This is a genomic window from Propionivibrio sp. (assembly GCF_016790145.1).
GTDB lineage: Bacteria > Pseudomonadota > Gammaproteobacteria > Burkholderiales > Rhodocyclaceae > Propionivibrio.
The window spans coordinates 1-82,295 of sequence record NZ_JAEUOI010000047.1; the positions used below are offsets into that span (position 1 = coordinate 1).

Annotated in this window: 75 protein-coding genes, 3 tRNA genes and 2 riboswitches; of the genes, 22 read left to right on the forward strand and 56 right to left on the reverse strand. The window is 58.6% G+C overall.

Annotated elements, in window-relative coordinates:
* The first annotated feature begins 145 nt into the window (after window positions 1–145).
* The gene (locus tag JNM42_RS04245) at window positions 146–535 is read left to right on the forward strand and encodes a hypothetical protein (RefSeq protein ID WP_294266901.1); all 390 of its coding nucleotides are present in this window, start codon (window positions 146–148) and stop codon (window positions 533–535) included.
* A gap of 64 nt (window positions 536–599) precedes the next feature.
* On the opposite strand, the gene JNM42_RS04250 is transcribed toward JNM42_RS04245, so the two are convergent.
* The 13 genes from JNM42_RS04250 to JNM42_RS04310 all read right to left on the reverse strand — a co-directional run bounded on the left by JNM42_RS04250 (window position 600) and on the right by JNM42_RS04310 (window position 18,176).
* Window positions 600–1,307, reverse strand: a complete 708-nt coding sequence (locus JNM42_RS04250) for a 2'-5' RNA ligase family protein (RefSeq protein ID WP_294266671.1) — start codon at window positions 1,305–1,307, stop codon at window positions 600–602.
* A gap of 457 nt (window positions 1,308–1,764) precedes the next feature.
* Window positions 1,765–4,287, reverse strand: coding sequence for an EAL domain-containing protein (locus JNM42_RS04255; protein WP_294266673.1), 2,523 nt, complete (start codon window positions 4,285–4,287; stop codon window positions 1,765–1,767).
* A 630-nt stretch (window positions 4,288–4,917) separates the two neighbouring features.
* Complete coding sequence (locus JNM42_RS04260; protein WP_294266676.1) at window positions 4,918–6,408, reverse strand: toll/interleukin-1 receptor domain-containing protein; 1,491 nt, start codon at window positions 6,406–6,408, stop codon at window positions 4,918–4,920.
* Window positions 6,409–6,614: 206 nt separating this feature from the next.
* On the reverse strand, window positions 6,615–8,039 hold the full coding sequence (gene lpdA, locus JNM42_RS04265; RefSeq protein ID WP_294266680.1) for a dihydrolipoyl dehydrogenase: 1,425 nt from the start codon (window positions 8,037–8,039) through the stop codon (window positions 6,615–6,617).
* A 145-nt stretch (window positions 8,040–8,184) separates the two neighbouring features.
* A complete protein-coding gene (gene odhB / locus JNM42_RS04270) occupies window positions 8,185–9,471 on the reverse strand; it encodes a 2-oxoglutarate dehydrogenase complex dihydrolipoyllysine-residue succinyltransferase (RefSeq protein WP_294266685.1) in 1,287 nt (428 codons plus the stop codon).
* 12 nt (window positions 9,472–9,483) lie between these two features.
* Entirely contained in the window at window positions 9,484–12,324 is a 2,841-nt protein-coding gene (locus JNM42_RS04275; RefSeq protein ID WP_294266688.1) for a 2-oxoglutarate dehydrogenase E1 component, read from the reverse strand.
* A 112-nt stretch (window positions 12,325–12,436) separates the two neighbouring features.
* Complete coding sequence (gltA, locus tag JNM42_RS04280) at window positions 12,437–13,732, reverse strand: citrate synthase (RefSeq protein WP_294266692.1); 1,296 nt, start codon at window positions 13,730–13,732, stop codon at window positions 12,437–12,439.
* A 73-nt stretch (window positions 13,733–13,805) separates the two neighbouring features.
* On the reverse strand, window positions 13,806–14,060 hold the full coding sequence (locus JNM42_RS04285) for a succinate dehydrogenase assembly factor 2 (RefSeq protein WP_294266695.1): 255 nt from the start codon (window positions 14,058–14,060) through the stop codon (window positions 13,806–13,808).
* Complete coding sequence (locus tag JNM42_RS04290; RefSeq protein ID WP_294266698.1) at window positions 14,060–14,767, reverse strand: succinate dehydrogenase iron-sulfur subunit; 708 nt, start codon at window positions 14,765–14,767, stop codon at window positions 14,060–14,062. The genes JNM42_RS04285 and JNM42_RS04290 overlap by 1 nt, the downstream gene beginning before the upstream one ends.
* A 34-nt stretch (window positions 14,768–14,801) precedes the next feature.
* On the reverse strand, window positions 14,802–16,577 hold the full coding sequence (gene sdhA, locus JNM42_RS04295; protein ID WP_294266885.1) for a succinate dehydrogenase flavoprotein subunit: 1,776 nt from the start codon (window positions 16,575–16,577) through the stop codon (window positions 14,802–14,804).
* Window positions 16,578–16,586: 9 nt separating this feature from the next.
* The gene (gene sdhD / locus JNM42_RS04300; protein ID WP_294266701.1) at window positions 16,587–16,934 is read right to left on the reverse strand and encodes a succinate dehydrogenase, hydrophobic membrane anchor protein; all 348 of its coding nucleotides are present in this window, start codon (window positions 16,932–16,934) and stop codon (window positions 16,587–16,589) included.
* Window positions 16,928–17,320, reverse strand: a complete 393-nt coding sequence (sdhC, locus tag JNM42_RS04305) for a succinate dehydrogenase, cytochrome b556 subunit (protein WP_294266704.1) — start codon at window positions 17,318–17,320, stop codon at window positions 16,928–16,930. Before sdhC ends, sdhD begins: the two co-directional genes overlap by 7 nt.
* Window positions 17,321–17,435: 115 nt before the next feature.
* Entirely contained in the window at window positions 17,436–18,176 is a 741-nt protein-coding gene (locus JNM42_RS04310) for a GntR family transcriptional regulator (protein WP_294266706.1), read from the reverse strand.
* A gap of 210 nt (window positions 18,177–18,386) precedes the next feature.
* On the opposite strand from JNM42_RS04310, the gene JNM42_RS04315 reads away from it, so the two are divergent.
* Window positions 18,387–19,373, forward strand: a complete 987-nt coding sequence (locus JNM42_RS04315) for a malate dehydrogenase (RefSeq protein ID WP_294266708.1) — start codon at window positions 18,387–18,389, stop codon at window positions 19,371–19,373.
* Window positions 19,374–19,591: 218 nt separating this feature from the next.
* Complete coding sequence (locus JNM42_RS04320; protein ID WP_294266710.1) at window positions 19,592–19,960, forward strand: nucleotide pyrophosphohydrolase; 369 nt, start codon at window positions 19,592–19,594, stop codon at window positions 19,958–19,960.
* A 153-nt stretch (window positions 19,961–20,113) separates the two neighbouring features.
* Here the strand turns inward: JNM42_RS04320 and rlmJ are convergent, their stop codons facing one another.
* The 4 genes from rlmJ to JNM42_RS04340 form a co-directional block, all read right to left on the reverse strand.
* Window positions 20,114–20,959 carry a 23S rRNA (adenine(2030)-N(6))-methyltransferase RlmJ gene (gene rlmJ, locus JNM42_RS04325; RefSeq protein ID WP_294266713.1) on the reverse strand — a complete coding sequence of 282 codons (846 nt, stop codon included), beginning with the start codon at window positions 20,957–20,959 and terminating at the stop codon, window positions 20,114–20,116.
* A gap of 133 nt (window positions 20,960–21,092) precedes the next feature.
* A complete protein-coding gene (locus JNM42_RS04330; RefSeq protein ID WP_294266718.1) occupies window positions 21,093–21,350 on the reverse strand; it encodes a hypothetical protein in 258 nt (85 codons plus the stop codon).
* A 37-nt stretch (window positions 21,351–21,387) separates the two neighbouring features.
* Window positions 21,388–21,774 carry an RNA-binding protein gene (locus tag JNM42_RS04335; RefSeq protein WP_294266720.1) on the reverse strand — a complete coding sequence of 129 codons (387 nt, stop codon included), beginning with the start codon at window positions 21,772–21,774 and terminating at the stop codon, window positions 21,388–21,390.
* Between the two features lie 100 nt (window positions 21,775–21,874).
* Window positions 21,875–23,119, reverse strand: coding sequence for a nitronate monooxygenase (locus JNM42_RS04340; protein ID WP_294266722.1), 1,245 nt, complete (start codon window positions 23,117–23,119; stop codon window positions 21,875–21,877).
* A 208-nt stretch (window positions 23,120–23,327) separates the two neighbouring features.
* Between JNM42_RS04340 and folE the strand changes: the two genes are divergently transcribed.
* On the forward strand, window positions 23,328–23,972 hold the full coding sequence (gene folE / locus JNM42_RS04345) for a GTP cyclohydrolase I FolE (RefSeq protein WP_294266725.1): 645 nt from the start codon (window positions 23,328–23,330) through the stop codon (window positions 23,970–23,972).
* Between the two features lie 18 nt (window positions 23,973–23,990).
* Here folE and JNM42_RS04350 read toward each other — a convergent pair whose 3' ends face one another.
* The gene (locus JNM42_RS04350) at window positions 23,991–24,929 is read right to left on the reverse strand and encodes an AEC family transporter (RefSeq protein WP_294266727.1); all 939 of its coding nucleotides are present in this window, start codon (window positions 24,927–24,929) and stop codon (window positions 23,991–23,993) included.
* 6 nt (window positions 24,930–24,935) lie between these two features.
* Window positions 24,936–25,778, reverse strand: a complete 843-nt coding sequence (locus tag JNM42_RS04355; protein ID WP_366504404.1) for a crotonase/enoyl-CoA hydratase family protein — start codon at window positions 25,776–25,778, stop codon at window positions 24,936–24,938.
* Window positions 25,779–25,915: 137 nt separating this feature from the next.
* On the opposite strand from JNM42_RS04355, the gene JNM42_RS04360 reads away from it, so the two are divergent.
* The 3 genes from JNM42_RS04360 to JNM42_RS04370 all read left to right on the forward strand — a co-directional run bounded on the left by JNM42_RS04360 (window position 25,916) and on the right by JNM42_RS04370 (window position 29,611).
* Window positions 25,916–26,578, forward strand: a complete 663-nt coding sequence (locus JNM42_RS04360; protein ID WP_294266730.1) for a pseudouridine synthase — start codon at window positions 25,916–25,918, stop codon at window positions 26,576–26,578.
* A gap of 33 nt (window positions 26,579–26,611) precedes the next feature.
* Window positions 26,612–27,772: an NnrS family protein gene (locus tag JNM42_RS04365; RefSeq protein ID WP_294266732.1), complete on the forward strand. Its 1,161-nt coding sequence runs from the start codon at window positions 26,612–26,614 to the stop codon at window positions 27,770–27,772.
* A gap of 276 nt (window positions 27,773–28,048) precedes the next feature.
* Window positions 28,049–29,611, forward strand: a complete 1,563-nt coding sequence (locus JNM42_RS04370; RefSeq protein ID WP_294266735.1) for a SulP family inorganic anion transporter — start codon at window positions 28,049–28,051, stop codon at window positions 29,609–29,611.
* Between the two features lie 75 nt (window positions 29,612–29,686).
* Here JNM42_RS04370 and JNM42_RS04375 read toward each other — a convergent pair whose 3' ends face one another.
* The 13 genes from JNM42_RS04375 to JNM42_RS04435 all read right to left on the reverse strand — a co-directional run bounded on the left by JNM42_RS04375 (window position 29,687) and on the right by JNM42_RS04435 (window position 41,592).
* Window positions 29,687–31,009 carry a hemolysin family protein gene (locus tag JNM42_RS04375; protein ID WP_294266738.1) on the reverse strand — a complete coding sequence of 441 codons (1,323 nt, stop codon included), beginning with the start codon at window positions 31,007–31,009 and terminating at the stop codon, window positions 29,687–29,689.
* Between the two features lie 35 nt (window positions 31,010–31,044).
* Entirely contained in the window at window positions 31,045–31,806 is a 762-nt protein-coding gene (locus JNM42_RS04380; RefSeq protein ID WP_366504402.1) for a TerC family protein, read from the reverse strand.
* A 102-nt stretch (window positions 31,807–31,908) separates the two neighbouring features.
* Window positions 31,909–32,892 (reverse strand): DNA-binding protein YbiB, encoded by a 984-nt coding sequence (gene ybiB / locus JNM42_RS04385; RefSeq protein ID WP_294266741.1) that lies wholly within the window; start codon window positions 32,890–32,892, stop codon window positions 31,909–31,911.
* 271 nt (window positions 32,893–33,163) lie between these two features.
* Entirely contained in the window at window positions 33,164–33,583 is a 420-nt protein-coding gene (locus JNM42_RS04390) for a ClpXP protease specificity-enhancing factor (protein WP_294266749.1), read from the reverse strand.
* Window positions 33,584–33,663: 80 nt separating this feature from the next.
* On the reverse strand, window positions 33,664–34,260 hold the full coding sequence (locus tag JNM42_RS04395) for a glutathione S-transferase N-terminal domain-containing protein (protein ID WP_294266751.1): 597 nt from the start codon (window positions 34,258–34,260) through the stop codon (window positions 33,664–33,666).
* 99 nt (window positions 34,261–34,359) lie between these two features.
* Window positions 34,360–35,076: a cytochrome c1 gene (locus tag JNM42_RS04400; protein WP_294266894.1), complete on the reverse strand. Its 717-nt coding sequence runs from the start codon at window positions 35,074–35,076 to the stop codon at window positions 34,360–34,362.
* An 11-nt stretch (window positions 35,077–35,087) separates the two neighbouring features.
* Window positions 35,088–36,392 (reverse strand): cytochrome bc complex cytochrome b subunit, encoded by a 1,305-nt coding sequence (locus tag JNM42_RS04405; RefSeq protein WP_294266754.1) that lies wholly within the window; start codon window positions 36,390–36,392, stop codon window positions 35,088–35,090.
* Window positions 36,393–36,395: 3 nt separating this feature from the next.
* Window positions 36,396–36,992, reverse strand: a complete 597-nt coding sequence (gene petA / locus JNM42_RS04410; RefSeq protein ID WP_294266759.1) for a ubiquinol-cytochrome c reductase iron-sulfur subunit — start codon at window positions 36,990–36,992, stop codon at window positions 36,396–36,398.
* A 98-nt stretch (window positions 36,993–37,090) separates the two neighbouring features.
* A complete protein-coding gene (gene recR, locus JNM42_RS04415) occupies window positions 37,091–37,693 on the reverse strand; it encodes a recombination mediator RecR (RefSeq protein WP_294266762.1) in 603 nt (200 codons plus the stop codon).
* On the reverse strand, window positions 37,693–38,016 hold the full coding sequence (locus tag JNM42_RS04420) for a YbaB/EbfC family nucleoid-associated protein (protein ID WP_294266765.1): 324 nt from the start codon (window positions 38,014–38,016) through the stop codon (window positions 37,693–37,695). Before JNM42_RS04420 ends, recR begins: the two co-directional genes overlap by 1 nt.
* 19 nt (window positions 38,017–38,035) lie before the next feature.
* Window positions 38,036–39,724 carry a DNA polymerase III subunit gamma/tau gene (gene dnaX / locus JNM42_RS04425; protein WP_294266769.1) on the reverse strand — a complete coding sequence of 563 codons (1,689 nt, stop codon included), beginning with the start codon at window positions 39,722–39,724 and terminating at the stop codon, window positions 38,036–38,038.
* 279 nt (window positions 39,725–40,003) lie between these two features.
* Window positions 40,004–41,128, reverse strand: coding sequence for an AI-2E family transporter (locus JNM42_RS04430; protein ID WP_294266771.1), 1,125 nt, complete (start codon window positions 41,126–41,128; stop codon window positions 40,004–40,006).
* A complete protein-coding gene (locus JNM42_RS04435; RefSeq protein WP_294266776.1) occupies window positions 41,125–41,592 on the reverse strand; it encodes a cyclic nucleotide-binding domain-containing protein in 468 nt (155 codons plus the stop codon). Before JNM42_RS04435 ends, JNM42_RS04430 begins: the two co-directional genes overlap by 4 nt.
* A gap of 272 nt (window positions 41,593–41,864) precedes the next feature.
* Here JNM42_RS04435 and chrA point away from each other — a divergent pair, with 272 nt between their 5' ends.
* Window positions 41,865–43,196: a chromate efflux transporter gene (chrA, locus tag JNM42_RS04440; RefSeq protein ID WP_294266779.1), complete on the forward strand. Its 1,332-nt coding sequence runs from the start codon at window positions 41,865–41,867 to the stop codon at window positions 43,194–43,196.
* Window positions 43,197–43,268: 72 nt separating this feature from the next.
* Here chrA and JNM42_RS04445 read toward each other — a convergent pair whose 3' ends face one another.
* The 9 genes from JNM42_RS04445 to JNM42_RS04480 all read right to left on the reverse strand — a co-directional run bounded on the left by JNM42_RS04445 (window position 43,269) and on the right by JNM42_RS04480 (window position 49,937).
* Complete coding sequence (locus JNM42_RS04445; protein ID WP_294266781.1) at window positions 43,269–43,649, reverse strand: type II toxin-antitoxin system VapC family toxin; 381 nt, start codon at window positions 43,647–43,649, stop codon at window positions 43,269–43,271.
* Window positions 43,646–43,891, reverse strand: a complete 246-nt coding sequence (locus tag JNM42_RS04450) for a type II toxin-antitoxin system prevent-host-death family antitoxin (RefSeq protein ID WP_294266783.1) — start codon at window positions 43,889–43,891, stop codon at window positions 43,646–43,648. Before JNM42_RS04450 ends, JNM42_RS04445 begins: the two co-directional genes overlap by 4 nt.
* A 408-nt stretch (window positions 43,892–44,299) precedes the next feature.
* Window positions 44,300–44,365, reverse strand: coding sequence for a hypothetical protein (locus JNM42_RS19415; protein WP_366504405.1), 66 nt, complete (start codon window positions 44,363–44,365; stop codon window positions 44,300–44,302).
* The gene (locus JNM42_RS04455; protein WP_294266786.1) at window positions 44,365–44,973 is read right to left on the reverse strand and encodes a hypothetical protein; all 609 of its coding nucleotides are present in this window, start codon (window positions 44,971–44,973) and stop codon (window positions 44,365–44,367) included. Before JNM42_RS04455 ends, JNM42_RS19415 begins: the two co-directional genes overlap by 1 nt.
* 120 nt (window positions 44,974–45,093) lie before the next feature.
* A complete protein-coding gene (gene typA / locus JNM42_RS04460; RefSeq protein WP_294266788.1) occupies window positions 45,094–46,938 on the reverse strand; it encodes a translational GTPase TypA in 1,845 nt (614 codons plus the stop codon).
* A gap of 344 nt (window positions 46,939–47,282) precedes the next feature.
* Entirely contained in the window at window positions 47,283–49,508 is a 2,226-nt protein-coding gene (locus JNM42_RS04465; RefSeq protein ID WP_366504403.1) for a YgiQ family radical SAM protein, read from the reverse strand.
* 129 nt (window positions 49,509–49,637) lie between these two features.
* Window positions 49,638–49,713 (reverse strand) — tRNA-His (locus JNM42_RS04470).
* Between the two features lie 8 nt (window positions 49,714–49,721).
* A tRNA-Arg gene (locus JNM42_RS04475) sits at window positions 49,722–49,798 on the reverse strand.
* 62 nt (window positions 49,799–49,860) lie between these two features.
* Window positions 49,861–49,937: transfer RNA gene (locus tag JNM42_RS04480), tRNA-Pro, on the reverse strand.
* Window positions 49,938–50,209: 272 nt separating this feature from the next.
* On the opposite strand from JNM42_RS04480, the gene dksA reads away from it, so the two are divergent.
* The gene (gene dksA / locus JNM42_RS04485; protein ID WP_294266791.1) at window positions 50,210–50,635 is read left to right on the forward strand and encodes an RNA polymerase-binding protein DksA; all 426 of its coding nucleotides are present in this window, start codon (window positions 50,210–50,212) and stop codon (window positions 50,633–50,635) included.
* A 96-nt stretch (window positions 50,636–50,731) separates the two neighbouring features.
* Here the strand turns inward: dksA and pnp are convergent, their stop codons facing one another.
* From pnp to JNM42_RS04555, 14 genes are all read right to left on the reverse strand, one after another.
* The gene (gene pnp, locus JNM42_RS04490) at window positions 50,732–52,858 is read right to left on the reverse strand and encodes a polyribonucleotide nucleotidyltransferase (RefSeq protein ID WP_294266794.1); all 2,127 of its coding nucleotides are present in this window, start codon (window positions 52,856–52,858) and stop codon (window positions 50,732–50,734) included.
* A 174-nt stretch (window positions 52,859–53,032) separates the two neighbouring features.
* Complete coding sequence (rpsO, locus tag JNM42_RS04495) at window positions 53,033–53,302, reverse strand: 30S ribosomal protein S15 (RefSeq protein WP_294266797.1); 270 nt, start codon at window positions 53,300–53,302, stop codon at window positions 53,033–53,035.
* Between the two features lie 142 nt (window positions 53,303–53,444).
* Entirely contained in the window at window positions 53,445–54,353 is a 909-nt protein-coding gene (truB, locus tag JNM42_RS04500; RefSeq protein ID WP_294266800.1) for a tRNA pseudouridine(55) synthase TruB, read from the reverse strand.
* Window positions 54,340–54,735 carry a 30S ribosome-binding factor RbfA gene (gene rbfA, locus JNM42_RS04505; protein WP_294266899.1) on the reverse strand — a complete coding sequence of 132 codons (396 nt, stop codon included), beginning with the start codon at window positions 54,733–54,735 and terminating at the stop codon, window positions 54,340–54,342. The genes truB and rbfA overlap by 14 nt, the downstream gene beginning before the upstream one ends.
* A 6-nt stretch (window positions 54,736–54,741) precedes the next feature.
* Window positions 54,742–57,477, reverse strand: a complete 2,736-nt coding sequence (infB, locus tag JNM42_RS04510; RefSeq protein ID WP_294266802.1) for a translation initiation factor IF-2 — start codon at window positions 57,475–57,477, stop codon at window positions 54,742–54,744.
* Window positions 57,478–57,494: 17 nt separating this feature from the next.
* Window positions 57,495–58,967, reverse strand: coding sequence for a transcription termination factor NusA (gene nusA, locus JNM42_RS04515; protein WP_294266805.1), 1,473 nt, complete (start codon window positions 58,965–58,967; stop codon window positions 57,495–57,497).
* Window positions 58,968–58,995: 28 nt separating this feature from the next.
* On the reverse strand, window positions 58,996–59,442 hold the full coding sequence (rimP, locus tag JNM42_RS04520) for a ribosome maturation factor RimP (protein ID WP_294266808.1): 447 nt from the start codon (window positions 59,440–59,442) through the stop codon (window positions 58,996–58,998).
* A gap of 133 nt (window positions 59,443–59,575) precedes the next feature.
* Entirely contained in the window at window positions 59,576–60,550 is a 975-nt protein-coding gene (locus JNM42_RS04525) for a pseudouridine synthase (protein WP_294266817.1), read from the reverse strand.
* Window positions 60,540–61,139, reverse strand: coding sequence for an SMC-Scp complex subunit ScpB (gene scpB, locus JNM42_RS04530; protein ID WP_294266821.1), 600 nt, complete (start codon window positions 61,137–61,139; stop codon window positions 60,540–60,542). The genes JNM42_RS04525 and scpB overlap by 11 nt, the downstream gene beginning before the upstream one ends.
* Window positions 61,120–61,959: a ScpA family protein gene (locus JNM42_RS04535; protein WP_294266826.1), complete on the reverse strand. Its 840-nt coding sequence runs from the start codon at window positions 61,957–61,959 to the stop codon at window positions 61,120–61,122. The genes scpB and JNM42_RS04535 overlap by 20 nt, the downstream gene beginning before the upstream one ends.
* 5 nt (window positions 61,960–61,964) lie before the next feature.
* Window positions 61,965–63,167, reverse strand: coding sequence for a tryptophan--tRNA ligase (locus tag JNM42_RS04540; RefSeq protein ID WP_294266829.1), 1,203 nt, complete (start codon window positions 63,165–63,167; stop codon window positions 61,965–61,967).
* A 4-nt stretch (window positions 63,168–63,171) separates the two neighbouring features.
* Window positions 63,172–63,840, reverse strand: coding sequence for a site-2 protease family protein (locus JNM42_RS04545; RefSeq protein ID WP_294266832.1), 669 nt, complete (start codon window positions 63,838–63,840; stop codon window positions 63,172–63,174).
* A 7-nt stretch (window positions 63,841–63,847) separates the two neighbouring features.
* Window positions 63,848–64,474, reverse strand: coding sequence for an L-threonylcarbamoyladenylate synthase (locus tag JNM42_RS04550; protein WP_294266839.1), 627 nt, complete (start codon window positions 64,472–64,474; stop codon window positions 63,848–63,850).
* A 2-nt stretch (window positions 64,475–64,476) separates the two neighbouring features.
* Window positions 64,477–65,307 carry a 3',5'-nucleoside bisphosphate phosphatase gene (locus tag JNM42_RS04555; RefSeq protein WP_294266842.1) on the reverse strand — a complete coding sequence of 277 codons (831 nt, stop codon included), beginning with the start codon at window positions 65,305–65,307 and terminating at the stop codon, window positions 64,477–64,479.
* Window positions 65,308–65,444: 137 nt separating this feature from the next.
* Window positions 65,445–65,549: riboswitch (glycine riboswitch) on the forward strand.
* A gap of 3 nt (window positions 65,550–65,552) precedes the next feature.
* A riboswitch (glycine riboswitch) is annotated at window positions 65,553–65,657 on the forward strand.
* A 74-nt stretch (window positions 65,658–65,731) separates the two neighbouring features.
* Between JNM42_RS04555 and gcvT the strand changes: the two genes are divergently transcribed.
* The 9 genes from gcvT to JNM42_RS04600 all read left to right on the forward strand — a co-directional run bounded on the left by gcvT (window position 65,732) and on the right by JNM42_RS04600 (window position 77,370).
* The gene (gene gcvT / locus JNM42_RS04560; protein ID WP_294266845.1) at window positions 65,732–66,811 is read left to right on the forward strand and encodes a glycine cleavage system aminomethyltransferase GcvT; all 1,080 of its coding nucleotides are present in this window, start codon (window positions 65,732–65,734) and stop codon (window positions 66,809–66,811) included.
* 59 nt (window positions 66,812–66,870) lie between these two features.
* Window positions 66,871–67,200 (forward strand): type II toxin-antitoxin system prevent-host-death family antitoxin, encoded by a 330-nt coding sequence (locus JNM42_RS04565; RefSeq protein WP_294266848.1) that lies wholly within the window; start codon window positions 66,871–66,873, stop codon window positions 67,198–67,200.
* Entirely contained in the window at window positions 67,172–67,579 is a 408-nt protein-coding gene (locus JNM42_RS04570; RefSeq protein ID WP_294266851.1) for a type II toxin-antitoxin system VapC family toxin, read from the forward strand. Before JNM42_RS04565 ends, JNM42_RS04570 begins: the two co-directional genes overlap by 29 nt.
* A gap of 12 nt (window positions 67,580–67,591) precedes the next feature.
* A complete protein-coding gene (locus JNM42_RS04575; protein ID WP_294266854.1) occupies window positions 67,592–71,788 on the forward strand; it encodes a hypothetical protein in 4,197 nt (1,398 codons plus the stop codon).
* 125 nt (window positions 71,789–71,913) lie between these two features.
* Window positions 71,914–72,294 (forward strand): glycine cleavage system protein GcvH, encoded by a 381-nt coding sequence (gene gcvH / locus JNM42_RS04580; RefSeq protein ID WP_294266857.1) that lies wholly within the window; start codon window positions 71,914–71,916, stop codon window positions 72,292–72,294.
* 174 nt (window positions 72,295–72,468) lie between these two features.
* A complete protein-coding gene (gene gcvP / locus JNM42_RS04585) occupies window positions 72,469–75,354 on the forward strand; it encodes an aminomethyl-transferring glycine dehydrogenase (protein ID WP_294266859.1) in 2,886 nt (961 codons plus the stop codon).
* Between the two features lie 43 nt (window positions 75,355–75,397).
* Complete coding sequence (locus JNM42_RS04590; RefSeq protein ID WP_294266864.1) at window positions 75,398–75,775, forward strand: hypothetical protein; 378 nt, start codon at window positions 75,398–75,400, stop codon at window positions 75,773–75,775.
* A gap of 267 nt (window positions 75,776–76,042) precedes the next feature.
* Window positions 76,043–76,882, forward strand: coding sequence for a tetratricopeptide repeat protein (locus JNM42_RS04595; RefSeq protein WP_294266866.1), 840 nt, complete (start codon window positions 76,043–76,045; stop codon window positions 76,880–76,882).
* 83 nt (window positions 76,883–76,965) lie between these two features.
* On the forward strand, window positions 76,966–77,370 hold the full coding sequence (locus tag JNM42_RS04600) for a bacteriohemerythrin (protein WP_294266869.1): 405 nt from the start codon (window positions 76,966–76,968) through the stop codon (window positions 77,368–77,370).
* 118 nt (window positions 77,371–77,488) lie between these two features.
* On the opposite strand, the gene JNM42_RS04605 is transcribed toward JNM42_RS04600, so the two are convergent.
* A complete protein-coding gene (locus tag JNM42_RS04605) occupies window positions 77,489–79,306 on the reverse strand; it encodes a hypothetical protein (RefSeq protein ID WP_294266872.1) in 1,818 nt (605 codons plus the stop codon).
* A 390-nt stretch (window positions 79,307–79,696) separates the two neighbouring features.
* Here JNM42_RS04605 and JNM42_RS04610 point away from each other — a divergent pair, with 390 nt between their 5' ends.
* From JNM42_RS04610 to JNM42_RS04625, 4 genes are all read left to right on the forward strand, one after another.
* Window positions 79,697–79,822 (forward strand): hypothetical protein, encoded by a 126-nt coding sequence (locus JNM42_RS04610; RefSeq protein WP_294266875.1) that lies wholly within the window; start codon window positions 79,697–79,699, stop codon window positions 79,820–79,822.
* Window positions 79,823–80,384: 562 nt separating this feature from the next.
* Entirely contained in the window at window positions 80,385–80,876 is a 492-nt protein-coding gene (locus tag JNM42_RS04615) for a glutathione peroxidase (RefSeq protein ID WP_294266878.1), read from the forward strand.
* Window positions 80,877–80,886: 10 nt separating this feature from the next.
* Complete coding sequence (locus tag JNM42_RS04620) at window positions 80,887–81,483, forward strand: DUF2946 family protein (protein WP_294266880.1); 597 nt, start codon at window positions 80,887–80,889, stop codon at window positions 81,481–81,483.
* A gap of 120 nt (window positions 81,484–81,603) precedes the next feature.
* On the forward strand, window positions 81,604–82,295 hold a 692-nt coding region (locus tag JNM42_RS04625; protein ID WP_294266882.1), incomplete at its 3' end, for a SulP family inorganic anion transporter.

The window sequence follows — 82,295 nt, forward strand, 5'->3', positions numbered from 1 at the left end:
TATCGCCCCCTTTGGCGGTATCGTCCACGCGCGAGCCAAACAGGTAAATCAACGCGTCGGCATCCGCCTGATAAATGGCATCGCTGATGGCTGACTGTTCTTCATTGGCTAAACGCATTTGATCCTCTGCCGAGTTCCAGAGGGGATGCAGACGAGCTCGTCAAAGCTGACAACCTCTTCGTCTGATTTTTCCAGCCAGTCAAACTCAAAATTTGAAACGATAAATCCGGCACCACCACTTGCTAAAATCATCCCATTCTCCGAAATACTTGGCTCTTTTGCGTCGATTGCTTTCTTGGGCGATATGGCATTTAAAATGGGTCGATTACTGTCGATCATTTTCGTCAGTAATAGCTTAACAGCCCAACAAGCGTTTGGCTTGGTCCTTCTGCTCGTTTCGAGCGGAGATTTTTACCAATGCTTCGGATTTTTTCAACATCAAAAAATAGACGACCCCGACCCGTGCCTGATCCAAAAAATCACGGCAGAACACGATCCCGCCGTTCATATCGCAGGGTTGCGCAAGTCCACATAAATTGCTCTGTGCTTAACCATTCGACCAGACCATGATGGGCTGGCCGTCGACGGAAGTATTTTGCTTACCGCAGCATTACGTCCATCGCATTCTCATCAAGTACCCGCAAGGCCTGGCGCTCGAAATTGAACTCACAAACAGCGGTCAGGGGGCCGGTGATTACCGAGGCTTCGTAGGTCATCAAGACAAGTTTTCCAACCTCAACATGGGCACTCATCAGGTCGGGGCAAGATTGCATGCGCTGCAGCACTTCAGCCACGGGAAACTGCTCACGATAGAGGCCAAAGGTCACGTGCGGGACATAGGTGGAATCCTTCTCGCCCGGCCCGTCACTCCCTAACGCTTGCCGAATCCGCGCGATGCCGGCCTCCTGGTCGTGCACAGTGAAGTAAGCGGCGGTGGTGAACGTTTCCGGCCTGCCGATGGCGAGCGAAAATGGGCGTAGTCGAGCAGATTCCAGGGATGCGATGTGCGATTTGAATAGGGCCGGTGTGTAGTCATCATCGAGACCGTCAGCGGAACCGGGGAATCCGCAGATGCACACGGTAATATGCGGCTTGCGGCCATAGTGAGGCAGGAGATAGCGCTCCAGATGTTGACGCACACGTAAGCTAGCCGCGCACAGCTTCGGGATGTCGAGATCAATGGCCCAGACTGCATAGCGGGGCCGGCCCTTACGCCAATCGACGAAATCCCTTTGAATACTGGCCACCGTCCATGCCGTATCCAGGTCAGCATGCGCCGTGGATTCAGTCTGTGTTCTGGAAGTCATTGCGAACCATCAGGCAGCCTCAGGATTTGGCAAATTCAAAACAGCGAAATGATTTTGTGTTGTGACAATCAATAAACTCACGCCGAATACCGAATTCCACTTAAGCTTGGGACGAGTAGCAAACGCATCGGGTCATCTCAACAACGCCGATCAGATGAAAAGCCACCTTCACGGTGAATGTCCCAGGAGCTCCGATATTCCGAGGTAACATTCCCCCGGCAAAGCCGGGGGCCTTAATTGATGGGCCGCTCAAAGCGGCTGATCGAACACCAAGGTTCTTGTGGCTCCTCATACCTTCTCTGCTCACTACTAACGGCACGGCACCCTCCTCAGCACTCAAAACTGCCCAACGCATTGCCATCATCCTTTCCACACAAGCGCTTCGAATGAAGTTCCACGACCAGTCAGATACCATTCAACTCAAAACCGCCAACTAAAAGTGGCAGCTAAGTTTGCGTCACCGCTGCGCGAACGTCTCGAAGTCCTCGACCGGCACCGGTCGGCCAAAAAGATAACCTTGGTAGGCATGGCAGCCCTGGTGCGCGAGAAAGCCGCGTTGCGCATCGTTTTCAACCCCTTCGGCAATTACCAGCAGACCCATGGTCTCAGCGAGAACGACGATCATTTGCGCAATGGCGGCATCATCGGGGTCGTCGGGGATTCCCCTGATGAAGCTCTGGTCGATCTTTAATTGATCGAGCGGCAGGCGTTTCAGATAAGACAGCGATGAGTAGCCTGTGCCAAAGTCGTCGAGGGAAAAACCAACCCCTTTCTCCTTGAGTGCGTTCATTTTGACAATGACATCCTCGACGTCATCCACCAGCAGACTCTCGGTCAGTTCGAGTTTGAGTCGACGTGGATCAGCTCCGGTTTGCGCGAGGAGAGTCACGACCCGATCGACAAAATTCTTGCTGTGCAACTGGCGGGCGCTGACATTGACCGAAATCGTGAGATCGTCCAGCGGCGGGCGGTACGACCAGGCGGCCAATTGCCTGCAGGCCGTTTCCAGCACCCACTGGCCAATCGGAAGAATCAATCCGGTGTCTTCGGCGAGGGAAATGAATTCACCGGGAAAGACGAGGCCACGCTCGGGGTGCTGCCAGCGTATCAATACTTCGGCACCGAAAACCCGGCCGGTTGAGTCAACCTGGGCCTGGTAGAACAACAGGAATTGCCGTTCGGCGATCGCCCGGTGCAGATCAAGCTCGATGGCGGCACGCGCGGTAACCACGGCCTGCATCTGCGGATCGAAGAAGCGCAGGGTGTTGCGACCTGCCGCCTTGGCCCGGTACATCGCCAGATCGGCGCGGTGCAGCAGTTCCTCGACGAGTTCATGACTGTCGGCAAACAGGGCAATGCCAATGCTGGCCGTGCAGTTTCGCGAGTATTCGGCGAGTTGGTAGGTTTGGTTTAGGGTGGCAAGAATCTTTTCACCGACAGTTTCTGTCTGGGCCGCGGCGTTCTCGGCGCTGGCGCTCAGATCATTGAGCATCACCACGAATTCGTCGCCACCAAGGCGAGCCACGGTGTCGCCTTCGCGTACGCAACCGATCAGACGTTGAGCGACTTGCTGCAGCAGCAAATCGCCTGTGTCGTGGCCGAGTGTGTCGTTGACCGACTTGAAGTTGTCGAGGTCAATGAACAGCAAGGCACCTTCGCGTTGATGGCGCGATCGTCTCGCCAGCGCCTGTCCCAGCCGATCGATGAGCAGCCGCCGGTTTGGCAGGCCAGTCAACTGGTCATAGAACGCAAGGTGGTCGATCTTTTCATCCGCCGCCTTGCGCTGGGTCAGGTCGGAGAATACCGCGACATAGTGGGAGGTGATGCCCGACTCATCGCGGATGGCGGTGATACTCAACCATTCCGGGAAAATTTCGCCGTTTTTTCGCCGGTTCCATATTTCTCCCTGCCAGTGCGCGTCGGCTTTCAGCGCGTCCCACATCGCCTCGTAGAAGGCCTTGTTCTGGCGCCCGGAAGCAAGTATGCGCGACGTCTGGCCGACAATTTCATCGCTCGTGTAACCGGTGATTCGCGTGAATGCATCATTGATGGCGAGAATCCGTTCATCGGCATCGGCAATCGTAATGCCCTCGGTTGCATTGTTGAAAACTTCTGCGGCCAATTTGAGCTGTTTTTCGGCTGAGCGCCTAACTTCGATTTCCGTTAGCAGGTTTCGGTTCGATTCGTTTAGCAATTGCGTGCGTTGCTGGACTCGCTCATCGAGGTTGCGGTTCGCCTGCTCGATGTTGTTCAACGATACCTCGAGCAGTGAGGCCTGGCGGTCAATGATCCTCTGGGCACGAGCCACCAGAAAATAGAGCAGACCATAGAGTAAAGCCAGCAGAATGAAGACGATAGCGAAGACGATGAGCCGCGTTTTTTCAAGGTGGGAAACGAAGGCGGTGACGTCGCTGTAAATCTCGATGACCCCGACGATTGTCTTTTGCTCGTCGCGAACTGGCAGGTAAGAGGCAATGACGTCGAGATCGCTGACGCTACCCTCGAAACTGTCCATCGTGTCACGGTGAATCAGGGTACTCGCCGCATTGCCCTTCTTCGCGGCCAGGAAACCCGGATTGCCGCTCTTGTCTTCACCAGTCTGCGCCGGATCGCTGGAAAATACCGTGACGCCGTTCAAGGCATAAATCTTGACCTTCACGACGTCCGTTCCCTTCATGTGCTGGGCGACCAGATCGTAAAGGCGCGAATGGTTGGCCATTGCACGCAACGTATCAGCGGTGGCGCTGCCATGCTCGTCTATGAGCCCCGAGAATTTCGGCCAGAGTGCGTTGGCAAATGCCTTGGTCAGTGCATTATTGCGCCCCTCGGCAAGGTTCTTGAGGTCGCTGAGGGCAAGGTACTGGTAGCTCCAGCCCAGCAGCAGCGCAATGAGGATCGTACACAGAAGGCTGGCCAGAGAAAAATACCGCTTTAGAGCAAAACGTTTGCGCTTTGGTAAGTCAATGACGCCTTGCTCCATCTCGTGTCTCTCTGTTGGTGATCCAGCGTATCAAGAACTGTCTACCGAACTATATCAAAACCGTTGAAGATTTTTTGTCGGCCAACAAGCTGCTATCGCCGGTGCATCGTGTCGGAATCGATGCACTGTTTTTCCTGTGTTTTCGTTAGCACCGCGCTCCCAGGAGGCGTCGGGATGCGCTTGGTTACAGGAAACACCTTTAAATCAGGAGGAACTTCCAAGAGTACAAACAGATACATTCTGTTGCATAACGTGGCTTGCGTCGTAATTCCTTTGCACTTATTTTCTCTTCCCATCCCGCCAACCTTATAGCACCGGACACAATCATGACTGCCAGTACACAGAGGGCCCAAACCAATCGCTCCGTCCATATGATCACAAATCCGTATCCGGACGCCGAAGAGCGCAGTGAAATCCTGGCGCTTATGCGATTCACGAAAAGGGGTATGTGCGCCATTGAGATATCGGAAGCCAACTTTCTGCCCCTGCAGAAGGCAATGGCACATCTTCAGGAATTGATGGCCTGCGGGAATATTGTGCGTGTCCTCAGAGATGGTGTCCTTTTGCATGAGTTGCCTTGATGGATTTGATCCAAAGGCCTCCGATTGCCACGCTTTCTGTGAACACGCCCTAGCGCTTGGTCTCGCCGGCTGTGACGAACCCGAAGACATAGTCGGTGTTGTAGGTTCGCACGTACAACCTGTCGGCACGGAGTACCAGGTCGTCTGGACCGCTCTTCACAGGCACCCGCTGCACCACCCGGCCGTCTGCCTTGTTGAGTACGTAAAGAAAATCCGGCTCGCCTGTGAATCCATAGCCGCAGATGATGGCGTCTTCCCGAATTAAAAAGTTACGGGCATTGCAGACAAGGGGCTGGCTGCGCCACAGTATCCGGTTCTCCGGCACGCGGATGGCCGTTATGTAGGCGTTGTACCCCTTGGACGATCGGGCGTAGGTCGAATGGCTGTGAGCGACGTAGATGATGTTGCCCTCCAGTTGGGCCCAGTTGGTCGACATCTGGATGAACTGTTTGTCCTTGCGCTCGAAGTCCTGCGGCCACTCGTAGAGCGAGAAATCGAAGGCGAATAGCTGCTTGCCGGTCTTAGGGTCAATAGCCAGCAGGTAGCGCCCTTCGGAAAAATTGGCACCATAGATGGCGAACAGCGGTTCACCACGAATGACCTTGACGACCATCAGGCCGTTCAGAGTGGTCGGTACCGATGCCGGCAGATTGCCGGCAAGTTGCCGGAAGGGATTGGGGACCTCGTAGGTCGGCCTTTCGAGTCCGTTGCCGACCCACCAGTCGGCGTCGTCGGTGATCTGGTTCGGCGCTTCAGAAATCTTCAAGAGGCGCAACGGCGTATCGGGCTGACGACCAATGGTCGGCAAGACAAAATAATCGGCGGGCGGCGGCTCGACTACCACAAGCTTGACGTCCTCATGGGGAGGCGATGCGTGCTCCGGCTTTAGCGCCGATGGGGCCTCGGCGACGACCTTCGAGTCGGTTTGCGCTGTCTCGTGCTGAGTAGATGCCGAATCGGGGCCGGCCAGTTTGCTGATGATCCAGATGGCCGTCAGGGCGCCGCCGACAGCAAGGGCCAGACGCTTGGGGGTCCAGCCGGTTCGGCGAGCGGTGGCAGTTGTGCCCGCGGCTCGTGAATCGGTAACCTGAGGTTCAGTCCGCGCTCCGGGGGGCGGGCTCACAGTAGAGGCATCAAGGGCAGACGTTTTGACGGGAAGCACATTGGCAATGTCGTCAAGCAACCGCCGGATTGCCGGGTCTTCGGCTCCATCGTGCCAGTGGGTCAGGTTGGCTGCCTGAATGCTCCGGAAACCCAGAGGCGGTGCGACATCGTCGAGCAGGACGGGAACCAGGATTTCGCGTCGCAGGCCTTCATCCGCTTCCTCATGGACCCATTTTGAAGCGATGGAATGGCGGGTCCAGAGTACGACCACGCAACGGGCGTCGGTGATGGCGCTTTCGATCAATTGCCGGTAGCTCTTGCCGGCCGGAATCGTCCGATCCCACCATACCGACAGGTGGTTGGCTTCCAGAATGGCCACCAGGGCGCGAACGCGCTCAATATCCTCGTGGGAATAGCTAATGAAAATGTCGTTCATTGCAGATCCGCGAAGCGTTCCATATTCCTCCGGCGGTCGATGGGCTATCGGCAAAAAAACCTATTCAGTGCCAATGGGTTCAGCATCGAATTGAATTCAGGAATATCTACCTCTTTACTGTTTCTGAACTGACCTGAAATATTTCCCAAGAGTAATAAAAGGCGAGTTGCCCGGCACCCCGCCCTTAGTGACCCTAACCTCACCGTCTAGAAGTGCAGCGGACGTTTATCGCAGGCCAGGGCGGCTTCGTGCACCACTTCCGACAGTGTCGGGTGGGCGTGGCAGATACGCGCGAGGTCTTCGCTGGCGGCGCCAAATTCCATCGCCACCACGGCTTCGGAAATCAGTTCGGAGGCATTGGCGCTGATGATGTGTACGCCGAGGATGCGGTCGGTTTTGGCGTCGGCCAGCATCTTGACGAAGCCGCTGGTATCGCCCATGCCGAGCGCACGGCCATTGGCGGCAAAGGGAATCTTGCCGGTCTTGTAGGCGACGCCAGCGGCCTTGAGCTGCTGTTCGGTCTGGCCGACCCAGGCGATCTCCGGGCTGGTGTAGATGACCCACGGAATGGTGTCGAAATTGCAATGACCCGACTGCCCGGCCATCATCTCGGCGACCATGACGCCCTCTTCCATGGCCTTGTGCGCGAGCATCGGGCCGGAGACGACATCGCCGACTGCCCATACGCCCGCCAGGTTGGTACGGCAGTGCCCGTCGACATCGATGCGGCCTCGCTCGTCAAGCCTGAGGCCGACGGCTTCGGCGTTCAGACCCTCGGTGTTGGGGATGCGCCCGACGGAGACGATCAGGCGATCGGCGTCGATCTTCTGAGCCTTGCCGTCCTTGTCGGTATAGGCAATGGAAACGCCCTTCTTCGAGGCCTTGACTTCGCCGATCTGCACACCGAGCTGGATGTTCAGACCCTGCCTGGCAAACACCTTGGCGGCTTCCTTGGCGACATCGATGTCGGTCACCGATAGGAAATCGGGCAGGGCTTCGAGAATGGTGACTTCGGAGCCGAGACGGCTCCAGACGCTGCCCATCTCCAGGCCGATCACGCCGGCCCCGATGAGCGCGAGCTTCTTCGGAACGGCCTCCATGTCGAGCGCACCGACGTTGTCGCAGATGATCTTGTTGTCGACCGTAATGCCTGGCAGGTGACGTGCGCTGGAGCCGGTAGCGATGATGACCTGGGTGGCGTCTACAAGTTCTTCACCGACCTTGACCTGCCAGCCGCCTTCGCTTTGCGCGACAAAGGAACCGTGGCCATTGAGCAGGGTGACCTTGTTCTTCTTGAACAGACCCTTGATGCCGCTGGTGAGCTGATTGACGATGGTGTTCTTGCGCCCGATCATCGTCGGCACGTCGATTTTTGGCGTTCCCACCGAGATGCCCTGCGTTGCAAAGCTGTGCCCGGCTTCGGCAAACAGGTGCGAGGTGTGCAGCAGCGCCTTCGAGGGAATGCAGCCGACGTTCAGGCAGGTGCCGCCGAGGCGTGGCTCGCCCTTCGGGTCAGCGTAGGCATTGGATTCACAGCAGGCTACATTGAAGCCGAGCTGGGCAGCACGGATGGCCGCCACATAGCCGCCGGGGCCGCCGCCGATCACGAGAACATCAAAATTTTTTGACATGGTTACACCGTGAGGAGTGAAGAGTGAGGGGTAAGGAGCAAAATCATCGATCGGTTACCCGCTCACGGATTGTTCGAATCAAGGAGGAAGAATCGGGAGCGGAGAATATTCACTTCACTCCCTGCTCCTGCCTCCTCACTGCGTCCTAGACGCCCAGCAGCAGGCGGGCCGGGTCTTCCAGCGCTTCCTTCATGGCGACCAGACCGAGTACCGCTTCGCGCCCGTCGATGATGCGGTGGTCATAGGACATGGCGAGATAGTTGATCGGACGAACAACCACCTGACCGTTTTCGACGACCGCCCGATCCTTGGTGGCATGAATGCCGAGAATCGCCGATTGCGGCGGGTTGATGATCGGCGTCGACAGCATCGAACCGAAAATGCCGCCGTTCGATATCGAGAAGGTGCCGCCGGTCAGGTCTTCCATCGACAGCTTGCCGTCCTTAGCTTTCTGGCCAAAATCGCCAATGGTCTTCTCGATGTCGGCAATGCTCATCTGGTCGGCATCGCGCAGGATCGGTACCACCAGACCGCGCGGGCTGCCGACGGCAATACCGATGTCGATGTAGCCGTGATAGACAATATCGGTGCCGTCAACCGAGGCGTTGATGATCGGGAACTTCTGCAGGGCAGCAACGGCGGCCTTGACGAAGAAGCCCATGAAGCCGAGACGGACACCGTGCGCCTTTTCGAACTTGTCGCCATACTGCTTGCGCAAGGCCATGACCGGAGCCATGTTGACCTCGTTGAAGGTGGTCAGGATGGCGTTGGTCGATTGCGACTGAACCAGCCGCTCGGCGACTCGCGCGCGCAGACGCGACATCGGCACACGCTGCTCCGGACGATCACCCAGCGCGAGCGTTACGCTCGGCGCGGGCGCCAGGGTAACGGCCGACTTTACAGAAGAAGGTGCAGGAGGCGGCGTTCCAGGCGCTGGCGTTGTAGCTGCTTTGGCCTTTGCCGCCAGTGCGTCTTCCTTGGTCACGCGACCGCCGCGACCGCTACCGGCCACATCTGCAGCGGCGACCCCTTTTTCGTCGAGAATCTTGCGCGCGGCCGGCATCGCCACGCCGGCGCCCGGCGCTCCGGCAGCCGGCCTCGATGCCGGGCTGGCGGCGGGCGCGGGCGGTGCAGCAGGCGGTGCGGCAGGCGCGGCCTTGGCCGGCGACGCGGACGACGCTACCGTAGCCGTGCCCTCGGTATCGATTCGGGCAATCAGTTCACCGGCCACGACCGTGTCGCCATTCTGCTTGATGATTTCTGCCAGCACGCCGCTCGCGGAGGCCGGTAGCTCAAGAACGACCTTGTCGGTCTCGATATCGATCAGGTTCTCGTCTCTCGCTACGGCTTCACCGACCTGCTTGTGCCAGGTCACAAGGGTCGCTTCGGCGACGGACTCTGATAGCTGCGGAACTTTGACGTCGATGATCATGTTCACTCCGATTCAAGCATATTTATATTGTTCGATTTCGCCCAGTGCGGACTCGATCAGTGCTTTTTGCTGTGCATTGTGTTTGCTGTAATAGCCCGCCGCCGGGGAAGGAGACGCCGGACGCGACACCAGCAACAGATGCTGTTTGCTGTTGAACGAGCGATCAAGATGCTGGCGCGAGGCAATCCAGTACCAGGCACCCTGGTTACGCGGTTCTTCCTGACACCAGACGATCTCGGTGGCCTTCGGATACTTCGAGAGTTCGGCGACAAACGATTCCTGCGGGAAGGGATAGAGCTGCTCAAGTCGGGCAATCGCGATCGTCGAGATGTTCTTCTCGCGGCGTGCTGCAATAAGATCGTAATAAACCTTGCCGGAACAGAAAATTACGCGTTTGACTTTCTTGGCATCGATCGGATCGACTTCACCGATCACGCGCTTGAACTCGCCCTTGGTCAGTTCGTCCATGGTCGAGACGGCGTCCTTGTGGCGCAAAAGCGATTTGGGCGTGAACACGATCAACGGCTTGCGTTGCTTGCGTATGGCCTGCCGGCGCAACATGTGGAAAACCTGCGCCGGCGTCGAGGGCTGGCAGACTTCCATGTTCATCTCGGCGCACAACTGCATGAAGCGTTCGATGCGTGCCGAGGAGTGTTCCGGCCCCTGACCTTCATACCCATGCGGCAGAAACAGCACGAGACCGCAGGCACGGCCCCATTTCGCTTCGCCCGATGCGATGAACTGATCGACGACGACTTGAGCGCCATTGAGGAAGTCGCCGAACTGGGCTTCCCAGATCACGAGTTCGAAAGGGTTCGATGTTGAATAGCCATATTCAAAGGCCAGCACCGCTTCTTCGGAGAGTACGGAATCAAAGCACTGGAAGTGCGCCTGTTTTTCCTGCAGGTTGGCCAGCGGATAATAGGCGCCTTCGTCCCACGACTCGCGTTTCTGATCGTGCAGCGCAGCGTGACGGTGAAAGAAGGTGCTGCGACCGACGTCCTCACCGGAAATGCGAACGCCATAGCCGGAAACCAGCAAGGAAGCATAGGCAAGGTTTTCGGCCATGCCCCAGTCGAAGGGAACACTGCCCTGCCCCATCAGGCGACGGTCGTCGATGATTTTCTTGACGCGGCTGTGCAGCGTGAAGCTCTCGGGAACCGTCGCCAGCCGGTCTGACAGCCGCTTGATTTCCTTTGCGGGTACGGTGGTATCACAGATCTCGATGTATTTCGTCGGCAGGTACGGCGCCCAGTCGATTGTCATCGGATGGGTGTGGCCGGAAATCACCGGGTTGTACAACAACTCCCCGCGATCCAGATGGTCACGGTAACTCTGGATCATATCCTCTGGCCCATCGCCCGGCAGCACCCCTTCGGCGACCAGTTTGTTGGCGTAGAGCTGGCGTGTACCCGGATGCGCGGATATGCGCTTGTACATCAGCGGCTGCGTGACCATGGGCTCGTCCTGCTCGTTGTGGCCAAGCTTGCGGAAACACACGATATCAATGACCACATCCTTCTTGAATTCATGCCTGAACTCGACGGCCAGACGGGTCACCAGAGCCACGGCTTCTGGATCATCGCCATTGACGTGGAAGATCGGCGCATTGGCCATCTTGAAGATGTCCGTACAGTAGATCGTCGAGCGCAAGTCACGCGGATCGGAGGTGGTGAATCCGATCTGGTTATTGACAACGATGTGTACCGTGCCACCCGTACCATAGCCGCGGGTCTGCGAGAAATTGAGCATTTCCTGGTTGACGCCCTGACCGGCGACGGCGGCGTCGCCGTGAATCAGCACCGCCACAACCTGATCGCGTCCTTTACTACCACGACGGCACTGGCGGGCATAAACGGCACCGGCGACCACCGGGTTAACGATTTCAAGGTGCGAGGGATTGAAAGCCAGCGTCAGGTGGCAGGGGCCGCCGGGAGTCGAAACGTCGGACGAGTAGCCGAGGTGGTACTTGACGTCACCGGAGGTCAGATCCTGCGCCTTTTTGCCTTCGAACTCGTCGAACAGCATCGCTGGTTCCTTGCCCAGCGTATTGACCAATACGTTGAGCCGTCCACGGTGCGCCATGCCGACGACGATGTCATCGACACCAACGCTCCCTGCTGTACGAATCAACTCGTCCAGTGCAACAATCAGTGACTCGCCGCCCTCGAGCGAAAACCGTTTCTGGCCAACGTAGCGGGTATGCAAATAGCGTTCAAGCGTTTCAGCAGCGGTCAGGCGCTCAAGAAATCGGAGTTTCTGGGCCGGGGTGTAGGTGCCCTTGCCGCGAATCGGCTCGAAGCGTGCCTGCAGCCAGCGCTTTTCCGCAATGTTGTCGATGTACATGTACTCGACAGCAATCAGGCTGCAATAGGTCTCCTTGAGCGCATCGAGAATCTGGCCAAAGGTGGCCCGCTCGGCTACGCCCTTGAACGAACCGGCGTTGAACGGGGTGTTGATATCGGCATCGGTCAGGCCGTAGAAAGAAGGTTCCAGTTCCTGGAGTACCGGTCTTGTCTGCCGCTTGAGCGGATCAAGATTGGCCCAGCGCGCTCCGAGCGTGCGGTAGGCACTGACCATTTGTAGAACGCTGACCTGTTTCTTGTCATCCACCGGCATCGATGCAGCAGCGCGATAGCCGCCTTTCTTTGCCTGTTCGGCAAAGGCGTTGACTACCGGCAGATGCGGAACATCGCGGGCTACCGTGCCGGGCAGTTGCGCCAGCTTGTCGAAGTAGTCACGCCACTCGCCAGAAACAGAGGCGGGATTATCGAGATAGTTTTCGTAGAGTTCTTCCACGAAGGGGGCATTGCCGCCGAACAACAAAGAGGTTCCGAACAACTGATTCATCATGGCAGTTACCTGTGGTCAAGGATTCTGGGGCATTCTACCGAGAAGTAGGCCAGCTTTGACACCTGCCGGCCAAAAAAGAAGACAGCGGAAATCAGCGCTGCCTTCTTTTTTCCTAGCGCCTGTCAAGCGGCGGAACGTCGCGTGCAGGCGTTCCGATATAAAGTTGACGCGGGCGACCGATCTTGTATTCCGGATCGGCAATCATCTCCTCCCACTGCACCATCCAGCCAACCGTGCGCGCCAGCGCGAAGATGCAGGTGAACATCGAGGTCGGAATGCCAATGGCCTTCTGTACGATACCCGAGTAGAAATCGACGTTCGGATAGAGCTTCTTCTCGATGAAGTATTCGTCTTCCAGTGCGATTTTTTCCAGTTCCATGGCCAGCTTGAACAGGCGGTCGTTCTGCAGGCCCTGCTCCTTCAGAACGTCGGCGCAGACCTTGCGCATCAAGGTAGCGCGCGGATCGAAGTTCTTGTAGACGCGGTGGCCAAAGCCCATGAGCTTGAAGGGATCGTCCTTGTCCTTGGCACGCTTGATGAACTCGGGAACGCGCGATACATCACCGATCTCTTCAAGCATCTTGAGGCAGGCCTCGTTCGCGCCGCCGTGCGCCGGACCCCACAGACAACCGATTCCCGCCGAAACGCAGGCATACGGATTGGCACCCGAGGACCCGGCCAGACGTACGGTCGAGGTCGAGGCGTTCTGCTCGTGATCGGCATGCAGGGTGAAGATGGTGTCGAGCGCATGCACCAGAACCGGATTGGGCTTGTATTCCTCACACGGCGTAGCGAACATCATGTGCATGAAGTTGGCGGTATAGTCCAGATCATTGCGCGGATACATGAAGGGCTGGCCGGTATGGTACTTGTAGGCGCAGGCAATAATCGTCGGCAGCTTGGCCACTATCCGGTTGAAGCTGATGTTGCGGTGCTCGGCGTCGGAGAAATCCTCCGCTTCGTGATAGAACGCCGACAAGGCGCCGACAACACCGACCAGAACGGCCATCGGATGGGAGTCGCGACGGAAGCCCTGGTAAAACTTGACCATTTGCTCATGCAGCATGGTGTGCTGCTTGATGGTCGCTTCGAAATCTTTTTTCTGCTTGGCGTTTGGCAGTTCGCTGTGCTTGAGCAGGTAAGCCACATCGAGAAAGTTGCACTTCTCTGCCAGTTGCTGGATCGGATAGCCGCGATACAGCAGTTCGCCCTTGTCACCGTCAATAAAGGTGATTTTCGAGCAGCACGCGGCGGTGGACAAAAACCCGGAGTCGTAGGTGAACATCCCGGCCTTGGCACCCAGGCTTCGAATGTCAATACAGTCGTTGCCGATAACCGGCGTCATGATCGGAAAATCGATGGGATCCTGTCCCTCGATAGTCAGGGTTGCCTTGCGTTCGGTGGTCATCACAATCTCCGGTTCAGGTTTTTGAAGTCACTTGATCAACGAAAAGCCCCGCTGTCGGGACAGAACCAACACTTTACTTCACTTTGACGTTACGCAACATGGTCACGACTTCGGCTTGCACCGAATTTTCACACTCGCGCTTGCCCGTAATCAAAGGCCAGAGCTCAAGATCTTCCATATCGGCCAGCGCGACAAACACCGCCGCCTGTTCCGGAGTCAAGCCTGCGTAATGCTTGTCGAGAAAGCTTCCCAGCAGTATGTCCATCTCCAGCATGGCGCGGCGCGTACAACGCCAGCGCAGACGGTTCAATTCCGCGCCAGCCTCCATCAAATCGCCCGCCTGACCATCATTTCCTTGATCTTGCCGATGGCCTGAGTCGGATTCAGCCCCTTGGGACAGACCTCGACACAGTTCATGATGCTGTGGCAGCGGAACAGGCGATACGGATCTTCAAGATCGTCAAGCCGCGCATTCGTTGCTTCATCGCGCGTATCGGCAATGAAGCGATAGGCGTTCAGCAGGCCGGCCGGACCGACAAATTTATCCGGGTTCCACCAGAACGATGGGCACGATGTCGAGCAGCAGGCGCAGAGAATGCACTCGTAAAGACCATTGAGTTCTTCACGATCCTCTGGTGTCTGCAGACGTTCGCGGTCCGGCGGCGGCGAGTCGTTGATCAGGTAGGGCTTGATCGAGTGATATTGCTTGAAGAACTGCGTCATATCGACGATCAGGTCACGAATGACCGGAAGACCCGGCAACGGGCGCAAGACAACCGGCTGTTTGAGCTCGCTGATCTCGGTCAGACAGGCCAGGCCATTCTTGCCGTTGATGTTCATCGCGTCGGAACCGCAAATCCCCTCACGACAAGAACGGCGGTACGAAAGCGAATCATCCTTGGCCTTGAGCTTGGTCAGCACATCGAGCAGTTTGCGGTCGATGGCAGGATCAACCTCGATCGAGATGTCCTGCATGTAGGGCGCGTTATCCTTGTCAGGATCGTAGCGATAAATCTTGAATTGCATGGTACTCATAATTCATTGACTCCTGGACGTAAAAGTACCGCGATCAGTAGGCGCGGGTCTTGAGCGCGATGGTTTCGACGGATAGTGGCTTGAGATTCACCGGCTTGTAGCTCAATCGGTTGCCTTCGCGATGCCACAGGGAGTGTTTGAGCCATATCTCGTCGTCGCGTCCGTTCGGATTGGCGGCGGTATCCGGCGCATCGTCCCGCACATGCGCACCGCGCGACTCCTTGCGCGCCTCAGCAGAAACCATGGTCGACTTGGCCACTTCGATCAGGTTGTCGAGTTCAAGCGCTTCGACGCGGGCCGTGTTCCAGGTCTGCGACTTGTCGCCGATCTCGGTCAGGTGCACCGCTTTCTCGATGTCACAGATCTTGCTCACTCCTTCCACCAGCATGTCCTTGAAGCGGAACACACCGCAGTGCTTCTGCATCGTGCGCTGCATTTCGAGTCGTGTTTCATTGACGCTGGCACCGCCCTTCTGCGTATTCAGGCGATTCAGACGGGCCAGCGTGCGCTCGGCGAAATCGGCCGGAAGCTCCTTCAGGTCTTTCGGATCCGCTTTGATGGCTTCAACCACCGAATCACCCGAGGACTTGCCAAACACCAGCAGATCGAGCAGCGAGTTGGTGCCCAGGCGATTGGCCCCGTGCACCGAAGCACAAGCGCATTCGCCGGCCGCATAGAAGCCCTTGACGGTGCTGCCATCCGGATTGACGGCCTGGCCGTGGTAATTGGTCGGAATTCCGCCCATCTGATAATGACAGGTCGGTACCACCGGAATCGGCGCCTTGATCGGGTCGATACCGGCGAACTGGATCGAAATTTCGCGGATACCCGGCAAACGCTTCATGATCGTCGCCGGATCGAGGTGCGTGATGTCGAGCAGCACGAAGTCCTTGTGCGGCCCGCAGCCGCGACCTTCGTTGATTTCGGTCACCATGGCCCGCGAAACGACATCGCGCGAAGCCAGATCCTTGGCGTTAGGGGCGTAGCGTTCCATGAAGCGCTCGTTGTCCGAATTGCGCAGGATGCCGCCTTCGCCACGCACGCCCTCGGTAATCAGCACGCCGGCACCGGCAACACCGGTCGGATGAAACTGCCAGAACTCCATATCTTCGAGTGCAATACCAGCGCGTGCTGCCATGCCGAGGCCGTCACCGGTGTTGATGAAGGCATTGGTCGACGAATAGTAGATGCGTCCGGCGCCGCCGGTGGCAAAGATGGTGGCCTTGGCGTGAAAGGCGACGACATCACCGGTTTCCATTTCCAGCGCGATGACGCCGAGTACCTGCCCTTCCGCGTCACGAATCAGATCAAGCGCCATCCATTCAACGAAAAACTGGGTATTGGCCCGCACGTTGCGCTGATAGAGTGCATGCAGCATGGCGTGACCGGTCCGGTCGGCGGCCGCGCAAGCGCGACGAACCGGTTTTTCGCCGAAGTTGGACATGTGGCCACCGAAGGGCCGCTGATAAATCTTGCCCTCGTCGGTGCGGTCAAATGGCATGCCGAAGTGCTCAAGTTCGACCACCGCCTCGGGTGCCTTGCGGCACATGTATTCGATGGCATCCTGGTCGCCGAGCCAGTCGGATCCCTTGACGGTGTCGTACATATGCCAGTGCCAATGATCTTCCTCGGAGTTGCCCAGCGAAGCCGAAACACCACCCTGCGCCGCAACCGTGTGCGAACGCGTAGGAAAAACCTTGGACAGGACAGCGGTCTTCAGGCCGGCTTCGGAAAGTTGAATGGCGGCGCGTAGACCGGCACCGCCGGCTCCGACGATCACCGCGTCAAACTTGCGAACGGGTATGGTTATCTTGCTCACTTAAATTCTCCACAGAATCTGCACGGCCCAGCCGGCATAGCCGACCAGCGCCGTAGCGGTTGCAATCATCAGAAGCAGACGCAAGCCATCCGGCTTGATGTAGTCCATCCAGATATCCCGGATACCGATCCAGACGTGATAGAAAAGGCTGACGAAGCACAGGAAGGTGGCAAACTTCATGAACCCGTTGGCAAAAATGCCGCGCCACGCCGCAAAGGAATCGGGCCCGACGACAAGTACCACGGCGAAGAAAATGACCGTGTACAGCGCCATGATGATGGCCGTCGCACGCTGGATGACCCAGTCCTTGAGCCCGTAGTGAGCCCCGACAAGAATTCGATTTACCATAGCACCTTCACTCCTATAAGCAGGGTCAGGACGATACTGACTGCAAAAACAATCTTGCTGGAAAGACGCGCCGATTCGAGGTCAATTCCCTTGTGCAGATCGAGCAGCAGATAACGGATGCCGGCACAGAAATGATGCAGGTAAAGCCAGATCAGTCCTAAGAGGATCAGTTTGACCAATGGATGTGCAGCAATGCTCTTGACTACGGCAAAGGTTTCAGGAGAAGCCAGGCTGCTCTCGAACAACCAGAGGAGAACGGGCAGCAGCAGGAAAAGAACTGCCCCACTCACACGGTGAAGGATCGACAGGATACCCGGAAGGGGCAATCGGATCGTCATCAGATCGAGGTTTTTTGGTCGCTTCTTCTTTAAAGTCATTTCTGCCATGGACATTCTCCCTGTTGTTAGGCGGCCAAAAAATGGCCGCTTGGACTTGCATTAACCCGAAAATTACAATTCACTACAAAGCAAACAAATTCAGAAAAAAACGTTATTCCCTGCATTACCCCAGTTCGTTGAAATAGTAAAAATTCTGGGTCGAATAATAGCCACGACGCCACTCCACGGGCTTGTTGTCATAGGTAAAGGTGACGCGCTCGACCAGCAACAAGGGGCTACCCTCGGCCACCTGCAACAAATCTGCACTCACCCTGTCGGCTGGAACGGCGCGCAGGCGCTCGTCTGCACGTATCATGCGAACAGCATAACGGCTTTCAAACAGACTGTACAGGGACATCTCGCCGGATTTGAGGATATCCAGCGTCAGATCGGAAAACAACTCGCCGGGAAGGTAGATTTCATCGAAAACAGCCGGTCGTTCGCCGCATTGCAACAGTCGGCGAAGAATAATGATCGGCGCCCCGGTCTCCAGCGCGAGAGTACGGGCAACGTCAGCCCCCGCCTTGGCTCGCCAGCACTCCAGGGGAATGCTCTTTAAGGTCTGCAGATCGGAATCATCGGACGCCAGGCGAAGAAAGCGAAAAAAAGAACGCGGATCGTCGTGCGTGGCAACGAAAGTGCCCTTGCCCTGTCGACGCACCAGCAGATTCTCGGCCGCCATTTCATCGATCGCCTTGCGCACCGTGCCCTGACTCACACCAAAACGCGCCGCCAGTTCGGATTCGCTGGGAATGGCATCGCCCGGCCTCCACTCGCCAGTTTCAAGGCTCCTTGTAATCAACTCCCTGATTTGCCGATAGAGGGGACTGAAGGTCGGAGAATGGACGGACGATGGCTGGCTCATAAAGTGTAATTTCAGCACAAATCATTGATAATGTCCATAAGTATATAAATGTCTTATATAAGACACAAGACATATAAATTGACAATTGACATCATCGGACGTTCGCTCTTATGATCTCAAACTGTTTTCTTTCACCCAATAAGCCAGTTCGGGGAATTATCGCTAGTTTTCAGGTTTTTCCATTTCTTTCATATCCACAGGAGCCGCACCATGTCCAATGCCCCAATCCGCGTCACAGTCACCGGCGCCGCCGGCCAGATCGGTTACAGCCTGCTTTTCCGCATCGCCTCCGGCGAAATGCTCGGCAAGGATCAGCCGGTCATCCTCCAGTTGCTCGACCTGCCGCAAGCCCAGAAAGCCTGCCAGGGCGTCATGATGGAACTCGACGACTGCGCCTTTCCGCTGCTTGCCGGCATGAGCACTTCTGACGACCCGAATGTCGCTTTCAAGGATGCCGATATCTGCCTGCTGGTCGGCGCCCGTCCGCGCGGCCCCGGCATGGAGCGTGCCGATCTGCTGACGGCAAACGGTGCCATCTTCACCGTGCAGGGCAAAGCCATAGCCGAAAACGCCAATGAGAACGTCAAGGTGCTGGTCGTCGGCAACCCCTGCAACACCAACGCACTGATTGCCGCCGCCGCTGCCAAAAAGGTGGGCCGTACCAACCCGGCCAACTACCACGCCATGCTTCGTCTAGACTACAACCGCGCCGTCCTGCAGCTCGCCGTCAAGAGCGGCCGCCCGGTTTCAAGCTTCAAGAATCTCGTCGTCTGGGGCAACCATTCGCCAACCATGTACGCCGACTACCGTAACTGCACGTCCAACGGCGACAACGTCAAGACGCTGATCAACGATCCGGTCTGGAATAACGATGTCTTCCTGCCCACCGTCGGCAAGCGCGGCGCCGCCATCATCGAGGCACGCGGACTCTCTTCTGCGGCTTCTGCAGCCAACGCTGCCATTGACCATATCCATGACTGGGTGCTCGGTTCTGCCAACTGGGTCACCATGGGCGTTCCGAGCGATGGCTCCTACGGTATTCCGAACGGCATCGTGTTCGGTTTCCCCTGCGAGTGCAAAGGCGGATCCTTCAAGATTGTCCAGGGCATTGAAATCGACGATTATTCACGCGAGAAGATCAACAAGACGCTCAAGGAACTTACCGACGAAGCCGAAGCCGTCAAGGCCATGCTCTAGGTAGGCCCCTGCCTTACCTGAAAGCCGCAGCAAGCCTGCGGCTTTTTTTCGTCCTGGCTCCCCGCCCCGCGCAGTAAAATGAATACATTGACAAGAATCAGGACAGTCCCCCATGAAGCACCCCATTGACATTCTCTTACGCGAACGTCTGGCACGCGCACAGGCCACTGGCATGCGGATGAAGACTGCGATCCAGCAGCGCTTTTTCGGCTGACTTCATGAGCCTTCCGGAATTGGCACAGGCTTTGCTGAAATTTCGCGACGAGCGCAACTGGGCGCAATTCCACACCCTGCGCCACCTCATCGTCTCGCTCAATCTGGAAGCAGCGGAGTTGCTTGAGCTCACGCAATGGAAAACCGACGAGGAAATGACAAGCTTGATGAACGATGAAAGCGCGCACCAGGCCCTGCGTGACGAGTGTGCCGATGTCCTGCTTTATCTGCTGCTCATCGCCGACAAGGCCGGTATCAATCTTGAAGAAGCAGCACGCAGCAAACTCGAAAAGAATGCCGCGAAGTACCCGATCGAGAAAAGTTACGGTTCGAGCCGAAAATACACTCGACTCGACAGGGCCAGCGAAGACTGATGGGACGTCAGCTTCAAAGGCATTACCACCTCAACAAAACTCGCCAAGGCGCACCAGGGAAAACCAGGCTGTTTCCTGGTGAATATTCCTGGTGAATCTTTGTGTGTGGCTTGATGGCAAAGCTTTTTCCATGTCTTTCGACATGACCAAATACTAGCCTTCATGCTGTTCAAGCGTATAGCCCGCGCCGGCATCCTGTCCGAGCACATCGACCAGATAAGGCATCACCCCGGCAAGCGTGCCGTGCAGCGTCCACGGCGGGTTTAGGATGAACAGGCCGCTACCGTGCATGCCCAAGCTGTCCCTGGCCGGCTCCCTGACGCGCAGTGCCACATGCAACCAGCTCCCGGCGGGCAGACGTTTTAGTCGCGGCGGCAATTCATGGGCGTCAAGGCGGGTCAGTTGTGGATACCACAGCGCATAGGTACCGTCGGGAAAGCGCGTCAATGACTCTTTCAGTGCATGAAACACCCGCTCGTAGTCGTGCTTGTCTTCATAGGCCGGATCGATCAGAACCACAGCGCGACGTGGCGGCGGCGGTAACAGCGCCTTGAGTCCGGCAAAGCCGTCTGTCGCTTCGGCGATGACCTGTTTGCCGGCATCCTGAAAGTTCTCCTGCAACAGACGCGCGTCCTTGCTGTGCAATTCAAAGAGTCGCAGGCGATCCTGCCCACGCATAGTCCACAAGGCAAAATAGGGTGAACCGGGGTAAGCGCGCAAGCGACGATCCGGATTGATCCTGCGCACCAGATCCACATAGTCGGCGAGTGCTGCCGGCAGGTCGTTGCGCCCCCACAAAAGAGCGATACCTTCCTTGTATTCGGCGAGTTTGAGCGCATAACCGGAGTCCAGCGCATAAGCCCCGGCACCGGCGTGCGTATCGATAACCCAGAATGGCTTGTCCTTCTGCGCGAGGTAGCGCGTCAGTTGGACAAGCACCAGGTGCTTTAGAACATCGGCATGGTTGCCGGCGTGGAAGGCGTGACGATAACTGAGCATGGGCGAAAACGGTCGGCAACTCTTGCGGCGGATGCGATTGATCGCGTGAAAACGAAAACAGGCCGGTCAGACCAACATGCAGCCCCCGGCATTGGTGCCGCAAAAAGCTGTGGGGTGATCCGGCACCTATCGGTCAGTGGCCAGCGCCAGCCGGGTCAGCATCGCTCGGAGCACTCTCTTCAGACGAAAGCCCTGCACTGCCGTCATCTGCGGGTTTTTTCTCCGCAAGTTTGCGCAGGCGTTTCTCTTCCTGTTTTCTTTTCTTTTCCAGATCTCTCTGGCGTTTTTCAAACGAGTAATTAGGTTTTGCCAAAACAATATCCCTGATCGGCCCGGAGGCTGAATGAAGCGCTACAATAAAAAGCAACAGATAGCACGCTACCGGTGACATTCACCCGTGGTACCCGACCCTGTGCTTGCAAAATCAGTCAGTAACGATTTCCGCCACCACCCGAACCACCACCTCCGCCTGAACCACCACGGCCAGACCCATAGGGGCCACGCCCACCGCCACCACCACCGGGGCCGCGGCGTGCGCCACCAAAGCCACCGCCGCCACTACGCGGCTCCTGCGGGCGAGCTTCGTTGACGGTCAAGGCACGGCCGTCAATACTCTTGCCATTAAGTGCGGAAATCGCGGCCTGAGCCTCCTGCTCCGAACCCATCTCGACAAAGCCGAAACCCTTCGAGCGCTGCGTTTCACGATCGGTGATCACTTGCGCCGAAGTTACCGTTCCATGCGCGGCGAACATCTGCTCCAGATCGCTTTTGTTGATGTCGTAGCTCAGGTTGCCTACGTATAGCTTTGTACCCAATTGAGATGCTCCCAGATAAGGACATTATGAAAACTGCCCCAGAACAATAGCAAGGCCAGGCGCCAGAGTCTAATAAAATAGTTTTCGGCAGAAACCGGAACTAGTCCGGCAACGCGATCTTGTGGTCGGTACTGAACTGATAATCGCGAAAAATGTGCTCGGCACTGAGCAACTGGTAGCTGCCATCATCGAGTTTATGCGTCGTTTCCTTGAGACGATAGGTGTTATGCCCACAGGTCCACAGATCGAAGTTGCGCATCTGCGTGCACAGACAGGTCTTGTCCTTCACCGAGACACGCTTGACGCCCGGATTCGCCGCGACTTCACGATTGTAGGCCGTGATGTAGGAACAACAGCCGTTGGCATCGAGCAGATAGCCATAGGCTTCACAATTCGGGCGAATGCCATCGCCAATCGCCGGGCTGGTGGTCAACATGCGCATCGGGTAGCCGGTCGGTGAAATAAGGTTGACCTCGATCTGATCTTCGCTGGCCTTGAAGTACAACTGCTGCACATCCTCGGGCAATCCACATTCCCTGGCAACAGTAAAGCGCGTCGCCACCTGGACGGCCGACGCACCGTTTTCAAGGTAGGCGACGGCGTCACTGCCGGTAAAAACCCCACCTGCAGGAATCAGCGGAATATCGAGTTTTTCGGCCAGCAAAAACTGTCGAATTTCTGCAACGATGGTCGCCAGGTCATACTCGGCCCAATCCATGCCAAATCCCAGATGGCCGCCGGCCAGCGGCCCTTCGATTACCACATAGTCAGGCAAGCGACCAGTGCGTAACGACTTGCGCAGGAAGAGTTGCAATGCACGCAAAGAGGAAACGATGATGCCCAGCCTGGCATCGCGAAAGCGCGGGTGATCCTCGATCAGCGCGAAGGATCCCAGATGCAGCCCGGCAGCCAGCGTAATTCCGTCGATACCGGCATCAAGTGCTGCCCGCATGCGGACGCGCAAGGTTTCCCTGGGCGCGTTCATGGTCAGCTTTTCCATGCAGTTGACGAAGATCAGACCATCGCCGCGCTTGGCCTCCATCGTCTTGCCAATGTGCATTGCTGTTGCTTCGGCCAGTTGCCCGAGATCAAACTGGACCACCGACTTGTCGGTGTTGGCCACGTTAAACTTGTACTGCTTGATTTTATCCTTGACAAACTTGGCGTTGTATCGCCGGTCAGCCACGGTGTTGATCATGGCATCTGAAATATGCCCGATACCACCCAGACGAGCCGCCGCGAGCGCCAGTTCGGCCGTCGAGATATCGACCCCCATACCACCGATCATGATCGGCACCAGCTCCTGCTTGCCAAACTTCAGACGGAAATCATCAACACACTTCATCTATATCCTTCCACAACCCTGACAGCCCGAATTTACTGCAACAACAGGCCTGTAAAACCGCTCACGAGCGACATTATCGCTCATACCGACTCGATGTGGCTTGTCAGGCAAATCAAATAGGGGTGCCGGATCATAGGACTGAATACTAACGCGTTTGTTCAAGGCGTGTATTATCGCCCGCATCAGCCATTCGAACCGGGAGCACGCGATGTCCGAGCACAGCGAGAATGAACACACCCCACCCTCTTCAGCCGACATCGGCATTCCGCGCCGGAACAATTTTGACGCGCCGGCATTCGAACAGGCGGTCAGCGACCTGCTCAGGGCCTGCGGCCTTGCGCCGGACGTCGCACACATGGGCAGAACCGCCCAGCGCGTACGCGAACTCTGGCAAAAACGACTGCTCGGCGGCTATGACCTCGACCCGGCCCGCGCGCTGGGCGAGGGATTTGCCGACCATCGCCGTGACATGGTGATCGTCCGCGGCATTGCCGTTCATGGGGTCTGCCCGCACCATCTAGTGCCGTTTCGCGGCCTCGCCCATGTCGCCTATCTTCCCGGCGGACGTTTGCACGGCTTTGGCCGAATAGCGCGACTGGTTGACGCCATCGGCCACCGCTTTACCTACCAGGAGTGGATGACTCGGGATATTGCCGAAGCGCTGATGCATCATGGCCAGGCACGCGGCGCCGCCTGTGTGCTTGAGGCCGAACAACTGTGCCTCCTGCTCGGCGAAGACCGGCGCGGTGACGAACGCGTCATCACCCAGTCCTTTACCGGTGAGTTTGAAACGTCCGAGCAGCAGCGCAACGAGTTTCTGCGCGCCATTGGCAGCCTGCGCCGGAATGATTGATGCGATGTAACCTACTGGTTACAGGCCGGTCAGCGTCAAAGCCAAAGGCGTTGACAGCGCCGCCAGCCCGGTTGACAACACCAGACTGCTGGCCACCGGTCCCTCAAGCACCTTGAATTGCCGCGACATGATATAGACGTTCACACCCACGGCAATCGACGACAGCAATACCACCACCCGCGTTTCCATCAGAGGTAGTCCGATCAAACGGGCCAGTGACCACACCACAAACGGCTGAATGAGCAACTTGACCGCACAGATTGAGACGCTGATCTTCCAGCCCTCGCGCACACCGTGCTCAGCCAGGCCCATGCCGAGAGCGATCAGTGCCAAGGGTGCTGCGGCCTGCCCGACCATGGCCAGCGGCACGTCGATGGCCGCCGGCAAGGGCCAGCCGGTCAAACCGAGCAGCGCGCCGGAAAGAATGCCGGCAACAATTGGGTTGGTCAGTACGCCGCGCAACGTCTTGCCAAAGCCGCGCACTGAAAAGCTGCCGTGCAGTGCCCACTCGACTGAAACGGTGACCAGCGTCCACAGGATCAGCGCGTTGAACACCAGCACCAGCGCTACCGAAGGAACCGCCGCATCGCCAAGTGCCACCTTGGCCAGTGGCAAGCCGAGCAGGACATTGTTGGAAAACACGCCGCCGAGCGCGAATACCGACTGCGACACGCCATCGAGCGCAAACAGTTTCCAGGCGATCAGCCGGCCAATGACAAAAACGATCAGACAGCCGCCGAAGAAGGCGATCAGCAGGCGCGCATCGACGGGCGGCAGCTTTGAGAAGTCGCTCATCAGACGAAACAGCATCGCCGGCAAGGCCACCGAGAAGACGAATTGCGAGAGACTCTCTGACATTGCCGGCCGCCATCCTGACAATCGCATCAGGGCATAGCCAACAAAAACCAGAGCAAAGAGCGGCGCGGCAAGCGTCACGTGGTGCAAGAAGGTATCCACCACGAATCAGTCGTCGAATTCAGGCTTGCGCTTCTCGCGCAGGGCACGCATCGACTCGGCCAGATCGACCGACATCAGCATCGCCGCATTCCACGTCGCCACGTAGGTGAGTCCATCGGCAACTGAATGATCGCGACCGAAATTGAGCATTTCCTTGGTGCCACGGATGGCCAGCGGCGATTTCCCTGCGATGCAGTGAGCGATCTCACGAACGCCCACGTGCAGCGCATCATGGTTATCGAACACACGATTGACGAGTCCGCAGCGCTGCGCCTCACCGGCATCGACCTGGCGCGCGGTGTAAGCCAGTTCCCGCGCCAGACCTTGCCCGATCAGACACGGCAGACGCTGTAGCGTGCCGACATCGGCGACCATTCCCAACTCGATTTCCCGCACCGAAAACTGTGCATCGGCGGCAGCGTAACGCATGTCGCAGCAGCTCACCAGATCGACGCCGGCACCGATGCAGGCCCCCTGAATCGCTACCAATACGGGCTTGCGGCAACGCTCGACACAGGTAAGACAATCCTGCAGGTCGAGAATCACGTGGCGCAGCGCTTCATGACTACGCGCCGGGTCGCGATGCGCAACCAGCGCTTCGACGCCCGCCAGCATCGACAGATCGATTCCCGAACAGAAGTTCTTGCCGGCACCGCTGAGCACAACGACACGCACCCCGGGCGTCGAATCAGCCCACAGAAAAGCCGTGCGCAACTCCTGCCACATGGCCTCACTCAGGGCATTGGAGCGATCAGGGCGATGCAGCTTTACTTCGGCAATGTGCTGGCTCAATTCGATACTGATCGTCGCCAGTTGCGGAATGATGGTAGTAATAGCACTCTCCTGAATAAAACGTCTTCGGCAACTCTCGCCGAACTAGCCGCGAAGTGTAAATGATTTGATTAAACCTGTGCTGCCCGTGGAATCGCGCGACAATACGCGCAGTACCAACGGTCGCGCATGATCTAACCAATCTCACTTCACCCATGACAGCAACTCCGCAACCCGCATTGCCCGATCAGGGGTTCGACCTGATCTACGCCGATCACTCACTGCTGGTGGTGAACAAGCCGGGCGCTCTGCTTTCCGTACCCGGACGCGGCAGCGACAAGCAGGATTGTCTGATCAGGCGTGTTCAGGCCGCATACCTGGATGCACTGATCGTGCATCGTCTGGATTTTGACACCTCGGGCTTGCTCGTTATCGCACGCGGCAAGGCCATGCATCGACGCCTGAGCATCCAGTTTCAGGATCGGCGGGTAGAAAAGCGCTACATCGCCGTGGTCGAGGGAGAACTTGCGCAGAACTCGGGCGAGGTGTGTTTGCCGCTCATCGTTGATTGGCCAAACCGCCCGCGCCACAAGGTCGACTTCGTGACAGGCAAGGCCTCGCTCACCCGCTACCGCGTGTTGAGTTATGACGCCACAAGACACAGCTCCCGCCTCGAACTCACGCCGGAAACCGGACGCACGCATCAGCTTCGGGTGCATATGCAGGCGATCGGCCACTCGATCCTCGGCGACTCGCTCTACGCGGATCCAATGACCAGGGCAAAGGCCGATCGTCTGCTGCTGCACGCCGAATACCTGGCCTTCGCGCACCCGGAAAGCGGAGCGCCATTGAGCTTTAACTGTGCCGCTACCTTCTAACCGGTCTTCAGACCAACAGTCTCAAAGCACACCATGAAAATATCGACTCACCCACTCTGGCTCGTCGGCTTCCGCCCATTTTTTTCACTGGCCTGCCTGTCCGGTCTGAGTCTGCCCATGCTGTGGGTATTGATCTTTACCGGAACGCTGACGGCACCGCATAGCTCGTTCTCGCCAACGCAGTGGCACGCCCATGAGATGTTCTTCGGCTTTGGCTGGGCGGTGCTCGGCGGCTTTCTGCTGACTTCGACCAAGAACTGGGTCAATCAGCGTGGCTACCATGGCCATGCGCTGATTTTTCTCGTCGGCGCGTGGCTGATCGAACGCGCCGGGATGTGGTTTGAAGTTGCCCTGCCGCCGATTCTGTTCCGCATTTCGAACAATCTCTTCCTCGTTTCGATTGTCGTCATGATCGCGTGGACGCTGCTCAGATACCGCCAGGATGACAGCTACCGCGACAACTATTTTTTCCTCATCATCCTGCCACTCTTTCTCATTGCCAAGAGCCTGATGCTCAGCACCGGGCACTTCCAGACCGGCTGGATGATGGCCATCGGGCTGTTCCGCGTGGCTTTTCTGGTGATGTTCGAACGTACGCTGACGCAATTCATGAAGGGCGTTTTCCAGGTTGCCCTCCTGCGCAACCCGACGCTCGACGGGAGCATCAAACTGCTCGCCCTGACCCTGGTTTTTGCCGGGCTGATGCCAAACGGGCTGGCGGCTGGAATCAGCCTGCTCCTTGCCCTGCTGCTGATCGGCCGTTTCATTTTCTGGAAGCCGCAACTGGCCATGCGCCGGCTTGACCTCGGCATCATGTATCTCGGTTATCTGGCCCTCGTCGCCCAGCTACTGATCAACTGCATGGCCTCGTTCACCGACCTGGGCTGGGTCGGCACGGTATCCGTCCACGTGTTTACTTTCGGTGTCATGGGTCTGGTCATTCCGGCCATGCTGATCCGCATTGCGAAGGGGCACACCGGAAGAAAAGTCATTTTCGACAGCTTAGACAAAGCGGTGTTGCTGATCATGATCCTGGGATTAATTGTGCGCATCCTTGCCCCGCAACTCTACCCTGCGGCCTATCTGCACTGGATACATCTTGCCGCAGCCTGCTGGTTTGCCGGGTTTTCGATACTCGCCTGGCGCTACATTCCCTACCTGCTGCAGGAACGCGTTGACGGCAAGGTGCATTGATCCGCAGCGAAGGATCACCTCAACCATTGCCCTACAGCGCCGGCGGCTGGCTGAACCATGAACAGGTGTTCTCGCTTGACACCGACGGGCTGTCAGGTGGCTTCTCCTGCCCTGGACAATGATCGCGCTACTGCGATTTATGAAGCCCGCCGGGCTAAAGATGAGGCTTGTAGTTTCTTCGTTTCGCCGATTCCGCTAAACTATACCGGCCAAGGGTATTGATGAAAAAATAAACGGTCACCAAAGTCCGTAAAACCAAATCAGGGAAAACTCGCAATGGCACAAAAAACATCAACATTCGACTATTACCGCCGCAATTTCGGCAAGGACGCGATGGCATCGGTTGTCGTGTTTCTGGTGGCCTTGCCGCTCTGCATGGGGATTTCGATCGCCTCCGGGGTACCGCCCACCGCCGGACTGATTACCGGCATTGTCGGCGGTATCGTGGTCGGTTTTCTGGCCGGATCGCCCTTGCAGGTCAGTGGCCCGGCAGCCGGCCTGACCGTGCTGGTGTGGCAGATCGTGCAGCACCATGGCCTGCCGATGCTGGGCGTGATCGTGCTGCTGGCCGGTCTGATGCAAGTGGTGGCCGGCCTCTTGAAGTTGGGGCAGTGGTTCCGCGCGGTGTCACCCGCCGTTATTCATGGCATGCTGGCCGGCATCGGCGTGCTGATTTTTTCCTCGCAGTTTCATGTGATGCTCGATGGCAAGCCGATCGGCGCCGGTATCGACAACCTGTTCGGCATTCCCGGCGCCCTGTCCCACACGCTTGCTGAAGGGGGTACGCCATTGCAGGCCTTGGCCATCGGCGTGCTGACGATTGCCGTGATTGCCCTGTGGACGAGTTTCGCTCCGAAGAAATTGAAGATTTTGCCGGCGCCGCTGGTAGCCATACTGATCGCGGTCGGTACGGCCGCATTGCTGCACCTCAAAATCAAGTACATCCCGGATTTGCTCAAGAATCCGGAGGACATCAACGACATCTGGTCAGTGATCCAGTATCCGACCCTGGAGAATCTTGCCAACATTTTTGACAGCGGCGTGCTGATCGCCGCAGCTTCTGTGGCTTTCATCGCCAGTGCTGAAACCTTGCTGTGCGCCAGCGCCGTGGACCAGATGCACCAGGGGCCTCGCACAAAATATGACAAGGAGCTCGTTGCGCAGGGTATGGGCAACTCCCTTTGCGGCTTGCTCGGCGTGCTGCCGCTGACAGGGGTTATCGTGCGTTCAAGCGCCAACGTCGATGCCGGCGGCCAGACGCGTAACTCGGCGATCCTGCATGGCGTGTGGCTGCTCGTATTCTCGGCGGTGCTGCCGTTCACGCTGGCCTATATTCCGGTGGCCAGCCTGGCCGGTTTGCTGGTGTTCACCGGGTACAAGCTGGCGTATCCCAAGATCGTCCCGAAACTTCTTCTTTACGGCAAGACCGAAGCGGTAATCTACTTCTCAACGATCATCGTCATCGTTTCGACCGATCTGCTCAAGGGTGTGCTGTTCGGCCTGTTGCTGTCTGTGCTCAAGCTGCTCTATGTGTTCTCCCATCTGGAAATCCGCTGGGATGAAGACTTTATCAACAATCGCCTAAACCTTTTTCTGAAAGGCTCGGCGACGCTGATTCGCCTGCCTTTGCTGGCCGCCGAACTGGAGCAGGTGCGTCCCGGAGCGGACGTGCACATCCATTTCGAGGATCTGGACTATATCGACCATGCCTGCCTTGACCTGCTCACCAATTGGGAGAAGCAGCATGAGGGCACCGGCGGCAGCCTGGTCATCGAATGGGAAGAATTGTCCTGGAAATACCATCAGCGCAGGACGGGAGCATTAAAGGCTGGCGCCTGATTGCCCAAAGCAATCAAGGCGGCTGGATAACGCGGGAAATGCCTGAATTGTAAGCTTGCCTCAAGACCGTCCGCTTTACGATTCAGTCTCGCCTGCGCCCTCCACCAGGGGTGGCGGAAGTTTTGCCAACAACACCTTATCGACGCGGTTTTTGTCCATGTCGACCACTTCAAAGCGACAACCAGCCACCTCGAACTGATCAGTTTCCGCCGGGATCCGGCCGAGTACGTACATCACCAGGCCACCCAATGTGTTGAAAGCGTTTTCATCTTCACCGGGCAGTTCCTCATCAATATCCATGACCGATTTCAGGCGCTCGATCGCTACACTGCCATCGACCAACCACGAACCATCGGCTCTCTGAATGATATCCTGTTCTTCCGGCGTATCGGATGAAGGGAGTTCGCCGACGATAGAGGTCAGTACATCGGTCAGCGTAACCAGCCCCTGCAACTCACCATATTCATCGACAATCAGCGCACATTGCTGACGTGCCTTGCGAAAGCTTTCCAGCAGATGCGTCGTGGTTACGCCTTCCGGCACATAGAGTGCCGGGCGCAGAAAGCGCTCGACATCAAGTTTTTCTCCAGCCAGCGCCAGCTTGAGGAGGTCGGCGGAACGCAGGATACCGACAATATGCTCCAGACCGTCTCGACAAACGACGATGCGCGTATAGGGGTTATCGGAAAGCCGTTTGCGGATTTCTGCTTCCGGTTCGTCAAGATCGAGCACGTAGATATCGTTGCGGTGCGTCATGATCGCACCGATGCGCTGTTCGTCGAGACGCAGCACATTGGAGACGATGGCCTGCTCACTTTCATGAAACACCCCGGCCTCGGCGCCCTGCACCATCAGAACATTGATCTCGTCGTTGGTGACCGGCGAATCTTCCTGACGGCGCGCACCGATCAAACGCAACAACAAACTGGAAGAAGACGACAACAACCAGACCAGAGGCCGAGTCAGGCGTGCCAGCATATTCATCGGCGCGGCTATCAGCGCAGCGATCGCTTCCGGCGCCAGCAAGCCGAGACGCTTCGGCACCAGTTCACCGACCACCACCGAGAAGTAGGTCAAGCCAACAACGACCAGGGTAAGTGCCAGCGCTCTGGCATACTGCTCAATCAAGGTAAATTGTGCGAACCAGCCGGTTAGCGGATCGGCCAGTGCGCTCTCGCCAATGGCGCCACTCAGAATGCCTACCGTCGTAATGCCTACCTGGATGGTGGACAGAAAACCTGAGGGTTCATTGCTGAGTGCGAGTGCCGACTGGGCCCCGGGGCTCCCGTCATCCGCCAGTTTTTGCAACCTTGACTTGCGTGAGGAGACAACGGCAATCTCCGACATCGCAAGAATGCCATTGAGCAAAATGAGAAAAATAAGGAGTATGACGTCCATTAATACATTCTTTAAAAACAGGACTGATCACATGATCAATCGGGCACCTTGCGGCTGAATGGCTCATGTAAATGCACCGGCTGTGAACGTTTCTTGCGAAACCGGAGATTCAGCATCTCAACCCCGAGCGAGAACGCCATAGCGAAGTAGATATAGCCCTTCGGTACATGATGTCCAAGGCCATCGGCGACCAGCGCCATGCCCACCAGGAGCAGAAACGACAGTGCCAGCATCTTGATGGTCGGGTGATCCGAAACAAAATTCCCGATACTTTTGGCAAAGACCATCATCAACCCGACCGAGGCAATTACAGCTGCTATCATCACCGGAACATTATTGACCATGCCAACCGCGGTAATGATGGAGTCCAGCGAGAAAACGAGGTCGATGACGATGATCTGTAAAATGATGGCGGTGAAAGTCGCCTTGATCGCATTCACTTCCTTTCCTTCTTCGCCCTCAAGCAACTGGTGAATTTCCTGGGTACTTTTCCAGAGCAGGAAAACACCGCCGCCGATCAGGATGAGATCGCGCGGCGAAAAGGACTTGCCAAACACACTGAACAAGGGATCGGTTGCGCCGACGATCCACGTCAGGACAAGTAAAAGACCGATACGCATGAACATGGCAAAAAACAGACCGATCAGCCTGGCCTTCTCCCGGCTTTGCGGCGGCAGCCGGTCGACCAGAATGGAGATGAAGATGATGTTATCAATACCCAGCACCAACTCGAGAGCAGTCAGTGTGAAGAAGGCAATCCACATCTGGGGATCGGCCAGCAGGGACAGAATTTCCATTTAACAAGCCAATGAATGAAGCACGACAGCAGAGCCGCCTGAACGGCCGATTATACCAGCACCCCAATTTCGCTTCCCGAAGCACAATCCAGCAAGACTGGCCTAGCCAACGGCCAGGCCCGAACCATCAACAGCAACAATGGCCTTGGCCTGATTGAAGTCGTCGGCATAGCCGCTGGCATAAAGACAACAGGCCAGCTGGTTGGCAATCGGCGGCGGCACGGCAAGCTCACCCGAGAGAACACGCCGCATCCAGCCCGCAGTGGTTTTGGCGTCACAGGTTTCGGGCAAGTTCGGCAGTCTTTTCAGACTGTCGTGTTCGGCCTCGAAGAGGATGTCGTTGGCACCATCATGCAGATATTCGATACGCGGTCGTCGCTTGGGGTTGGCAAAAGGCTCGCCCTCAGTTCCGCGCAACAACACGGCGTGGGTACCCAGCGCGCTGAAAACTTCACGCATTGTATCGAGGTAATCGGGGTGCGTAGCTGCGCTGAGCAGCAGGCCCTCACCCTTGAACGGATCGAGCATCTTGACCAGACTGTGCGCACTGTTGCGCAACCCGAGGCGACTGCGCAAGGCAAGCTGATTGTTGAGACCGGGCGAAATGATCGAGAGCGGCACATAAACAAGACCGCTTTCATCCAGCAACTGCTGTGCCTGCAGTTGGCTGGTGCTGGGCATCAGGCCGAATTCACGAAAAATCTGCGCTGTGGTCACCCGGCCAAAACCTTCGATCTGGCCATGCAGCACAACCGGGACGCCAAAACGCCGCAACAACAGGGCCAGCAAAGGGGTGAGATTGGCCGCTTTGCGAGCGCCATTGTAGGTCGGGATGACAATGGGGCGAAATCGTCCCTGCGGGCGACGCAGGGGGTAAAGACGTTCGTTGGCCGCGCCGAGAAAACCGATCATCTCGTTGATGGTTTCGCCTTTGACGCGCAAGGCAATGGCGATGGCGCCGAGTTCGAGGTCAGGCACACCGCCGTCAAGCATGGCACCATAGAGCTGTTGTGCTTCTTCAAGAGACATGTCGCGCGCGCTTTCGCTGCCGCGGGCAATCTCCCGGATGAAATAAGCGTAATTCATCCCTCAACCGCACAGCCTGAGTAATCCGGGTCAGCGCGAACCTCAGAACGATTGCTACTCTCAGCCTCGATTAACTGGACGTAATCCAGGCCGTGGCAACAAGGGGTCGATTTTATCTGCTTGGTCATCACTTGCACTCCTGCGCCCAGATACGCAACAGATGTGCCATGTAAAAAAAACAATGAGTTACAGAATATCTATCAAGAAGCAAGCGGAGCAATGCTTCATGTTGGTGCAGTGCTGAAGAGCAGTGCCTCAAGACTGTGCAGGTTTACTTGATACGCTGCAATTTGGGGCGCCCGGTGGGTGCTACCGGGGGCGGCTCGGGATCCAGACCGGATCCGGGTACGGTTTCCTGAGCCTTGCTGGCAAGACCAGCTTTTTCCGGCTCGAACGCCATGCCGGCACCGTTTTCCTTGGCAAAGATGGCCGCCACATTGCCGATGGGTACCGAAATATCGCGTGCCACACCGCCAAAGCGCGCCTGGAAAGTGATTCCCTCGTTGGCGATGTTCAGATGCCCCGTCGCCTCGTAACCAATGTTCAGGACGATCTGCCCTTCCCTCACAAACTCGCGTGGCACGCGCGTACGCTCATCGGCAATGACGGTGATGTAGGGCGTAAAACCATTGTCACAGCACCATTCATGAATGGCGCGAATCAGATAGGGCTTGGTCGATGGCAGTTCCACGTGCATTCCCGAAACAAATCGATTGAACAGGGAAATGATAGGTCAGGCTCTTGAACCAGATGTCGAGGCCGTACTGCGGCTTAGCGACGCATGGCTTTTTCGGACGGCGTCAATGCATCGATGAATCCCTGACGGCTGAAAATCCGTTCGGCGAACTTCATCAAGGGGGCAGCTGACTTCGGCAATTCGATAGCGTAGTGGTCAAGGCGCCAGAGCAGCGGCGCAATCGCCACATCAAGCATCGAAAAGTCCTCGCCCAGCATATGCTTCTGCTTGACGAATACCGGAGCCATCTCGGTCAGGCGGTCGCGAATGATCTGACGCGCCTTGTCGGCTGTCTTGAGATTCTTCTCCAGGGCATCGATGTAAGAAAAAACTTCGCGCTCCATGGTGATCAGGAGCTGCCGCGCCCGCGCGCGCATGATCGGGTCTGCCGGCATCAGTTGTGGATGGGGAAATCGCTCATCGATATACTCGTTGATGATGTTCGGCTCGTACAGAATGAGATCGCGTTCAACGAGCACCGGTACCCGGCCATAGGGGTTGATCATGGCAATGTCTTCCGGCTTGGCAAAAAGATCGACATCGATGACCTGGAAATCCATGCCTTTTTCGTACAGGACAATGCGGCAACGTTGGCTGAACGGGCAGGTTGTGCCCGAATAGAGATTCATCATGATCGACACCCCAAAAAAACGAACCGGCATCGTGGCGGCGCCGGGCGCTATTGCACGCTGACGCCGGCGATGCCGTGCTTGCCTGTTGGCAGGCAGTTACTAATTCTTCTTGACGTCTTTCCAGTATTCTTTCTTCAGCGCATAAGCCACGCCAAAGAGAAGCAACAGAAAGACGAGAACACCATAGCCGACCTGCCGGCGGAAACCGGCACCCGGCTCACCGGCCCAGACCAGAAAACCCACCAGATCGGTAATCTGTTTGTCGTACTCGGCCGGCGACAACTTTCCCGGGACCGCAAGTTCCAGTTTATGGGTTTCGTGATTCAGCACCTGTTGACCCTGCAGTTCCCAAAGGATGTGCGGCATGCCGACATTGGCAAACAAGGTGTTGTTCCAACCCGTCGGACGTTGTTCATCACGATAGAAGGAACGCAGATAGGTGTACAGCCAGTCGGCACCGCTACCGTCACCAGACGCCCGCGCCCGGGCCACCAGCGACAGATCCGGGGGTGCTGCACCGAACCACTGCTTCTGCTCGGCTGGACGCGCGGCTATACGCATCGGCTGACCGATCTTGTCGGCGGTAAACATCAGGTTTTCCCGAACCTGCTGATCGGTCAAACCGAGTTCAAGCAAACGGTTATAACGCACAAAACTCAGGCCGTGGCAGTTCAGACAATAGTTCACGAATGTTCTGGCACCACTCTGCAAAGCAGCCTGGTCGCCCTGTACATTGGGTGCCCGGTCGAGATGTTGCGCGCCCGCACCAAATACCGTAAGCGGTACAAACAGGAGCGCCAGCAGGAATGTCTTCATGTGGTTCGCTTTCATTTGAAGGTCACCCTTTCCGGTACAGGTTTGCACTTGTCAATCTTCGAGTACCAGGGCATCAGCAGGAAGAAGCCAAAATAGATGAGGCTGCAAATCTGCGAGACGATCTGACCCAGGGGGAACGGTGGCAGCGTACCCAGGTAACCGAGTATCAGGAAAGAAATGACAAACGCCGTCAGGAAAGTCTTGTAGATCGGGCCACGGTAACGGATTGACTTGACCGGAGCCCGGTCAAGCCAGGGCAGGAAGGCAATAATCACTACCGAAGCACCCATCGCCACGACTCCCCAGAACTTCGCATCCAGCCCGAACAGCGGCCACACCATGGAGCGCAGGATCGAGTAAGACGGCGTGAAATACCACACCGGCGCGATGTGCAGCGGGGTCTTCAGCGGATCGGCCGGGAAGAAATTATTGTACTCAAGGAAGTAGCCGCCGCCTTCGGGAGCGAAGAAGACGATGACCGAGAAGACAATCAGGAAAACGACGACGCCGACAATGTCCTTCACCGAGTAGTAGGGGTGGAACGGAATGCCGTCGAGCGGAATACCTTTGGCATCGAGATTCTGCTTGATCTCGATCCCGTCCGGATTGTTCGAACCGACTTCATGCAGCGCCAGGATATGCGCTGCAACCAGGCCAAGTATGACGAGCGGCAGAGCGATGACATGGAAGGAGAAGAAACGGTTCAGCGTCGCATCACCGATCACGAAATCGCCTCGAATCCAGATCGAGAGCGGCTCGCCGATCAGCGGGATGGCCGAGAACAGATTCACGATGACCTGGGCGCCCCAGAACGACATCTGTCCCCAGGGCAACAGGTAGCCCATGAACGATGTAGCCATAAGGCACAGGAAGATCATCGCGCCGAAAACCCAGATCAGTTCACGCGGCTTGCGGTAGGAACCGTATAACAAACCACGGAACATGTGCAGATAGACGACGACAAAGAAGGCTGAAGCCCCGGTTGAATGCATGTAGCGAATCAACCACCCCCACTGCACGTCGCGCATGATGTATTCGACACTGGCAAACGCCACCGGAATTCCGTCGGCGTTGAGCGACGCATCGGGTTTGTAGAACATCACCAGGAAAATCCCGGTAACGATCTGGATTACCAGTACCAGCATCGCCAGACCGCCGAAGAAGTACCAGAAGTTGAAGTTCTTCGGTGCGTAATACTCCGAAAGATGGCCACGCCACATCGAGGTCGCCGGGAAGCGCGCGTCAACCCATTCGAGCAGGTTACCCTGCAGGGAACCGTCGGACTTGTACTTTTCGTAGTTGGTGTTTGAAGCCATGGCTTACGCCCCCTTCTTGTCTTCGCCGATCAGGATACGCGTATCGGTGAGATACGTATGCGGCGGCACTATAAGGTTGCTCGGAGCCGGCATGCTCTTGAAAACACGACCGGCAAAGTCAAACGTTGAACCGTGACAGGGGCACAAAAAGCCGCCGAGCCAGTCAGCCGCCATGCCGTCAGCAGGGCCATGCTGAAACTTGGAACTTGGCGAGCAGCCGAGGTGCGTGCAGATACCAACAGCGACCAGAACATTCGGCTTGATCGAGCGCGTCTCGTTTTTGCAATTAGCGGGCTGATGATCGACTTCAGACTTGGGATCGGCCAATACGCCATCAAGTTTGGGCAAGGTGTCGAGCATCTCCTGATTCCGGTTGAACACCCATACCGGCTTGCCGCGCCACTCGACAGTGATCATCTGACCGGGACCGACGCTGCCGATATCGACCTCGACCGGCGCGCCTGCCGCTTTGGCTCGTTCGGACGGCAGCATGCTGGAGAGAAAGGGCACCATTGCGACGACCGCCCCTGCTCCGCCGACAGCCGCAGTAGCGATAATCAACCGCCGTCTGCCGCAATCCATTTTGCTTTCTGTACTCATCGTGCTGACCCTCAGAACGAAATAACCAATGATGAAAACCAAAGTTGCAAATTATACGCTAATTTTTTTCCGGATTGAAGGGGCAAAATGCCAAATACCTATTCGGCCAGCGATCTTCGCTCGCGAACCGCCTGGGCCAGCGTTCCGGCATCGACATATTCCAGTTCACCGCCGACCGGAACGCCGCGCGCAATGCGCGAAACGCGAATGCGTCGGCTTTTCAGCATTTCGGTCAGGTAATGCGCCGTGACTTCACCTTCATTGGTGAAATTGGTCGCCAGAATGACCTCCTGCACCACGCCATCACAGGCACGCGCCAGCAACTGATCGAGCTGCAATTCGCGCGGACCGATGCCATCGAGCGGCGAAACCCGCCCCATCAGGACGTAATACAGCCCGGAATAGGCATGCGTCTGCTCCATCATGTTCATGTCGACCGGCGTTTCGACAACGCACAGCAAACTGGTGTCGCGCTTGCCTGACTGGCAACGCTCGCAGATCTCGGCTTCGGTAAATGTGTTGCAGCGCTGACAGTGGCGCAGCGCAGCGAGCGCAAGCTGCAAGGCGTCGGCCAGGTGCCGGGCACCGGGGCGGTCATGCTGCATGAGGTAGTAAGCCATACGCTGAGCCGACTTCGGGCCGATCCCCGGTAGACAGCGCAGCGCCTCGATCAGGGATTCGAGGCTCGACGGCGTGGACATCAAAAAGGCAACTTCATCCCGGGCGGCAGATTCAGTCCGGCGGTGAAGCCGGACATGCGTTCCTGGGAGACCTGCTCAACCCGGCGCATGGCGTCGTTCAAGGCGGCCGCTACCAGATCCTCGAGCATCTCCCGGTCATCCATCACCGACGCATCAATCGAGACGCGACGCACTTCGTGGCTACAGGTCATCTTCACCTTGACCATCCCGGCACCGGCCTCGCCCTCGACTTCAAGCTTGGCGAGGTCTTCTTGCGCCTTCTTCATGTTTTCCTGCATTTGCTGGGCCTGTTTCATCAGACCGGCGATTCCGCCTTTCATCATCTTGCTTACCTCGAAAAAATTAAACGGGTTTTATGGAAGATTCAATCAGTGTCGCGTCAAACAGATCGATGACTTCGCGCACGAAGTCGTCCTGCTCGACGGCCGCCACTGCACGATCCTGCCGCTCGTTGCGCTGACGCTGGGCAAGCGCGGCGGGTGTATCGCCGGCCACCTCCTCGAGTTCGATCAACAACTGCAGGGGACGAGCGAAATACGCCGTGAGCGCCTGCTGCAACTTGTCCTGTGCGGGTTTCATCTGCAAATGACGATGTATCGGCGACAGGCCAAGGACAATCTGCGCCCCGTCGATGCGGCGCAACTCGCAGTGCTGCCCGAGTTCCCGTGCCATTCCGCCCAGTTTGAGTGCGGCCAGAATAGCGTGCCAGTTGCCGTCCTCCGTAGTCGTTTCAAGCGATGAACTTGTAACAAGTTCGCCGGCCACCGCCGCCAGGGGCATTTCCGCTGGCCCGGGTGAGTGCGGCGCGGAATCAAACGCCGGCGCACTGCTCGCCGGCGTACTCGCCGGTGTAGTATTCTTTTGCCCCGGCTCCATCGCGGTCAAGCGCGCCGGGCGCTCCACCGCCGCGCACAAAACCGGGCCTGGCCTGGCCGCAGCGCCGGCCAGCGCCGGACGGAAAGCATGAAGACGCAACAGCGTCATGACAAAACCGGCCTGATCGTCGGGGGCCAGGGGCAGTTCCTTGCGGCCATGTACGGCGATCTGATAGGCCAGTTGAACGAACTCGGGATCGAGCCGCGCCGCCATCTCCAGAATACGCGCCCGTTCGGGCAGATCGTCAGCAAGCGCCAGAGGCGCCAGTTGAGCCACTTGCAGCCGGGTGAGCAGGCTGGCCAGTTCCTGCAGGGCCAGATCGAACGACAGGCTGCGCATGACCATGGTATCGGCCACTTGCAGCATGCCGGCCGCATTGCCGGCGAGCAGCGCATCAAGAATTGAAAACAGGTAATCCAGATCGACCGTACCGAGCATTTCGCGCACCTGCGCTTCCTCGACCTTGCCGGCGCCGTGGGCAATCGCCTGGTCGAGCAGCGAGAGGGCATCACGCATGCTGCCGCTGGCCGAACGCGCGAGCAGGTGCAGTGCAGCAGGTTCGGCGCTGATCGCTTCGACGCCGAGAATATGCTTCAGATGTGCGGCGATCAGTTGCGGCGTCATCTGTTTGAGGTTGAACTGCAGGCAACGCGACAGCACGGTAACCGGGATTTTCTGCGGGTCGGTCGTGGCCAGGATGAACTTCACGTGTTCCGGCGGCTCTTCCAGCGTTTTGAGCATGGCGTTGAATGCAGAATTCGAGAGCATGTGCACTTCGTCAATCACGTAAACCTTGAAACGGCCACGCGTCGGCGCATAGACCGCGTTTTCGAGAAGCTGGCGCATCTCATCGACCTTGGTATTGGTCGCCGCATCGACTTCGAGCAGATCGACAAAGCGGCCCGAATCGATTTCGCTGCACGCCGAACAGACGCCGCACGGGGTCGCCGTGATACCCGTCTCGCAGTTGAACGATTTGGCCAGGATTCTGGCCAGCGTGGTTTTCCCGACACCGCGCGTGCCAGTGAACAGATACGCATGATGCAGGCGCTTTTCGCTCAGGGCATGGGTCAAGGCCCGAACAACGTGTTCCTGCCCGACCAGGCTGTCAAAGGATTTGGGGCGCCACTTGCGCGCCAGCACTTGATAAGACATAGACGGATTTTACTCTGGATTGCGGATCAGGACAGCGAAGCCGGTTGCGGGTCGTTTTAAAAGGCATGGAACAATCTTGACCAGCCAGCCACCATGAACACAAACTTTCACCAATAAAACAGTGAGTAGAAAAAGCTTAGTTAGCCCGGCGGCTTTGCGCGTCCTCTGCTCGTCTGACAACAAGCGACACTATCTTTTGCCGATGCCAGCTCAGGCCCCGAGGGAAATCCTCCTGAGGGACGCCTCTGCACTGCGGGTTTTCGTATTGTTCATCCGCTCTCATAAGCGAAGGTCGCGTGTCGCCTGGCGGTGCATCAGGGCCTTGGCAAAAACATGCCGCGCCCGCAAACGCGGGTCGGTCACGACTTCGCCGACCGTTTCACCGAGCACCATCACGATGCCCAGCAGCGGCAACACCAGCATCAGGCCGGCCACGCCGGCCACCGCCCCGCCGACGAAAATCATCACCACCGTGAGCAGCGGATGCAACTTCAGACTGCGCCCGATCGTCATCGGCATGAAAAAGAAATCATCGAGCAGGCGCACCCAGATGAACAGGCCGATGGCCGCGTAAGCCATCGCCGGATCGCCGGGGAAATCGGTGGCCGCCACCAGAACAACCAGCAGACAACCCAGAATCGAGCCGATATACGGCACCCAGGCCAGGATCGCGGTGAGCAGGCCGAGCCCGAAGGGCGCCGACACACCGATCATCAAGAGTCCGAAACCCAGACACAGCGCATCAAGCAGGGTCAGCTTGATCAAGCCCTGAAAATAGAGCCGGGCCGTGTGGTCGACCTGATCGAGCAGATACAGCGTACGTTCGAAAAAAGCATTCGGCACGGCACGGCTGAGAAACATCTTGAAGCGCCAGCCGTCGCGCAGGAAGAAATACGCCAGAAACGGCGCCAGCAGCAGCGAGGGCAGCCAGGCCGCGGCCGTCAGTGCCGCTGCCGTCAGATAGGTGCCGGCGAACTTCTCGCCCAACTCGCTGATCTGCTGCGTCAACTGATCGCTCAGATGCGCCTTGGCAGCAAAGGTGTAGTTGCGCTCGGCCCAGGCCAGCGTTTCGGCGATGAAACGCAACCCCCCCTCGATGTAAAGTGCGGCAGAATCCTGCCACGAAACAAGGTGCGAACTGATCCACGGAAAGGCCAGCATGATGACGAGACTGGCTACGACAAAGGCGCCGCCGCTGACCACGGCCGCCGAGGCATCGCGCGACATGCCGCCCAGCACCAGTCGCCGCTGCAGGGGGAAAAGCAGGTAATAGCCAATCAGGGCCAGCAGGAAGGGCACCACCAGCCAGAGAATCTTCTGGAACAGAAAAAGCAGCAGGCAGGTCGTCACGACGATAGCCAGCCAGACCAGCGGCCCCGATCGATAACGCTCCCTTTTCGTCACGAGTGTTGTCCGCCGTGTACCGCGCCGCGCAAGCGCACACCAAGGTGACGAGCCAGTTGCAGGGCGATTTTCGAGGCGATCAGTGCATGCGAATGCATCAGGTTAAGGAAGTCGCCACGGAAAAAAACCGCCAGCGTGCAATTTTCGCCGGCACGCGCCTGCGCCGAGCGCGGTGCATCGTCAAGCAGGGCCAGTTCACCGAAAAAATTGCCGCGCTCAAGCGTGGCAATCGGGTTATCCGTCTGACCCTGACGGCAGATCAGTACCTGGCCCGAGCGGATGAAATAAATGGCCTGCCCTTCCTCGCCCTCGTCGAAGATCACCTCGTTCTTCAGGTAACTGCGCTCGTGCATGAAACCGTCGACGATTTTCATCTCGCGCCGATTCAGGTCGACGAACAGCGATAATTTCTCCAGCTCCTGGAGGCCTTGTTCAGGCTTGTGCTTGCCAAAAATACTCAGCATCGTGGATGGCCTGTACTCATGAAAAATCCTGATTAGCCATGAAGCTCTGACGGCCGGTGCATGCTCCGGCTCTTTTCCGTCCGTGGCCCGAGGCCAGGCTTCGCGCTCATTCCGGCGAAAGCCAGAATCCAGAGATATCCAGCCGTGCTTTCTGGATTCCGGCTTTCGCCGGAATGACGAGTTAACTTAGCTTAGTAGCAAGTCAGGTTAAAGGTTAAAGTGCCGATAAATCCGCTCCCGCATGATTCTAAAGCAAAGTGCATGACAAGACCATGAGCACGAACAACGCCACGCCGCCGGCCGCACCGTCCTTCGCTCAGGCGCTCGCTTACTGGCTATGGCTCGGCTGCATCAGCTTCGGCGGCCCGGCCGGGCAGATCTCGATCATGCACCAGGATCTGGTCGAGAGAAAGCGCTGGATATCCGAACGCCGCTTTCTGCACGCGCTCAACTACTGCATGCTCCTGCCCGGCCCGGAAGCGCAGCAACTGGCCACCTATCTCGGCTGGCTTCTGCACGGCAAATGGGGCGGGCTTGCCGCCGGCAGCCTGTTCGTCCTGCCCTCGCTGCTGCTGCTGATCGCACTGTCGTGGCTGTACATGGCCTTCGGCAACACCCCGGCGATTGCCGGGCTGCTATACGGCATCAAGCCGGCGGTCACCGCCATCGTCGCTTTCGCCGCCTGGCGCATCGGTCGACGGACGCTGCACAGCCCCGGGCTGGCCGCAATCGCTGCGGCGGCATTTTGCGCCCTCTTCTTCTTCGCCCTGCCCTTTCCGGCGATCATTCTCGCCGCCGCGGCCTGCGGCTGGCTGGGTACTCGCCTGGCGCCGCAACACTTTGCCGCCATTTCGGCGCATGCTGCAACTACTCGGCTAAGTTACGGCGCGGCGCTGATCGACGACGGCACGCCAACGCCACCCCATGCCCGCTACAGCAGCGGCAGTTTCCTGCGCACATTGATCATTGGTCTGGTTCTCTGGGGCGCTGCACTGGCGGCATTGAGCCTCGTCTTCGGCTGGGACGGCGTGCTGACGCGCATGGGCTGGTTCTTCACCAAGGCCGCGCTGCTCACCTTCGGCGGCGCCTACGCTGTCCTGCCGTATGTCTTTCAGGGCGCCGTTGAGCAGTTTGCGTGGCTGGACGCTAGGCAAATGATCGACGGCCTGGCACTCGGCGAAAGCACGCCGGGGCCGCTGATCATGGTCACTGCCTTCGTCGGCTTCGTCGGCGCCTGGCAGCACCCGCCGTTCGGCGGCGAACACCTGCTTGCCGCCGGAGTGGCTGGCGCGCTGGTGGTCACCTTCTTCACCTTCCTGCCGTCCTTCGTCTTCATTTTTCTCGGCGCGCCGCTGATCGAGAGGACGCACGGCAATCTTCACCTGGCCGCTCCGCTGAACGGAATCACCGCCGCCGTCGTCGGCGTCATCGCCAGTCTGGCGCTGTTTTTTGCCTGGCATGTGTACTGGCCGCAAGGCTGGCACGGCTCGTTTGAATGGCCAGCGCTGCTGATCGGCGTCGGTGCGCTGTTTGCGCTGTTCCGCTGGCCGACCCGGGTGATCCTGATCATCGCCGGGTCGGCCCTTGCCGGGCTGGCGGTGTGAACACGAGGCCGGTACGTAGCCCATGTTTGATGTTGAGCCCGGAGCGGGCAAGGCTCCGAGCCCAATGATTGATCAGGCCTTCACTACCCCATCCAGGCCCAGCTTCAGTAGTCCGGCATCGCGCGTCAGCAGCGTCACTCTCTCATCCTGCGCCTGTGCGATGAGCAGTCGATCGAAGGGATCGGCGTGTGCGCAAGTCAAGTGGCGCACGGCTTCGATGTGGCGGGGCAGGATGGGCAACAGGACAAAGCCCTGTGCTTCGAATTGATCGCCGAGCGCTCCGGGCGGCAAAGGCAGTTTGCCGCTGGCATTTTTGAGCACCATCTCCCACACGCTGGCCGTGCTCACGATAATTTCCGACCTGGCGACCAGGGCTTGCGTGGCTTTGCCCAGACGTACGTCCGCCGTCATCCACCAATAGATCAGTTGGGTATCGAGCAGGTATCGCTTCACGGAAATTCGCAGCCGGAGAGCGCATCGGCGATGGCGGCGTTGGTCGCGGGCGTATCCCAGTCCGCTTCGGCTTTGGGCAAACCCGACCAGGCACCGGGCTTGCGCGAAAAACCCTGCGCGCCGACCTTGACCAGCCGGACGACGGGAACGCCCTTGTTGGCGATCACCACATCCTCGCCGGCCAGCGCCGCCTGCACCAGTTTCGAGAGTTGATTCCTGGCTTCGAGCATATTGCATTGCATGGTTGACCTCCTGAGGAATTTCACGTGTCGCCTACAGCTTAACTCTAATTAGCCAGGTTAGCCAACAAGATTGCTTGAACGCAGACAATGATCACCGAATACCAAGTCTCGAAAAGCCTTGCACCATTGTGAATTTAACTCACCTGAAGGGTGAATCGTCAATTACGGCGAACGCTCTGACGCTCTGTCCCGCCGTGAAATGCTTCGCGGCAGGTGCTGCGCGATTTCTTCGTGCTCTCAGTGTTAATACGGTGTTTCAGGATCGATCGCTCGACGCCTTGGCGCGGACTCAAGCCGGCTGGCGATTCGGTCATCAGTCCTGATCGGCAGATGCTCCAAACGCGCCATCGCGGGAAAAATAAAAACGCAAGCGGCTGCCGCCCCCTGCACCCCGGAAAGGGTCGAAGCTCATGAAGCCGCGAAGGGCCGACGACGCCGCTTCGCGACCACCCCAAGTAGTCCCAATCCCGCCATTAGCAAGGCATACGCCTCGGGTTCTGGTACGGCGGCGACATCGCCGGAGCGAACCGCCCAGGCATAAAACTCAAGGCTTTGGTAGAAGCTGATCTGGAAGCCATGGCGGATACTGAAGTACCATGCGCCGTTGGCCGGATCCGGCGCGTAGCCGTACCGGACCAGTAAATGTAGGGCTGCAGATTGGTAAACTGCGCGAGGTTGGCAGTATTTGAACCTGTCAAAATGCTGTTGAAAGCAATTGCCCCCATGTTGTTGTAAAACATGTGGCCCATTTCACTGTTGGTACAGTCGAAACTATCACACGGTCCGCTGCCGTCCTGGTTCAGCGCCGTCGGCAAGCGCCAGTCATCGTAGCCGGCGTAGCTGAGGCCGGCAGCCCAGGCGTTGGCAGCATTCCAGTTCATCAGACCGTCGGCATCACCTTGGGTACCACCGGTCGCTGCGTACTGTGTCGCGGCATAGTTGGCATCACGCAGCCAGGTAATGTTCAGTACGACGTCGTAAATTAGGCCACCACCCCGGTCATTGAGCGCCGCCTGTGCCACCCCACTGCTCAGCACCCCCGCCGTCGCAAGCGCCAGCGCCGCCTTGTTCAGTCGTTTCATGTTGGCCCTCAAGTGAAAGAGAAATCAGATTACCCCCCTCCCCGAATAGTCAATATCTCTTTCGGACTAATTTTCATGCTAACGACTTTCCCTCTACTTTGTCCCGAATTACTGGTGACGCTACCCCTCGGCACGACTCGCGCGCCGGCGTTCGTGCTCGATGAGGTGGCGCTTGCGCATGCGGATGCTTTTCGGGGTGATTTCAACGAGTTCGTCGTCGTCGATGAACTCGACGGCGCTCTCCAGCGTGACATCGACCGGCGGCACCAGGCGCACGGCCTCGTCGGTACCCGAGGAACGGACGTTGGTCAGTTGCTTGCCCTTGATCGGGTTGACCACGAGGTCGTTATCGCGCGAGTGAATGCCGATGATCATGCCTTCGTAGAGGCGGTCGCCGGGAACGGTGAACATGCGGCCGCGGTCCTGCAGCTTCCATAACGCATAGGCCACGGCTTCGCCGTGTTCGGCCGAAATCAGCACGCCGTTGCGGCGGCCGGGCATGTCGCCCTTGACCGGGGCGTAATCGTCAAAGACATGGCTCATCAGGCCGGTGCCGCGCGTCAGGTTCATGCACTCGCCCTGGAAGCCGATCAGACCGCGCGCCGGAATGCGGTACTCGAGACGGACGCGCCCGCGACCGTCGGAAACCATGTCCTGCAGGTCGCCCTTGCGGTAGCCGAGCGCTTCCATGATGCCGCCCTGATGCGCCTCTTCGACATCCAGCGTAAGCATCTCGTAAGGCTCGCATTCGACGCCGTCGATCGTCTTGTAGATCACCTTCGGACGACCGACGGCCAGTTCGAAACCTTCACGGCGCATCGTTTCCAGCAGGATCGTCAGGTGCAGTTCGCCGCGCCCGGAGACGAGGAAGGAATCGGTTTCGCTGGTTTCTTCGACGCGCAGCGCCATGTTGGTCAGCAGCTCCTTGTTCAGGCGCTCGCGGATCTGGCGACTGGTGACGAACTTGCCTTCGGTTCCGGCATACGGCGAGTTGTTGACCATGAAGGTCATGTTCAGCGTCGGCTCGTCGATCTTCAGCATCGGCAACGCTTCGGGCCTGTCGTTATCGGTGATCGTGCAGCCGATCGAGAGGTCGTCAACGCCGGTCACCAGAACGATGTCGCCGGCCACCGCCTCATCCAGCGAAACCCGTTCGATTCCGCGAAAACCGAAGACCTGATTGACCTTGGCCGTTTTCGGGTTGCCATGCTCGAACTTGCCCTCTGCATCGGCCTGGCCGTACATCACGGTGATCTGCTGCGCCGGCTTCAGGCGGCCGCGCTGAATGCGGCCAATGCCGATGCGGCCGACGTAGGACGAATAGTCGAGTGCCGAAATCTGCAATTGCAGCGGGCCGTCGATTTCGTCGGCGTGCGGCGGTGGAACGTGTTTAAGGATGGCCTCGAACATCGGTCGCATGTCGGGTGAGGGTTTGGCCAGATCGAGCGTGGCATAACCATTGAGCGCCGAAGCGTAGATCACCGGAAAATCGAGTTGCTCGTCATTGGCGCCGAGCTTGTCGAAAAGATCGAAGGTGTGATCGACCACCCAGTCTGGACGTGCGCCGTCACGGTCGATCTTGTTGACCACGACAATCGGTTTGAGTCCGAGCGCCAGCGCCTTCTTGGTCACGAAGCGCGTCTGCGGCATCGGCCCTTCGACGGCATCGACCAGCAACAGCACGCCATCGACCATCGACAGCACGCGCTCGACCTCGCCGCCGAAGTCGGCGTGCCCCGGCGTATCGACGATGTTGATATGCACCCCCTGATAGTCGACGGCCAGATTCTTGGCGAGAATGGTGATGCCCCGCTCCTTTTCCAGATCGTTCGAGTCCATGACGCGTTCGGCGATGTGCTGGTGGGCTGAAAAACTCCCGGCCTGATGCAGCAGCTTGTCGACGAGCGTGGTCTTGCCGTGGTCGACGTGGGCAATGATGGCGATGTTACGAACTGAACGGGACATGAGGGGGTAACTCTTTGATAAAAGGCGGCGATCTTAGCACATACCGGGCTTCGTATGTTGCAGCGCAAAAACTAAATCAGGGCGATTGAACGAATGGCTTTGGAATTGGAAGCGGCTTAACAATCCCAAATCTTCATTCCGGCAAAGGCTGGAATCCAGTTTTTGCCGCACCAACTGGGTCCCGGCTTTCGGCGGGACGACGGTTTCTGGATAAGCCTGTAGGTCGGGTCAAGCCGCCAGGCCGTAGCCCGACCTTGCAGGGGCCGTGAGCATAAGCCGAAGTTTCGGTCAGCGTCGTAGGGTTTCGGCCTATGGCCTGACCTGACCTACTTGATTATTTTCTTTTACCTGGTGCCTCTTGGTGTCCTTGGTGACCTGGTGGTTTGCACTTTTGGGTTTTGTTGACCCGATTTCTGAATCATCCCCGATTCCCGATGCCGCAAACCTGTGCCGGCCGGCTGAAACCCCGGAATCAGGTGTTTCTTGCCGCTGCCGATCAGGTCGGCGCGGCCCATCTGGCGCAGGGCATCGCGCAGCAGGGGCCAGTTTTCCGGGTCGTGGTAGCGCAGAAATGCCTTGTGCACGCGGCGCATGCGGCTGGCGCGGACGGTCTCGACCTGTTCCGAGTTACGCGTGACTTTTCGCAGCGGGTTGCGCTGCGTGTGGTACATCGCGGTGGCGATGGCCATCGGCGTCGGCAGGAAGGTCTGCACCTGGTCGAGACGGAAGTTGTTCTGCTTGAGCCACAACGCCAGGTTGAGCATGTCCACATCGCGCGTTCCGGGATGCGCGGCGATGAAGGACGGGATCAGGTACTGCTCCTTGCCCGCCTCCTTCGAAAACTTGTCGAACAGCCGCTTGAACTCGTCGTAGGCGCCGATTCCCGGCTTCATCATGTGCGCCAGCGGCCCTTCTTCGGTATGCTCAGGGGCGATTTTCAGGTAGCCGCCGACGTGATGCGTCACCAGTTCCTTCACGTACTCGGGCGAACGCAGGGCCAGGTCGTAGCGCAGGCCGGAACCGATCAGCACCCGTTTAACGCCCTTGATCGCCCGCGCCTTGCGGTAGAGCTGGATGAGCGGCGCGTGGTCGGTATTCAGGTTGTCGCAGATGCCGGGGAACACACACGAGAGGAGGCGGCACGCGGCTTCGATTTTCGGATCCTTGCAGGCCAGCCGGTACATATTGGCCGTCGGCCCGCCGAGATCGGAAATGGTTCCGGTGAAGCCTGGCGTTCGGTCGCGGATTTCCTCGATCTCTCTGAGGATCGATTCTTCCGAGCGGCTCTGGATGATGCGCCCTTCGTGTTCGGTGATCGAGCAGAAGGTACAGCCGCCAAAGCAGCCGCGCATGATGTTGATCGAGAAACGGATCATGTCGAAGGCCGGAATCTTCGCCTCACCGTACGCGGGGTGCGGTTTGCGCTGGAACGGCGCGGCAAAGACGCCATCCATCTCTGCCGTTGTCAGCGGGATCGGCGGCGGATTGAGCCACACGTCACGCTCGCCGTGCGCCTGGATCAGCGCGCGCGCGTTGCCCGGGTTCGATTCGATGTGGAAGGTTCGCGAGGCATGGGCATAGAGTACCGGATCGGCCACCACCTGCTCGTAGGACGGCAGACGAATCGCCGTCCGCGACCGCTCCAGCCGGGGCATGCGGGTGTGCGACTTGAGCTGCGGGTGGAAGCGGATGGCCTGCGGGATGGCCTGCGCCGGTGCCCTGGGCGCTTCTCCTGGCGCTGCCGACGAGGCACAGAGCGTTTCCTTGCCCGGCTCGGGTTGCATGGCGTACGGGTCGGCGTGGCGGATCAGCGGCCCCGGCGTGTCGACGTCGCTGGCATCGATCTCCGACCAGTCGCTGGCGGGCAACCAGCCGCGCGGCACCATGAAGGCGGTACCGCGCAGATCGCGGATTTCAGCAATCTTTTCGCCGGCCGCCAGGCGGTGTGCAAGCGCCACGATGGCGCGCTCGGCGCTGCCAAAGATCAGCATGTCGGCTTTAGAATCGGGCAACACCGAGCGCCGCACTTTGTCCGACCAGTAATCGTAGTGGGCGATCCGGCGCAGGCTGGCTTCGATCGAGCCGATTACGACATTGGCCTGCGGAAACGCTTCGCGGCAACGCTGGGCATAAACCACGACGGCGCGGTCCGGCCGCCTGTTGGGCTCGGCATTGGGAGTATAGGCATCGTCCGAACGGATTTTCCGGTCCGAGGTGTAGCGATTGACCATCGAATCCATGTTGCCCGAGGTCACGCCAAAGAACAGGTTGGGCTGGCCCAGCGTCCTGAAGGCCTTGGCCGACAGCCAGTCGGGCTGGCTGATGATGCCGACTCGAAAGCCCTGCGCCTCAAGCAGGCGCCCGACCAGCGCCATGCCGAAACTCGGATGATCGATGTAGGCATCGCCGGTGACCAGAATGATGTCGCAGGAATCCCAGCCGAGCACGTCCATCTCGGCGCGCGACATGGGCAGGAAGGGCGCAACGCCAAAGCGCCCGGCCCAGAACTTGCGGTAGGAAAACAGGGGTTTCGCTACGCCGCTCTGCAGCGGCGACACGGATGTATTCATTGGGGGCGGAACCGGCAGTGATCAGACATTTCGGAGCATGCAAGCATAGGCAATCAGACCAGTCCTTGGTTCAATCGGGGATCGGGAAATAAGAACCCCCGCAAGCTTTTGGCTGGCAGGGGTTCGGTCTGGGGCGATGTACGGGGGTCGAACCCGTGACACCTGGAATCACAATCCAGTGCTCTACCAACTGAGCTAACACCGCCATCGATCTGGCACGCCCGGCGAGACTCGAACTCACAACCCCCGGCTTAGAAGGCCGGTGCTCTATCCGGTTGAGCTACGGGCGCGAATCGCGAGACTGTCGGGAATTGCTTCCCGCCGGTACCGCTTCTTGATTTAAAAAAATTTCTGGTCGGGGCGGTGGGATTCGAACTCACGACCCTCTGCTCCCAAAGCAGATGCGCTACCAGGCTGCGCTACGCCCCGAAGAAGGGCGCATTCTACAGACTGACCCTGGCAAGGTCAATTGCGCAGCGCGCTTTTGTCGCGCTGTTTTACTGGCTGTCGCAAATCTGTTTGCATTCTGGTGGTGTCTGTACCGGAACCTGGCGAAGGCAAGTAGCGCAAGGCGCTGGTTACGTTACAATCCCCTCAGGACAGGCGAACGAACTCCCGGCATTTCATCGATAACTTGCAGGGTTCCGCTATTTCTGATATTAAATCGCCTTTTTGCAAAAACGAATGGATGGTTTCTGAACATGAGTGAAGAATTGCTCCACAAACATTTCGCCCCCTACACTGCCAAAAAGGGCGAGGAATACATGAGCAGCAAACAACTGACTCATTTCCGCACCATCCTCGAAACGCTCAAGTTGGAACTGATGAGCGACATCGAGCGTACGGTTCACACCATGCAGGATGAAGCGACCGTTTTCGCCGACCCCAACGACCGTGCAAGCCAGGAAACCGACATTGCCATCGAGCTTCGTAACCGCGATCGCGAACGCAAGCTGATCAAGAAAATTGAAGAAACGATAGACCGCATCGAAAACGGTGACTACGGTTACTGCAACGGTTGCGGCGTCGAGATCGGCATCAAGCGCCTCGAAGCCCGCCCGACGGCGACACTGTGCATCGACTGCAAGACGCTTGAGGAAGTCCGCGAAAGGCAGATCGCCAAATAGGCGGCCATTCACTGGCGATTCTTACGTCATCGAATGTTGACGTTCAAATAAAAAAGGACGCCGCAGCGTCCTTTTTGTCACCCGGCGAAAAATTACTTATTGATGCGAGGCAGCCGGCACGGCGGCCGCACCGCCCTCTTCCACGCTCACCGCCTTCATCGACAGGCGCACGCGTCCTTTTTCGTCTGCTTCGAGCACCTTGACGCGGACTTTCTGGCCTTCCTTGAGGTAGTCGGCAACCGCATTGACGCGCTCGTTTGCGATTTGCGAGATATGCAGCAGTCCGTCGCGTCCCGGCAGGATGCTGACGATGGCACCAAAGTCGAGGAGCTTGAGTACAGTCCCTTCGTAAACCTTGCCCACTTCGACTTCGGCGGTGATCGCTTCGATGCGAGCCTTGGCCTGTTTGGCGGCGTCACCGCTAACTGAAGCAATGGTGATCGAACCGTCTTCCTTGATGTCGATGGTGGTGCCGGTTTCCTCGGTGATGGCGCGAATCACGGCGCCCCCCTTGCCGATCACGTCACGAATCTTCTCCGGGTTGATCTTCATCGTGTAAAGGCGAGGTGCGTAGGTCGATACTTCTTCACGCGGGCCGGAAGACAAGCTCTGCATCTGGGCCAGGATATGCAGACGCGCTTCCTTGGCCTGAGCCAGCGCCACCTGCATGATTTCCTTGGTAATGCCCTGAATCTTGATGTCCATCTGCAGCGCGGTGACGCCCGAATCGGTGCCGGCGACCTTGAAGTCCATGTCGCCGAGGTGATCTTCGTCGCCCAGGATGTCGGTGAGAACGGCAAAACGATTGCCATCCTTGATCAGACCCATGGCGATGCCGGCCACATGCGCCTTGAGCGGCACACCGGCATCCATCAGCGCCAGGGAAGAACCACAGACCGAAGCCATCGAGCTCGAACCATTTGATTCGGTGATCTCGGAGACAACACGCATGGTGTAGGAGAAGTCTTCCGCTTTCGGCAGAACGGCGATCATGGCCCGCTTGGCGAGACGGCCATGGCCGATTTCGCGACGCTTCGGCGTACCCATGCGACCGCATTCACCCGTGGCATAGGGCGGGAAGTTGTAGTGCAGCATGAAGCGCTCGCGGTATTCACCGGCGAGGGCATCGATGATCTGCTCGTCACGGCCGGTACCCAGCGTGGCTACAACCAGCGCCTGCGTTTCGCCGCGCGTGAATAGCGCAGAGCCGTGGGTGCGCGGCAATACGCCCGAACGGATGGCAATCGGGCGCACGGTACGCGTATCGCGACCGTCTATGCGCGGTTCGCCAGCCAGAATGCGGCTACGCACGATTTTGGCTTCGATCTCGAAGAACAGATTCTTGATGGTGTTGGCATCAGGCGCATTATCGCCCGCGCTCAGCACTTCAATCGCCTTGCTCGAAATATCATGGATGCGCTGGGTACGCTGCTGCTTGCTGGTGATGCGGAAAGCGTCCTGCAGGTCGGCTTCAACCAGGGCGTTGAGCTTGCCGGCCAGTTCTTCATTCCTGGCTGCGGGCGCCCAGTCCCACTCCGGCTTGCCGGCTTCTTCAACCAGTTCGTTGATGGCGTTGATGACAACCTGCATCTGGTCATGGCCGTATACCACGGCACCGAGCATGACTTCCTCGGACAATATGTCGGCTTCCGATTCAACCATCAGCACCGCCGATTGCGTTCCGGCGACGACCAGGTTGAGCTGGCTGCTCTTGAGCTGGCTCTGCGTCGGGTTAAGCACATACTGGCCGTCGATATAACCGACACGGGCCGCACCGATCGGGCCGTCGAACGGGATACCGGAAACAGCCATGGCGGCAGAAGCACCGATGATCGAAGGGATATCCGGATCGATCTCGGGGTTGAGCGAAACCACCATCGCCACCACCTGTACTTCATTGTAGAAACCCTCAGGAAAGAGCGGGCGAAGCGGACGGTCGATCAGACGCGAGGTCAGTGTTTCCTTTTCCGACGCGCGGCCTTCACGCTTGAAGAAACCACCGGGAATGCGGCCGGCCGCATAGGTCTTTTCAATGTAATCGACGGTCAACGGAAAAAAATCCTGTCCCGGCTTGGCTGACTTGTTGCCGACCACCGAGACCAGAACGACGGTGTCATCGACGGTGACGAGGATGACTGCACCGGCCTGACGGCCAATTTCACCGGTTTCCAGCGTAACCTGATGAGCACCATAAGCGAAAGTTTTCTTGACGATAGTAAACATTATTCCCTCTCTCAATAGTTCAACTTACGTACCCACGACACCGGTACGCAATTCAACAACGCGCCAAAATGGCAAAAAGCAGCAAAGACAGCGGCACAGCCCACAAGGGGCTGGCCGCTGTCATCCACTCGACTCTTCTGCACTCCCGACCGCACTGCGGTTCGGCAGACAGGCTTACTTACGCAGGCCGAGACGTTGAATCAGCGCACGATAAGAATCGGCGTTCGTACTCTTCAGGTAGTCGAGCAGCTTGCGCCGACGGCTGACCATGCGCAGCAGCCCGCGCCGTGAATGATGGTCCTTGACGTGCTCCTTGAAGTGAGCGGTCAAGTCATTGATACGCGCGGTGAGCAAAGCCACCTGGACTTCGGAGGAACCGGTATCACCCGCGCTACGCTGGTAATCGCTCATGATCTGCGCTCTTTGCGCAACATTGATCGCCATGTCAAACTCTCTTTCGTGAAAATGGCGCAGCCCCAGTTTGATAGAGCACACGCCAGGTTAATGAACAGGATAATCGCTTGGCGAAGCGAGCCGCGGATTATAGCCTGTTCACGCGTTGGCCGACAAGCTTGGCGTATCGCGATCAGGCGCACACCAGGCGGCGCGGATGCACTTTTCCTGAAGCGTCGGCTTCACCCAGACCGAGCAAACGATGCTCGCCATACACCCGGCACTTTCCCTGCATTGCCGTGTCGGGACCCGCGATACTGACCGGATTGCCGTGAGAAAACCGCAGCGTGGCCTCACTGTCGAGATGGATTGCAGGTAACGTCTGCAACAGGGCATCCGGCGCCAGCAGGCACTGGGCACGATCTGCTTCGGAAAGCGCATTGAGTCGATCCAGGGTGAGCGCATCGGCAATCTGAAGCGAACCAACCGAAATCCGTCGCAAAGCCGTCAAATGAGCACCGCAGGCAAGCGCATTTCCAATATCCTCGGCCAGCGTACGAATGTAGGTTCCTTTGCTGCAGGTGACGCGCAAACGGCAGCGATCGCCGGTGAAACCGAGAAGCAACAATTCGTTGATGGTGACCGCGCGGGCTTCACGATCGACTTCAATGCCTTGCCTTGCCAACCGATAGAGGGGTTGACCATCGCGCTTGAGCGCTGAATACATTGGGGGAACCTGACTGATCCGGCCGCGAAAGCGCAGCAGGGCCGCTTCCAGTTCTGACCGTCCGAAGTGCGGTTGGCGACGTTGCAAAACAGCGCCTTCGGCATCCCCGGTATCGGTCGTCACGCCGAACAGTAGTTCAGCTTCGTAGGTTTTGTCGGCGTCGAGCAGATCCGACGAGAACTTGGTGGCCTCGCCAAAACACAGCGGCAGCAAACCTGTGGCCAGCGGATCCAGTGTTCCGGTATGCCCGGCCTTGGCAGCAGAGTACAAACGGCGCGCACTTTGCAAGGCCGCATTGGATGTCATGCCACTCGCCTTGTCGAGCAGCAGTACGCCGTCGACGCGCTGCCAGGTGCGTTTGCTACCTGTCGCCAAGATCGGTTTCAGGCGTCGGATCAGAGGCTTCCGAAATCGCCACGGCTTCCTGGATCAGCCGGGAGAGCTCGGCTCCGCGTTCGAGCGATTGATCAAACACGAAATGCAATTGCGGTGTCATGTGAATGCTGATGCGCTTGCCCAGTTCACGACGTAGGAAACCCGAGGCCTTCTGCAAGCCAGTCATCACCTCCGGCAGATGTTCGCTGCCGGCCAGGGTGCTGAAAAACACCTTGGCGTGGGCATAATCCGCCGTCACCTCAACCTCGGTGATGCTGATCATGCCAACGCGTGGATCCTTCAGTTCGGTGCGTATCAGTTCCGCCAGTTCGCGGCGAATCTGTTCGCAAACCCGGTCCTTGCGCGCAAAACTCTTGTTGATCGTCACTTACAGCGTCCGGGCGATTTCCGTCACGTCATACACTTCCAGTTGATCGCCTTCCTGATAGTCGTTGAAATTTTTCAGCGACAGGCCGCATTCGAACCCGGAACGGACTTCCTTTACATCATCCTTGAAACGCTTGAGCGACTCGAACTCACCGTCCCATATAACGACATGGTCGCGCAACAGACGGGCACGCGAGCTCCGTTTGACCAGGCCTTCGAGCACATAGCAGCCGGCGATGGTGCCGATCTTGGTGGCACGGAAGACCTGGCGAATCTCGACCAGACCGGTGACATCTTCCCGCTTTTCGGGCGACAGCATGCCTGAGAGCGCAGCCCGCACTTCATCAACCGCATCGTAAATGATGTTGTAGTAACGGATATCGACGCCCACACTCTCGGCCGCCTTGCGCGCACCGGCATCGGCACGGGTGTTGAAGCCGATGATGACCGCCTTGGAGGCTTGCGCCAGATGCACGTCGGACTCGCTGATGGCACCCACAGCTCCGTGAATGACATTGACCTTGACCTCGTCGGTTGAAAGCTTCTGCAAGGACTGAACAAGGGCTTCCTGTGAACCCTGCACGTCGGCCTTGATGATCAGCGCCAGGGTTTTGACTTCGGCTTCAGTCATCTGGTCAAGGATATTCTCGAGATTGGCGGCCTGTTTGGTGGCCAGTTTGACGTCACGGAACTTGCCCTGGCGGAAGAGTGCGATTTCTCGCGCCTTGCGCTCGTCGGCAAGAACCACGGCCTCCTGACCGGCAGCCGGCACATCCGAGAGGCCAAGAATCTCGACCGGGATCGAGGGCCCGGCTTCCTTGATCGACTTTCCATTTTCATCAAGCATGGCGCGGATACGACCGAATACCTGACCGGCCAGCAACACGTCACCTTGACGCAGGGTTCCTGTCTGCACCAGCATGGTCGCCACTGGCCCGCGTCCCTTGTCGAGACGCGCCTCGATGATCAAACCCTTCGCCGGCGCTTCCCTGGGCGCTCTCAGTTCAAGCACTTCGGCCTGGAGGAGGACATTTTCGAGGAGTTCGTCGATTCCCACACCGGTCTTGGCGGAAACGGAAATAAAGGGAGCGTCACCGCCGTACTCTTCGGGAACGACTTGCTCGGCAACCAGTTCCTGCTTGACGCGCTCGGGGTTGGCTTCCGGCTTGTCGATCTTGTTGACCGCGACAATGATCGGCACACCCGCCGCTTTGGCGTGGTGAATGGCCTCTTTCGTTTGCGGCATGACGCCGTCGTCGGCGGCGACGACCAGGATAACAAGGTCAGTCGCTTTGGCACCGCGTGCGCGCATCGCCGTGAACGCTTCGTGCCCCGGCGTATCGAGGAAGGTCACCATACCACGCTCGGTTTCGACGTGATAGGCACCAATATGCTGCGTAATGCCGCCCGCTTCACCGGAGGCCACCCGTGTACGACGAATATAGTCAAGCAGCGAGGTTTTGCCGTGGTCGACGTGTCCCATGACGGTGACCACCGGGGCACGCGGTAGTAGCGGCGCGTCATGATGCGCCGTATCGTCAATGAAGGCATCGGGATCGTCAAGTTTGGCGGCAAAGGCCTTGTGGCCCATTTCCTCGACGATAATCATCGCCGTTTCCTGATCCAGCACCTGGTTGATCGTTACCATCGAACCCATTTTCATCAGGGTCTTGATGACCTCAGTGGCCTTGACCGTCATCTTGTGTGCCAGATCGGAAACCGAAATGGTCTCCGGCACATGTACCTCGTGCACCACGGCTTCGGTAGGTGCCTGGAAGGAATGCGCCTCATCGGTCTCGGTACCACGCGTGCTGCGCTTGCCATGCTTGTTGTCACGCCAGCCCGTGCCACCTGTCGCACCACGCGTCTTCAGCCCCTGTCGCTTGTTGGCGCCCTCGTTCTTCCACTGCCCCTTCTTGTCGGCCGATTTCTTGTCGGACGCACCGGGTTTGGCTACCGGCTTGTGCAGGGTATTGTCATCCGCCGGCTTGTCAGTTGCAGTTTGTACAGCAACCTTTTTGGCGGCTTCGGCGGCGCGTGCAGCGACAGCTTTCTCTTCGGCTTCAATTTTCAGGCGTGCCAGATCGTCGATATGTTGCTTCTTGTACAAATACTCGGCTTCCTGACGTGCCCGCAGTTCGGCGTTGCGCCGTTCTTCCTCGGCGCGAAGCTTCTGTTGTTCCTCGCCAATAATCGAAGCGCGTGTCACAACTTTCTTGGTGCCGGCCCTTGCTTCGCCAGGTACTTCTGCTTTGACCTCGGTGGCCGAAGTGGCGTTCACTACTGGCCCAGAACCGGACTTCGTCTCAACGACGGATTCGACAGGTGCTTCAATAACGAGGGTTTCAACGAGCGGCTCCGGCACAACGACCTGGATTTCCGGTGCTGGAGCTACTTCGAGGCGAACCTCAGGTTGAATTTCCGGCCTAAGTTCTGGAATATCACGCTTGACCAGCACCCGCTTCTTGCGCACTTCAACCTGAACCGTATGCGACTTTCCGTGCGAGTCCTGCGATCTGATCTCGCTGGTTTCCTTGCGCGTCAGGGTAATCTTGGTCTTGGCATCGCCGACGCCGTGCGAACGACGCAGATAATCGAGCAGTCTCGACTTGTCCTGCTCGGACAGAACGTCATCCGCCTTGCTCTTGGCAACACCGGCCTTTTGCAACTGCTCGAGCAGCGACGCCGCCGGCATCTTGAGGTCGGTGGCAAATTGGGCAACACTTGTTTGCGCCATGTGGAATCCTTTTCTACTTACTCGAACCAGTGCGCACGCGCCGTGGTGATCAGTTGTTTGGCACGATCAACATCGATACCGGTCATTTCAGTGAGTTCGTCGACAGCCAGATCCGCCAGGTCGTCGCGCGTTTTGATACCGTTTCCGGCCAGCTTGCCGGCCAGCGGCTTGTCCATTCCCTCCAGGGCAAGCATGTCTTCGGCCACATCGTCGATCTGTTCTTCGGTAACGATGGCCTCGGTCAGTAAAACGTTTCGTGCGCGATCACGCAATTCCTGGACAGTAGCCTCATCAAAGGCTTCGATCTCAAGCATTTCATGCAGGGGAACGTAGGCCACTTCTTCCAGCGTCGAGAATCCTTCGCTGATCAGAATATTGGCCACCTCTTCATCGACATCAAGCTTTTCCATGAACAGCACGCGAATCGCGGCAGACTCGGCTTCAACGCGTGTCTGCGACTCTTCTTCGGTCATCAGATTGATTGTCCAGCCGGTCATTTCGGAGGCCAGGCGAACGTTCTGACCGCCACGGCCGATGGCAATCGCCAGATTGTCCTCATCAACGACGACATCCATGCTGTGCCGGTCCTCATCGACGATCACCGAAAGCACTTCGGCCGGCGCCAGTGCACCGACGACAAACTTTGCCGGATCAGCCGACCACAGCACGATATCGACACGCTCGCCGGCCAGTTCGTTGGTTACTGCCGTGACACGCATGCCGCGCATGCCGACGCAGGTACCGATCGGATCAACACGCTGGTCATTGGACTTGACGGCAATCTTGGCGCGCATGCCGGCATCGCGGGCGGCGGCCTTGATTTCAAGAAGGCCGTCATCGACTTCCGGCACTTCCATCTCGAACAGCTTGATGATGAACTCGGGCGCCGTGCGCGACAGGATCAGTTGCGGGCCACGGGCGGCACGGTCGATACGCAGCAGAAAAGCCTTGATGCGGTCACCGACGCGCAGATTCTCGCGCGGGATCATCTGGTCACGCGGCAGTACCGCCTCGATCTTGCCGGCCTCGATAATGGCATTACCGCGTTCCATACGCTTGATGGTTCCGGTAACGAGATGCTCCTTGCGCTCAAGGAAGTCATTGAGAATCTGATCGCGCTCGGCATCGCGGATTTTCTGCAGAATCACCTGCTTGGCCGCCTGAGCGCCAATTCGCCCGAAATCAATCGGTTCCAGAGTCTCTTCGAGATAATCACCGATTTCTACATCAGGATCCTGCTTCTGGGCTTCGGAGAGCGGGATATGCTGAGCCTCGTGAATGAAATCGGCGTCGGCCACGATCTCCCAGCGGCGGAAAGACTCAAAATCGCCGGTTTCTCGATCGACAACAACGCGGACATCGGCCTCGTCGTGAATGCGCTTCTTGGTCGCTGACGCAAGCGCCAATTCAAGTGCACCGAAGACGATGTCCTTGCTCACGTTTTTCTCGCGCGCCAGCACATCCACCAGCAGCAAAATTTCGCGGCTCATATTCTTACTACCCCCTGATCCAGCCTGATCATTTCTTGTCGAACCTTGGAACCAGCCGGGCCTTGTCGATATTGCCAAGATCCAGCACCACTTCGCCCGTATCTATCGTCAGGCGTAACTTGCCGTCCTGCACACCCTGCACAACGCCGTTAAAATTTCGCCGGCCACTGAGCGGGAGGCGCAACCTCAGATTGATCTCCGAGCCGCAAAAACGCTCGAAATCTTCCGGCTTCTTCAGTACCCGGTCAAGACCGGGAGAAGAAATTTCAAGACGTTCATAATCAACATTCTCGACAGCAAGCACCCGCGTTAACTGGTTGCTGACCAGCGCACAATCCTCGACATCGATACCGCCCGGCTTATCCGGCTTGTCGATGAAAAGACGCAGCACGCGGCCGCGCGGGCTCTGCTCGACGTCCACGAGTTCGAACCCGAGACCGGTCACCGTTTTATCGACAAGTTGATGCAAATCCATGGCTACAAATAAAAAATGGGCGAAAGCCCATCCCCGAAATAATTGCCCCTGAGGGGCGAGCGGAAAAACCGCCGGATTATAACGAAATTTGAAGCCGACGTAAATCTCTGATTCTCATCATCTCCTGATCGACTCAGCGTTCGCGCGGCTTATGCACCGGGCGGCCCGGCGCCGGATCGTCCATGCCGAAATCGGCTAGCAGCTTATGCACGTCGGCTTCGCCAATCTCCATGACCTGACCGCGCTTGAGGTTCGGCGGCAGGATGAACGGGCCGTAACGTACGCGAATCAGGCGGCTGACCACGGCGCCAACCGCTTCAAACAGGCGTCGTACCTCGCGGTTGCGACCTTCGAAAAGTGAAACGCGATACCAGTGATTGGCCCCCTCGCCACCCGCTTCCTGGAAGGTGGCAAACTGCGCCAGGCCATCGTCGAGTTCGATACCGTCAAGCAGGCGCTGGCGCGCATCGTCGGCCAACTCGCCAAGAATACGTACGGCGTACTCGCGAACCAAGTTGTAGCGCGGATGCATCAGCCGGTTGGCGAGATCACCGGATGTGGTAAATAGCAACAGGCCGCTGGTATTGAAATCGAGACGACCGACGGCAACCCAGCGCCCGCCGGACATCCTGGGCAGCGAGGTGAAGACGTTCGGTCGATGCTCGGGATCGTCGCGTGAAACGATCTCGCCTTCGGGTTTGTGATAAATGATTACGCGTGGCAGGCGGTTGGAAAATTTCAGATGTACCAGCTTGCCGTTGACCTTGATGCGGTCTCCCGGGCTGGCCGATTGGCCGGTCTGTGCCGTTTCGCCATTGATGTTGACGCGTCCTTCGGCAATCAGCGCTTCCATCTCGCGCCGCGAACCGACGCCGCTTTGCGCCAGCAATTTGTGCAGGCGCTCGGGCTTTCCCGGCAGTTCCTTGTGCCGGCTGCGCTTCGACGGGTCCGCCGCAGTGGCACGCGGCATCGAGCGGGCTTTGGGCCTGGCCGCGCCTTCCTCCACCGCTCGGGGCGTCCTTGCGGTGTCAAAATCTGCCGCAGTGCGTGGCTGGCGCGGCGCGCCAGTCGGTGCTCGAAACGGAGTTTTATGGGTCTTATTGGGCATCAGCCAGTTCCAGCGTTTGATTGATCATTTCGAGGGGTGGCAATTCGCTGACACTGCGCAATCCGAGGTCGTCGAGGAATTTCCTGGTCGTCGCCAGCAGTGCCGGGCGCCCTGGCGTATCGCGATGGCCAACGACATCGACCCAGCCGCGCTCTTCAAGCACCCTGATGATTTGGGTGGCTACTGAAACACCGCGGATATCCTCGATGTCGCCGCGCGTAACCGGCTGACGATAGGCAATGATGGCCAGGGTTTCGAGTACGGCACGGGAGTACTTTGGAGGTTTTTCCGGGTTGAGTCGTTCCAGGTAAGGCAGGAATTCGGCACGCGTTCGGAAGCGCCAGCCACTGGCCAACTGGATGAGTTCCAGCGGTCGTTCAGCCCATTCTGCGCGCAACTGGTCAAGCAGCACACGCAAGACATCGGCGCCAATTTCCTCGACAAAGACTTTTCTCAGTTCGTTCACGGTCAAGGGTTGCTGCGCCGCAAGCAACACCGCCTCAAGAACGTTTTTCAGGGCGTCGGGGCTATCCGGTGGATTCTGAGTGGTGCTCGAATTTGTATTTGAATCAATGTTCAACTCGTCCATCAGCCAACCTCACGTAAATCGGAGAAAATGCCTCGGCCTGCGTCATTTCGAGCAGATGCTCGCGTGCCAGTTCAAGCATCGCCAGAAAGTGTACCACCAGCACCTGAACGCCCTGCGTCGGATCGAACAAGGCAACGAACTCGACAAAGCCGCCGCTGTCGCGTACCTGACGAAGGATCAGACCCATATGTTCGCGCACCGACAGTTCCTCGCGCTGAATCAGGTGATGCGTATGCAGCCTGGCCTGACGCAGGATGACAGCCCAGGCATTCTTCAGGTCTTCGGCACTGACCTCGGGCAAGCGCTGCAGCATGGATTTTTCCACCCATACCTCAACCCAGTCGAAATCACGTTCGGCCTGCGGCATTTCGTCAAGACGGTGCGCCGCCAGCTTCATCTGTTCGTACTCGATCAGGCGGCGAACCAGTTCGGCGCGCGGATCCTCGACGGCCTCGCCCTCAACCACCCTGGCCTTGGGCAACAACATGCGCGACTTGATCTCGATCAGCATCGCCGCCATCACCAGATAGTCGGCCGCCAGTTCAAGATTGTGCGAGCGCATGGCCTCGACGTAAGTCAGATACTGCACGGTCAGCGGCGCCATCGGAATATCAAGCACATTCACATTGGCCTTGCGGATCAGGTAGAGGAGCAGATCGAGCGGCCCCTCAAAGGCGTCGAGCATGACGGCCATGGCGTCCGGCGGAATGTACAGATCGAGCGGCAACTGCACCATCGGCTCGCCGTAAATCCGCGCCAGCGGTTCCACCCCTTCGCTCCAGGGCTCTGCGGCGTGTTCGAGGGTAGCGGGATCGCTCATTAAGTTCAACTGTAATTCAGGCCCATCGCCTGGCGAACATCGCGCATCGTTTCCTGAGCCAATTGACGCGCTTTATCGTTGCCGTCGGCGATGATGTTGCGCACCAGCTTCGGATCGTCGAGGTAGGTCTGCGCACGCTCACGCATCGGGGTCTGTTCGCGCAGGATGCCGTCGATCACCGGTTGCTTGCACTCCAGGCAGCCGATGCCGGCGCTGCGGCAGCCCTGCTGCACCCAGTCCCGGCACGCAGCGTCCGCATACACCTGGTGCAACTGCCATACCGGGCACTTCTCCGGATCGCCCGGATCGTGGCGCCGGACACGCGCCGGATCGGTCGGCATGCGCCTGATTTTGTTCGTCACCGAAGCTTCGTCCTCGCGCAGCGTGATCGTGTTGTTGTATGACTTGGACATCTTCTGGCCATCGAGGCCGGGCATTCTTGAAGCTTCGGTCAATAGCGCGCCCGGCTCGACCAGGATCATTTTTCCGGTTCCTTCGAGATAACCGGACAGGCGCTCGCGCTCGACGAGTGAGAGATTCTGTGCCGCATCGAACAGCGCGTGCGCACGCTCGATGGCGCTGGCCTCTCCCTCCTGCTGATAACGCGTACGCAACTGGCTGTAAAGCCGGGCATTCCTGCTGCCCAGTTTTTTCACCGCCTCCTTCGCCTTCTCTTCGAATCCCGGCTCGCGGCCGTAAAGATGATTGAAGCGGCGAGCGATCTCGCGTGAAAACTCGATGTGCGGCACCTGATCCTCGCCCACCGGCACCTTGTCGGCACGATAGATCAGGATGTCCGCCGATTGCAGCAGCGGATAGCCCAGGAAACCATAGGTCGACAGATCCTTGCTCTCCAGCTTCTCCTGCTGATCCTTGTAGGTCGGCACACGCTCCAGCCAGCCCAGCGGCGTCATCATCGACAACAGCAGATGCAGTTCGGCGTGCTCGGGTACCTGCGACTGGATGAACAGCGTCGCCTGCGCGGGATCGACCCCGGCCGCAAGCCAGTCGATCACCATCTCCCAGGTTGCCTTCTCGATGCCCTGCGGGTCATCGTACTGGGTGGTCAGGGCGTGCCAGTCGGCGACGAAAAACAGGCAGGGATAATCGTGCTGGAGCGTGATCCAGTTCCTCAGCACGCCGTGGTAATGGCCAAGGTGCAGGCTACCCGTTGGGCGCATGCCGGAGAGGACTCGTTGTGCGTACATGGTGTTAATTCAATTGAAAGAGCATGACGATCAGATTTCTGAAGAGTGCCAGGAACGGCCCCATGATGTCACCAAGAATACCGGTAAACAATAAAAGCAGGAGGATGGGGAAACCCCATCGTTCGAGTTGGGCGTACTTCACGGCCAGCGCATGAGGCAACAGGCTGACGGCGATACGCCCGCCGTCGAGCGGCGGTAGCGGCAGCAGATTGAGTACCATCAGCACGAGATTGACGTTGATCCCGATCGCACTCATTTCCGCCAGTGGATGGCTGAACATGTTCGGAGTGATGAGCAAGGCAAGCTTGAACAACCCCGCCCAGGCAAGTGCCATCACAAGATTCATTGCCGGCCCGGCCGCCGCCACCCACAGCATGTCGCTCTTGGGGTGGCGCAGTCGGCCAAAATTGACCGGCACTGGCTTCGCCCAGCCGAAAAGCATGGCGCTCCCGGCGGCCAGATAGCTGGTCAGCAGAATCAGGCCGGGCACCAGCAAGGTGCCCACCGGGTCGATATGGCGCAGTGGATTGAGACTGATCCGACCGGCCTGCCACGCCGTCGGATCGCCAAAGTGACGCGCCGCATAGCCATGCGCGGCCTCGTGCAGCGTAATGGCAAAGATCACCGGCAGCGCGGCGATGGCGATGGTCTGGATCAGCGCAGGACTATCCATCAGGCGATCACTCCAGAGCGAAGGGGGCGAGCGGTCCGCGCCCGGCGCGGACCAGTACCGGCGGCAGACGGGTCAGGTCGAGAACGGTGGTCGGCTCCGTACCGCAAAAACCGCCATCCAGAATGAGTGCAAGACAATCGTCCAGCCGCTCCTGGATCTCCCAGCCCTCGGTCAGCGGCTCTTCGTCGCCGGGCAGCATCAGGGTTGAAGTCAGCAAGGGTTCGCCGAGTTCAGCGAGCAACGCCAGCGCCACCTTGTGCGCCGGAATGCGCAGTCCGATGGTCTTTCGCTTGGGATGCAGAACCCGGCGCGGCAATTCCTTCGTTCCCTCGAGAATGAAGGTATAACTGCCGGGTGTGGTGGCCTTTAGCAGGCGATACTGGGTGTTGTCAACCCGCGCAAACTGGGCGATCTCGGAGAGATCGCGGCACATCAGCGTCAGATGGTGGCGCTCGTCCACCGCGCGGATCTGGCGGATGCGCTCGACCGCCTCCTTGTCGCCAAGCCGGCAGCCGAGCGCGTAGCAGGAGTCGGTCGGAATGGCCACCACCCCGCCCGCCCGCACCACCTCGGCCGCCTGACTGACCAGGCGCGGCTGCGGATCGTCCGGATGGATGACAAGATAGCGTGCCATGCTCAGAAGGCTTCCCAGACCGGCGTCAGTCCCTGCGGCAAGGGCGCCAGTTTGCCCAGATCGACATAACTCTCACCCGGCCCGTGAAAATCGGAGCCGCGCGACGCCATGAAACCATACTCGCGCGCCAGACGGGCAAACACTGTAACGTTATCCGCTGAATGACTGCCCGACACGACCTCGATCGCCTGTCCGCCGAGGCTCTTGAACTCGTCAAGCAAATGCCGCATTTCCAGCCGGGAGAGCTTGTAACGCCCGGGGTGGGCGACGGCGGCAATACCGCCGGCGCCGAGTATCCAGCCGATGGAATCGGCCAGCGTCACCCAGCAATGATCGACGTACCCAGGGCGTCCCGGCACAATATAGGACTCAAAAACACTGCGCACATCCTTGCACACGCCGGCTTCGACCAGATAACGGGCGAAATGCGAGCGGCTGATCAGATTCGAGTTTTCGGCATGACGCATGGCCCCTTCGAAACAACCGTGAATGCCGATCCTGTCGAGCTCGGCTGCCATGCGCCGGGCGCGATCGACCCGACCGGTACGGATCGAAGTCAGACCGGTGTTGAGCACCTCATCATCCGCAGCGAAGGCAAAACCGAGAATGTGCACCTGCAAACCGCCCCATTCGATGGAGATTTCTACGCCGTTGACAAAACGCATCCCGAGCTCGTCGGCGACGCTTCGCGCCTCTCCCAGACCACCCAGATCGTCGTGATCGGTCAACGCCAGCAGTTCGACACCATTCTCCGCCGCACGACGCACGACCTCGGCGGCCGGCAGCAGACCGTCAGATGCGGTGGAATGGCAGTGCAGATCAGCGTTGAGCATGGGGACAGTAATCGATGAAAAATCAAGCCTGCGATGATAGCACAGTGAATCAGGCCGCCTCCGAGCTTGGGCATCACTGCGCACAGCCGAACATTCCTGATCGTACTTGCGAGCCGCACCATCCTCGCGTTATAGTTCGTCCGCGAATGGGAGAGAGTGGGTAAAAAGCGAAACCGGCAATTCCCACCGCCGAAGGCGCAATCCACCCGGAAACGCTCAGGCAAAAGGACCGTTCGTGCAATGAACTCTGGAGAGCGGCGCTTCCTGCGAAGCGCCCACCGATGGGGCAACGTGCCGGCAATCGAACGCATCGATCCGGCGCGGTAATCTCTCAGGTATCAAGGACAGGGGGGTGAACTCAAGACGAGTTCGCCCTTTTTTTGTTTCTGAAACCAAATTCAGAACCTTCTTACAAGGCATTGATATGACACAGCAAACTGCCCTGAACGCGGCCCATCGCCGGTGTGGGGCCAAAATGGTCGACTTCGGCGGCTGGGACATGCCGCTGCACTATGGTTCGCAGATCGAGGAGCATCACGCCGTGCGCCGCGACTGCGGCATGTTCGACGTCTCGCACATGTGCGCCGTCGATGTTATCGGGCGGGATGCCAGGCCTTTTTTGCTCCGCCTGATCGCCAACAATGTTGACAAGCTCAAGCAGCCCGGCAAGGCACTCTACAGCGCCATGCTCAACGAAACCGGTGGCGTGGTTGATGACCTCATCGTCTATTACATCAATGACACCAAATACCGTGTGGTCATCAATGCTGGAACGACCGAGAAAGATCTGGACTGGATGGGCACCCATCTCGTTGAATGGAAGCTCGATGCGATTTGCATCCCGCGCCGCGATCTGGCGATGATTGCCGTTCAGGGCCCCAACGCCCGGGCCAGGATATGGCAGGTACTGCCTGAAACCCGCACCGCCAGTGAACTGCTCAAACCTTTCTTTGCCGTCACCGTCGGCGATTATTTCGTCGCCAGCACCGGCTATACCGGTGAGGACGGTTTTGAAATCACCCTGCCCGCGAGCAAGGCGGAAGCGCTCTGGCAGGCGCTCTTCGCTGCCGGCGTCAAGCCGATCGGTCTGGGTGCCCGCGACACCCTACGCCTTGAAGCGGGAATGAATCTCTACGGTCAGGATATGAACGAAAAGGTCTCGCCGCTCGATGCCGGGCTGGCGTGGACCGTTGATCTTCTGGCAGCACGCGACTTCGTCGGTAAAGCCGCCCTGCTCGCCACACCCCAGCAGAAACAGTTTCTCGGGCTGTTGCTGCTCGACCGCGGTGTGCTGCGCGCCCATCAGCAGGTCGTCACCCCGCAGGGCGCAGGCGAGATCACCAGCGGCACCTACTCGCCCACGTTGCAGCAGTCGATCGCGCTCGCCCGTCTGCCGCCTGGAGTGAAGATCGGCGACACCGTGAAGGTTGAGATCCGCGACAAGCTATTAAGCGCCAGGGTGGTCAAACCCTGCTTTGTACGCAACGGAAAAGCGTTGATCTGACCCTTCATGCCGAAAAAATGTCTATAATGATCATGTTAAATGGACACAAGGAGTTTGACATGAACTGGAACGTCGCCCAGGCCAAGCAACATCTGTCGGAAGTGATTCGTGCAGCCGCGCACGAGCCGCAGCTCATTTACAAGCACAAGCAGCCGGTGGTGGCAGTGATCGCCGCCGAAGACCTGGCCGGCTATCGCGCCTGGAAGGAGCAGAATGCCAAGCCACAAACGCTTTTCGATGCGTTCGCCGAGTTACGCAAAATCATGGAGGAAGAAGGTCTTGACGGCCTGGAAATACCGCCGCGCCAGGATCGACCCAATGCCTTCGTCGAGATGATGGAAGAAGAAGGCCTTGCTTCAGATGACGAGAATGATTCACTACCTGCTTGACACCAATATTGTCAGCGAACTATCCCGGCCTCGACCCAATCCGGTGCTGAGTCAATGGATGGCGCTGGCAAACGAACACGCCGTTTCTACTGTCACGCTCGAAGAAATCCGTTTCGGCCTGGCTTGGCATCCGAATTCCCGCATCGAACGTTTCATGAATGCCTACTTTAGTACCGCCAGCCTGCTGAACATTACGCCAGAGATTGCACAACGCTGTGGCTCTCTGCGTGGAGAATTTCGCCGCAAGGGAATTACGCGCCATCAATCCGACATGCTCATCGCTGCAACTGCCCAGGCGCATAACCTTACCCTGGTCACCCGCAACATCCGGGACTTCGACGGCTGCGGCATCGCCTTACTCGACCCCTGCACAGCCTGACAAGGGAAATCGATGGAAGGCCAACTCTTCTCCTCTGATTTTCTGCTGCGCGGAATAACGGAGACCGAGGCCTGGCGTTCGCTGCCGGAGACCGAACTCGATGTCTTCATCGTTGCCTTGCAAACGCACTTCGTGCCGTTTTCCGCCAATAGCGCGCTCAACGAAGCGCAAACCGAGAGCGAACTTGTCGAACCGATCCTCGACTTGCTGGGCTGGGAGAACGCCTGGTTATCGCAGGTCAATCTTTCGCTGAGCGGACGCGAAGACGTACCCGATTTCCTGCTCTTCGCCACCCCGCAGGCCAAAGCCAGCGCACTCAAGGTCAGCGACTCGGAACGGGCCCGGTATGGCATTGCGCTGCTCGAAGCAAAACGCTGGCTGCGCCCGCTCGACCGCAGCGAAGAAGGAGGCAACACACGCAAACGGCGCGATTTCGGAGCGCCGTCTTCGCAAATGTTGCGCTACCTCTCACGCGCCGACGTGATGAGCGAGCGCGCCGTCAAATGGGGAATACTCACTAACGGCGGCCTCTGGCGTCTGTACTGGCAGGACGCCCGTTCGCGCGCCGAAGATTTCTTCGAACTCGACCTCGCCGCGCTGATCGGCGTACCAGGCACGCAGGTCGAGCTCGGCGCACTCGCAGCGCGCCACGGGCTAAAGGTTTTCCTGCTTTTCTTTGGCCGTACGTCCTTCCTGCCGCAAGCGTGGGACAGCCAGCGGCGCAGCTTTCACGCCATCGCCCTCGAACAAGCGCGGCTTTACGAAGAAACTGTTTCCGCCCTGCTCGGCCAGCGCGTGTTCGCCGATGTCTTCCCGGCGCTCTGTCAGTCGCTGGCCGATGGCGATCTCCAGTCCGAAAAAGACCGGCGCGGGCAATATTCCCCCGCCTATCTCGACGAAGTGCGAGAAGCGGCGCTGATCCTGCTCTACCGGCTGCTCTTCCTGTTTTACGCCGAAGACCGCCGCCTGTTACCGATCATGGACCCGCGTTACGCCCCGTATTCGCTCTCGGCGCTGCGCGACGAAATAGCCGATGCGCTGGACAGCGGCAAAGTGCTCGCCAACCGTATCGCCAATTACTGGTACAAACTTGACAACCTGTTTTCAGCAATTGCCGAAGGCGACGACTCGCTGGGCATGCCGCCTTACAACGGCGGGTTGTTCGAGCGCGGACGCTCGTTCATCCTGGCGCGCGTGAAAGTACCGGATGCCGCTCTCGCGCCAGTCATCGATGCGCTTTCGCGCCGTACCGACCTGCTCAAGGCGCGCATCAACTACCGCGACCTGTCCGTCACCCATCTCGGCGGCGTCTATGAACGGCTACTCGAATACAAGTTGCAGCAGGAGGGTGAATTTCCTCAATGGAGCCCCAAACTCTTCGTTACCAAGGCCAGTTTCGCGCGCAAAGGCTCGGGCAGCTACTACACGCACGATGCCCTGGTGCGTCTGATTCTCGACGAAGCAGTCGGTCGCCTGACCACAGAGCGGCAAGGCGAATTCGACCGCTTGCTGGCAAAATACCGCAAGAAAGCCGAGCTCAAACCTTACGAATGGGACGCGCTCGACGCCGCCGACCCGGCCAGCCGCTTTCTTGACCTCAAAATCTGCGACCCGGCGATGGGTAGCGGGCATTTTCTCGTCGCGCTGGTCGACTGGCTGGCCGAGCGCACGCTGGAGGCGGCGCAATCGGCCGCCAGCCACGTTGGCGAATGTGCCTTCGCCGCGCATCTCGAAGAAAAAGGCCGGCCCTGGGTCTCGCCCATCGTCAACCGCATTGCCGACATCCGCCGGCGTATCGCGCAAGCCGCCGCAACGCACGGCTGGACGCTCGATCTGCGACAACTCGACGACCGCCACCTGATCCGCCGCATGATCCTCAAGCGCGTCGTCTTTGGCGTCGACAAAAACCCGATGGCCGTCGAACTGGCCAAAGTCGGTCTGTGGCTGCACACCTTCACCGTCGGCGCGCCGCTCTCCTTCCTCGACCACCACCTGCAATGCGGCGATTCGCTGCACGGCGAACAACTGGCCAGCGTGCGCAACTACCTGGCCACGCTCGGCGCCCTGTTCCAGGAAGGCGAGATGAACCGCCTGCAAATCGCCGCCAAGAGCCTGGAGGCCGTCGCCGACCTGACCGACACCAGCATTGCCGAAGCGCACGAATCGAAGCGGCTGGCCGACGAAGCCACGGCCTTGGTGGCTCCGATCCACGGCCTGCTTGACTTCTGGCGCGGCTTGCGCTGGCGCGTTCCCGGCTGGCCGCAAACAAAGTTCGCCAGGCTGAAAGACGACGAAAAGGGTCAGTACCTCAGACTCGCGCTCGGCGAACTCCTCTCCGACCGCTACAACCTTGTCTCCGTTATCGCCGCCGGTAAAATCGACGGAGAAAGTGCGCCGATAAGCGCCGCCAACCGGCTGCTCGCCGAAGTGCTGACGCTGGTACGGCGCGAACGCTTCTTCCACTGGCAAACCGCTTTCCCTACCGTCTGGCCCAAGGGCGCCGACAGTATCAGCGGCTTCGACGCAATAATCGGCAACCCGCCATGGGATCGCATCAAGATGCAGGAAGTCGAATGGTTCGCCGAACGCAAGCCGGAAATCGCCCTGCAAAGCCGCGCCGCCGACCGCAAGGCGCTGATCGGAAAAGAAGAAAAACGCAAAACGCCGCTCTGGCACGACTACCTTGTGGCGCGCGATACCGCCGAATCCGGCGCGCGCGCCGTCCGCGAAAGCCGCGAGTACCCGCTGCTCTCTGGCGGCGACACCAATCTGTACAGCCTGTTTGTCGAGCGCGCCACGGCGCTGGTTTCGCCACAAGGCATCGTCGGCCTGCTCACCCCCTCCGGCATCGCTGCCGACAAGGGCGCCTCGGACTTTTTCCGTACGCTGACCGAGGCCGATGCACAAGGCGCGGCCAGGCTGGCGGCGCTGTTCGATTTCGAGAACAAGAAGGTCTTTTTCCCGGACATCCACGCCAGCTTCAAATTCTGCGCGCTGATTTTTGGCGGTCAATCGCGCCTCTTCGTGCAATCGCGCTGCGCTTTCTACCTGCACGATACCGCCGAGCTGGCCGACCCGGCGCGTTCGCTGGAGCTTTCGGCTAGGGACTTCCGCCTGCTCAACCCCAATACCGGCGCCGCGCCGATCTTCCGCAGCCAGTGCGACGCCGACCTGACGATGCGGATTTACCGCAAGAATCCGGTCTTGATCGACCGTTCCGGCTCGACCGAAAAGCGCGTCTGGCCGCTGCGCTACGTACGCATGTTCGACATGACCAATGACTCGCACCTATTCCTGACACGAAGCGCATTGAAAAAGCAGGGGTTCGCACAAACATCGCTAAACCGCTGGATTCGTGGAAATGAGGAAGCCTGGCCGCTTTACGTTGGACGCATGATCCACCAATACGAACACCGTCACGCCAGCGTGACAGTCAATGAAGACAACCTGCACAACGCAGCGTTCGGTGCCTGCCTTACGGATGCCCGCAGGGCGGAACCGGACCATTTCCCCGAACCGCAATATTGGATAATCGCCGACAAATCGTGCGCTGACCACACCCGTGCCTGGTCGATCGGTTTCCGCGACATTGCGCGCGCAACCGATGTCCGTACGATGATCGCTACGGTTCTACCGGGAGCGCTGGCGGGCAACACCTTACCTTTATTGCTTCCGGAAAAGTCGGGGGACGAAGCTACCTATATTGCCGCCGCGCCGCTCTTGCTGGCAAACCTGAACAGTTTGGCGTTCGACTATATTGCTCGTCAAAAAGCGCAAACCACCCATTTGAGCTGGTACATCCTAGAACAACTCCCGGTCATCGCCCCCGTCGCCTTCGATGCCGAAATCGGCGGCACCAAAATCGCCGATTTCATCCGCGCCGAAGTCCTGGCGCTGTCCTACACCGCGCACGACCTCGCCGCGTTCGCCCGCGACATGGGCTACGTCGACGAAAACGGCCAGGTCAAGCCGCCCTTCGTCTGGAATGCCGAAGATCGCGCCCAACGCCTGGCCCGCCTCGACGCGCTGTTCTTCCATCTCTACGGTCTGGGCCGCAAAGACGCCGAGTACATTCTTTCGACTTTCCCCATCGTGCGCGAACACGACATGAAGGCGCACGGTCACTTTGTCACCGGCGAGCGTATTCTTGCTTATCTGCGGCGAATCGAAGCCGGCCAACTCGATCACGCCACCCTGGAATTTTCATGAAGTACCGAACAAGCATTTTGAATCCTCATTTCCGCGACAGCCGGAATAGCGCATCTCTGGGTTCCGGGCCAAGCCCGGAATGACGAGTTTTGTTACTTCCCCCTCTAACTTTTTAGGAGCCCGCCATGAACGTCCCCGCCACTCTCAAATACACCCGGAGCCATGAATGGGTTCGCGCCGAAGCCGACGGCACGATCACGGTTGGCATTACCGACCACGCGCAGGAGTTGCTCGGCGATCTCGTTTTCATTGACCTGCCGGATGTCGGCGAGGTGCTGGTTGCCGAACAGGAAGCGGCGGTCGTCGAATCGGTGAAGGCGGCGGCCGATGTCTATGCACCGGTTGCCGGCACCGTCACCGAGCTCAATAATGCGGTTGCCGATGCCCCGGAACTGGTCAATCAGGACGCCTACGCCGCCTGGCTGTTCAGGATGAAACCTGTCGATGTGGCTGACCTCGAGACGCTGCTCGACGCCGCCGAGTACACCGCCAGCGCCGCCGAATAAATTGCACAGTTTCGCAGGTCGGGTTAGCTCAGCGTAACCCGTCATTCGCCTGACGAGCATGGAATTCAGCATCAGATCAAGTTAACCGAACGTCGGGTTACGCCCTGCGGGCTAACCCGACCAGCAAATGCACCTACTACCAATCCATCCCGATACACTTTGCCGGATCACGCCATGCCACAGAATTTGCCCCTTAGCGCACTCGAACAACGCGACGAGTTCATCTCCCGTCACATCGGCCCTTCACCCGCCGACATCGGCACCATGCTGGCGGCCATTGGTGCGCCCAGTCTCGACGTCCTGATCGAGCAGACGGTTCCGGCAGCGATTCGTCTGCCCGACCCGCTGCCGCTTGCCGATGCGCGGCCGGAAGCGGAGGCCCTGGGCGCGCTCAAGGCGATCGCCGGTCGGAACAAGGTGAACAAGTCGCTGATCGGCATGGGCTATTACGACACGCTGATGCCCAAGGTGATCCTGCGCAATGTGCTCGAAAACCCGGGCTGGTATACGGCCTATACGCCGTATCAGGCGGAGATCGCGCAGGGACGACTCGAAGCCCTGCTTAATTATCAGCAGATGGTGATCGACCTCACCGGCCTCGAACTCGCCAACGCCTCGCTGCTCGACGAGGCGACGGCTGCAGCCGAGGCCATGACCATGGCGCGACGAGTGAGCAAGTCGAAGTCGAATGTTTTCTTCATCGACGCCGATTGTTTTCCGCAGACCATCGACGTGCTCAGGACGCGTGCCGGGTTCTTTGACTTCGAGCTGGTTTTCGGGACACCCGAAGAAGCGGCGATGCAGGACGTTTTCGGTGCGCTCTTCCAGTACCCGAACGACAGGGGCGAGGTCGCCGACCTCACCGTCCCGATTGCCGCCGTCAAGTCGCGCGGCGGCATCGTCGCCGTAGCCTCCGATCTGATGGCACTGATGCTGCTCAAGTCGCCGGGCGAGATGGGTGCCGACATTGCGCTCGGCTCGGCGCAGCGTTTCGGCGTGCCGATGGGTTTTGGCGGACCGCATGCCGCCTTCTTTGCCACCCGTGACGAGTACAAGCGCTCGGTGGCCGGGCGCATCATCGGCGTTTCGCTCGATGCGCGCGGCAACAAGGCACTGCGCATGGCACTGCAGACGCGCGAGCAGCATATCCGCCGCGAGAAAGCCAATTCCAATATCTGCACCTCGCAGGTGCTGCTTGCCAACCTGGCTGGAATGTATGCGGTGTACCACGGGCCGCACGGGCTGCGGGCCATTGCCGAACGCATCCACCGGCTGACCTCGATCCTCGCCGAGGGGCTCAAGCGCGCCGGGATCACGGTAGTGAACAAGCATTTTTTCGACACGCTGCAGCTCGACCTGGGCACCCGCGCACTCACCGTCTATCAGGCCGCACTCGGTGTCGGCTACAACCTCCGCCAGGTCGGCCACGGGGTACTCGGCATTGCCTTCAACGAAAAAACATCGCGCGACGATGTGGTCGCGCTGATCAAGCTGATCGCCAGTGTCAGCATGGATATCGAAGCCTTTGACACGCAAATCCGGCAGCTCGACCCGGCACTGCCCGCAGCGCTGCTGCGCACCGATGCCATTCTGACGCATCCGGTATTCAACACCCATCACACCGAACACGAGATGCTGCGCTACCTCAAGCGACTGCAAAACAAGGATCTGGCGCTCGATCGCTCGATGATCTCGCTCGGCTCGTGCACCATGAAACTCAATGCCACCAGCGAAATGATTCCGGTCACCTGGCCGGAATTTGGCGATATCCATCCCTTCGCCCCGCTCGATCAGGCGCAGGGCTACCTGGAAATGATCGGCGGGCTGGAAACCTGGCTCAAGGTGATCACCGGCTTTGACGCCCTCTGCATGCAGCCCAACTCGGGAGCGCAGGGCGAGTACGCCGGTATCGTCGCCATCACGCGCTATCACGCCAGCCGGGGTGACAGCCAGCGCAACATCTGCCTGATCCCGAAATCGGCGCACGGAACCAATCCGGCTACTGCGCAGATGTGCGGCCTGCAGATCGTCGTTGTCGATTGCGATGAAAACGGCAACGTGGATATCGCCGACCTCACGGCCAAGGCCGGACAACATTCAGCACATCTCGCCTGCCTGATGATCACCTATCCCTCGACGCACGGCGTCTTCGAGGAAGCGGTCAGGGACATCTGCGCGATCGTCCATGCGCACGGAGGCCAGGTCTATATGGACGGCGCCAACCTCAATGCCCAGGTCGGCCTCACCTCGCCCGGTCTGATCGGCGCCGATGTCAGCCACATGAACCTGCACAAGACCTTTGCCATCCCGCACGGCGGCGGCGGCCCCGGCATGGGGCCGATCGGCCTGAAAGCGCATCTGGCACCCTTCATGTCCGACCATGCGGTACAGGCTACGGGGGGAGCCGAGCGCTTGCATCGCGGGCAGGGCGCGGTTTCAGCCGCGCCCTGGGGCTCGGCCTCGATCCTGACGATTTCGTGGATGTACATTGCCATGCTCGGTGGCAGGGGGCTCAAGCGCGCTACCGAAGTGGCGATCCTCAATGCCAACTACGTCGCCGCACAACTCAGCCCGCACTACCCGGTGCTTTACACCGGTAAGAACGGCCGCGTCGCCCACGAGTGCATTCTCGACATTCGCCCGATCAAGGCTGCCACCGGCATCGCCGAGATCGACATCGCCAAGCGTCTGATGGACTACGGCTTCCACGCACCGACGGTCAGCTTCCCGGTGGCTGGAACGATGATGGTCGAACCAACCGAGTCGGAATCAAAAGCCGAACTCGACCGCTTCATCGCCGCCATGAGCGCCATCCGCGAGGAAATCCGCAAGATCGAAGAGGGCGTCTGGCCATCAGACAACAATCCGCTCAAGAACGCGCCACACACGCAGGCCGACATCGTCGACGCCGACTGGAAGCATCCGTACAGCCGCCAGGAAGCCGTTTTCCCTTTGCCGTGGGTCGCCACCAACAAGTTCTGGCCAAGCGTCAACCGCATCGATGATGTCTATGGCGACCGCAACCTGTTCTGCGCCTGCGTGCCGATGGGCGATTATTAATCGGTATCCGCAACCTCGGCGGGATTTGCCGATCGGAGTCCGAATGCGCAGGAAGACAGCAATTCTCCAGATACGCCTTTATCTGATTGGCGCCTTCATCTTTCTCACCGGCTTGATGGGCGCCGTATCGGTCTATCTGATGGCTACGGATGACTCCAGCGACGCTGTCGGTTATGAATTCGTGGATGGGAAGGCCTATCCCATCCTGGCGCATGAATCCAAGGCCTATCGCCATGATCTGGAACGTTTTGGCGGCAAGGCCGCGGTCATGGCCGATGAACTGAATCGATGGTTTGCCGGGCTATGGCAAGGCAAACGGCTGGCCTGCACGCTGGCGGTGCTGTCCACGGGTGCCGCTCTGGCATTTTTCTGGGCAGCCCGTCGTTTGTCACGCACCCGAGCCGAAGATCGGGATAGCTGAATCGCACGCGCTTGGCATAGGCCCAAAGACACTACCGGCCAGCAACGGACGGAACATCAGGCCGAATTGACGTTTTGAGCGGTGGCTTTGCAAGCTGATGGCGGACACTCCGGCCTACAAACGGATACGTTCTGTTGCAAATGACTTCTTGAACCTTCTCTCCCCTGCCCCTATTTTGCCGCTGTGTCATCAAATGACGCGATCGACCCTGACTGGGCCGGAAGCCGGTCATCCTCGAACTTCGTATTTATCGGAAGGAATTCTTTAATGGCAAGAAATTTTCTACTGGGTCTGATGATGTTTGCTTCGACGGCGCTCATCAGCGGTTCCGCGCTCGCCGATGAGCCTAGCCTGCACCAGATCTATCAGGCGGCCGAGGCCGGCAAGCTGACTGAAGCGCAGACCATGATGCAGGAAGTGCTCAGAGCGCACCCGAACAGCGGCAAGGCGCATTTTGTCGAAGCTGAGCTGCTGGTCAAACAAGGTCAGCTCCGGAAAGCCGAAGCCGAACTGGCGACGGCCGAGCGCCTCGCGCCCGGCCTGCCTTTCGCCAAGCCCGAGGCCGTGCAGCATCTCAGGGGGCAACTGGGTTCCTCGCATGGCGCCTGGCCATTTGAGGTACAGCATTCCCAGGCATTGCAACAGCCCGTTCATGAATCTTCCGTCCCTTGGGGAATGCTGCTGATCGGAGTGGGCTTGATTGCCTTCATCCTGTTCGCCGTACGCATAATGTCTCAGCGCAACGCGATGTCGGCTTCAGGCGGTGGCCTGGCAGCTGGATATGGCTCCGGCAATGCTTCAACACCGCTGCAACCCTATGCGGCGGGTAACGTAGGGACACCGGGCGCTCAGGGGCCTGGCATGGGTTCGCGAGTCATGGGCGGGCTGGCGACGGGCGCGGCAGTCGGGGTTGGACTGGTGGCTGGCGAGGCACTGATGCACCGCTTCATGGATGGGAAAGAACAGCATGCCCAGTCTCTGCTTCCAAACGACCTGGGGCCATCGCTTCAGGACAACAGCTTCGACGACATGGGCGGACCGGATTTTGGCGTCTCGGACACGTCGTCCTGGGATGACAGCAGTTCAAGCAGCAGCGACTGGAACTGAGCGCGCAGGAAAATTGTTACGGCGAAGTGAAAATTAGCGAATTGATTGCCCGATTAAGGGCCGGCAAGTGCTAATATTTCACAATGATTAAATGGACACCGGCTCTCAGCACAGGCGTAAAGCTGCTTGACGAGCACCACAAGTCGATTTTCCATTGGCTCGCCGAACTCGAAGCTGCCGCCACTGACAAACGCAGGCTCCTGGGCGTGTACTCGGTTGCTCGATTGAAGCATTACGCTGACGAGCACTTCGCGGCTGAAGAAGCCCTGATGAAGTCGGCGAACTATCCCGATCTGGCCGAACACATGGCTGAGCATGCCCTGTTTCGCGTCAAGCTGGCAGAACTCCAGGCCAAGGCCATCGGGCAGGATGTTTCCTCTGAAACCGTGGAATTCCTCAAGGATTGGCTTACCAATCACATCACCAAGACGGATATGGCCTACGTGCCCTGTTTGAAAGCATTTGAAACGCAACAGGACAAAGCTTGAGAATGGCACCCACCATCTGGGGATCATGGTTTCAAGATGGGCGAGCAACAGACAACCAAAGCGATACAAGAACTACAGCGACTGGATTGGCCCGGCCCGTTTTGATAATCCGATGGTTTTATTTTTCCCCCTCCTTTGCTTCCCAGGCGGCTGCATAGACGGCAAGCGTCAGCGCTGTACTGTCGATCGCCTTGCTCCCGGTGAACGCCAGTGTATTAAGTAGTGGACTCTCATCACCCGCGTTGGGCGAGTTATTCGCCAGACCACGCCACGCGGCTTCTACTGTTTCCTCAAGAGCGCTCGCGTCGGTCGACGAGTCCGTGACCAGCACGATGCGTCGCAGCGCCACAGTGTCGAGCAGCATGTGCAACTCGAATGTACAGCCCAGCCTGCCCCGGTTGAACCCGCGCAAGTCCATCAGCACCAGGTCCGACTCGGGGGCGAGCCGGCTCACGGCATGCGGCCAGGCGTCCGCGTAGCAGTACAGATCATTCACCGGATAGTGCAGATCGCCCTCAAGACCGCTACCCAGCGCCGCGATGCGCCGTTCTACCTGTTGTCCTGACTTGAGAAATTCGCGGTCCGCCCGACGCAGAAGGAAGGACTCCAGCATGCGCGCGCTCAGGGTGCGCAAGGCCAGGTCGGTGCCGACGATCAGATCGATACGCCCGCTGCGCCGCCACGTGTCGTCGAGCATGTCAAGGAGCTGGGTACGCTTCTCCGGGTCGCTGAACACACGCAGCAGTAGCAGCCGCTTGCCACTTTCGTTCCGGCGCGCCGACCATTGATGGCGCAGGGCCGCATGCAGAACAATTGCATAACAGGCGAATGCCGCGCTGAGCAGCGCCCAGATCGGTACCGCCGGCCTGAGGTCAGCGCCGATATTGGCCGCGATGAGACCGAAACAAAGCGTAAGAAACAACCAGCACAGGTGAAAATGAAGCACCTGGGCCGGAAGGTAATGACGATCTCCGAGCCAGATGAAAAACTTGAAGGTCAGCCAGACGAAATAAGCCTGCAGGACATTGACGGGCAGAGCAACGAGGATTGGTCCGAGCGGAAACTTCGGCGCGAAGAGCAGATCGACGAGAATTCCTGCCAGTGCCGTTGCGCCGAGCAAGACGATAGGTACGTATTTTCTGCGACGACGCAACAGGCGCATCAGGATGACTACGCCAAAGACCGGATAGACCAGCCCGAGCCACAGCAGCCAGGGTCGTCCGGTTTGCAGCGGCTGGATATCGTCCAGGCCGAACAGCAGCACGAGCGCGACCCCACAGATTAAAAAAGCCACCACCGCCATCAGCGCCACGAGCAGGGGCCGCAGTTGACGCACGAGAAGAAACAGCAACCCGGCGAGCGGAAAGATGACCATCAGCGGGGCGAATGCCCAAACTGCTCGCAAACCACGCAGCGGGTCGCCGAAGAGCACAAGGGCGCCGAAGCCGAGCAGAAAACAAGCCAGTGCCATGGCGATGCGTATCCGCGCCCGCCGGGTCAGGAAGGCGCCAAGAACGAGCAGGCCGGGGGCCAGCGCGAGAAGTGCCATCACCCCACGCTGATCAGTTGGTAAGGATCCCGCAGAAGACCACCACAGCACGCCTGATGTCAGAACCATATGCACGGTGCCCGCCGCCGCGAAAGCAAGGCGCACCAGCAAACTTGTGTGTTGCGCCTGCGCGAGCTGTGCACAGGCAGCGGAGGACAGCAACGCCACGGACGGGGCAATCGGCTGCAGGCGCAAGCGAGCGCGCCCCGCTGGCCATTCGCCCTGAACAATGTTGCCTGGAGCAGGAACGCTGGATTCAGAAGTGCGCCGTCGCCGACTCATGCCTAGTGCAACCGCTCTGCGGTAGCGCCACGCAAACAACCCGAACAAGACCAGGAAGAGCAGCGGGAAAGCGCTGGCTTCAAGGAGGATAATCAAAGTATCCATGGACCTGAAAGAGAAACCTCCGAAGAACATGACGAGGACGCCGGACGGCCATTGAGGCAAGCTTTGCAGTCCAGGTCAGGCGCTGATTTCCGGCGCTTTGCAGCGAGTGTAACTGTATCGACGAGACTCGTGCCAACTGAGCTCAGGCACCACGCCAAGCATCCAGCGTATTCCATTCATCGTTACAGAACTGAATTAACACCGACAGGCCGTGCCGTCTGTTGGCGATCTGTTTACCGTTCCGGGAAACGACATCATCCAAAGCATCGCTGCAATCCCCTTGAGCGGATACCAGATTTTATGGCCTGAAGCGAGGCCAGCGAATGCTTTATTAATGGCTGGCATTTATCTTGCTTCATCTGGTTTAATTTTTGACAATCGGAGGCAATCATGGACTGGAACGAAATCCTTGCAATCATTACTATTGTTGCTGTTGCGCCCTATGCCACAGCGGCTGCAGTAAGCTGGATCAGGCGACCTGACAAGACAAAAATTGGTGCAAAAGCACCAATTTGATGCAATAGGCACACTATCGGCACGAGTCCCACAAGCCGGAAATCAAAGCCTGGGCACCTCGAGCCGGGCTCCCGCCCACGCCCCTCTCAGAGCGCCACGGCGCTGGGACCAGCCGCCCGCAAGCAAATCTTGCTGGCAAGATATTTCCTGAGTGGTTGCTTTCGCTGATTCAGGGTGAAAAACTAACACCTTCAAACCTCGATGCAATAGCGAGACGCTTGCCTCTTGTCTCACCGATGACCTTGTGAGCTGTAATTCGGGATGGGGAAGAGGCAGAACGCATACACCGTTGTCAAGCCTATCAATTGATGTAGATCGTGGCCCCAGGCCCGGCTTCGCGCTCAGCACTGCGAAGCCGGGGTCCAGGAGGCGAATCAGCGCCTGCACTGGATACCGGCCTTTGCCGGTATGACGGAAAATTCTGACTTCATCGGGCCGCAGCAATAGACTGCATCTCTGCTTACCACGCGGCCTGGCCATGTGGACAGCGATGTGGACAGCGAAGTTGACGCGGGTGTAATACAGCCAGATACTGATCACCCTTTGCAAAAGGAGAACACTCATGAGCGGTTCAAATTACGAATTATCTGAATTTACGGCAGAACGCCTGCAAGGCGGAACGCAGTCACTTGCCGACTACGCCGGCAAGGTTCTGCTCATCGTCAACACCGCCAGCCAGTGCGGTTTCACGCCGCAGTACGAAGGCCTTGAGGCGCTCTACCAGCGCTACAGGGAGCGCGGCCTGGTGATCCTCGGCTTCCCGTGCAACCAGTTCGGTGCGCAGGAACCGGGGGCGGCCGCTGAAATCGCCAGCTTTTGCCAGAAGAATTATGGCGTCAGCTTTCCGATGTTCGCCCGAATCGAGGTCAACGGCGACAACGCCCACCCGCTCTACCAGCACCTGAAAAAAGCGGCGCCTGGCCTGCTCGGCACCGAAGGCATCAAGTGGAATTTCACCAAATTCCTGGTCAATCGCACAGGCGATGTAATCAAGCGATACGCATCGTCCCTGGCGCCGGAAGCCATGGCCAGTGATATCGAGGCGTTGCTCTGATCATGTGCCAATGAAAACACCGGAAAAACTGCCTGACTTCAGCGGCATGCTGCGCTGGCCGAACGTTCCCGCCTGCTACGGCTGGCTCTCGCTTGACCGCCGCGGTCAGTGGCGCATGCGCGGCGAACCCGTCACGCACGCGGGTCTGGCCAGTTTTCTCAATCGCCAGTATGGGCACGACGAACACGGCAACTACTTCATTCAGAACGGCCCGCAGCGGGTTTTTGTCGAGCTCGACTACACGCCTTGGGTGCTGCGGCTGAGCTCTGAAAACATCCTGCTGACCCATACCGGCGACGCTGTTGAAGACATACTCGGCGCTGCCTTTGACGAAGAAGGCAATCTGCTGCTTGAATGCTTGGACAGTATCGCCCTGCTCTGCGACCGCGATCTGCCCGCGCTGCTTGCCTGCCTGCGCCAACCCGGCGGTGAAGCGGCGAGCGATGCCGACCTGCTCGCAGTGCTCGACCAGACTCCGGGGACATTGAGCACGCTCTCGCTGGAATGGGACGGCAGGCACATCCCCGTTGGCATCCTGCAGCGCAAGGATGTTGCCCGGCGCTACGGCTTTGTGGCAGTTCCGGTGGATCCCGAGCAAAAAGAATAGCCGCGTTCATCAAGAAACGAGCAGGTCGGGAAGTTATTTCGTACTCGTTCCTTGGCCGCCTTGACATAGGCTGTGCGCAGGTCCAAGGTAAAAAAATTTCAATATCAGCGAGCATAGGCCATGAAGCTGCCCAGACTCGAAGCAGGCGATTTTTGGGGAGGACTCGCCGCGATCCTGGTCGCGCTGCCTTCCGCGATCGCCTTCGGGGTCACCATCTATTCACCGCTCGGTGCGGCGCATGTGGCGCAGGGCGCGCTGGCCGGCATCCTTGGCGCGGCGGCGCTCGGGCTGATTGCGTCGGCACTGGGCGGCACCCAACGGCTGATCACCGCACCCTGTGCGCCTGCGGCGGCGGTGCTGGCGGCATTTGCGCTGGAGTTCATGCTGAACGGCGGCGATTTCGCCGCAGCGATGCTGCTGTTCTCGCTGCTCGGGCTGGCAGCGGGACTGTTGCAGATCGTCTTCGGCATGCTGCGTCTGGGGCAGTTGATCGAGTACATGCCTTATCCGGTAGTCAGTGGCTATCTGTCGGGCGTCGGTCTCTACATCATCGCCGGCCAGGTGCCGAGGTTCCTCGGCGTCCCCAAGGACATCCATTTCTGGGAATCGCTCGCGGCGCCTGCCGCATGGCAGTGGCAGGGCATGGTGGTCGGCGCCGTGACCATTGTCGTGATGCTTGGCGCACCGCGCCTGACCCGCCGGGTACCGGCAGCGATTCTCGGACTGGCGGCCGGCGTCGGTGCCTATTTTGCCCTCGGACTCGCCGATCCGGGACTGCTCGAACTTGAGGGCAACGCGCTCGTCGTCGGTTC

Bases quoted from the DNA above. Each gene is read 5' to 3' on its own strand.
- JNM42_RS04245 (WP_294266901.1), top strand. From the start codon at position 146: ATGCAGACGAGCTCGTCAAAGCTGACAACCTCTTCGTCTGATTTTTCC.
- JNM42_RS04250 (WP_294266671.1), bottom strand. From the start codon at position 1,307: ATGACTTCCAGAACACAGACTGAATCCACGGCGCATGCTGACCTGGAT.
- JNM42_RS04255 (WP_294266673.1), bottom strand. From the start codon at position 4,287: ATGGAGCAAGGCGTCATTGACTTACCAAAGCGCAAACGTTTTGCTCTA.
- JNM42_RS04260 (WP_294266676.1), bottom strand. From the start codon at position 6,408: ATGAACGACATTTTCATTAGCTATTCCCACGAGGATATTGAGCGCGTT.
- lpdA (WP_294266680.1), bottom strand. From the start codon at position 8,039: ATGTCAAAAAATTTTGATGTTCTCGTGATCGGCGGCGGCCCCGGCGGC.
- odhB (WP_294266685.1), bottom strand. From the start codon at position 9,471: ATGATCATCGACGTCAAAGTTCCGCAGCTATCAGAGTCCGTCGCCGAA.
- JNM42_RS04275 (WP_294266688.1), bottom strand. From the start codon at position 12,324: ATGATGAATCAGTTGTTCGGAACCTCTTTGTTGTTCGGCGGCAATGCC.
- gltA (WP_294266692.1), bottom strand. From the start codon at position 13,732: ATGACCACCGAACGCAAGGCAACCCTGACTATCGAGGGACAGGATCCC.
- JNM42_RS04285 (WP_294266695.1), bottom strand. From the start codon at position 14,060: ATGGAGGCTGGCGCGGAATTGAACCGTCTGCGCTGGCGTTGTACGCGC.
- JNM42_RS04290 (WP_294266698.1), bottom strand. From the start codon at position 14,767: ATGAGTACCATGCAATTCAAGATTTATCGCTACGATCCTGACAAGGAT.
- sdhD (WP_294266701.1), bottom strand. From the start codon at position 16,934: ATGGTAAATCGAATTCTTGTCGGGGCTCACTACGGGCTCAAGGACTGG.
- sdhC (WP_294266704.1), bottom strand. From the start codon at position 17,320: ATGGCAGAAATGACTTTAAAGAAGAAGCGACCAAAAAACCTCGATCTG.
- JNM42_RS04310 (WP_294266706.1), bottom strand. From the start codon at position 18,176: ATGAGCCAGCCATCGTCCGTCCATTCTCCGACCTTCAGTCCCCTCTAT.
- JNM42_RS04315 (WP_294266708.1), top strand. From the start codon at position 18,387: ATGTCCAATGCCCCAATCCGCGTCACAGTCACCGGCGCCGCCGGCCAG.
- JNM42_RS04320 (WP_294266710.1), top strand. From the start codon at position 19,592: ATGAGCCTTCCGGAATTGGCACAGGCTTTGCTGAAATTTCGCGACGAG.
- rlmJ (WP_294266713.1), bottom strand. From the start codon at position 20,959: ATGCTCAGTTATCGTCACGCCTTCCACGCCGGCAACCATGCCGATGTT.
- JNM42_RS04330 (WP_294266718.1), bottom strand. From the start codon at position 21,350: ATGTCACCGGTAGCGTGCTATCTGTTGCTTTTTATTGTAGCGCTTCAT.
- JNM42_RS04340 (WP_294266722.1), bottom strand. From the start codon at position 23,119: ATGAAGTGTGTTGATGATTTCCGTCTGAAGTTTGGCAAGCAGGAGCTG.
- folE (WP_294266725.1), top strand. From the start codon at position 23,328: ATGTCCGAGCACAGCGAGAATGAACACACCCCACCCTCTTCAGCCGAC.
- JNM42_RS04360 (WP_294266730.1), top strand. From the start codon at position 25,916: ATGACAGCAACTCCGCAACCCGCATTGCCCGATCAGGGGTTCGACCTG.
- JNM42_RS04365 (WP_294266732.1), top strand. From the start codon at position 26,612: ATGAAAATATCGACTCACCCACTCTGGCTCGTCGGCTTCCGCCCATTT.
- JNM42_RS04370 (WP_294266735.1), top strand. From the start codon at position 28,049: ATGGCACAAAAAACATCAACATTCGACTATTACCGCCGCAATTTCGGC.
- JNM42_RS04375 (WP_294266738.1), bottom strand. From the start codon at position 31,009: ATGGACGTCATACTCCTTATTTTTCTCATTTTGCTCAATGGCATTCTT.
- JNM42_RS04380 (WP_366504402.1), bottom strand. From the start codon at position 31,806: ATGGAAATTCTGTCCCTGCTGGCCGATCCCCAGATGTGGATTGCCTTC.
- ybiB (WP_294266741.1), bottom strand. From the start codon at position 32,892: ATGAATTACGCTTATTTCATCCGGGAGATTGCCCGCGGCAGCGAAAGC.
- JNM42_RS04395 (WP_294266751.1), bottom strand. From the start codon at position 34,260: ATGATGAATCTCTATTCGGGCACAACCTGCCCGTTCAGCCAACGTTGC.
- JNM42_RS04400 (WP_294266894.1), bottom strand. From the start codon at position 35,076: ATGAAGACATTCCTGCTGGCGCTCCTGTTTGTACCGCTTACGGTATTT.
- JNM42_RS04405 (WP_294266754.1), bottom strand. From the start codon at position 36,392: ATGGCTTCAAACACCAACTACGAAAAGTACAAGTCCGACGGTTCCCTG.
- petA (WP_294266759.1), bottom strand. From the start codon at position 36,992: ATGAGTACAGAAAGCAAAATGGATTGCGGCAGACGGCGGTTGATTATC.
- recR (WP_294266762.1), bottom strand. From the start codon at position 37,693: ATGTCCACGCCGTCGAGCCTCGAATCCCTGATCGAGGCGCTGCGCTGT.
- JNM42_RS04420 (WP_294266765.1), bottom strand. From the start codon at position 38,016: ATGATGAAAGGCGGAATCGCCGGTCTGATGAAACAGGCCCAGCAAATG.
- dnaX (WP_294266769.1), bottom strand. From the start codon at position 39,724: ATGTCTTATCAAGTGCTGGCGCGCAAGTGGCGCCCCAAATCCTTTGAC.
- JNM42_RS04435 (WP_294266776.1), bottom strand. From the start codon at position 41,592: ATGCTGAGTATTTTTGGCAAGCACAAGCCTGAACAAGGCCTCCAGGAG.
- chrA (WP_294266779.1), top strand. From the start codon at position 41,865: ATGAGCACGAACAACGCCACGCCGCCGGCCGCACCGTCCTTCGCTCAG.
- JNM42_RS04450 (WP_294266783.1), bottom strand. From the start codon at position 43,891: ATGCAATGCAATATGCTCGAAGCCAGGAATCAACTCTCGAAACTGGTG.
- JNM42_RS04455 (WP_294266786.1), bottom strand. From the start codon at position 44,973: ATGAAACGACTGAACAAGGCGGCGCTGGCGCTTGCGACGGCGGGGGTG.
- typA (WP_294266788.1), bottom strand. From the start codon at position 46,938: ATGTCCCGTTCAGTTCGTAACATCGCCATCATTGCCCACGTCGACCAC.
- JNM42_RS04465 (WP_366504403.1), bottom strand. From the start codon at position 49,508: ATGAATACATCCGTGTCGCCGCTGCAGAGCGGCGTAGCGAAACCCCTG.
- dksA (WP_294266791.1), top strand. From the start codon at position 50,210: ATGAGTGAAGAATTGCTCCACAAACATTTCGCCCCCTACACTGCCAAA.
- pnp (WP_294266794.1), bottom strand. From the start codon at position 52,858: ATGTTTACTATCGTCAAGAAAACTTTCGCTTATGGTGCTCATCAGGTT.
- rpsO (WP_294266797.1), bottom strand. From the start codon at position 53,302: ATGGCGATCAATGTTGCGCAAAGAGCGCAGATCATGAGCGATTACCAG.
- infB (WP_294266802.1), bottom strand. From the start codon at position 57,477: ATGGCGCAAACAAGTGTTGCCCAATTTGCCACCGACCTCAAGATGCCG.
- nusA (WP_294266805.1), bottom strand. From the start codon at position 58,967: ATGAGCCGCGAAATTTTGCTGCTGGTGGATGTGCTGGCGCGCGAGAAA.
- rimP (WP_294266808.1), bottom strand. From the start codon at position 59,442: ATGGATTTGCATCAACTTGTCGATAAAACGGTGACCGGTCTCGGGTTC.
- JNM42_RS04525 (WP_294266817.1), bottom strand. From the start codon at position 60,550: ATGCCCAATAAGACCCATAAAACTCCGTTTCGAGCACCGACTGGCGCG.
- scpB (WP_294266821.1), bottom strand. From the start codon at position 61,139: ATGGACGAGTTGAACATTGATTCAAATACAAATTCGAGCACCACTCAG.
- JNM42_RS04535 (WP_294266826.1), bottom strand. From the start codon at position 61,959: ATGAGCGATCCCGCTACCCTCGAACACGCCGCAGAGCCCTGGAGCGAA.
- JNM42_RS04540 (WP_294266829.1), bottom strand. From the start codon at position 63,167: ATGTACGCACAACGAGTCCTCTCCGGCATGCGCCCAACGGGTAGCCTG.
- JNM42_RS04545 (WP_294266832.1), bottom strand. From the start codon at position 63,840: ATGGATAGTCCTGCGCTGATCCAGACCATCGCCATCGCCGCGCTGCCG.
- JNM42_RS04550 (WP_294266839.1), bottom strand. From the start codon at position 64,474: ATGGCACGCTATCTTGTCATCCATCCGGACGATCCGCAGCCGCGCCTG.
- JNM42_RS04555 (WP_294266842.1), bottom strand. From the start codon at position 65,307: ATGCTCAACGCTGATCTGCACTGCCATTCCACCGCATCTGACGGTCTG.
- gcvT (WP_294266845.1), top strand. From the start codon at position 65,732: ATGACACAGCAAACTGCCCTGAACGCGGCCCATCGCCGGTGTGGGGCC.
- JNM42_RS04565 (WP_294266848.1), top strand. From the start codon at position 66,871: ATGAACTGGAACGTCGCCCAGGCCAAGCAACATCTGTCGGAAGTGATT.
- JNM42_RS04570 (WP_294266851.1), top strand. From the start codon at position 67,172: ATGACGAGAATGATTCACTACCTGCTTGACACCAATATTGTCAGCGAA.
- JNM42_RS04575 (WP_294266854.1), top strand. From the start codon at position 67,592: ATGGAAGGCCAACTCTTCTCCTCTGATTTTCTGCTGCGCGGAATAACG.
- gcvH (WP_294266857.1), top strand. From the start codon at position 71,914: ATGAACGTCCCCGCCACTCTCAAATACACCCGGAGCCATGAATGGGTT.
- gcvP (WP_294266859.1), top strand. From the start codon at position 72,469: ATGCCACAGAATTTGCCCCTTAGCGCACTCGAACAACGCGACGAGTTC.
- JNM42_RS04590 (WP_294266864.1), top strand. From the start codon at position 75,398: ATGCGCAGGAAGACAGCAATTCTCCAGATACGCCTTTATCTGATTGGC.
- JNM42_RS04595 (WP_294266866.1), top strand. From the start codon at position 76,043: ATGGCAAGAAATTTTCTACTGGGTCTGATGATGTTTGCTTCGACGGCG.
- JNM42_RS04600 (WP_294266869.1), top strand. From the start codon at position 76,966: ATGATTAAATGGACACCGGCTCTCAGCACAGGCGTAAAGCTGCTTGAC.
- JNM42_RS04605 (WP_294266872.1), bottom strand. From the start codon at position 79,306: ATGGATACTTTGATTATCCTCCTTGAAGCCAGCGCTTTCCCGCTGCTC.
- JNM42_RS04610 (WP_294266875.1), top strand. From the start codon at position 79,697: ATGGACTGGAACGAAATCCTTGCAATCATTACTATTGTTGCTGTTGCG.
- JNM42_RS04615 (WP_294266878.1), top strand. From the start codon at position 80,385: ATGAGCGGTTCAAATTACGAATTATCTGAATTTACGGCAGAACGCCTG.
- JNM42_RS04620 (WP_294266880.1), top strand. From the start codon at position 80,887: ATGAAAACACCGGAAAAACTGCCTGACTTCAGCGGCATGCTGCGCTGG.